Source organism: Lentzea sp. NPDC036955 (genome assembly GCF_055608005.1).
Map to the genome: position 1 here is coordinate 1 of NZ_JBVJRC010000013.1, position 111154 is coordinate 111154.

At 70.5% G+C, this 111154-nt stretch carries 112 protein-coding genes (1 of these 112 cut by a window edge); 56 read left to right on the forward strand and 56 right to left on the reverse strand.

The window, feature by feature from the left end; genetic code table 11:
• Window positions 1-416 (reverse strand): MIP/aquaporin family protein (locus ACZ7CF_RS36330; protein WP_470371899.1); only part of this gene is annotated, 416 nt, incomplete at its 3' end.
• 32 nt (window positions 417-448) lie between these two features.
• Between ACZ7CF_RS36330 and ACZ7CF_RS36335 the strand changes: the two genes are divergently transcribed.
• Window positions 449-2074 (forward strand): hypothetical protein, encoded by a 1626-nt coding sequence (locus ACZ7CF_RS36335; protein ID WP_470371900.1) that lies wholly within the window; start codon window positions 449-451, stop codon window positions 2072-2074.
• 10 nt (window positions 2075-2084) lie between these two features.
• Here the strand turns inward: ACZ7CF_RS36335 and ACZ7CF_RS36340 are convergent, their stop codons facing one another.
• Window positions 2085-2951 carry a helix-turn-helix domain-containing protein gene (locus ACZ7CF_RS36340; protein ID WP_470371901.1) on the reverse strand — a complete coding sequence of 289 codons (867 nt, stop codon included), beginning with the start codon at window positions 2949-2951 and terminating at the stop codon, window positions 2085-2087.
• 105 nt (window positions 2952-3056) lie between these two features.
• Here ACZ7CF_RS36340 and ACZ7CF_RS36345 point away from each other — a divergent pair, with 105 nt between their 5' ends.
• On the forward strand, window positions 3057-3758 hold the full coding sequence (locus tag ACZ7CF_RS36345) for an SDR family NAD(P)-dependent oxidoreductase (protein ID WP_470371902.1): 702 nt from the start codon (window positions 3057-3059) through the stop codon (window positions 3756-3758).
• On the opposite strand, the gene ACZ7CF_RS36350 is transcribed toward ACZ7CF_RS36345, so the two are convergent.
• Together ACZ7CF_RS36350 and ACZ7CF_RS36355 are read right to left on the reverse strand one after the other, a co-directional pair.
• A complete protein-coding gene (locus tag ACZ7CF_RS36350) occupies window positions 3759-4166 on the reverse strand; it encodes a PPOX class F420-dependent oxidoreductase (RefSeq protein WP_360396553.1) in 408 nt (135 codons plus the stop codon).
• Window positions 4163-4792 (reverse strand): TetR/AcrR family transcriptional regulator, encoded by a 630-nt coding sequence (locus tag ACZ7CF_RS36355; RefSeq protein WP_470371903.1) that lies wholly within the window; start codon window positions 4790-4792, stop codon window positions 4163-4165. Before ACZ7CF_RS36355 ends, ACZ7CF_RS36350 begins: the two co-directional genes overlap by 4 nt.
• Window positions 4793-4866: 74 nt before the next feature.
• Here ACZ7CF_RS36355 and ACZ7CF_RS36360 point away from each other — a divergent pair, with 74 nt between their 5' ends.
• The 4 genes from ACZ7CF_RS36360 (at window position 4867) to ACZ7CF_RS36375 (ending at window position 10150) form a co-directional block, all read left to right on the forward strand.
• On the forward strand, window positions 4867-6000 hold the full coding sequence (locus tag ACZ7CF_RS36360; protein ID WP_360396549.1) for an epoxide hydrolase family protein: 1134 nt from the start codon (window positions 4867-4869) through the stop codon (window positions 5998-6000).
• A 241-nt stretch (window positions 6001-6241) separates the two neighbouring features.
• Window positions 6242-6820, forward strand: coding sequence for a TetR/AcrR family transcriptional regulator (locus ACZ7CF_RS36365; protein WP_360396883.1), 579 nt, complete (start codon window positions 6242-6244; stop codon window positions 6818-6820).
• Window positions 6820-8790: an ABC transporter ATP-binding protein gene (locus ACZ7CF_RS36370; RefSeq protein WP_470372017.1), complete on the forward strand. Its 1971-nt coding sequence runs from the start codon at window positions 6820-6822 to the stop codon at window positions 8788-8790. Before ACZ7CF_RS36365 ends, ACZ7CF_RS36370 begins: the two co-directional genes overlap by 1 nt.
• Before the next feature lie 253 nt (window positions 8791-9043).
• Window positions 9044-10150, forward strand: coding sequence for a pectate lyase family protein (locus ACZ7CF_RS36375; protein WP_360396547.1), 1107 nt, complete (start codon window positions 9044-9046; stop codon window positions 10148-10150).
• A gap of 103 nt (window positions 10151-10253) precedes the next feature.
• Here ACZ7CF_RS36375 and ACZ7CF_RS36380 read toward each other — a convergent pair whose 3' ends face one another.
• Window positions 10254-11711 (reverse strand): trypsin-like serine protease, encoded by a 1458-nt coding sequence (locus tag ACZ7CF_RS36380; protein WP_458432177.1) that lies wholly within the window; start codon window positions 11709-11711, stop codon window positions 10254-10256.
• Window positions 11712-11769: 58 nt separating this feature from the next.
• Window positions 11770-13320, reverse strand: coding sequence for a S8 family peptidase (locus ACZ7CF_RS36385; protein WP_360396543.1), 1551 nt, complete (start codon window positions 13318-13320; stop codon window positions 11770-11772).
• 239 nt (window positions 13321-13559) lie between these two features.
• On the opposite strand from ACZ7CF_RS36385, the gene ACZ7CF_RS36390 reads away from it, so the two are divergent.
• From ACZ7CF_RS36390 to ACZ7CF_RS36400, 3 genes are all read left to right on the forward strand, one after another.
• Entirely contained in the window at window positions 13560-16382 is a 2823-nt protein-coding gene (locus tag ACZ7CF_RS36390; RefSeq protein WP_470371904.1) for an ATP-binding protein, read from the forward strand.
• A gap of 171 nt (window positions 16383-16553) precedes the next feature.
• Entirely contained in the window at window positions 16554-17789 is a 1236-nt protein-coding gene (locus ACZ7CF_RS36395) for an MFS transporter (protein WP_470371905.1), read from the forward strand.
• A 112-nt stretch (window positions 17790-17901) separates the two neighbouring features.
• Complete coding sequence (locus ACZ7CF_RS36400; RefSeq protein WP_470371906.1) at window positions 17902-18309, forward strand: hypothetical protein; 408 nt, start codon at window positions 17902-17904, stop codon at window positions 18307-18309.
• Between the two features lie 75 nt (window positions 18310-18384).
• On the opposite strand, the gene ACZ7CF_RS36405 is transcribed toward ACZ7CF_RS36400, so the two are convergent.
• The 3 genes from ACZ7CF_RS36405 to ACZ7CF_RS36415 form a co-directional block, all read right to left on the reverse strand.
• Entirely contained in the window at window positions 18385-19272 is an 888-nt protein-coding gene (locus tag ACZ7CF_RS36405; RefSeq protein ID WP_470371907.1) for an oxidoreductase, read from the reverse strand.
• A 98-nt stretch (window positions 19273-19370) separates the two neighbouring features.
• Window positions 19371-20459, reverse strand: coding sequence for a TolB family protein (locus tag ACZ7CF_RS36410; protein ID WP_470371908.1), 1089 nt, complete (start codon window positions 20457-20459; stop codon window positions 19371-19373).
• Between the two features lie 207 nt (window positions 20460-20666).
• The gene (locus tag ACZ7CF_RS36415) at window positions 20667-21587 is read right to left on the reverse strand and encodes a LysR family transcriptional regulator (protein ID WP_470372018.1); all 921 of its coding nucleotides are present in this window, start codon (window positions 21585-21587) and stop codon (window positions 20667-20669) included.
• A gap of 117 nt (window positions 21588-21704) precedes the next feature.
• Between ACZ7CF_RS36415 and ACZ7CF_RS36420 the strand changes: the two genes are divergently transcribed.
• Entirely contained in the window at window positions 21705-22862 is a 1158-nt protein-coding gene (locus ACZ7CF_RS36420) for an FAD-dependent monooxygenase (RefSeq protein WP_470371909.1), read from the forward strand.
• Window positions 22863-22920: 58 nt separating this feature from the next.
• On the opposite strand, the gene ACZ7CF_RS36425 is transcribed toward ACZ7CF_RS36420, so the two are convergent.
• Window positions 22921-23730 carry a MerR family transcriptional regulator gene (locus ACZ7CF_RS36425; protein ID WP_470371910.1) on the reverse strand — a complete coding sequence of 270 codons (810 nt, stop codon included), beginning with the start codon at window positions 23728-23730 and terminating at the stop codon, window positions 22921-22923.
• Between the two features lie 283 nt (window positions 23731-24013).
• On the opposite strand from ACZ7CF_RS36425, the gene ACZ7CF_RS36430 reads away from it, so the two are divergent.
• Complete coding sequence (locus ACZ7CF_RS36430; RefSeq protein ID WP_470371911.1) at window positions 24014-25051, forward strand: fatty acid desaturase family protein; 1038 nt, start codon at window positions 24014-24016, stop codon at window positions 25049-25051.
• A gap of 112 nt (window positions 25052-25163) precedes the next feature.
• Window positions 25164-25313 carry a hypothetical protein gene (locus ACZ7CF_RS36435; protein ID WP_360396527.1) on the forward strand — a complete coding sequence of 50 codons (150 nt, stop codon included), beginning with the start codon at window positions 25164-25166 and terminating at the stop codon, window positions 25311-25313.
• A gap of 6 nt (window positions 25314-25319) precedes the next feature.
• Here ACZ7CF_RS36435 and ACZ7CF_RS36440 read toward each other — a convergent pair whose 3' ends face one another.
• Both ACZ7CF_RS36440 and ACZ7CF_RS36445 read right to left on the reverse strand, forming a co-directional pair.
• Window positions 25320-25661, reverse strand: a complete 342-nt coding sequence (locus tag ACZ7CF_RS36440) for an STAS domain-containing protein (protein ID WP_360396525.1) — start codon at window positions 25659-25661, stop codon at window positions 25320-25322.
• A complete protein-coding gene (locus ACZ7CF_RS36445; RefSeq protein ID WP_360396524.1) occupies window positions 25658-26833 on the reverse strand; it encodes a SpoIIE family protein phosphatase in 1176 nt (391 codons plus the stop codon). The genes ACZ7CF_RS36440 and ACZ7CF_RS36445 overlap by 4 nt, the downstream gene beginning before the upstream one ends.
• 237 nt (window positions 26834-27070) lie before the next feature.
• Between ACZ7CF_RS36445 and ACZ7CF_RS36450 the strand changes: the two genes are divergently transcribed.
• A complete protein-coding gene (locus tag ACZ7CF_RS36450; protein ID WP_360396522.1) occupies window positions 27071-27334 on the forward strand; it encodes a GlsB/YeaQ/YmgE family stress response membrane protein in 264 nt (87 codons plus the stop codon).
• A gap of 81 nt (window positions 27335-27415) precedes the next feature.
• On the opposite strand, the gene ACZ7CF_RS36455 is transcribed toward ACZ7CF_RS36450, so the two are convergent.
• Window positions 27416-27709: a hypothetical protein gene (locus tag ACZ7CF_RS36455; protein WP_360396520.1), complete on the reverse strand. Its 294-nt coding sequence runs from the start codon at window positions 27707-27709 to the stop codon at window positions 27416-27418.
• Between the two features lie 100 nt (window positions 27710-27809).
• Between ACZ7CF_RS36455 and ACZ7CF_RS36460 the strand changes: the two genes are divergently transcribed.
• Window positions 27810-28337 carry a hypothetical protein gene (locus ACZ7CF_RS36460; protein ID WP_470371912.1) on the forward strand — a complete coding sequence of 176 codons (528 nt, stop codon included), beginning with the start codon at window positions 27810-27812 and terminating at the stop codon, window positions 28335-28337.
• Between the two features lie 69 nt (window positions 28338-28406).
• On the opposite strand, the gene ACZ7CF_RS36465 is transcribed toward ACZ7CF_RS36460, so the two are convergent.
• Window positions 28407-29186: a DNA-formamidopyrimidine glycosylase family protein gene (locus ACZ7CF_RS36465; RefSeq protein ID WP_470371913.1), complete on the reverse strand. Its 780-nt coding sequence runs from the start codon at window positions 29184-29186 to the stop codon at window positions 28407-28409.
• Between the two features lie 64 nt (window positions 29187-29250).
• Here ACZ7CF_RS36465 and ACZ7CF_RS36470 point away from each other — a divergent pair, with 64 nt between their 5' ends.
• From ACZ7CF_RS36470 to ACZ7CF_RS36480, 3 genes are all read left to right on the forward strand, one after another.
• Window positions 29251-29562: a hypothetical protein gene (locus tag ACZ7CF_RS36470; RefSeq protein WP_360396516.1), complete on the forward strand. Its 312-nt coding sequence runs from the start codon at window positions 29251-29253 to the stop codon at window positions 29560-29562.
• 70 nt (window positions 29563-29632) lie between these two features.
• A complete protein-coding gene (locus ACZ7CF_RS36475; protein WP_470371914.1) occupies window positions 29633-30319 on the forward strand; it encodes a DUF5984 family protein in 687 nt (228 codons plus the stop codon).
• A 156-nt stretch (window positions 30320-30475) separates the two neighbouring features.
• Window positions 30476-30754 carry a hypothetical protein gene (locus ACZ7CF_RS36480; RefSeq protein ID WP_458432170.1) on the forward strand — a complete coding sequence of 93 codons (279 nt, stop codon included), beginning with the start codon at window positions 30476-30478 and terminating at the stop codon, window positions 30752-30754.
• A 125-nt stretch (window positions 30755-30879) separates the two neighbouring features.
• Here the strand turns inward: ACZ7CF_RS36480 and ACZ7CF_RS36485 are convergent, their stop codons facing one another.
• The 3 genes from ACZ7CF_RS36485 to ACZ7CF_RS36495 all read right to left on the reverse strand — a co-directional run bounded on the left by ACZ7CF_RS36485 (window position 30880) and on the right by ACZ7CF_RS36495 (window position 32967).
• The gene (locus ACZ7CF_RS36485; RefSeq protein WP_470371915.1) at window positions 30880-31404 is read right to left on the reverse strand and encodes a hypothetical protein; all 525 of its coding nucleotides are present in this window, start codon (window positions 31402-31404) and stop codon (window positions 30880-30882) included.
• Window positions 31405-31412: 8 nt separating this feature from the next.
• Window positions 31413-32051, reverse strand: coding sequence for an AAA family ATPase (locus ACZ7CF_RS36490; protein ID WP_360396509.1), 639 nt, complete (start codon window positions 32049-32051; stop codon window positions 31413-31415).
• Between the two features lie 340 nt (window positions 32052-32391).
• On the reverse strand, window positions 32392-32967 hold the full coding sequence (locus ACZ7CF_RS36495; RefSeq protein ID WP_360396507.1) for a TetR/AcrR family transcriptional regulator: 576 nt from the start codon (window positions 32965-32967) through the stop codon (window positions 32392-32394).
• Window positions 32968-33019: 52 nt separating this feature from the next.
• Between ACZ7CF_RS36495 and ACZ7CF_RS36500 the strand changes: the two genes are divergently transcribed.
• Entirely contained in the window at window positions 33020-34246 is a 1227-nt protein-coding gene (locus tag ACZ7CF_RS36500; RefSeq protein ID WP_470371916.1) for a metal-dependent hydrolase family protein, read from the forward strand.
• Window positions 34243-35109, forward strand: coding sequence for an alpha/beta hydrolase (locus tag ACZ7CF_RS36505; protein ID WP_470371917.1), 867 nt, complete (start codon window positions 34243-34245; stop codon window positions 35107-35109). Before ACZ7CF_RS36500 ends, ACZ7CF_RS36505 begins: the two co-directional genes overlap by 4 nt.
• On the opposite strand, the gene ACZ7CF_RS36510 is transcribed toward ACZ7CF_RS36505, so the two are convergent.
• Window positions 35099-35431, reverse strand: a complete 333-nt coding sequence (locus tag ACZ7CF_RS36510) for a VldE C-terminal domain-containing protein (protein ID WP_360396502.1) — start codon at window positions 35429-35431, stop codon at window positions 35099-35101. The two genes, ACZ7CF_RS36505 and ACZ7CF_RS36510, sit on opposite strands and share 11 nt — an antisense overlap.
• A gap of 58 nt (window positions 35432-35489) precedes the next feature.
• On the opposite strand from ACZ7CF_RS36510, the gene ACZ7CF_RS36515 reads away from it, so the two are divergent.
• On the forward strand, window positions 35490-35750 hold the full coding sequence (locus tag ACZ7CF_RS36515) for a hypothetical protein (protein ID WP_458432165.1): 261 nt from the start codon (window positions 35490-35492) through the stop codon (window positions 35748-35750).
• 313 nt (window positions 35751-36063) lie between these two features.
• Here ACZ7CF_RS36515 and ACZ7CF_RS36520 read toward each other — a convergent pair whose 3' ends face one another.
• Window positions 36064-36879, reverse strand: coding sequence for a TY-Chap domain-containing protein (locus ACZ7CF_RS36520; RefSeq protein ID WP_470371918.1), 816 nt, complete (start codon window positions 36877-36879; stop codon window positions 36064-36066).
• Entirely contained in the window at window positions 36876-37349 is a 474-nt protein-coding gene (locus ACZ7CF_RS36525) for a DUF6301 family protein (RefSeq protein WP_470371919.1), read from the reverse strand. The genes ACZ7CF_RS36520 and ACZ7CF_RS36525 overlap by 4 nt, the downstream gene beginning before the upstream one ends.
• Before the next feature lie 60 nt (window positions 37350-37409).
• Here ACZ7CF_RS36525 and ACZ7CF_RS36530 point away from each other — a divergent pair, with 60 nt between their 5' ends.
• Window positions 37410-38306 carry a hypothetical protein gene (locus ACZ7CF_RS36530; protein WP_470371920.1) on the forward strand — a complete coding sequence of 299 codons (897 nt, stop codon included), beginning with the start codon at window positions 37410-37412 and terminating at the stop codon, window positions 38304-38306.
• Window positions 38307-38330: 24 nt separating this feature from the next.
• Window positions 38331-38678, forward strand: coding sequence for a hypothetical protein (locus ACZ7CF_RS36535; protein ID WP_360396494.1), 348 nt, complete (start codon window positions 38331-38333; stop codon window positions 38676-38678).
• Window positions 38679-38778: 100 nt separating this feature from the next.
• Here the strand turns inward: ACZ7CF_RS36535 and ACZ7CF_RS36540 are convergent, their stop codons facing one another.
• From ACZ7CF_RS36540 to ACZ7CF_RS36550, 3 genes are all read right to left on the reverse strand, one after another.
• On the reverse strand, window positions 38779-39672 hold the full coding sequence (locus ACZ7CF_RS36540; RefSeq protein WP_470371921.1) for a fibronectin type III domain-containing protein: 894 nt from the start codon (window positions 39670-39672) through the stop codon (window positions 38779-38781).
• Between the two features lie 299 nt (window positions 39673-39971).
• Entirely contained in the window at window positions 39972-40610 is a 639-nt protein-coding gene (locus tag ACZ7CF_RS36545) for a hypothetical protein (RefSeq protein ID WP_470371922.1), read from the reverse strand.
• Window positions 40607-40903 carry a hypothetical protein gene (locus tag ACZ7CF_RS36550; protein WP_458432158.1) on the reverse strand — a complete coding sequence of 99 codons (297 nt, stop codon included), beginning with the start codon at window positions 40901-40903 and terminating at the stop codon, window positions 40607-40609. Before ACZ7CF_RS36550 ends, ACZ7CF_RS36545 begins: the two co-directional genes overlap by 4 nt.
• A 261-nt stretch (window positions 40904-41164) precedes the next feature.
• Between ACZ7CF_RS36550 and ACZ7CF_RS36555 the strand changes: the two genes are divergently transcribed.
• The 3 genes from ACZ7CF_RS36555 to ACZ7CF_RS36565 all read left to right on the forward strand — a co-directional run bounded on the left by ACZ7CF_RS36555 (window position 41165) and on the right by ACZ7CF_RS36565 (window position 44928).
• Window positions 41165-42568: an FAD-binding oxidoreductase gene (locus ACZ7CF_RS36555; protein ID WP_470371923.1), complete on the forward strand. Its 1404-nt coding sequence runs from the start codon at window positions 41165-41167 to the stop codon at window positions 42566-42568.
• Window positions 42569-42725: 157 nt separating this feature from the next.
• Window positions 42726-43868 (forward strand): oxygenase MpaB family protein, encoded by a 1143-nt coding sequence (locus tag ACZ7CF_RS36560; protein ID WP_360401984.1) that lies wholly within the window; start codon window positions 42726-42728, stop codon window positions 43866-43868.
• 118 nt (window positions 43869-43986) lie between these two features.
• Window positions 43987-44928 (forward strand): Leg1-related protein, encoded by a 942-nt coding sequence (locus ACZ7CF_RS36565; RefSeq protein ID WP_470371924.1) that lies wholly within the window; start codon window positions 43987-43989, stop codon window positions 44926-44928.
• Between the two features lie 275 nt (window positions 44929-45203).
• Here ACZ7CF_RS36565 and ACZ7CF_RS36570 read toward each other — a convergent pair whose 3' ends face one another.
• The 10 genes from ACZ7CF_RS36570 to ACZ7CF_RS36615 all read right to left on the reverse strand — a co-directional run bounded on the left by ACZ7CF_RS36570 (window position 45204) and on the right by ACZ7CF_RS36615 (window position 55966).
• The gene (locus ACZ7CF_RS36570; protein ID WP_360401976.1) at window positions 45204-45869 is read right to left on the reverse strand and encodes a lytic polysaccharide monooxygenase; all 666 of its coding nucleotides are present in this window, start codon (window positions 45867-45869) and stop codon (window positions 45204-45206) included.
• A 59-nt stretch (window positions 45870-45928) separates the two neighbouring features.
• Entirely contained in the window at window positions 45929-46351 is a 423-nt protein-coding gene (locus ACZ7CF_RS36575) for a DoxX family protein (protein ID WP_360401973.1), read from the reverse strand.
• Between the two features lie 302 nt (window positions 46352-46653).
• The gene (locus ACZ7CF_RS36580; protein ID WP_360401970.1) at window positions 46654-47073 is read right to left on the reverse strand and encodes a DoxX family membrane protein; all 420 of its coding nucleotides are present in this window, start codon (window positions 47071-47073) and stop codon (window positions 46654-46656) included.
• Window positions 47070-47486, reverse strand: a complete 417-nt coding sequence (locus tag ACZ7CF_RS36585) for a hypothetical protein (RefSeq protein WP_360401967.1) — start codon at window positions 47484-47486, stop codon at window positions 47070-47072. The genes ACZ7CF_RS36580 and ACZ7CF_RS36585 overlap by 4 nt, the downstream gene beginning before the upstream one ends.
• 66 nt (window positions 47487-47552) lie before the next feature.
• Window positions 47553-48260, reverse strand: coding sequence for a hypothetical protein (locus tag ACZ7CF_RS36590; RefSeq protein ID WP_470371925.1), 708 nt, complete (start codon window positions 48258-48260; stop codon window positions 47553-47555).
• Between the two features lie 297 nt (window positions 48261-48557).
• Complete coding sequence (locus ACZ7CF_RS36595) at window positions 48558-50864, reverse strand: family 49 glycosyl hydrolase (protein WP_470371926.1); 2307 nt, start codon at window positions 50862-50864, stop codon at window positions 48558-48560.
• Between the two features lie 129 nt (window positions 50865-50993).
• Window positions 50994-52796 (reverse strand): glycoside hydrolase family 13 protein, encoded by a 1803-nt coding sequence (locus tag ACZ7CF_RS36600; protein WP_360401958.1) that lies wholly within the window; start codon window positions 52794-52796, stop codon window positions 50994-50996.
• A gap of 20 nt (window positions 52797-52816) precedes the next feature.
• Window positions 52817-53725, reverse strand: a complete 909-nt coding sequence (locus ACZ7CF_RS36605) for a carbohydrate ABC transporter permease (protein WP_360401955.1) — start codon at window positions 53723-53725, stop codon at window positions 52817-52819.
• Window positions 53712-54659, reverse strand: coding sequence for a carbohydrate ABC transporter permease (locus tag ACZ7CF_RS36610; protein WP_360401952.1), 948 nt, complete (start codon window positions 54657-54659; stop codon window positions 53712-53714). The genes ACZ7CF_RS36605 and ACZ7CF_RS36610 overlap by 14 nt, the downstream gene beginning before the upstream one ends.
• A gap of 26 nt (window positions 54660-54685) precedes the next feature.
• A complete protein-coding gene (locus ACZ7CF_RS36615) occupies window positions 54686-55966 on the reverse strand; it encodes an ABC transporter substrate-binding protein (RefSeq protein ID WP_360401949.1) in 1281 nt (426 codons plus the stop codon).
• Between the two features lie 192 nt (window positions 55967-56158).
• Between ACZ7CF_RS36615 and ACZ7CF_RS36620 the strand changes: the two genes are divergently transcribed.
• The 10 genes from ACZ7CF_RS36620 to ACZ7CF_RS36665 all read left to right on the forward strand — a co-directional run bounded on the left by ACZ7CF_RS36620 (window position 56159) and on the right by ACZ7CF_RS36665 (window position 66018).
• A complete protein-coding gene (locus ACZ7CF_RS36620; protein ID WP_360401946.1) occupies window positions 56159-57319 on the forward strand; it encodes an ROK family transcriptional regulator in 1161 nt (386 codons plus the stop codon).
• Window positions 57320-57628: 309 nt separating this feature from the next.
• A complete protein-coding gene (locus tag ACZ7CF_RS36625) occupies window positions 57629-59068 on the forward strand; it encodes a (5-formylfuran-3-yl)methyl phosphate synthase (protein ID WP_470371927.1) in 1440 nt (479 codons plus the stop codon).
• Window positions 59065-60189, forward strand: a complete 1125-nt coding sequence (locus ACZ7CF_RS36630) for a hypothetical protein (protein WP_470371928.1) — start codon at window positions 59065-59067, stop codon at window positions 60187-60189. Before ACZ7CF_RS36625 ends, ACZ7CF_RS36630 begins: the two co-directional genes overlap by 4 nt.
• On the forward strand, window positions 60186-62021 hold the full coding sequence (locus tag ACZ7CF_RS36635) for an endonuclease/exonuclease/phosphatase family protein (protein ID WP_470371929.1): 1836 nt from the start codon (window positions 60186-60188) through the stop codon (window positions 62019-62021). The genes ACZ7CF_RS36630 and ACZ7CF_RS36635 overlap by 4 nt, the downstream gene beginning before the upstream one ends.
• Window positions 62022-62086: 65 nt before the next feature.
• Window positions 62087-63034: a hypothetical protein gene (locus ACZ7CF_RS36640; RefSeq protein ID WP_470371930.1), complete on the forward strand. Its 948-nt coding sequence runs from the start codon at window positions 62087-62089 to the stop codon at window positions 63032-63034.
• Window positions 63031-63267, forward strand: coding sequence for a hypothetical protein (locus ACZ7CF_RS36645; protein WP_470371931.1), 237 nt, complete (start codon window positions 63031-63033; stop codon window positions 63265-63267). Before ACZ7CF_RS36640 ends, ACZ7CF_RS36645 begins: the two co-directional genes overlap by 4 nt.
• A gap of 212 nt (window positions 63268-63479) precedes the next feature.
• Window positions 63480-64268, forward strand: a complete 789-nt coding sequence (locus ACZ7CF_RS36650; protein ID WP_470371932.1) for an ANTAR domain-containing protein — start codon at window positions 63480-63482, stop codon at window positions 64266-64268.
• 415 nt (window positions 64269-64683) lie between these two features.
• Window positions 64684-65082 carry a hypothetical protein gene (locus tag ACZ7CF_RS36655; protein ID WP_470371933.1) on the forward strand — a complete coding sequence of 133 codons (399 nt, stop codon included), beginning with the start codon at window positions 64684-64686 and terminating at the stop codon, window positions 65080-65082.
• Between the two features lie 19 nt (window positions 65083-65101).
• Window positions 65102-65398, forward strand: a complete 297-nt coding sequence (locus ACZ7CF_RS36660; RefSeq protein ID WP_470371934.1) for a DddA-like double-stranded DNA deaminase toxin — start codon at window positions 65102-65104, stop codon at window positions 65396-65398.
• Window positions 65395-66018 carry an Imm1 family immunity protein gene (locus tag ACZ7CF_RS36665; RefSeq protein WP_470371935.1) on the forward strand — a complete coding sequence of 208 codons (624 nt, stop codon included), beginning with the start codon at window positions 65395-65397 and terminating at the stop codon, window positions 66016-66018. Before ACZ7CF_RS36660 ends, ACZ7CF_RS36665 begins: the two co-directional genes overlap by 4 nt.
• Window positions 66019-66704: 686 nt before the next feature.
• Here ACZ7CF_RS36665 and ACZ7CF_RS36670 read toward each other — a convergent pair.
• From ACZ7CF_RS36670 to ACZ7CF_RS36680, 3 genes are all read right to left on the reverse strand, one after another.
• Complete coding sequence (locus ACZ7CF_RS36670; RefSeq protein WP_470371936.1) at window positions 66705-67571, reverse strand: LPXTG cell wall anchor domain-containing protein; 867 nt, start codon at window positions 67569-67571, stop codon at window positions 66705-66707.
• Window positions 67572-67581: 10 nt separating this feature from the next.
• On the reverse strand, window positions 67582-68145 hold the full coding sequence (locus ACZ7CF_RS36675) for a papain-like cysteine protease family protein (RefSeq protein WP_470371937.1): 564 nt from the start codon (window positions 68143-68145) through the stop codon (window positions 67582-67584).
• Window positions 68146-68471: 326 nt separating this feature from the next.
• Window positions 68472-69023 carry a TetR/AcrR family transcriptional regulator gene (locus tag ACZ7CF_RS36680; protein WP_458432137.1) on the reverse strand — a complete coding sequence of 184 codons (552 nt, stop codon included), beginning with the start codon at window positions 69021-69023 and terminating at the stop codon, window positions 68472-68474.
• A gap of 241 nt (window positions 69024-69264) precedes the next feature.
• Between ACZ7CF_RS36680 and ACZ7CF_RS36685 the strand changes: the two genes are divergently transcribed.
• Window positions 69265-70233 carry an alpha/beta hydrolase family protein gene (locus ACZ7CF_RS36685; RefSeq protein WP_470371938.1) on the forward strand — a complete coding sequence of 323 codons (969 nt, stop codon included), beginning with the start codon at window positions 69265-69267 and terminating at the stop codon, window positions 70231-70233.
• Between the two features lie 72 nt (window positions 70234-70305).
• Window positions 70306-70905 (forward strand): NADPH-dependent F420 reductase, encoded by a 600-nt coding sequence (locus tag ACZ7CF_RS36690; protein WP_458432136.1) that lies wholly within the window; start codon window positions 70306-70308, stop codon window positions 70903-70905.
• Window positions 70906-70985: 80 nt separating this feature from the next.
• Here the strand turns inward: ACZ7CF_RS36690 and ACZ7CF_RS36695 are convergent, their stop codons facing one another.
• Both ACZ7CF_RS36695 and ACZ7CF_RS36700 read right to left on the reverse strand, forming a co-directional pair.
• On the reverse strand, window positions 70986-71546 hold the full coding sequence (locus ACZ7CF_RS36695) for a snapalysin family zinc-dependent metalloprotease (protein ID WP_360401177.1): 561 nt from the start codon (window positions 71544-71546) through the stop codon (window positions 70986-70988).
• Between the two features lie 182 nt (window positions 71547-71728).
• Complete coding sequence (locus ACZ7CF_RS36700) at window positions 71729-72664, reverse strand: NAD-dependent epimerase/dehydratase family protein (RefSeq protein WP_470371939.1); 936 nt, start codon at window positions 72662-72664, stop codon at window positions 71729-71731.
• Between the two features lie 79 nt (window positions 72665-72743).
• Between ACZ7CF_RS36700 and ACZ7CF_RS36705 the strand changes: the two genes are divergently transcribed.
• The 5 genes from ACZ7CF_RS36705 to ACZ7CF_RS36725 all read left to right on the forward strand — a co-directional run bounded on the left by ACZ7CF_RS36705 (window position 72744) and on the right by ACZ7CF_RS36725 (window position 76456).
• Entirely contained in the window at window positions 72744-73664 is a 921-nt protein-coding gene (locus ACZ7CF_RS36705; RefSeq protein WP_470371940.1) for a LysR family transcriptional regulator, read from the forward strand.
• A gap of 86 nt (window positions 73665-73750) precedes the next feature.
• Window positions 73751-74068: a hypothetical protein gene (locus ACZ7CF_RS36710; RefSeq protein ID WP_470371941.1), complete on the forward strand. Its 318-nt coding sequence runs from the start codon at window positions 73751-73753 to the stop codon at window positions 74066-74068.
• 209 nt (window positions 74069-74277) lie between these two features.
• Window positions 74278-74616 carry a hypothetical protein gene (locus tag ACZ7CF_RS36715; protein WP_458432132.1) on the forward strand — a complete coding sequence of 113 codons (339 nt, stop codon included), beginning with the start codon at window positions 74278-74280 and terminating at the stop codon, window positions 74614-74616.
• A gap of 125 nt (window positions 74617-74741) precedes the next feature.
• On the forward strand, window positions 74742-75284 hold the full coding sequence (locus ACZ7CF_RS36720) for an SRPBCC family protein (protein WP_360401162.1): 543 nt from the start codon (window positions 74742-74744) through the stop codon (window positions 75282-75284).
• Window positions 75281-76456 carry a zinc-dependent alcohol dehydrogenase gene (locus tag ACZ7CF_RS36725; RefSeq protein ID WP_360401159.1) on the forward strand — a complete coding sequence of 392 codons (1176 nt, stop codon included), beginning with the start codon at window positions 75281-75283 and terminating at the stop codon, window positions 76454-76456. Before ACZ7CF_RS36720 ends, ACZ7CF_RS36725 begins: the two co-directional genes overlap by 4 nt.
• Window positions 76457-76505: 49 nt before the next feature.
• Here ACZ7CF_RS36725 and ACZ7CF_RS36730 read toward each other — a convergent pair whose 3' ends face one another.
• The 4 genes from ACZ7CF_RS36730 to ACZ7CF_RS36745 all read right to left on the reverse strand — a co-directional run bounded on the left by ACZ7CF_RS36730 (window position 76506) and on the right by ACZ7CF_RS36745 (window position 80210).
• A complete protein-coding gene (locus tag ACZ7CF_RS36730) occupies window positions 76506-77561 on the reverse strand; it encodes a hypothetical protein (RefSeq protein WP_458432131.1) in 1056 nt (351 codons plus the stop codon).
• Window positions 77561-78061 (reverse strand): SigE family RNA polymerase sigma factor, encoded by a 501-nt coding sequence (locus tag ACZ7CF_RS36735; protein WP_360401153.1) that lies wholly within the window; start codon window positions 78059-78061, stop codon window positions 77561-77563. The genes ACZ7CF_RS36730 and ACZ7CF_RS36735 overlap by 1 nt, the downstream gene beginning before the upstream one ends.
• A gap of 68 nt (window positions 78062-78129) precedes the next feature.
• Window positions 78130-79017 (reverse strand): SDR family NAD(P)-dependent oxidoreductase, encoded by an 888-nt coding sequence (locus ACZ7CF_RS36740; protein ID WP_458432130.1) that lies wholly within the window; start codon window positions 79015-79017, stop codon window positions 78130-78132.
• Entirely contained in the window at window positions 79014-80210 is a 1197-nt protein-coding gene (locus tag ACZ7CF_RS36745) for a zinc-dependent alcohol dehydrogenase (protein WP_470371942.1), read from the reverse strand. The genes ACZ7CF_RS36740 and ACZ7CF_RS36745 overlap by 4 nt, the downstream gene beginning before the upstream one ends.
• A gap of 323 nt (window positions 80211-80533) precedes the next feature.
• Here ACZ7CF_RS36745 and ACZ7CF_RS36750 point away from each other — a divergent pair, with 323 nt between their 5' ends.
• From ACZ7CF_RS36750 to ACZ7CF_RS36760, 3 genes are all read left to right on the forward strand, one after another.
• Window positions 80534-81085, forward strand: coding sequence for an EF-hand domain-containing protein (locus ACZ7CF_RS36750; RefSeq protein WP_360401144.1), 552 nt, complete (start codon window positions 80534-80536; stop codon window positions 81083-81085).
• A 139-nt stretch (window positions 81086-81224) separates the two neighbouring features.
• Window positions 81225-83567: a molybdopterin-dependent oxidoreductase gene (locus tag ACZ7CF_RS36755; protein WP_470371943.1), complete on the forward strand. Its 2343-nt coding sequence runs from the start codon at window positions 81225-81227 to the stop codon at window positions 83565-83567.
• A 60-nt stretch (window positions 83568-83627) separates the two neighbouring features.
• Window positions 83628-84299 carry a hypothetical protein gene (locus tag ACZ7CF_RS36760; RefSeq protein WP_470371944.1) on the forward strand — a complete coding sequence of 224 codons (672 nt, stop codon included), beginning with the start codon at window positions 83628-83630 and terminating at the stop codon, window positions 84297-84299.
• Between the two features lie 64 nt (window positions 84300-84363).
• Here ACZ7CF_RS36760 and ACZ7CF_RS36765 read toward each other — a convergent pair whose 3' ends face one another.
• Window positions 84364-85962, reverse strand: a complete 1599-nt coding sequence (locus ACZ7CF_RS36765) for an aldehyde dehydrogenase family protein (RefSeq protein ID WP_470371945.1) — start codon at window positions 85960-85962, stop codon at window positions 84364-84366.
• Entirely contained in the window at window positions 85959-93224 is a 7266-nt protein-coding gene (locus ACZ7CF_RS36770) for an SDR family NAD(P)-dependent oxidoreductase (protein WP_470371946.1), read from the reverse strand. Before ACZ7CF_RS36770 ends, ACZ7CF_RS36765 begins: the two co-directional genes overlap by 4 nt.
• Window positions 93225-93366: 142 nt before the next feature.
• Here ACZ7CF_RS36770 and ACZ7CF_RS36775 point away from each other — a divergent pair, with 142 nt between their 5' ends.
• Window positions 93367-93531: a hypothetical protein gene (locus tag ACZ7CF_RS36775; RefSeq protein ID WP_360401129.1), complete on the forward strand. Its 165-nt coding sequence runs from the start codon at window positions 93367-93369 to the stop codon at window positions 93529-93531.
• A gap of 137 nt (window positions 93532-93668) precedes the next feature.
• Window positions 93669-94877, forward strand: coding sequence for an NAD(P)/FAD-dependent oxidoreductase (locus ACZ7CF_RS36780; protein WP_360401126.1), 1209 nt, complete (start codon window positions 93669-93671; stop codon window positions 94875-94877).
• Window positions 94878-94880: 3 nt separating this feature from the next.
• Here ACZ7CF_RS36780 and ACZ7CF_RS36785 read toward each other — a convergent pair whose 3' ends face one another.
• From ACZ7CF_RS36785 to ACZ7CF_RS36795, 3 genes are read right to left on the reverse strand one after another with little or no spacing between them, the layout of a single operon-like run.
• Window positions 94881-95852 carry an ArsO family NAD(P)H-dependent flavin-containing monooxygenase gene (locus ACZ7CF_RS36785; protein WP_458432123.1) on the reverse strand — a complete coding sequence of 324 codons (972 nt, stop codon included), beginning with the start codon at window positions 95850-95852 and terminating at the stop codon, window positions 94881-94883.
• A complete protein-coding gene (gene arsB, locus ACZ7CF_RS36790) occupies window positions 95839-96912 on the reverse strand; it encodes an ACR3 family arsenite efflux transporter (protein ID WP_470371947.1) in 1074 nt (357 codons plus the stop codon). Before arsB ends, ACZ7CF_RS36785 begins: the two co-directional genes overlap by 14 nt.
• Before the next feature lie 24 nt (window positions 96913-96936).
• Window positions 96937-97266 (reverse strand): ArsR/SmtB family transcription factor, encoded by a 330-nt coding sequence (locus tag ACZ7CF_RS36795; protein ID WP_470371948.1) that lies wholly within the window; start codon window positions 97264-97266, stop codon window positions 96937-96939.
• Between the two features lie 86 nt (window positions 97267-97352).
• Here ACZ7CF_RS36795 and ACZ7CF_RS36800 point away from each other — a divergent pair, with 86 nt between their 5' ends.
• The gene (locus ACZ7CF_RS36800) at window positions 97353-97754 is read left to right on the forward strand and encodes an arsenate-mycothiol transferase ArsC (RefSeq protein ID WP_360401113.1); all 402 of its coding nucleotides are present in this window, start codon (window positions 97353-97355) and stop codon (window positions 97752-97754) included.
• Here the strand turns inward: ACZ7CF_RS36800 and ACZ7CF_RS36805 are convergent.
• Together ACZ7CF_RS36805 and ACZ7CF_RS36810 are read right to left on the reverse strand one after the other, a co-directional pair.
• A complete protein-coding gene (locus ACZ7CF_RS36805) occupies window positions 97751-98941 on the reverse strand; it encodes an MFS transporter (protein ID WP_470371949.1) in 1191 nt (396 codons plus the stop codon). The two genes, ACZ7CF_RS36800 and ACZ7CF_RS36805, sit on opposite strands and share 4 nt — an antisense overlap.
• Window positions 98931-100193: an FAD-dependent oxidoreductase gene (locus ACZ7CF_RS36810; protein WP_470371950.1), complete on the reverse strand. Its 1263-nt coding sequence runs from the start codon at window positions 100191-100193 to the stop codon at window positions 98931-98933. The genes ACZ7CF_RS36805 and ACZ7CF_RS36810 overlap by 11 nt, the downstream gene beginning before the upstream one ends.
• A 128-nt stretch (window positions 100194-100321) precedes the next feature.
• Here ACZ7CF_RS36810 and ACZ7CF_RS36815 point away from each other — a divergent pair, with 128 nt between their 5' ends.
• Window positions 100322-101077, forward strand: a complete 756-nt coding sequence (locus ACZ7CF_RS36815; RefSeq protein ID WP_470371951.1) for a hypothetical protein — start codon at window positions 100322-100324, stop codon at window positions 101075-101077.
• Window positions 101078-101087: 10 nt separating this feature from the next.
• Here the strand turns inward: ACZ7CF_RS36815 and ACZ7CF_RS36820 are convergent, their stop codons facing one another.
• Together ACZ7CF_RS36820 and ACZ7CF_RS36825 are read right to left on the reverse strand one after the other, a co-directional pair.
• A complete protein-coding gene (locus ACZ7CF_RS36820) occupies window positions 101088-101645 on the reverse strand; it encodes an SMI1/KNR4 family protein (RefSeq protein ID WP_470371952.1) in 558 nt (185 codons plus the stop codon).
• A gap of 55 nt (window positions 101646-101700) precedes the next feature.
• On the reverse strand, window positions 101701-102645 hold the full coding sequence (locus ACZ7CF_RS36825) for a helix-turn-helix transcriptional regulator (protein WP_470371953.1): 945 nt from the start codon (window positions 102643-102645) through the stop codon (window positions 101701-101703).
• A gap of 63 nt (window positions 102646-102708) precedes the next feature.
• On the opposite strand from ACZ7CF_RS36825, the gene ACZ7CF_RS36830 reads away from it, so the two are divergent.
• The 3 genes from ACZ7CF_RS36830 to ACZ7CF_RS36840 all read left to right on the forward strand — a co-directional run bounded on the left by ACZ7CF_RS36830 (window position 102709) and on the right by ACZ7CF_RS36840 (window position 104775).
• Window positions 102709-103650: an alpha/beta fold hydrolase gene (locus ACZ7CF_RS36830; protein WP_470371954.1), complete on the forward strand. Its 942-nt coding sequence runs from the start codon at window positions 102709-102711 to the stop codon at window positions 103648-103650.
• 79 nt (window positions 103651-103729) lie between these two features.
• Entirely contained in the window at window positions 103730-104296 is a 567-nt protein-coding gene (locus ACZ7CF_RS36835; RefSeq protein ID WP_470371955.1) for a dihydrofolate reductase family protein, read from the forward strand.
• Between the two features lie 116 nt (window positions 104297-104412).
• Window positions 104413-104775, forward strand: a complete 363-nt coding sequence (locus tag ACZ7CF_RS36840; RefSeq protein ID WP_360401092.1) for a hypothetical protein — start codon at window positions 104413-104415, stop codon at window positions 104773-104775.
• Here ACZ7CF_RS36840 and ACZ7CF_RS36845 read toward each other — a convergent pair.
• Window positions 104765-105604, reverse strand: a complete 840-nt coding sequence (locus ACZ7CF_RS36845) for an RICIN domain-containing protein (protein ID WP_458432113.1) — start codon at window positions 105602-105604, stop codon at window positions 104765-104767. The genes ACZ7CF_RS36840 and ACZ7CF_RS36845 overlap by 11 nt on opposite strands.
• A 177-nt stretch (window positions 105605-105781) precedes the next feature.
• Between ACZ7CF_RS36845 and ACZ7CF_RS36850 the strand changes: the two genes are divergently transcribed.
• A complete protein-coding gene (locus ACZ7CF_RS36850) occupies window positions 105782-106576 on the forward strand; it encodes an SDR family oxidoreductase (protein WP_458432112.1) in 795 nt (264 codons plus the stop codon).
• Here the strand turns inward: ACZ7CF_RS36850 and ACZ7CF_RS36855 are convergent.
• From ACZ7CF_RS36855 to ACZ7CF_RS36870, 4 genes are read right to left on the reverse strand one after another with little or no spacing between them, the layout of a single operon-like run.
• The gene (locus tag ACZ7CF_RS36855; RefSeq protein WP_470371956.1) at window positions 106565-108166 is read right to left on the reverse strand and encodes a SulP family inorganic anion transporter; all 1602 of its coding nucleotides are present in this window, start codon (window positions 108164-108166) and stop codon (window positions 106565-106567) included. The genes ACZ7CF_RS36850 and ACZ7CF_RS36855 overlap by 12 nt on opposite strands.
• Window positions 108163-108495: an ArsR/SmtB family transcription factor gene (locus ACZ7CF_RS36860; protein WP_360401080.1), complete on the reverse strand. Its 333-nt coding sequence runs from the start codon at window positions 108493-108495 to the stop codon at window positions 108163-108165. Before ACZ7CF_RS36860 ends, ACZ7CF_RS36855 begins: the two co-directional genes overlap by 4 nt.
• A gap of 3 nt (window positions 108496-108498) precedes the next feature.
• A complete protein-coding gene (locus ACZ7CF_RS36865) occupies window positions 108499-108675 on the reverse strand; it encodes a hypothetical protein (protein WP_360401077.1) in 177 nt (58 codons plus the stop codon).
• Window positions 108676-108719: 44 nt separating this feature from the next.
• A complete protein-coding gene (locus tag ACZ7CF_RS36870; protein WP_470371957.1) occupies window positions 108720-109499 on the reverse strand; it encodes an SGNH/GDSL hydrolase family protein in 780 nt (259 codons plus the stop codon).
• 42 nt (window positions 109500-109541) lie between these two features.
• Here ACZ7CF_RS36870 and ACZ7CF_RS36875 point away from each other — a divergent pair, with 42 nt between their 5' ends.
• The 3 genes from ACZ7CF_RS36875 to ACZ7CF_RS36885 all read left to right on the forward strand — a co-directional run.
• Complete coding sequence (locus ACZ7CF_RS36875; protein ID WP_458432109.1) at window positions 109542-110087, forward strand: winged helix-turn-helix transcriptional regulator; 546 nt, start codon at window positions 109542-109544, stop codon at window positions 110085-110087.
• 432 nt (window positions 110088-110519) lie between these two features.
• Entirely contained in the window at window positions 110520-110810 is a 291-nt protein-coding gene (locus tag ACZ7CF_RS36880) for a hypothetical protein (RefSeq protein ID WP_458432107.1), read from the forward strand.
• A 139-nt stretch (window positions 110811-110949) separates the two neighbouring features.
• Window positions 110950-111154, forward strand: partial view of an antibiotic biosynthesis monooxygenase family protein gene (locus ACZ7CF_RS36885; RefSeq protein WP_360401062.1) — the 5' portion only. Its footprint extends 170 nt past the window's final position; only the first 205 of its 375 coding nucleotides appear in the window; its start codon is at window positions 110950-110952; its stop codon lies beyond the right edge, outside the window.

The window sequence follows — 111154 nt, forward strand, 5'->3', positions numbered from 1 at the left end:
CTGCGGATCGCCGGGCCCGTGGAGAAGACGGCCAGCTTGAGGCCCTCGTCGGGCGTCTCGTCGAAGTGCGGCTTGTAGGCCAGCCACGCGAGGACAGCACCGAGGAACGCGCCGAGCATCTCGCCGGCGAAGTAGACGAGCGTCGAGCCGACGCCGACCGGCACACCGGGCGCGAACTCGGCCGCACCGCTGGTGAGGATGCCGACCGTCACGGCGGGGTTGAGGTGCGCCCCCGACTTGTACGCGATGTACACACCGGCGAAGACCGCGAGACCCCACCCGAAGTTGATCAACAGCCAGCCGCCGTCGAACCCCTTCGACTTGGCGAGCAGCACGTTGGCCACCACGCCCGCACCCAGCAACAGCAGGATGCCCGTACCGAGCACCTCGCTGAGGAACACTGTCCCGAGACCCACGCTGGCCTCCCTCTGACCTGGCAGGACGGACCATGTTCGACGCTGCTGCGCTGCCCGCCTTCGCACCGCCGGACCTCGGCGAGCACGAGGACGGGGACGACGCGGAACGGCCGCCGTTGCGCGGCCGCACGACGCCTCCCCCTGGGTTGGCCGACGTGGACTGGGCGGCCCTGGAGGACGCCTACGGCACGGCCGCCGACACGCCGTTGTTCATCGAGGCGATCACGAGCGACGACGACGGCGACCGGAACTTCGGCGTGTACGGCCTCTACTCGGCCACCACGCACCAGGGGTCGGTCTACACGGCGTCCGAGGCCGCGATCCCGTTCCTGGCCGAGCTGCTGCACCAGGACAACGAGCTGGCACCGCTGTTCCTGGCCAGGATCGCGGTCGGCGAGACGCACTTCGTGGCCCGGCCGGACGACGTCGCCAAGGCCACGAGCGAGTACGCGGGGCTGGTCGCGGAGTTCGCCGCCGACGTCGAGGCGATGTGGACCCGCACCGGTGACGACGAGGCGCTGCGGCTGCTGGTGCTGCTGGGCCGGGAGCCGGAGAGGCTGCCCGCCCTGACACCCGACGCGTCCGCGGGACTCTGCCTGGCCCACGGTTTCCTGGCCGCGCGCGACAACGGAGTCACGCCCGGCAGCGCGCGACGCACCGACGCGAGGGTGGACCACGTCGCCGCGGCACGGGATCTGATGACGACCAGCCCGTCGTTGCACGTGCGCGGTGCCGCAGCAGCGTGCCTGGTCTACTCGGGTTTCGCCGACGACGGCACGCGGGCGTTGCTGCACCACCTCGCACAGGGCGAGTACCCGGTGCACGACACGTGGACGGGTGACCTCGGCGAGCTGGCCGCGGCGGCGTGGACCTTCGGCACGGACGACGACGGGCTGCTGACCGCGCCCGAGGGCAGCCGTCCGACGTTGCACGCCCGGCTGCTCGAACGGATGGCGCGCCAGTTCCGCGGCAGCGGGGACGGCTACCGCGCGCTGGCGCCGGAGGAGCTGACCGCGGCCCAGCGCACGACCCTGGAGACCGCGCTCCGCTCCTCACCGCAGACGATCACCGGTGCCGACGTCGACTACCTGTGGGTCGACGTCCCGGGAACGGTCGCCGCGGCGCAGCGGCTGCTCGGCACCGCGACCGGCGAGCTGACCCGGCGCACCTCCCTGGGTCCGCTGTGGTTCGTGCTGGAGGACACCCTGCTCGCCCGCGGCGACCGGGAGTCCGCCCTCACCGCCCTGGCCGAGGTCGATGCGTGGGCCGCGCTCGGCGAGGTGTTCGCCCAGCGCGGGCCGGACAGCACGAACGAGTCGATCAGTCTGACCGTGCGCCACTTCCGCGGCGACCGCCACGACTCCGCCGTCACGCTCGCGCTGTCCTCGGTCTTCGCCGACGCACTCGCCGGCCACCGCCCACGGATGGAGGCGTTCCTGGACGGGTGGCTGCCTCGGGTGTCCGAACTGGACGGTCACGACCTGGCGTTCAACGTCCCCGGTGAACGCATCGGCACTGCACTGGCCGCCCTGGCCCGGTCGGGCGGGTTGCCGGAGCGCTTCCGCCCGATGGTCAAGCCATACCACCGGTTCCCGGAGTACTCCACGGTGCCCCTGCCGTTGCTGGAGGAGCTCGGCTGGGCGGCGTCGGACGACTGACGCACGCCCGTCAGACGGCGGTGGGTGCGCCGGTGACGGTGGCGAGCTGGAACTTGGTCTCGTCCGCGCTGCCGGGCACCGCCGTCATGACGACGATCTTGAGCTCGGTGTCGCCGTCGCCCAGGACGTCGCAGTCGACCTCGACCGGGCCCACCGACGGGTGGTGGATCGTCTTGTGGTCCTCGCGGTGCGCGGCGACCGCCCCGGTGGCCCACAGCCGCGCGAACGTCTCGTTGCCCGCGGTCAGCTCCCGGACGAGCGCGGCCAGGCGGCGGTCCCGCGGGAACCGGCCGGTCGCGCGGCGCAGGTCGGAGACGACGGCGGCGTCGGTGGCGGCGCGGTCCGCCTCGGTCACCGGCCACCGCGCGAGGTGGGCGGGGCCGCCGTCGGCGGCGAACCGGTCGCGGGCGAAGTTGCGCGACCGGGGCGGGGAGAGGGCCGGGTCGCCCAGCAGCGCCGCCCACCCGCGGTTCCACCACACCAGCTGCCAGTCCGCCGCGAAGACGGCGGCGGCCACGTCGCCGAGGCGGGCCAGCACCCGCTGCATCCCCGGCGGGACGTGGTCGGAGATGGTCCCCTCGGCCGGCGGCACGAGCAGGGCCAGCCGGTACAGGTGGTCCCGCTCGGCGGTGGAGAGTTGCAGAGCACGCGCCAGCGATGCCACCACCGACGCGGAGGGGGCCGTGGCCCGCCCCTGTTCCAACCGCACGACGTAGTCGACCGAGACGCCAGCCAGGTCGGCCAGCTCCTCGCGCCGCAGCCCCGCCGCACGCCGCCCGCGCGCCGTGCCGATCCCGGCGGCCGCCGGGGACAGCCGGTCCCGCCAGGTCCGGATCATCGCACCGAGTCCGGTGCCGGAGGTCGTCACGACGTCCATCCTGCTGCCCGCGGCGTCCGTTGTCCGGGTGGGAGGGTGGTACTGCTGTTCCTACCGCCGGGCCGGTCCTGGTCCACGGCCGCGCCGGCGCTCACGATCGTTCTCATGACGATCACCTTCATCACCGGGGCCAACAAGGGTCTCGGCCGCGAGACCGCCCGCCGCCTCGCCGGGCTCGGCCACACCGTCCTGGTCGGTGCCCGCGACCGGGAGCGGGGCGAGGAGGCCGCCGCGGCGCTCGGCGCGCGGTTCGTCCCGATCGACGTGACCGACGACGCGTCAGTGGCCGCTGCGGCCGCCGACGTCTGCGACCACGAGGGCCGCATCGACGTCCTGATCAACAACGCCGGCGTGCACGGCCCCCTCGGAGGGGAGCTGGGCGACCTGACCGCCGCCGACGCCCTCGCCGTCTTCGAGGTCAACGTGCTCGGCGTCGTGCGCACGACGCACGCGTTCCTGCCGCTGCTGCGCCGCTCCGACGACCCGGTCGTCGTCAACGTCAGTAGCGGCATGGGTTCCCTCGCCCTCACCCACGACCCCGGCCGCCCCGAGTCGGGCGTGGTCGCACCGTTCTACGCCGCCTCGAAGGCGGCGCTGACGATGTTGACCACGCAGTACGCCAAGGGCTTGCCGGGCATCCGCGTCAACGCGGCCGACCCCGGCTACACCGCGACGGACCTCAACGGGCACAGCGGCTTCCAGACGGTCACCGAGGGCACGGATGCGATCGTCGCGCTCGCCACCGAGGGCCGCGGGGCGGACACAGGCCGGTTCGTGTCCCGCGAGGGCGAGCTCGCCTGGTCCTGATCAGGGCGTGTGCATGCGGTCGACCTTCACCGTGAGGACGACGCGCTGCTGCTCGCCGCCGCCGAAGCCCGGGTAGGGCCGCCCGAGGTACTTCTGCGACAGCTCGTCGATGTGTTCGCGCGCGCCGTCGGCGGTGATGTCCACGACGCTGCCGCGCAGCGCCCAGTACCGGGAGGGCGCGGCCGGGTCGGCGATGCCGATCGCGATGCGCGGGTCGCGGCGGAGGTTGCGGGTCTTCTGGTGGGTGTCGACCGTGTTGATCAGCACGTGGTCGCCGTCGGTGCCCACCCAGGTCTGGGAGATCTGCGGTGAGCCGTCGGGCATGAGCGTGGTGACGAAGCAGATCGCCTTGGCGTCGAGCACGGCGATCAGGTCGGCGGGCAGTGCCGTCATGGTGAGGGCCTTCATCTCTTCTGGTCGTTGTAGAGGTGGCCGATGAGCGCCTCGTCCGGGGCGTCGCCGGAGAGGTCGGCGTGGCGCAGGCCGGCCAGGGCGATCCGCAGGGAACGGCGCCACAGGCCGGGTGCGCGGGTGCGGGTGGCGTCCATGACGCTGCCGACCATCACGTGCACCGCGGCGAAGTCGGCGGGCGTCGCACCGGCGGGGAGCTGACCCGCGCGGACGGCCCGGTCGACCAGGCCGGCCACCAGCGGGGTCATCCGGTCGTGCGCCCGCTGCACCAGCGCCGTGGCCTGGTCGCGGCCGCGCAGCAGCTCCCCCAGGCCGCGGCTCTGCGCCTCGACCTCCAGCTGCCGTTCGAGGAACCAGGCGAGCCCCGCCAGTGCGTCCTCGTGCTCGGCGGCCTCCTCCGCGAAGCCGACCACCGTGTCGACGTGGTCGCTGAAGAGGGCGTCCAGCAGGTCCTGGCGCTCGGGGAAGCGGCGGTACACCGTGCCCATCCCGGTGCCTGCGGCCCGCGCGATGTCCTCATAGGACACGTCAAGTCCTTGGGTGGCCATCAGCTCGTACGCCGTGCGCAGCAGCAGCTGGCGGTTGCGCTCGGCATCGCGCCGCAAGGGAGGAGGTCCGGTCACGCACCGAACCCTAGACAAGTGGAAGAGAAATTCCAAGTTGAAGATTTCTTCCACTTCTAGGTTACGCTCGTGCCATGGAGCCGTTCCCGATCGCCGTCCCCGAAGCCGACCTGCTGGACCTGCGCGCCCGCCTGACCGCCACCCGGTGGCCCGACCGCGAGACCGTCACCGACGGCAGCCAGGGTCCGCAGCTCGACCGCATCCGCGCCCTGTGCGAGCACTGGGCCACCGGCTACGACTGGCGGCGGGCCGAGCAGGTCCTCAACGACCTCGGCTCGTCCCGCACCACCATCGACGGCGTCGACGTCCACTTCCTGCACGTCCGCTCGGCCGAGCCGGACGCGGTGCCGTTGCTGCTGTGCCACGGCTGGCCCGGTTCGGTCCTGGAGTTCCGGCACCTGGTCGGCCCGCTGACGGACCCGGTCGCCCACGGCGGCGACGCCCGCGACGCGTTCCACGTCGTGATCCCGTCGATGCCGGGCTTCGGGTTCTCCGGCAAACCGACCACGACCGGCTGGACCGCCGCCCGCGTCGCCGACGCGTGGACCACCCTCATGCTGCGGCTGGGTCACGACACCTGGTTCGCGCAGGGCGGCGACTGGGGTGCGGCCGTGGTCGAGCAACTGACCCGCAGGGCACCCGAACGGTGCCGGGGCGTGCACTTCAACCTACCCCTGGTGTTCCCCACCGCCGCCGAACTGGCCGAGGCGACCGAGGAGGAGCAGCGGATGGTGGCCCGCGCCCAGCGCTACCAGGACGAGCTCAGCGCGTACGCCCGCGAACAGGCCACCCGCCCGCAGACGATCGGCTACTCGCTCGCGGACTCACCGGCCGGCCTCGCGGCCTGGATCTACACGCTCTTCCAGGACGTCACCGACAGCGACGGCAACCCCGAGGACGTCATCGACCGCGACGAGATCCTCGACGACATCATGCTCTACTGGCTGCCCAACGCCGCCGCGTCGTCCGCGCGCCTCTACTGGGAGGAGGCCAGGACCGGCGGCGGCGCCCAGGAACCCAACCCCGTGCCCGCCGGGTTCAGCATCTTCCCCGGTGAGGCGGTGCAGGCGTCGCGGCGGTGGGTGGAGCGGCGGTACACGACGGTGCTGCACCACGCCCAGCTGGAGCGCGGCGGCCACTTCGCGGCCCTCGAACAGCCGCGCGTCCTCACCGAGGAGATCCGGACGACGTTCCGGTCGCTGCGCTGACCACGCAGCTCGGCTCGGCAGCTCACCGGGGTTCCCGGTCGTCCACGGAGACCGAGGAGCTCTCGATGGCGTTGCCCGCTCCCCCGCGCCACAGGTTGAACCCGGCTTCGACCGCGACCAGGTACCACTCGTGCGAGATCGGCCGGTCCGCTCCTGGCGAACCCGCTTGACGGAGTGAGCACTCACTCCGCATGCTGGGCGCATGACACCGACATCCGAGGCCCGGCGGCGAGCGCCGGGCATGAGCGCGGAGGACCGCCGCGCCATGATCGTGCACGCCGTGCTGCCGCTGCTGGTCGAGCACGGCACGAACGTCACGAGCAGCCAGATCGCCCGCGCCGCCGGCATCGGCGAGGGCACCGTCTTCCGCGCGTTCAAGGACAAGGACGAGCTGTTCGACGCCTGCACGGCCGAGGCGCTCAAGCCCGACCACGTGCTCGACGCCATCGCCGAGATCCCCCTCGACCAGCCGCTGGAAGACCGCCTCGTCGAGGCGGCAGAAGCGCTCGGCGCGCACCTCGAGCGGATGGGCGCGCTCATGGGGGCGCTGCGCGCGTCCGGCCGCCCCAAGCACCGCGACCACCGCCGCGGGGAGCACGGCGGCAGGAGCCGGCGGCACGAGTCGATGATCGCGATCCGGGAGGCCGTGGTCGAGCTGTTCGTGCCCGACACCGACCGGTTGCGCCTGCCACCCGACCAGCTCGCCGCCCTGTTCCTGACCCTGCTGTTCGGCGGCCGCAGGCTGGCCTCCGACGTCGACGCGCCCACCACGCGCCAGGTGGTCGACTTCTTCCTGCACGGCGCCGTGGAGGCCGCATGATGCCGGGCGGCGTGGAGTTCCTGCTGGGCCGGCGTGGCCGCAGGCGCGCTCCCACGACCGTTCCGGACAGCGGGCTCACCGGACCGGTCGACATCCCCGAACCGACACCGGAGCCACAACCGAAGGACCTGCGCTCCCGCCTCAGGCGGGTCAGGACGTCCGTGGCGGGCACCGTCCGCGGCCTGCCGAAGGTCGCGAAGCTGACGTGGCAGGCCAGCCCGGTCCTGACGGTCGTGCTGACGCTGATCACGCTGCTGTCCGGGCTGCTGCCGACCGCGACCGCCTACATCGCGAAGCTGCTGCTGGACTCCGTCGTCGCGGCGATCCAGCACACCGGCACCACCGGGGACATCGCGAAGGTCGCGGCACTCCAGTTCGGCGTGCTCGCCGCGACCGCGGTCAGCAGCGCGCTGACGTCGATCGCGCAGTCGCTGCTGCAGGAACGCATGACGCTGACCATCCGCCACCGGGTCATGACCCACGCCAGCGACCTGCACCTCGCCTACTTCGAGGGCTCCGCGTCGTACGACATGCTGCGCCAGGCCGCGCAGGAGGCGCCCACCCGGCCGTTGTCGATGATGAACTCCGCGCTGGGGCTGCTGCGGACGCTGATCACGTTCGGCAGCATGATCGCGTTGCTCGTGTCGATCAGCCCCCTGCTGGCGCTGGTCGCGCTGCTGGCGCCGATCCCGGCGTTCATCTCGCAGTCGAGGTACGGATCGCGCGCGTTCTGGCTGACCTTCATGATGTCGCCGATCAAGCGCCGGATGGACTACCTGTCCTCGCTGGTCACGACCGACACCTACGCCAAGGAGACGAAGCTGTTCGGGCTCGGCCCGTACTTCGTCGACCGGTTCCGCCGGCTCGGCACCGTCTCCTACGAGCGGCAGCGCAAGCTCACGGTCAACCGCAACGTCAGCTCGACGTCCTGGGGCCTGCTGAGCACCCTCGCGGGCTCGGCGATCACGCTGTACATCGCGCTGGAAGCGGTCGGCGGCCGGCTCACCCTGGGCGACCTGGCGCTGTACACGGCCGCGGCGGCGTCGGTGCAGGCGTCGGTCTCGGGGCTGTTCACGGCGTTCTCGGGGATGTACGAGAACAACCTCTACCTCGACACGCTGTACCGGTTCCTAGACACCAAGCCGGAGATCACCGCCCCACCGGCTCCGCGGCCGATGCCGTCCACCGTGGAGGGGCACATCGAGTTCGACTCGGTGACCTTCAGCTACCCCGGCGCGGGGGAACCCGCGCTCGACGACGTGAGCTTCGAGATCCGCCCCGGCGAGACGGTGGCGGTGGTCGGCCGCAACGGCGCGGGCAAGTCGACGTTGTTCAAGCTGCTGTGCCGCCTTTACGACCCGACCGGCGGCCGCATCCTGCTCGACGGCGTCGACATCCGCGAGTACGACCCGGTCGAGCTGCGCACCCGCGTCAGCGCGATGTTCCAGGACTACGTGACCTACCAGGGCACCGCCGCGGAGAACATCGGCCTCGGCGACCTCGTCCGGCTCGAAGACCGGCCCCACATCGAGAACTCGGCCCGCCGCGCCGGTGCCGACGAGCGCATCGAACGGCTGCCGCAGGGCTACGACAGCCCCCTCGGCCGCTGGTTCGACCAGGGCGTCAGCCTGTCCGGCGGCGAGTGGCAGAAGATCGCGCTGGCCAGGGCGTTCCAGCGGGAGGCACCGATCCTGGTGCTGGACGAGCCGACTTCCGCACTGGACGCGCAGGCCGAGCACGACCTGTTCGCCCGCCTGCGGGAGCTCTCGCAAGGTCGCACGACCCTCTACATCTCGCACCGGTTCTCCACCGTGCGGCAGGCGGAGCGGATCCTGCTGCTGGAGCACGGGAAGGTCGCCGAGTACGGGACGCACGAGGAGCTGATGGCGGCCGGGGCCGGGTACGCCGAGCTGTTCACGTTGCAGGCCAAGGCGTACCTGGACGAGGTGCCGGGCGCACGCGTCGAATAGCGCGTCCTGTTCGATTCGAACAGGCGAAATCACGTCCTCCAGGCTGCGGAAAATCGAATCGTTCATATTCATGAATCATCCGGACGACCCGCACGACTAGGGCTTCGAGTTCATGACCGTGAATTTTATTGCTCAGCACGCGTTGTTGCGCAATACTCGACAAAAGCGCCGCCAGCTACGCTGACTCCCACCGCCATAGCGATCAGCGTCATTTCGATGAATTCGTCCGATCTTCGAAGACGCAGGAGGACAAATGAAACGACCAGTCGCACGGCGGATCTCCGCTGTCGTGGCCGCGGTGGCCGTCGCGACCTCGACCGGCGCGGTGCTGGTGACGTCACCGGCGTCGGCGGCCGCCGGCACCGCGACCGGCTACGCCTCCCAGAACGGCGGGACCACCGGCGGACAGGGAGGGGCGACGGTCCGGGCCACCACGGGAACCCAGATCCACCAGGCCCTGTGCGGCCGCGCGAGCAGCAGCACGCCGATCGTCATCGAGGTGTCGGGCACGATCAACCACGGCAACACCGCCAAGGTCTCCGGCAGCAGCTGCGAGACCGCCGCCGGCGTGATCGAGCTCAAGCGGATCAGCAACGTCACCATCATCGGCGTCGGCAGCGGAGCCGTCTTCGACCAGCTGGGCATCCACATCCGCGAGTCCCGCAACATCATCATCCGGAACGTGACGGTCAGGAACGTCAAGAAGTCGGGCTCCCCCACCTCGAACGGCGGCGACGCCATCGGGATGGAGAGCAACGTCCGCAACGTCTGGGTCGACCACGTCGACCTCCTGGCCTCGGGTGGCGAGTCGGAGGGCTACGACGGCCTGTTCGACATGAAGAACAACACCCAGTACGTGACCCTGTCCTACAGCACCCTGCGCAACTCCGGTCGCGGCGGTCTGGTCGGGTCCAGCGAGAGCGACCGCTCGAACGGGTTCATCACCTACCACCACAACCTGTACCAGAACATCGACTCCCGGGCGCCTTTGCTGCGCGGCGGCATCGCCCACATGTACAACAACCACTACGTGAGCTTGAACGAGTCCGGCATCAACTCCCGGGCCGGCGCCAAGGCCAAGGTGGACAACAACTACTTCAAGAACTCCCGCGACGTCCTCGGCACCTTCTACACCACGGAGGCCGGTTACTGGCAGGTCAGCGGCAACGTCTTCGACACCGTGACGTGGTCCGCCCCGAGCAGCGACCACAGGCCCGCCGGGCCCGACGTCAAGTCCACGACGACCGTCTCCGTGCCCTACGCCTTCACCCTCGACCAGGCCACCTGCGTTCCGGGTGTCGTGAGCCGCACGGCGGGCTCGGGAACGGGTCTGGCGGAGTCGAACGGCAGCTGCCAGTAGAACTCCGCACGGACTGAGCGAGATCCTGTTCGACGAGGGGAGCCCGTGGCGGCACAGGCCGTCACGGGCTCCCGTGTTCGCAAGACCTTTCCCCGTGGGGAGATCAGCGAACGGTGAGGGTGTACTCCGCGGTTCCGGTCTTGCCCGCGCTGTCCGTCGCCGTGACGGTCACCCTGTAGGTGCCGCGCTGGTACGGGCCCATCAGCGTCATCCGGGTGGTGCCGCCCGGGTTGACGGTCTGCGGGGTGAACATCGGCGCGTTGGGCAGGCCGGCGCCGGTGAGCCGGATGGTGCCCGTGCCACCGGTGACGGTGACCGTCGCGGTGGCGTAGCCGCCTGGCGGGACGCTGCCGGAGTTCGGCGACACCGAGGGCGTGGGGCCGTTCACGGTGCCGCTGCCGACGGTGAGCGTGTACTCGGCGGTCCTGGACTCCGCGGTGCCCTTGGCCGTGACGGTGACCTTGTACGTGCCCGCCGGGGTGGTGGCCGAGGTCGCGAGGGTCAGCTTGGCCACCTCACCGGAGTTGACGGCCGCGGGCTGGAACGTGGCCGTCGTTCCCGCAGGCAGGGCGGACGCGCTCAGCTCCAGCTTCTCCGGGCCCTGGTCGCCTGCCGTGGTGGTGACGCTGGTGGAGACGTGCTTGCCGGGCTCGGCCTTGCCGGAGGACGGCGACAACGCCACCGCGAACCTGCCGGGCTGGGTACCACCGCCGATCTCGCCCTTGGCCCAGTCGCCCATGGAGTTGGTCAGCCGCGCCATGATGCTGTAGCGGTTGCAGCCGCTGGCACCCCACGACGAGACGCCGACGATCACGCCGTCCACGATGAACGGACCGCCGCTGTCACCCGAGCAGTTGGCGGTGCGCCCGTCGTCGTAGCCGGTGCACACCATCAGGTCGCCGTTGACCCTGATGTCGAAGACCTGGCAGCCCGCGGGGTCGTTGACCGGCAGGGTGGTCTTGCGCAGCTCGCCGGACCCGCCGGCCGAGGAGGTCTTGCCGTAGCCCAGGGAGAAGCCGGACCCGCCGGGCCGGGTGAGGGCGCTGTCCCCCGAGCCGGCCACCGCGGCCCACTGGCTCTGCGGGACCGGCAGGTCGTCGGCCGTGGTGACGACGGCGACGTCGTAACCGGTGCGCCAGCCGCCGGAGCCGGTGTAGCCGGGGTGGGTCTTGAACGACTCGACGGCGGTGCGGAACGTCTCGTCGCCAGGGGTGTTCAGGTCGTCGTCGCCGTAGACGTAGCTCTTGGCGCCGGTGGCGTCGACCATGCAGTGCGCCGCGGTGAGGATCTTGCGCTTGCCGACCACCGAGGCGGTGCAGGACTGCCCCTGCGGGCCGTTGCCACCGACGCGCATGCCGGCGATGACGAACGGGTGTTCCTTCACGGTGGTGCGTTCCCCGTTGACGATCAGGGCTCCGGCGCCACCGGGGCGCAGCTGGTCGGTCGGGGTCGCCGCGGTGCTGGTCCCGCCGGCGGGCGTGGCGCCCGCCGCGGTGACGACGGGCATGGTCACCGCGGCCAGTGCCAGGGTGAGTACCGCTGCGAAGCGTGGTGTTCTCATCGTGTTCCTTCGGTGCAGGGGTGTGGTGGAGCCGGAGGGCGTTGTCCGTCCACTTCGGTCAGAACGTGATGGACCAGCCGGTGAGCGTGCCGGTGTCGAACCGGTAGGTGTCGGTCACCAGGAGCCGCCAGGTGCCGTTGGCCTCCTCGCGCGAGGCGTCGACGGTGAAGCTGCGGTGCACGCCGCCGGACTCGCCGACACCACCGGCGCGCTGGAGCGGGTAGGCCGTCCCGCTCGGTCCGACGAGACCGATGGCGAGGTCCCCGGTGTAGCCGTGGTCGATGTCGACCCGGACCGACAGCGCGGCAGAAGCCTTGCCGTCACAGGAGTCCTGGGTCACCGAGGTGCCGACCGCGGTACCCGCGTCGGGGATCGCCACGTCCTCGTCGTTGCTCCTGGCTCCGCACCGGGGCGGGGTGCCGCCGCCGACGTCACCGACGAAGAGCAGCCTGTTGGGCGAGCCGGTCCCGGGATTGCTGACCAGGTCGGGGGTGGCGCTGCGCACCAGCGCATCGCCGACCTGCTGCGGGGTCGCGCCGGGGTGGGCCGACAGGTACAGCGCGGCGGCGCCCGCCACGTGCGGTGAGGCCATCGAGGTGCCGCTGGCGGTGCGGAAGGACCCGGCGTTGTCGCTGGAGTGGATGTTGCCACCCGGAGCGAACAGGTCGACGCAGCGACCGTAGTTCCCGCCGCGCGTGCGGTCCTTGTTGAACCAGCCGACCGTGAGCGCCTCGGGGACGCGGGCCGGGCTGACCCCGCACGCGTCCTCGCCGTTGTTGCCGGCGGAGACCACCACCACGAGCCCCTTGGCCACCATCGCCTTGACCTGCTCGTCACCGACGCCGAGGACGTCCATGCCCAGGCTCAGGTTCACCACGGCGGGCTTCACCGCGTTCTTGGCCACCCACTCCATGGCGCTGACGGTGACCGAGTCCGGGCCGGAGCCCCGGCAGTCAAGCGAGCGCACGGCCACGACCTTGGCCTTCTTCGCCACGCCCACGGTCTTGCCCGCGATCGTCCCGGCCACGTGCGAGCCGTGCCAGTAGCAGTCACTCGCGTCGGCGTCGTTGTCGAGCAGGTCGTAGCCGTGACTCGCCCTGCCCTCGAACTCGGGGTGCTGGACGCTGATCCCGGAGTCGATGACGTAGGCGGTCACGCCCTCGCCCTCGTTGGGGTAGGCGTACTTCTTGTCCAGGGCGGTGGTGCGCTGGTCGACCTGGTCCAGCCCCCACGACGGCGGGTTCGGCTGCTCGCCGGTGGCCCTGCTGGTGCCGTCCTGGTGCACGGACCTGACCGACGGGTCGGCCGCCAGCCGCCGTGCCTGCTGCTCGGACAGGTCGCGGACCGCGAAACCGTTCAGGGTGACCGAGTACGTGTCGGTCACGCGGCCACCGTAGCGCCGGGTGAGCGCCTCGGCCTGGCCCCCGGCAGCCGCGCGGGCCTCGGCCTTGAGCACCACCACGTACTGCCCGGGGTGGTGCCGTTCGGCTTGGGCGACAGCGGCTTCCGGCTGCTGCGCCACGGCTTGGCCCGCCGTGGCCGCCACGGTGGCGGTGGCGACCACGACCGTGACCAGGCTTGCCGCCCACCGCTTTCTGCGCTCTTGCATCTGTTCCTCCATCGCGCGTTTCGAGCGGCCGCTGGCAGGGGCTCGAGACGTCGGGCCGCTCGGCAACCACCATTCGGCCTGGGCGACGGGGTGAACAAGTGTGGCTGGGACCCGTAGGGGTACGGGAAAAGACACGTGGTCGACGGCGTTCTATTTCGCGGGGTTTACCGTGCCCGCTCGACCGACCTAGCCTGGCGGGAGTTCCGCTGCGGGTGGGCCGTCGACAGGAGCGAGCAGGCATGGGACGTGGTGGGGTGCGCCCGCTCTCCGTCCGGTCCGGGTCGGTACCGCTGGTCGGCCGGGACGCGGAGCTGGCCGCCCTGCTCGACGCCGTGCGGCACGCGCCGGCCGTTGTCTTCGTGGAGGGCCAGGCCGGGGTGGGCAAGACGCGGCTGGTGGCCGAGTTCGCCGCGGTCTGGGACGGGGACGCGCGGGTGGTCGTGGGTGCGTGCCAGCCGCTGCCGGAGCCGTTCCCGTACGGGGTGCTCCTGGACTGCCTCAGCCGGTGCGGTGACCGGCTGGCCGATCCCGGTCCCGTCACCGGCGCGCTGCGCGACCACCTGCCCGAGCTCGCCGACCTGCTGCCGCCCGCGCCGCGTCCCCTGCCCGATCCCGCGGCTGAGCGGCACCGGGTCTTCCGCGCGGTGCGGGAGCTGCTCCGCTGCCTGGGGCCGACCGTCCTCGTGCTGGAGGACCTGCACTGGGCGGACGAGGAGACCCGCCGGGTGCTGCGGTTCGTGCTGGGCACCCCGCCGCCGGACCTGTCGGTGGTGGTCACCTACCGCCGCGAGGACCTGCCCACCGCGGCTCCGCTCGGCCAGGTCGTGCACGTCCCGCACGGGCTCGACCTGGTCCTGCGCCCCTTCGACGCGGTGGACGTGCGGACCATGGCCGATGCGCTCGTGGGGGCCGAGATCACCTCGGCGGCGTTCGCCGACGCCGTCCTGCGCGAGACGGCCGGAATTCCGTTCGTGGTGGAGGAAACGGTTCGCGCCCTGCGCGACCCGGTGCGCGATGTGCGCGCGGAAGGCGATCTCGCGCAGGAGGTCGTGGCCGGACTCGACGTGCCGGTCCTCGTGGCGGATGCGGTTCGGGAGCGGCTGGGCGCCCTGTCCGGCGCCGCCCGATCGCTGGCCGAGGCCGCCGCGGTGCTGGGCGTGCCGGAGACCGCGGACGTCCTCTGCGCGGTGGCGGGCGAGACGGCGACGGAGCACCTCGTCGCGCTGGTGGAGTCCGGGGTGTTGGTGGAGGGAACCGCGAACAGGTTCGGCTTCCGGTGCAACACCGCCCGGCGCGCGGTGTGCGCTTCGCTGCCCGGTCCCCGCAGGCGGGAGCTGCACGAACGCGCGGTGGCGGTGCTCTCCGCACTGGACAACGCGCCGGCTGTCCGCCTGGCCGTGCACGCCAAGGCGGCGGGCATGAGGGACGAGTGGCTGCGCTTCGGCGACCTCGCCGCCGAGGAGGTCGAGGACGTGCCCACCGCGGTCGGCCTGCTCTCGGAGGTGCTGGCCGACCCGGGGACCAGCGCGCGGGACGCCAACCGGCTGGCCACCAGGATGTGCGGCTACGCCCTGACCGGACTGCCCGGCGGAGTGGTGACCGCGCGGGTCGAGGCCCTGCTGTCGGACCACCGGCTGGACCCGGACGTCCGGGGCGAGGTGCACCTGTGGTTCGGACTGCTGCTGCAGCGCGAGACCGGGAAGGTGGACCGGGGTGCCGAGGAGATCGCCCGCGCCCTCGACCTGCTCGGCGGGCAACCGGAACGCACCGTGCGCGGCATGGCGGCCGCGGCGGGCCCGTACCTGGGGACGGGGTCCATCACCGAGCACCGCGCCTCGCTCAGCCGGGTGGAGGGGGTCGTCGACCACCTGCCCACCCCGGCCCTGCGCATCGCCGTCCTGGCCACCACGCTCGGCGGGCGGCTCATCGCCGGTGACCCGAGCACCTGGGAGCGCATCGCCCAGCTGCCCTCCCCGGCGGAGGTGCACGATCCCGAAGAGGTTCACCAGTTGGCCAGGGCGCACTGCAACGTGGCGGACGCGTGCTCGTGGATCGGGTACTACTCGCGGGCACGGGAGTTCCTGCGCCACGGGTTCGACCTGGCCGAGCGGGCCGGTGCCTCCTACGTCGTCGGCACCGCCGAGGCCACCGAGTCCCGGCTCGACTGGCTCAGCGGGCGGTGGTCGGGGCTGGGACAGCGGATCGACCACCTGCTCGGCACCTATGCGAACCTGCTGCTCGCCACCGACCTGAACCTCACGCGCGGCTGGCTGGCGACGGCCAGGGGTGAGTGGGTGCGGGCCGAGGAGGCCTTCCTGGCGGCGGGTTCGCACTCAGGCGCCCCGGTCTTCCCGGTGGGCATCTCGGCGGCGGGCGGCATGGCGGGGATGCTGCTCAGCCGGGGCCAGGCCGCCGCGGCGGAGGCGCACGTCGAGCGCGGGGTGGAGATGCTGCGGAGCAAGGACGCGTGGGTGTGGTCGGGCGACGTCCTGCCCCAGGCCGTGGACTGCCTGCTGGCCCTCGGCCGCGTCGACACCGCGCGGCTGCTCGTCGCGGAGACCACCGCCGGCCTGCGAGGTGCCGACGCTCCACTGGCCCAGGCGGCGCTGACCGCGTGCCGGGCGCGACTCGCCTCCGCGGCCGGGGACCGCGCCGAGGCAGATCACCTTTACCGCGAGGCGATCGACCTGCACCGGGAGCTGGGTCTGCCCTACCGGGTCACCCAGCTCGCCGAGCAGGCCGAGGGCGACACTCCCCCGGCCGGCGTGCTCGACGCCCTCGCCCGGTCCTACGAGTCGCTGGGGGCGACGGTCGACGCCGCGCGCTGCCGCCACCGCATCCGCAGCACCGGCGCGACCACCCCGTCCCACCGGGGGCGACGCGGCTACGGCGACGACCTCTCCCCGCGCGAGCAGGACGTAGCCCGCCTCCTGGCGGGCGGCCACACCAACCGGGAGATCGCCCAGGCCCTGTTCCTCTCCCGCCGCACGGTCGAGGAGTACGTCGTCAAGGTCCGCCGCAAGCTCAACGCCCGTTCCCGGCACGACGTCCGGCTCGGCTGAGCACGACGTCACCCGAGCCGGCCGTCGACCAGCCACCGCACGTGGTCGCGGTTGCGCAGGGCACGGCTCCCCGAACGACATCCGCACGTGCATCAATTTCATCGGACGTCAGGAACTCTCGATCGGTTCGGTGCCGGAGGACGATCATTCGGCGGTGGCATGATCCCGCGCATGCGGTTGCCGAAGGCTTTCCACCCGCTCCGGCATCGGCGATTTCGGCGGTTGTGGACCGGGCAGGTGTTCAGCGCACTGGGAAACGGGCTCACACCGGTCGCTTTGACGTTGCTGGTCCTGGGCGGTGACCGGCCGGCCAGCGCGCTGGGCTGGGTGCTCGGTGCGCAGAGCGCAGGGCTGATCCTGTTCGTGGTGGTCGGCGGGATGCTGGGCGACCGGGGCGACCGGGTGCTGCTGATGACGCTCGCCGACGTCGTCCGGCTCGTGGCCGTGTTGGTGCTGGCCACCGTCGGCTCCGGTGCGGCGGTCCCGACGCTGATGGTGATCACGTTCGTGCTCGGGGTCGGCGGCGCCATGTTCGAACCGGCGGCGCGAGCCCTGCTCCCCTCGCTGGTGCCCGACGACGACCTGCAGGCGGCGAACGGGCTCAACGGCGTGACCAACCGGGTGGCGCTGATCATCGGGCCCCCGGTGGGCGCGGCGCTGTTCACCGCCCTCGGCCCGTCGGTCGTGTTCGCGGTGGACGCCGCCACCTTCCTCATCTCGGTGGTCGCTCTGATCGGCCTGCGGACGACCGGCTCCGCGCCGCGCCGGGCCGAGTCCGGCCGGTCGCCCGTCTCGGAGGCGCTGGAGGGGGTTCGGGCGGTCGGGCGGCAGCCGTGGGTGGGTGCGGTCATCCTCCAGGGCGCGGTGCAGGTCCTGCTCGTGCACGCGCCGCTGGCGGTGCTCGCCCCGATCGTGCTGCGTTCCCGCGGGGAGCTGGGGTCCTACGGCTGGCTGCTGTCCCTGCAGGCGGCCGGAGCCGTGGGCGGCGCGCTGATGGCCGGGCGGTGGAAGCCGAAGGAACCCGGAACCGTTGCCCTGCTGGCGATGCTGGGTGCCGGTCCGGTGCTCGTCGGGTTGGCTGCTGGGTTCCCGGTACCGGTGCTCGCGCTGCTGATGGCGGTCTACGGGGCCGGCGGATCGCTGTTCGCGGTGCTGTGGGTCAGCGCCCTGCAACGGCGGGTGCCGGACACCGTGCTGGCGCGGGTGGTGTCGTTGGACTACCTGGGTCAGCTGGGGCTCGAACCGGTCGGGCTGGCACTCACCGCGCCGTTCGCGGCGGTCGCGGGCATCGCGGCGGCGATCTGGGTGAGCATCAGCGCGCTCGTCGCGACCACAGCGCTGCCGTTCGCCGTGCGCGGTGTGCGCACTTTCGGCGCCGACCGTGACGAGAAAGAACTCAGCCGTTGACGGCGAGGGCCGCGTCCCGGTGTCACGTGTAGGTGCCGTGTAGAACGCCTCATTACGTTCGTTCAACGTGCGGAAATCCGCGCTCCAGCTGAACGGACGAAGGATCACGACAATGCGCAAGACAATCATCGCGACGTTGAGCGCGGTCACCCTGATGGCCGCCGCGGCTCCCGGGATCGGCGTCGCCGGCACGAGCGACTACCCGGTCACGCCCTTCCGGATCGAGTACGGCGCGAGCGTCCTCTCCGGTTCCATCACGTGGTACAACCGCAGCGTCTCCATCCCGGGTGAGCTGAGGGCTCGCTCCTCCGAGAAGCAGGGCCGGTTCCGCGGTACGTCCGCGAACTGCGTGACACCTCTCGAGACGCGAACGGCACAACCCGGCGAGAACAGGGGGTTCAACGTCGGGCTCAACTGCGACTACCCGGGTGGACTCACCAACGTCTACGTGGCCCTGTGGGAAGGCGGCACCTACCGCGGTGGCGTGGTCTGCACCAGGCAGGGCTGCGTGGAGGACTGAGCCCGTCGGGCACAGGGCGACGCTCGGAGGAGGTCCGGTCCGCACCTCCGAGGTGCGGACCGGACCTTCCCCATGTCAGCACCGCGGGAACGTCACGCCGGTGAGCCGCTCCGACACCTCCCACAACCGCCGCGCCAGCACCGGGTCGCTGGCCGCCGCCGACCGCCCGACCAGCGCGGGGTGGCCGTGCAGCTCGAACCTCCCGTCCGGACCCACGTAGCTGGCGCCCGGCAGGTCCTGGGTCGCCGCGTACAACGACGGCAGCGCCCCCTGCTCCTCGCTCTGCGCGAGGTACCGCCCGGCCAGGTGCACGACCTTGACGAGGTGCCGGTTGCGGCCCTTCGTCCCCAGGTTGCTCGCCGTGTAACCGGGGTGAGCGGCCAACGCCCTGACGGCCGACCCCGCGTCCCGGCACCGCCGGTCCAGCTCCAGCGTGAACAGCAGGTTCGCGAGCTTCGACCGGCCGTAGGCCTTCACCGGGTTGTAGCCGGACCGGGCGAGGTCGAGGTCGTCCAGGTCGAGCACCCCCGCCCTGTGCGCGCCGGACGCCACCGTGACGACGCGGTCGGTGATCGAGGGCAGCAGCAGGTTCGTCAACGCGAAGTGCCCGAGGTGGTTGGTGCCGAACTGCAGCTCGAACCCGTCCGCCGTGCGGCCTTGCGGGGTCATCGCCACCCCGGCGTTGTTGACGAGGACGTCGATCCCGCCCTGCCACCCCTGCGCGAACGCCCGCACCGACGCCAGGTCGGCCAGGTCCAGCTGACGCACCTCGGTCGTGCCGCGCATGGCCGCCGCCGCCCGCTCCCCCGCGGCGACGTCCCGCACGGCGAGCACCGTGCGCGCCCCCGCCGCCGCGAACGCGGTCGCCGTGCCGCGCCCCACCCCGCTGGCCGCGCCGGTCACCACGACGGTGCGCCCGGTCTGGTCGGGGAGGTCTGCGACGGCCCACCGCTGCTTCGTCATGATCGCCAGTCTAGGCACCGGCTGGGTCGAGCACCGGTGCGAGCGCGGGGGTGCGGCGCCGGGAACCCGGCGCCGCACCCCCTCCACGGCCGAGCGTCCTACTTCTCCCTCAGCAGGTACACGTTGCCGTTGCCGTCCGCGTCACTGTTGAAGATCAGGTCCGTGTCGTTGATGAACGCGGCGTGCGGGTGCACCGACTCCTCGTTCGAAGAGCTCCCGTGCTTGAACATCTTCACGGTGTCGACCTTGTTCGTGCCGGCTTTGATGTAATAGAAGTAGATGTAGGCCGTCGAGTCCTTGTGGCCGTCGCCCTGGATGATCGTCCGCGCGGGGTTCATGGCGTAGTGGTTGCTGCTCTCCCGGGTGTCGTAGCTGAAGAACTCCTGCTTGCGGATGTTGTAGGTCACCACCTGGTCCGGCGTTTCGCCCTGCTTCCGCTGTGCGAAGGCGGCGTCCCGGCCGTTGGACGCCCAGAACGGGTGCGCACCGTGGTCATTCGAATCGGTCAGCATCGTCTTCTTCTTCGTGCCGATGTCCACCAGACCGATCTGGGAGTCGTAGCGCAGGTGGAACAGCAGCGTGTCCCCGTGCACCGGGTTGATCAACACGTGGTCGACCTCCCCGTCGATCTTCTTGACCGTTTGCAGCTCCCCCGATCTCACGTCGACCAGGACGAGCGAGGAGGTTTTCTCCTCCTCGTCGTACAGCGACGCGGCGACCGTCTTGCCGTCCGACGTGAGCGAGGGGATTCCCTTGAAGTCGTACCTGCTCGAGAAGGTGCGGATCTTCTTCTCGCGGTACGGGGCGCGCAGGCTGACGCTGGTCAGCGTCCGGTCGTCGAGGTAGAAGGCCTCCTCGGTCTGCGGCGAGACGTTGGCGTGGTCGCCGTCGATGTCGTCGGAGTCCGTGACCTGCACGAACCTCCCGTTGTCGAGCGACATGAGGTAGAGGTTCTCGTCGCCGTCGCGTTCCGACATGAACAGGACGGAGTTGAGCGACGGGACGTAGGGGTCCACGTCGAGGTACATCTTGTTGTCGAGCTCTTTGTCCCTGGTGAGCTGAACCACCTCGTAGTCGGGGTCCAGGGCCGGGCGGATCTTCCACTCCGACTCGAATCGCGCGCCCTTTCCGAAATCGACCGCGGAACCTTCGGCGAGAGCGGCACAGGAGAAACCCAGCATGCTCACGGAAACGAGAAAAGCCACAGTTGCTTTCACGAGAGGAGACCTTCCAGGCTAGAACGCGAAAGACCGGCCGTTCTCGACTATAGGAATGTGAATCACACTCCACAACGGATTCAATCTCACTCTTTCGAGTGGAGAGAGTGGGATTTTCCCACAGTCGATTTCCCCAATGATCACCGCAACTGCCGCTATTCCTGGTGACCGGAAAAACTACGAGGAACGTCCGGGAGGACCACCCGGTCCCGCAGCGGCCATGATGTGCCGGGTGCGGTCGCGCAGCAGCTGGTGGGTGCGGTCGTGGTGGTTGCGCGGGTGCCAGGCCATGCCGACCGTCACGGGCGGCAGGTCCACCGGGATCGCGAACGTGCGGAGCCCGAGCTTGTCGAGCATCCGGCGGGCCAGCCGGGCGGGCGCGATGCAGACGACGTCGGTCTCCGAGGCGAGGAACAACGCGCTCGCGAACGTCGGCACCACGGCCACCACGCGGCGGCTCAGCCCCAGCTCGGTCAGCTCCTCGTCGACCGGGCCGCGTGCCCGGCCGCGCCGCGACACGACGACGTGGTCGGCGGCGGCGAACCGTTGCGGTGTCACCACTTCCACCTCGGCGAGGGGGTGACCCGGTCGCACGACGCCGATCAGCGGCTCGGCGACGAGCGCTTCGGAGTGGACCTCCGCGTCGCCGGGCCGGATGCTGCCGATCTCCAGGTCGACCAGGCCTTCCCGCAGCGCCGGGGTGTCCTCCAGGTTCTCCGGCCGCAGCCGCAGCGAGATGCCGGGGGCCTGGTCCCGCAGGTCGTCGATGAGCGACGGGATGAACGTCGTGGACAGCATGTCGGTGACCTGCAGGTCGAACGTGCGCACCGCGCTCCGCGGGTCGGCCGTGGCGGACGGGGCGAACAGCGCCCGTGCCCTGGAGGCGATCGCGTGCACCTCACCGCGCAGCTCCACTGCCCGTGGTGTCGGCACGAGGTCACGTCCGGCCCGGACGAGCAGCGGGTCGTCGAAGACGCGGCGCAGGCGGGCCAGGGTGCGGCTCATCGCCGGCGCCGAGGTGTGCAGCCGGGCGGCGGCCTTGGTCACGCTGTTCTCGGCGAGCAGCGCGTCCAGCGCCTCGATCAGTTTCAGGTCGATGTCGCGCACAGCCGATTATCACATTCGAAATGGTTGCTTGCCAGAGTTGCACTGGTGTTAACCCCCGGTCGCTCCTACGGTCGAAGAACGGGAGAGAAACCGTTGGAGGGCAACAACATGACCGGGAAAGCGCCCGTGCTGCGGGCTGTGGTGATCGGCGCCGGGATCGTCGGGTTGACGACGGGCGTCGCCCTGCGCCGGGCCGGGGTCGACGTGGTGGTCTGCGAGCGGGCACCGGAGATCCGCACCGCCGGTGCCGGACTGGGGCTCTGGGCCAACGCACTGGCGGTGTTCGACGGGCTCGGCATCGGCGAGCACGTGCGGGCCATCGGCAAGCCCAGCGAGATGCGCTTCCACGACCCCTCGGGGAGGCTGCTCGACACCCCGGGGTTCGATGCCGAAGACCACCGGTACCTGCTCGTGCACCGCGCGAAGCTGACCGGCCTGCTCGCCGACGCAGTGGGACGCGAGAACATCCGCCTCGGCGCCGGGTTCAGCGCGTTCGAGGAACACAGCGGAGGCGTCACCGTCCGGTTGACCGACGGCAGCACGGAGGAAGCCGAGGTGCTCGTCGGAGCGGACGGGGCGTACTCGGCGGTCCGCGCGCAGCTGGTGCCGGGCACCCCCGCGCAGGAACACCGCGGCCACCACGCCTGGCGCGCGATCGTCCCGGCCGGCGGCGTCGCGGTCGCGGAGAACCGGCTCGTCCTGGGCACCAACGGGTGCAGGGGCGGATACGTCCGCACCCACGACGGCAGCGTGTACTGGCTGGTGAACCAGTTCCAGTCGCCACCGCTCACCGGCACCCCGAGGCACCAGGCGCTGGAACGGGCCCGTCACCTGGAGGACAGCCGCGACGGGGTGCTGACGCGGCTGATCCGCGCGACACCCGAGGAGCTGGTCCTGCACAACCAGGTCGTGCTCGTACCGCCGTTGCCGCACTGGGTCTCGGCACGGGTCGCCCTGGCCGGTGACGCGGCCCACGCGATGTCACCGCACATCACGGCCGGTGCGACGCTGGGCGTCGAGGACGCCGCGCTGCTCGGCGAACTGGTCGGCGCGGCCGACGACGTGCCCTCCGCCTTGGCGGCCTACCAGGCCGACCGCATCCCGCGGTACGCCCGCGTCGCGGAACTGTCCGCCGCCGTCGAGCACTCCGCCACACCACAGGAGTTCGCGCGGCACCACACCGCGTTCAGCCACTGGATGATCACGCCCCAGGCCACCGGGAGCAGCCGGGTGCGGCCGCCTGCCTCGCAGGTGCGCACGTGGTGAAGCAGTCGTTGCGCCACCTCTGATCCGTGCGCAAGGGCCGTCAGCCCTTCCGCAGGAGTCAGCTGTCCGCGAGGAGCTGTGCCGTGCGCTCGATGCAGCGCATCCGGGCGGCTGAGAAGTCGTACGGCATCTTGGTGAGCGCTTCGCCGGCGCTCATCCGCGTTTCCTGCTCGCCCAGGTCGAGGGCGAAGAGCTCCTCCTCGGCGACGTCCAGCCCGGCCGCTTCGACGGCCCGTTCCACGGCCTCGTAATAGGCGAACCGCTGCCGGGCGAGCTCCTCGACCCGCGGGTCTCCGGGATCGACGCCGTCGTCGAGTGCGGCCTCGGCCGCCTCCAGGCGGTCGTCCTCCTCCCGCAGGTCGGGGTGGGTGGCCAGCACGATGACCGTGCTGGCCTGCACCGCGGCGGCCAGCGGGCCGAAGATCCGTTCGGTGACCAGCAGGGCCTCCAGGTCGGAGGGGCGCACCGCACCGGCGGGCAGGTGGCGGAGCCGGTCCGTCACCAGGTCCGACAACAACCCCAGCGGGCTGCCCACGACCCGCAGCCGCTGAACCGCCTCGCGCTGGCGGCGGATCTCCGCCTCCTGCGCGGCCAGGGTCTCCTCCAGGCGCCCCAGGTTCTCCGCGACGTCCCAGGTCCCGTCGAACGCGGCCCGCACGTCGTCGAGCGCGATGCCGGCCTCGGCCATCCTGCGGATCCACAGCAGCCGGATCATGTCGTCGTAGCCGTAGCGGCGGCGGTCGTCCGCACCCCGCTCGGGCTCGGGGAGCAGACCGATCTGGTGGTAGTGGCGGATCGCGCGCGGGGTCGTCCCGGCGAACGCGGCGGCGTCACCGATCTTCACCTGGCGGGGAGGCGTGAAGTGCATCGCAGGCGGAACCTTTCCAGCTGTGGTGACCCGAAGGACATCACATGCCGCTGCGGCAGGTGCAACACGCCGGTCTCGTCGTTCACCCCTGGGAACTCGACTTCCTCCGATTCGGGTTGAACCAACGCGAAAGGGGTATCTGGCGATGACCGTGCGGACGAGGTGACGCACGGGGGCGTTCTTCTCCTGATCTGCGCCAGTCGAGCTTCCAGCGGCCCACCCGCGCGCCCTCCCAGGCGAACGCCGCGGGAGCACCTGAACCCGCACCGTCCGGAGTAGACGAATGTCATCAGCGCCCGACGTACTGACCGAACCGGCCGACCGCCCGCGCGGCAGCGACTTCGCCCGCCTCACCAAGGAGCTCAGGGCAGCCGGGTTGCTGGACCGGCGGCGCGGCTACTACCTGGTGCGGATGGCGGTGAACGCGGTCCTGCTCGGCGGGATCGCCGTGGCCTTCGTGCTGCTGGGCGACTCGTGGTGGCAGGTGCTCACGGCTGTCGCCCTGGCCGCGGCGTCCACGCAGCTCGCGTTCATCGGGCACGACGCGGGTCACCGGCAGATCTTCCGCAGCCACCGGCACAACGACGTCGTGGGGCACCTGCACGGCAGCCTCACCGGGATCAGCTACCAGTGGTGGGTCGCGAAGCACAACCGCCACCACGCCAACCCCAACCACGAGGACCACGACCCCGACATCGAGATCCACGCCCTCGCCTTCAGCCGCGCCCAGGCCAAGGACAAACGCGGCCTGAACGCCTGGATCACCAAACGGCAGGCCTTCCTGTTCTTCCCGCTGCTGCTCGCCGAAGCGGTCGTGCTGCGGATCTCCGGCATCGTCGCCCTGTGCCGCAAGGAGCTGCGCAACCCGTGGCGCGAGACCGCGTTGCAGGTCGTCCCGCTGGCCGCGTACCTCACCGCGGTGTTCCTCGTGCTGCCTCCGCTAAAAGCCGTCGTCTTCATCGCCGTGCACCAAGGACTCATGGGCGTCTACCTCGGGTGCTCGTTCGCGCCCAACCACAAGGGAATGCCGATCATCACCGGTGAACAACGCCTCGACCACCTGCACAAGCAGGTCCTCACCTCCCGCAACGTCACCGGCGGCCGGTGGGTCGACGCCCTGCTCGGCGGGCTGAACCACCAGGTCGAGCACCACCTCTACCCGCACATGCCCCGCCCCAACCTGCGCCACGCGCAACCCGTCGTCGAGGACTTCTGCGCACGCCACGGAATCCCGTACAGCAAGACCACCCTGCGCCGCTCCTACGCCGAGGTGCTCCGGCACCTGCACGGCGCGGGCGCACCTCTGCGCAACACGGCCTGACGAACGAAGACCGGATCGGCGGCGGAGGGTGTACGGTTGGCAGAGAGGTGGCCGCGTTCCGCGCCCAGGACTTCTCCTGTCAAGACCTCTGTCATCAAACGGAAAGAACCACGTGACCCTGCCTTCGGCGAACGACCTGTTCAGCCATCCCGAAAACCACGAGACCCACACCCAGCCCGGCCCGGCCGAGTCCGACCGGCCGTCCTGGACGAACCTGTTCCAGGAACCGGTGCCCGCACAGCGCGTCCCGTCGGAGCACTGAAGCAGCTCAACGGCCCGAGAGCGCGTCCTCCACGCTGGAGCGCACCGTGAACAGCGCGCCCAGACCGACGACGTCGAGCACCCGGAGGACCTGTCGCGGCACAGCGACCAGGACGACGTCGGCCTGAGCGCCGACGGCGAGGTTCCTGGCGGCGATGAACGCCGAGATGCCGCTGGAGTCGCAGAAGCGCAGCCCGGACAGGTCCACGACGAGCAGCTGCCCGCGGGACAGGGAGAGCTCACCCGTGCGGGCGAGAACACCGGGCGAGGTGTGCGCGTCGAGGTCGCCCCGGATGGTGAGGACCACACCGGCCGCCACCGTGCGGACGGTCACCGAGAAGTCGTTCACGCGCGACCACCCTCCCGTGCGGGAACGCTCAACGCCAACAGGGCCGTGTCGTCCTCGACACCGTCGCCCAGGGCGTCCAGCAGCCGGTTCACCGCGGCGATCACGTCCGGCGCGGTCGCCGGTGCCAGGCCGGCGAGGTCGTCCAGCAGGTCCTCCTCGCTGTACCAGCTGTCGGCGCCGGTCCGCGCCTCGGTGAGGCCGTCGGTGTAGAGCAGGATGGCGTCACCCGGCTCCAGGCGGAGCTCCGCGACCACGAAACGGGCCTCGGGCAGCGCGCCGACCAGCTGTCCGCCGCGCAGGTGCAGCAACGACGACGTCCCGTCCGCCCGGAACACCACGGCCGGCGTGTGCCCGCCACCGGCCACCGTCATCACCGCAGCGTCGCCGTCGCGGCGGATGCTGCCGCACACGACCGTGCAGAACCGCGGGTACATGCCCTGGGAAGCCTGGTAGAGCACGGTGTTGAGGTGGTCGAGCACGCTCACGGGGTCCGGGTCGTAGACCGCCGCCCCGCGCAGCGTGTACCGGATCAGCGACGTCACCACGGCCGCGTCCTCGCCCTTGCCGGACACGTCGCCGAGGAAGAACCCCCACGTGTCGCCGGGCAACGGGAACAGGTCGTAGAAGTCGCCGCCGACCTGGTCCAGCGACGCGGGGTGGTAGTAGGCGGCGGCCTGCACACCGGGCACCACCGGCAGGGCCGGGGGCAGCAGGGTCTGCTGCAGGGTCCGCGCGAGCCGCTGCACCCGGTCGCGTTCACGTTCGGCGAGGTCGCGGCCCCTGAGCAGCTCCTCCTCGTACGCGCGCCGGTCCCGCGCGTCGAACACCGTGGTCCGGATGAACCGCGCCCTGCCGCCGGCGTCGGACTTGACGGTCGAGGTCAGCAGCACGGGCAGCCGCGTGCCCCCGGCCGCCCTCAGCTCCAGCGCGACACCACCGAGCTCGCCCCGCAGCTGCAACAACGGCGCGAAGTGCGTCTCGTAGTAGATCCGCCCACCGACGGTGAGCAGGTCGCTGAAGCTGACGCGCCCCACCACCGCGTCCCGCTCACGGCCGAGCCACCGCAGCAGCGTCGCGTTGATCTTCACGATGGTGCCGTCGGGCAACGTGGACACGTACCCGCACGGTGCGTTGTCGTAGAGGTCTTCGAGGCTGTCCTCGTACTCGGTCATCACCGGCCTCCGACGTGAGCCGCGATCGCCGCGGCGGGCACCACCAGCCCGCTGCCGGTCACGACCACGTTGCACCCGCTGACGACGTTCACCCGACGATCCTGCCACTTGCACCGGCGGCGCGCGGGCCTGCTCGCGGGCGTGCCGTGCGACAGTGACGTGATCGTCGTTTGTGATTGGGCGGCGCGGCGCCGGGGTAGCCGAGGTGGGCAACAGAATCGACTTCAGGAGGCTGACGTGATCGGGTTCATCGTCGCCGGACTGATCATCGGCGCGCTCGCCCGACTGATCAAGCCCGGCAAGCAGAACCTCGGAATCGTGGCGACGCTGCTGCTGGGCCTGGTCGGCTCCGTCATCGGCGGCACCATCGCGAACCTGCTCGGCACCGGCGACATCTTCGAGCTCAACGTGCTGGGCTTCATCGTCGCGGTGATCGCCTCGGTGCTGCTCATCGGTGTCGCGGAGGCCATCTCGGGCCGCAGCCGCAGCAGCGTGCGCTGATAGCCGCAACCTCGAACGGCCCCGGCCACCCACGCGGTGACCGGGGCCGTTCGCCGTGCCCACCAAGTGCTGCCGCTTGAGTCAGGGACGGGCCCTCGTGCGGTCGGCGCGCCTGGTCCGCTTCGGTCGTGTCGCCGCCGTGCAGCGCGGGCACATCGCCATCGCGGGAGTGCCTTCCCCGCCGGTGTCGTTGATCCACACCGCGTCGGCCCACAGCACGTGCGAGAACCGGTCGAGCCGCGCGCGGTGCAACGGCACACCGCACAGCGTCTGGTTCTGCCCCGGCCACCAGGCGTGCACGTCACCCGACGGCAACCGGGTGCCGTCCTCGTCGCGCCAGTTGCTCGACGCGGCCACCGCGGGCATGGCGGTCATCAGCAGCCTCCCTCGACGTCGTCCTGCGAACCGCATACCCGGCGCCGCCGCCTTCAACCTGCTGCGGATAGGTCGCCCCTCGCCGGGTACTCGACGCGGCATGATGAAACGCGCGTTGTGGGAGGGCCTGGTCGCGGGGACCGCCGGAGTGCTGGTGATGACGGTGGGCGAGAAGGTGGAACAGCGCCTGACCGGCCGCCCGGACTCCCACGTGCCGGCGCGGGTCCTGCAACGCCTCACGGGCATGCGGGAACGACCCGGCGGCAGGCAGCCGGTGCCGGTCAACCTGGCGATGCACTTCGGCCAGGGCGTGCTGCTGGGCGTCCTGCGCTCGGTCATGGCACACGCCGGCCTGCGCGGACCGTGGTCCTCGGCGAAGTTCACGGTCGTCCGGCTGACCAACGACCAGATCCTCGAGAACGCAACGGGTGTCGGCGCTCCCCCGCCCACCTGGCCTCGCGGCGAACTGGCGGTCGACCTGCTGCACAAGGCCGTCTACGCCTTCGTCACCGGTGTCGTCGCCGACGCGCTGGCCGCCCGTTCCGGCCCAGGCCCCGGACAGCGCCACGCCTCGTTGCGCCCAGGCCGCCACGCCGACGTCGGCCCATTCCCCCGCGGCACCCGGTGACGTTCGTGAGCCGGTCCACCAGGTGTGCCAAGGCTTCCGGGTCACCGACCAGCCGGCGGGACGTGCCCGTCACACCTGGCAGACGGGACACCACCACGCTTCCCGCCCGTGGTCGGTGAGCTCGGCCGGGCGGAACGCGACTGGTGTGCCGCAACGCAGGCACGGACGGCGAGCCCTGCCGTAGACCCAATGCCGGGGCCGCGGCCTACCGGTCGTGTTCTGCGTGGGGTTCTCGCGCACCGCGTGCCGCAACCGCCGCCGGGCATCGGTGAGCAACACCTCCAGGCCGTCCACCGAATCGGCCGCCCGCCACGGATCGACGCCGTGCAGGAACAGCAGCTCCTGCGCCCACATGTTGCCCAGCCCCGCCACCCGGCGCTGGTCGAGCAGCGCCGCGACGATCGCCGCTCCCCCGGCCGCCGCGACCCGCTCCGCACCGGCGGAGAGGCTGTCGGTGCCCAGCAAATCCGGACCCAGGTGCCCCACCACCGCGTGCTCGTCGGACGTCCTCAGCACGGTCAGAACCGGCAGCGCGACTCCCACGAGCGTGCGGCCGTCGTCGAGGCGCAACGCGATCCGCAGATCGGGCATCACCCGCGCGGGCAGCCGTTTGCCCGGCCGCAGCACCGACCAGGAGCCGGTCATCCGCAGGTGCGAGTGGACGGTCAGCCCACCGTCGGTGCGGCACAACAGGTGCTTGCCCCGCGCACGCCAGTCGAGAATGCGTTGCCCGGCCAGGTCGACGGTGGCGAAACGGGGATGCCGGACATCACTGTGGACGATCAACATCCCGGCCGTGGCGGTGTCGAGCCGTGCCGCGATCCGCGCCACGCTGTCGCCCTCCGCCACCACTCCATCATCACCCACCCCCGCTGAACACGCCCGGCAGGCCGAACGGTGCGATCCTGGTGCGATGGCCGAGCCGGAGCACACGCCAGACGGGCACTTCGTCATCATCAACGGGCGGCGCTGGCGGGCCACCGACCCCGACATCCCACCCGAGCCCGCGGCCCGCCTGCGCAGCCTGCTCATGAAGGCCCGCCGTGACATCAGCGCCGCCCACCGCACCGACGACCCCGAGGCGGAGCACGACGCCCGCGCACGGGTCCAGCTCGCCAAGGTCGCCCTCGGCGAGCGCGGCACCCCGTGGTGGGAGCAGACCGCCCTCCAACGCGAGCAGCGCTGGCAGGACGGCCTGGAGGAACTGGAGCGCCGCGACGCCTGAGCACAGCCGGCCCTCCGGTCCGCGGTGAAGTCGTTCGACACCGGGCCCACGCGGTGGGCACACTGCCGAGGTGATCCGCTTCCACTTCCAGCTCACGCCACTGTCCGATGTGGAGCCGTGGGGTGAGCGCCGCCTGCACTGGTTCGCGTTGACCGACGGCCGTTACTGGATCGAGGTGGACGGGCACAAGCTGTTCCACCACCGGTCCTCGCCGGTCGACTACTACGTCGTCCGGCTGTGGGAGGACATCCAGGAAGTACTGCCCTCCGCACTGGAACCGGTGCCCGCGGACCTCGTCGGGCACCTGACCGGAGACGTCTGGCCCGGGGCGGACGAGGAAGCGGCTGTCGACTGGTACAGCGGCCACTTCATGAACACCAGCTACCTGCGTGCCGGGCCCAGCATCCTCTGGTGGCGATCGGTGGCCGACCAGGACACGATCACCGTCGACTGGAGACATCCCGTCGACAGCGGGGTCGACTGCACCGTGCCGAGGCGGGGACGGGTGAGCGTGCCCACCGAGTCGTTCCTGCAGGCGGTGGAGACGTTCGATCGGGAGCTGATGGTCGCGATGGAGCGGCGCATCGCGGAGGTCGAGGCCGGTGGGGTGGCCGCGGACGTCCAGCTCGACCTGGAGCAGCTCCGCCGGGAACACCAGCAGCGTTCGGGAGCGATGGCCGCTGCCCTGCGGCGGACACCCGGCACGGACTGGGCGGCGGTTCGCGAAGGTGTCGCGCGTATCTTTTCGACGGAGTAGCCAATGTTCGGGAAGGGCGCGGTGAACGTGATGTCCCGCTTCGAAGGAAGCGTGTGGGTGGCCCACGGATGCTTCCTCTTCGAGGCCGAAGAGCTGCCCTGAACCGGTCGAGCCGAGGAGATCGAGAACTTCATCGACGATCGCGGCGATGGGCAGGTGCACCTGCTCGCCGGGCGTGAACACGGTGAGGTCCAGGTCGTCGTGGAGGTGCTCGACAGCCGCCCGCCGGGCGACGTGGATGGCTGGACCGCAACGGCCGAGCTGCAGTTCGACTGGAACACACCGCACGTGTACGTGACCGAAGTGGAGCTCGGCCGAACGGAACGCTGGGAGATCCCGCTGCCCTGGAGACGGTTCCACCTCGGGATCAAGTTCCGGGAAGGGGCCGACGAGCAGTGGCACCTCCAGCTGTTCCCAGTCGACCGCCCTGGGTGATCAGGACCATCTCGTCGCGGACGCCAAGAACGCTGATCGCCGCGCCTGGAGCAGCGTCGCCGCGTCGACCCCCGCGGGTCCTCTCCCCCACATCTCCCGGTCCAGCAGCCCGAACTCGGGCTGCATCAGGTTGCTCCAGTGCAAGTCGCCATGCACCGTCTCCCACGCCGAATCCTCGTGGTGACGAGGTCTTGGCCGACGCCGACCCGGTCCGTCGGCGTTGCCGCGACCACGTCGATCGTTCGCCGGAGCTCTGCCCACCACGCGTCGGGCAGGTCGACGCAGTCGCGCAACGCGTCAGTACGAGAGCACGGAGAACCAGGAAGAAGCGTCAACACCTCAGCGCGCTGACGCCGCACCTCTTCCCACTCGTACACGTCGAGGACACGTGGCTTCGCCAGACCGGTCAACACGTTCGAGTCGACGTTCCCCGTCCAGAACGCACCACCGGCCCACCGCACGTCCTCGGACACCACACGCAGCCAGTACGTCTGCTCATCTCGGCGGGCGGGTGCTCCGACTGAGCGGTCGACCCACCCGCGCCGGGGCTCGCCGACGACGATGAGCCCGAAGTGGTCCGCGGCACGCTGGAGGTTGTCGAGCATCCACTCCCGGTATCGGGCGTCCGCCTCGCTCAGGCCGGTGTCCATCGACCGCGTCAGCTCTCGGTGACGTGCCGCAGATATGCCTCCGGCGTGGTCATGTACCGGCGCCAGTGATCGACCAGAGCGAGGTCTTCCCACTTGGTGCGGTGGAACCCGTGGTCGCCGACTTCGATGATGTCAGCGTCCGGCGTGGATGCCAGGATCGGTGAGTGGGTGGCGCAGATGATCTGCGCGCCGGACTTGCCGAGCTGGTGCATCAGCGACACCAGCCGCAGACAGGACTGGAACGACAGGGCGGCTTCGGGCTCGTCCATCAGGTAGAAGCCCGGCTCGCGGAACATCGCGGAGAACACGGTGAGGAACCCTTCGCCGTGGCTCATCTCGCTGGTGTCCTCGTCCCAGTAGCCACGCATGCCGGAGACCGCCTCCATGAACCCGAAGGCGGTCTCCGCGCGCAGGAAGTAGCCCTTGCGCTTCGTGCGGGTCCCGGAACGGTGCCGGACGCCGGCCGCGGTGGTCTCGAAGCGCACCATCTCGCCGAGCTCGGTCTTCGGGCGGTCGTTGCCGTACTTGCGCCCGGCTCGCCCGCCGCGCGCGTCCAAGCCCCAGGCTTCGGCGAACGCCTCGACGAGGGTGGACTTGCCGGAGCCGTTCTCGCCGACGAGGAAGGTCACCGGCTTCTCGAAGGACATGCCCTCCTCAGCCAACTGGGCGACGCATGGTACGTCGAGCGGCCATGCCCGCCGAGAGCCCGTGGGCAGGAGTTCCTCGGGGATGTAGGCGCGACGGGCGAGCATGAAATCGGGTTCCTCCGATCAGTGGTAGTCCGGTGCGCAGGCTCCCGTAGGCGTGCAGTTGCCCGCAGGCCGACACGCCGGGCTGCAGCTCGGCCCGCATTCGATGAATTGCACCATCTGCACGCCGCCGCCGGTACATGCGTATTGCCTGTAGGTCCTCCAATGCGGACATCGCGCAGATTTACTTCGATCGAGCTACAAGCAGCGCTTGACGCGAGCCGACGCTGACCCGAGTTCAGGCCTCCGAACCGGATCGCTCCCCACCCATCCCCAGGATCAACGCCACCGCCTCCTCCGAACACACCCCCGGCGTCAAAACCTCCTGCAGCAACAACCCCCGAATCGCAGCGACGACAACGGTGGCCCTGGTCAACGCCTCCGCAGCACCGGCCCCCTCCCGCTCCGCCAACGACGCCAACGCCCCGGTGAGGTCCCCCAGCGACGAGATGAACTCGCCGTACTCATCCGGCCGGTACGCCGCCAGCCCCACGACGTGGAAGAACCCGCGCGCACGCGACAGCTGCTCCGGACGCATGTACGTCCGCCAGATGGCCCGCACGAGGTCGTCGAACGTCCCCTGCGCCGCGTCCCGGAACAACGCCTCGTTGTCACGGGCCCGCTGCGCCCCGAGCACCGCCGCCAGCACACCCGTGAGCGACCCGAAGTGGTACCGCAGCAACGCATGACTGGTCTCGGTCCGGGCCGCGATCTCGCGCAGCGACGTCTCCGGTGGCGGAAGACCGTCGTCGAACACGTCGAGGAGGCGCGCCAGGAGGCGCTCGCGGGCATCGCCGGTGCTTGACAGGACCACGCCGCTAGTTTATCCATTGGAAAAGAGATTTATCCAGTGGAAAAGAGGGCGGATGGGACGTTTCCAGCTGATGGGCGCCACGGTCGTGGACGGATCAGGCCGCGATCCGACCCAGGGCGCCGTCACCGTCGAGAACGGCCGGATCATCGGCGCCGCCGACGGAGACCGGATCGACGGCGACCGGATCGACGGCGACGGGCTCACGATGACGCCCGGCCTCATCGACGCGCACGTCCACCTGGGGCTGTCGAGCCCGATCCAGCCGCAGTTCTCGTTCCAGATCAGCGCCGCCGAGATCGCCGCGGACATCTTCGCCGCGGCCGGCAAGGCGCTCGACGCCGGCTTCACGACCGTCCGCGACACCGGCGGGATCGACGGCGGGGTTGTCGCCGCGATCGCGAAGGGCAAGGTCAGGGGGCCGCGTGTGCTGTCGTGCGGGCCGGTGCAGTGCCAGACCGGCGGCCACGGCTACTACGGCGCCGAGTGGGAGCCCACCGAGCTGTGGAGCAGCCATCACGTGCCCGGCCTGTGCGCGCTGTCCATGATGGCCGGCAACGCCGACGAGCTGCGGCGCAACGTGCGTGAGGCGTTCCGGCACGGGGCGTCGTTCCTCAAGCTCTGCGTGACCGGCGGGGTGGTGGGCGGCAACGACCGGCTCACCGACACCCAGTTCACCGTCGAGGAGATCGCCGTCGCGGTGCAGGAAGCCGCGGCACGCGGCACCTACGTGACCGTGCACGCCCACAACAACGACGGCATCCGCAACGCGGTCGAGGCAGGAGCGCGCTGTGTCGAGCACGGCACGGATCTCGACGAACAGACGGCGGAGCTGATGGCCGCCCACGGGGTTGCGCTCGTGCCCACGTTCACCGTCGTCGAACGGCTGCTGCACGACCCCACCGCCGCCGGCCTGGGCGAAGCGGTCCGCGAGCGCGTGGCGGGAGCGCGGGAACGGATGGCCAGGGCGCTCGCCGTCGCCAAGGAGGCCGGGGTGCGGGTCGGGCTGGGGTCCGACCTCATCGGCCCGGACCAGGACCGCCGCGGCGAGGAGCTCAGCCTGCGCGCACAGTTCGAGACACCGATGGACGCCCTCGTGGCGGCCACGAAGACCAACGCCGAGATCATCGGCCTGCCCGACGTCGGCGTCATCGCCCCCGGCAAGCAGGCGGACCTCGTGCTGTGGAACGGAAACCCGCTCGAAGACCCGGCCGTCTTCGCCGACCCCGCCAACGCCGTACTCGTCGTCCACAATGGACGTGTTGTGAAGGATCTCCGATGAGCACCATGTGGAACGGCTGCCTCGCCGACACCGACTACTTCGAGCTGCGTTCCAGCAGTGGCCACGACTACGGCGTGTGGGTCACCACGCCGCCGAACCACGACCCCGCCACGGCGCAGCTGCCCGTCGTGTACGTGCTCGACGGCAACTGGGCGGTGGGCCTGACGGCACCGCTCATCGTCACGCAGCAGGACCCCATGCAGCCGATCAAGCCGTACATCCAGGTCAGCATCGGCTACGCGGGCGAGGACGCGCAGCACTGGGCGCGGCTGCGCAACAGGGACCTCGTGCCGCCCGGCGAGCCCGTCGCCCGGGAGTTCCTCGACGCCGTGGAGATGGGGGTCCAGGCGGGTGCGATGACCCGCGAGCAGGCCGACGCCTACGTCGACGAGCTGCGCGACACGAGAGGTGATGCGTTCCTCGGCTTCATCACCGACGAACTGCACCCGCGCGTCGAACGCGACTACGGCACGGCCACGAGCGGTCACGGCCTCTTCGGCTACTCCTACGGCGGACTCTTCAGCCTCTACGCCTGGCTGACCGGCACCACGCTCTTCGAGAGCATCGGGGCCGGCAGCCCCGGCGTCGCCGGTGAGGACAGCCGGATCTTCGCCCGCATCAGGGAACTGGGCGACGACCTGCCCACGGCCGAGCTCCACCTGACGTTCAACGACCGCGAGATCCTCGGCACCGTGCCGATCTACCAGAACCTCACGAAGAACGCGGCCACCGTCCTGCACCACCTCACCGCCCGCGGCGCGGCCGTGACCAGCGAGGTGCTGCGCGAAACGCACGTGACCGGCCTGCAGTCGTCGTTCCTCAGCTACCTCAGGACCTGCCGAGCCGGCGAGGTCAGCAGGTGACCTTGACGACCGCGTTCGGCTGGAACGACACGTGCACGTGGTCCATGTGGTTGGCCGTGGGGCTGCCCCGGTCCTCCATCATCGACCAGCCGCTGCCGTCGTTGTAGCGCTGCCGCCAGATCACGTAGGTGACGCCGAACGCCTTCCGGTTGGCCAGCACGTACTCGGCCAGGGCGTTGCCGGTCGCGTTGTCGACCATGAAGTCCAGCGCCAGGCCGGTGGGGTGGTCGCCGGAGCCGCCGCGGCCGACGGCGCCACCGATGTTGTCGACGCCGAACTTGCCCCCGACGTGGTGGCCCACCTGCGCCACGTGCGGCTTCACGCCGTTCAACGTGGTCGGGCAGGGCGGCGGGGGTGGTGGAGGCGGCGGAGGTGGCGGTGTGGTGGTCAACGGGACCGTCGTGGTCACCGGGGGCACCGTGGTGGTGGTCGGAGCTTCCGAGGACGTCGGCGCGGTGGTCGACGTCGTCGGGGACGTCGAGCTCTGGCCGGCGGAGGTCGCCGGGGCGCCCAGCTGGGCGGCCGCTCCGGTCGGGTCGACCGGCTGGTCGGAACCGCGGACCGTCCAGAAGGTCACGACCAGGCCCGCGGTGAGGGTGGCGGCGACCGCGATGGGCAGCTTCTTGCTGGGTGTCGGCTGAGTTCTATGTCGGCCCGGCATTCGGGAACACCTTGCGTCGGGGACAGGGCATGCTCACACGGGCGGCCACATTACGAAATGAACACGGGAACGTCACAGACGAGTGTTGATCCTCACACTCCCCCTGGTGAACGCCTTGCTACCGAAAGTGAGCCGTGCAGTTGGCAGCCTCGCTCTTCCGTGATGGATTGCTGCCCGATTGGAACGTTCCAGCCTCGCCTGCCCCCGGTAGCGCCAAAACGGATGATCACTTCCTGCAGTCCTCACCGGATGTCGCGGGCAGGCGGGTCACACCGGGGAATGCCGCTCGGTGATCAGTCGAGCCCGAGCCCGGGCAGCTTCACCGCGGCGGTCTGCGCACCCACCGGCTCGTGCCACGCGCGGTACCGGAGGTCGTCCGGACTCGTGATCCCGTAAGACTTGTTCAGCGCCACCACGCACCGCCGCGCCAGCTGCGCGAACTCGGCCGTGAGCGCGGGCCGCCGCAGCGACGACGTCCAGTTGGGCTGTGCGACCCCGGGTTCGACCCACCCGAACCTGCGCAGCAGGAACTCAAGGGCGTCCGCGACGACGTCCGCGCCCGGCGCCTCCGCGTCGAGGCGGTCGGGCTCGGCCGCGAACTGCACGTACCGCTTCGGGTCGTCCGCCGCGTGGATGACGAGGAACACGCGGTCCGTCACGTCGCGCAGCGCGTCGGTGAGCCGTTCGGCGAACAGCTCCCAGGCGTGCGCGATCTGCCACGGCGCCCGAACCGGCGTGAGCTCGGTGATGAACCGCAGCTCCGGGTCGTCGAACGCGACGAGCTTCTCCAGCGGCCCGCGGTGGTCGGCCCTCGCGAAGCCCTCTGCGCCCGCCCGCTGGTCGAGCGTGGTCACCACGTACGCCTGAGGTGTGGTCGTGAGGACCTCGACGGCCAGGCTGCGGTAGGTGCCGGGACGGGCGAGGTCGTAGCAGTCCAGCACGTCATCCGGCCCGAGGTGCTTCACGAAGTAGCGGCGGCCCGTCCTGGTGAACGACTCGTCGACGGCGTGGTCCGACGCGATCCACCACTTGTCGGGCGAGTGCAGCAGCCGGTAGGCGACGTCGCGGTACCGGACGAACCGTCCGGGTGCGGGAAGGCGGTCGTTCACCGGTGTCCGGCCCTCCGGTCGAGCGCGACGCCCTGCGGCGTCTCGAACATCGCGCGCAGCCCCCTCAGGTCGAGCCTGAACGACGTGCTCCCGCCGGACGGGGTGGTCCAGGTGGCGGACGACGTGCCTTTGAAGTCGCACATCGCCGGTGCGCCCCAGCGGGTTTCCCCCTCGCGCACCATCAGGGCGTAGGCGTCACCGAGGAACCGCCTCGACGCGGGGGTGACCTCGCGGATCGTGTCCGCGACGTCGAGCTGGAGGTAGGACAGGTCGCCCCTGGAGCCGATGGTCGACACGTCCGGGGTGGTGAACCCGGAGACCGTGTTCATGAGGTAGGGGACGCCGCCGTCGACCTCGATCGTCCACCCGAACCACTCCTGCACCTGGTCACGCGTGAGCGGCCAGGGTGCGGCCTCCCAGAAGTCCATGAGGTCGCACGCCTCGACGGGCGTCATCGCCTTCCAGCTCACCTTCCGATCTTCGCACGGTCCTCATCGGACGCGACGACCTCACGGTGGATGATGCCCGCCATGACAGCTGTCGACCCCTTCAGCGCGAGCCGCGAGCGGTACCTCGGCCCGCTCCGCGGCGACGGAGGCCTCTGCGTCGGCAACGCCGACGAGTGCGATCACTACACCGAGGACGGCGCCGTCCGGATTCCGTGGCGGGGCCGGCCACGGCCCGAGGACATGGCACGGGTGCACAGCCTGGCCCTGTGCCCGACGGAGGCCCAGCTGCGCAAGGCGGTGCTGCCCGCCTACCTGCCGGACCTGGTGAACCTGGAGTCGCTGACGCTGCCCGCGCCGCTCGTGACGCACCTGACGTCCCCCACGCTGACGTCACTGGTGATCGGCAACGCCGACGGCCAAGCCCCTCCGGTCCCCCTCGCCGCCGACACCGCCCTGCCGGCGCTGCGCGCGCTGATGTGGGTCAGCTCCTACACCACGCCGCGGCTGCCCCAGGTGGTCGACCCGTTGCCGCCACTCAAGTTCCTCCGCACCAACGTGTCCGGTGACCCCGCTGTGCTGCGTCAGCTCGCGGCGCTGCCGTCGCTGCGGCACCTGGAGCTGGTGCACCTGAAGAACACCGACGTCGTCGACCACCTCGTGGCACCGCTGCGCGTGCTGGAGATCGGCGGCACGGGACGCGACTTCCCGGTGGCCCGGCTCGCCGAGATCACCACGCTGGAGTCGTTGCGCCTCAACGGTGTCCGTGCCGAGATCGACTGCACGGTCTTCCCGACGCTGCCGAACCTGGTCCAGCTGACCGTCCTGAACTCGAAGCGGATCGTGAACGTCGAGGCGCTGCTGGACTGCCCGACCCTGGCGAGCGTCACGTTCGTCGACTGCGGCAACCCGTTCAAGAAGGACGGCAAGGCGCTGTTCAGGTCCCATGGCTTCGCCGAGCTGGACATCGACTACTCGTGATCGAAGCCAGCTAAGGTGGCCCGCATGGGCGTTTCCCTCTACTACACGGCTCGCCGCGCGACCCCGCTGACCGACGCCGAAGTCACGGCGGTCGGCCAGGCCGTCGACACCCACAACGCGAACGCGCCGTTCTCCGCGGAAGAAGAGGGGCTGTTCCTCTACGACCAGCTGGAGTCCGGAACGGTCCTCAACGGGTCGACCAAGATGCCCGGCGCGGACGACCGGGCGGTCCCCTCGCTCGTGCACTGGCTGGCCGCGGTCACCGCGCTGCGCCACGCCGTGCCGGACGCGGACTGGACGTTCACCCTCGACGACTACGAGATCGAGTGGGACGACCACACCGGCTACCACCTGCCCGGTCTCACCGACTGATCCTGGAGCTGAACGGCCCAGAACAGGCGCGTGCGGCGAAGGTGAGCACCGCGGCATCAGGGCCCGCCGGTCGCGGGCCCGTGATCGACGGGTCGGGGTGTCAGGCCGGCGGGATGGTGAAGATCAGGCCCTGGCTCATGGTCGAGCGGATGCCCTGGACGTCCGTGGTGACGACCTTCGCCCGGTGCTGCCTGTCGGGGGTCAGCCCGGTCAGCGTGACCTGCTTCTCGGTGACCAAGCCGGTGTGCCCTCCGTCCAGGTACACCTCGTAGCCCAGGGTCGGGTTCCACCAGGAGGAGGCTTCCCAGGCCAGCGTCACGGACGTCGGGGTCGTCGAGACCACCCGCAACCCGCTCGGGCGCGGCGGCCGCTCGAAGACGGCGGGCTGCGACCACACGGTGCCCAGCAGGTCGTTCTGCGCCGGGTCGTGCGAGCAGGACGCGGTGACCGTGCCGACCGGAGTGCCGTCGGCACGCTCGGGGCGCAGTGTCAGTGCCAGGTCGTCCACGTGCAGGTCGTAGTAGCCCGGTGTGGTCAGGAACTGCACCGGGAAGGAGCCCGCGGCCCGCACCGCGGCCCCCTGGGTGGTCGTCAGCCACGTGGGCGCGACGGTGAACGAGGCCCGGGTGGTCCGCGTCCCGTCCGGGCCGGTGATATGCGTGTCCAGCGTCGCTGTGCTGTCGGCGTCCAGGCGCACCCCGCCGGCCATCGTCAGGACCGGGCGCAGCTCGCGCAGGTCCAGGTCCACGTCGATGTAGGCGGGTTCGTGCCTGGCGATGGTGTTCGGGCCCGCGCCGTCGTCGGGCAGACCGCCGACGACCCACGCGGTCATCCGGGCACTCGCCCCGGAGGAGGTCGTGCAGGTGTAGTCCATCCGCACCGCGGTCGTCTGGGCCGACGCCGGGGTTGCGGCTCCCGTCAGCACCCCGACGGCCGCCAGGGCAGATGCCAGCGACAAAGCGGTGATGCGGAGTGGCTTCCCTCTTTTGCGCACCTCTACATCCTCTCCGTGTTCACTCGACCGCGGACAGTGTCCCGCACATCAACGTCGGAACGTGTCGACCATTCAGCCGCAGCAAGGCGGAGGTGATGTTCGAGCAATGCCGAAATGCAGCACGGAGTGGAAGCAGATCGGAAGCAACTCTTGCATTGGACGTGCTTCAACTGTCCTCAATGGACTTGATCCCGCAGTCGTGCCGTCGGCGACGAGGACGTCCTCGTCGCCGACGACCGCGTTTCGGCGGCCTGCGGAGCCGTCCTACCCGTTCGGCACGGAAGGCCGGCTCGGGCTGGTCACAGCGTCAGCGCCTCGTCGAGGTCCTCCTGCGTGCACCAGCCGATGGCGTCGTCCGGGTCGAGCTGCGCGACCTCGCAGAGGACGGCGGGAGGGTCCATCCGCCGCCACGTGCGGCCCCCGCTGTAGCGGGGGTAGATGACGAGGTACCTGCCGTAGTCCTGGAAGCCCCTCACACCGATGACTGCCCACACGCCGTCGGGCGCCGTCGGGTTCTTCTTGAGGTGCTGCTCGGTGACGCCGTACACCGGCTCACGGCACGTGCCCGCCGCCTCGTTGTCGGTGCGGTGGCACACGTAGTCCGCGTTGTTGCCCAGCAACCGCTTGACCTCGTGCGGCAGCAGGTGCTTGGCGTTGACGCGGCGCCGTCCGCCGCCAGGACCCGCCGGGGTGGTCGGGGCCGGCGTGGCCGGGGTCGCGAGCCAGCTCGACAACCAGGCGCTGACGCCTTCGGCGAACACCATCGGCCTGCTGGCGTCGACCCATGACCGGAACTCGTCGAACGCGTACGGGGGCAACACCGGGAACTGCTGGCGGATCAGCACGATCGGCTGGTACCGGCGCGCCGTGAGCCACACGCTGTCGAACACGGTCCGGCGCACCGCGAGGCGGCTCGCGGCCGGGATGAGGGCGGTCATGCCTCGCTCCAACCGGGCTTGGCCATCGCGGCGAAGGCCTCGTCGACGTCGGCGGCGACCCACGCCGCCAGGTCTTCCTTGCTGACGCCCTTCAGGTCGGGGTCAGCGGCGAGCGCGGCCTTGAGGTCCTTCTCCAGGTTGGCGAGCACCGCCTTGGTGAACTCCGCCTTCGACGGCAGCACGGCCCGGAACGCCTCGCGCTCCTTGGTCTCCGCGGCAGTCGGCTGTTTGACTGCACTTGCCTTGGTGGCCTCGACCTTCGCGGTCGTGGCCACCGGTTCCTTCAGCTCCATCGGGCATCCCTCGATCGGCGGACGGAGTGTCAACCGGCAGTCGTCCCGGTAGTCGACGTCGTTACCCGACTGAGGGAATCCCACCCGTTCAGCTCAGGTGGTGCGCGAATGGCGCAGCGGTTCAACGGGCTGAAACCCGCCGGGGATCGCGGAGACGCTGCTGGAGGTGGCCGGCGTGCTCGATCCCAACGGCCGCCGAACAGCGGATTTGCCTTGGCTGCATCCCGTGTTGGATTCACCCAGAACCGGGGAGGTGACGGCGTGGCGGTTTCGCGGCGGGAAGTGTTGCGCTGGACGGGAGCGGCGGCTGCGGCGGTCCTCGGCGATGGGGCAGTCGCGAACGCACGCCCCCCGCGCTGGGCTCGGCTGCGCGCTCACCTGGACGGTGAGCTGCTGCTGCCCGGTGACGACGGTTACAACACCGCGCGGCTGCCGTTCAACTCGCTGTTCGACCACCACCGGCCGGCCGCGATCGCCCGGTGCGTGCGTCCGCAGGACGTGCAGCACTGCCTGGAGGAAGCACGCCGATCCGGTGTCCGGGTGGCCGCCCGCGGCGGTGGGCACAGCTATGCCGCCTATTCCACCCCGCACAACGGCCTGGTGGTCGACCTCGCGCCGATGGCCGGGGTCGAGGTGCGGCCCGACGGCACCGCGGTGGTGGGCGCGGGAGCTCGCCTCGGCCAGGTCTACTCGGCGCTCACGGCCGCCGGCCGGTGCCTGCCACTGGGCAACTGCCAGTCCGTCGGCATCGCGGGGTTCACCCTCGGCGGTGGCCTCGGCTGGACGCAGCGCACCTACGGCCTCGTGTGCGACAGACTGCGTGCCGCCACGACGGTCACGGTGGACAGCCGGGTGGTCACCGCGTCGGAGGACCGCGAATCCGACCTGTTCTGGGCGTTGCGCGGCGGTGGCGGCGGCAACTTCGGGGTCGTCACCTCGTTCGAGTTCGCCACCGCGCCGATGCCGGAGGTGCTGACCGTGTTCCGCGTCCGGTTCCCTGCCGGGTCGGCGGCGGACGTGCTCGGCGGCTGGCAGCCTTGGAGCGTGGTGCTGCCCGAGGAGGTCTCCACCTCTTGCGTGGTCATGCCGAATGGCGCGGTGGACGTGTCCGGCTGCGGGATCGGGCGCGAGGGTGTGGTGCTCGCGGAGCTCGCCCGTCTGCTCGACGCGGTCGGCGTCAACGCGCCGGTCGAGCACGGCGAGGTCGACTACCCGACCGCGACGGCGATCATGACCGGTGGTCAGCCGACCCGCAACGCGTTCCGTGCGTCGTCGCGGATCGTGGACAGGTGGCACGCCCCTTCGGCGGTGGCGGACGCGGTGCGCGGCATGGACAGCGCGCTGCTCGTCCTGGGTGCGCTCGGCGGGGCGATCGACCGGCGGACGCCGACGGACACGGCTTATCCGCACCGCGGCGCACCGACGTCCGTCGAAGCCTTCGGCTCCGTCGGCAGCCTGCCGCCCGACCAGGTCACGCGTGAGGTGGACCAGGCGCAGAAGGCGTTGGCTGACCTGATCGGCACCGGCACGTACATCAACTACCTCGACCCGTTGCAGGAGGACTGGGCGCAGACGTCGTACCGGCACAACCTGCGCCGGCTGCGTGCCGTGGCCCGCCGCTACGACCCGGACCACGTGCTGCGATTCCCCCAGTCGGTGCGCTGAGCCCAGGTCAGCTTCGACACCGGCGAACTGCTCCCGGTCATGTGGTGTGCCTACAGCGAGTAGCTGTTCTCGATGCTGCGTTCACCGGATCGTGTTCTGGTGTGCGGCGCGTACTAGGAGTGAGGTAGTGATCACTCAGCAGTGAAGGAGTCCTGTGATGGACACAGCCGCGTTCGAGGCCCTGAAGTTCCAGGGTGACCCCTTGGCCGATGCGGTGATCGCCGACCTGGTCGCCACGAACCGCGTCGGCGTGGTCAACGAGGTGCTGGAGCACTTCCGTGCCAATGACCAGCCCATCCCCGAGCAGCTGCCCGAGCAGGTGCGGGAGTTCCTCATCGCGACGGACAACCCGCCGGAGTGGGTGGAGGCCGACCGGGTGGCGCGGGCCTATGACTTCTTCGTCGACGACGGCGTGCACGTCGCCTCCGTGCTGACGTTCGGCGCGATGGTCAACTGCTACGCCCACGCCCGCGCGTCCCGGGCGCTCACCCTGACCCACGGCCTGAACCAGCCCCACCGGCGGCTGTCGGAGACCTCCCAGTTCGTCATGGACATGATGGGCCGTGACGCGTTCGGCTCTGGCGGGTCGTTCGTGCCCACCATCCAGAAGACGCGTCTCATCCACGCCGCCGTGCGCCACTTCCTCACCGCTTCCGGCCGCTGGGACGTCGCCGCCGACGGCGTTCCGGTGTGCCAGCAGGACATGGTCGGCGCCTTGCTCATCTTCTCCGTCCAGGTGATCGAGGGCATGCGCCGCATGGGCATTTCCGTCACCGAGCAGGAGGCGCAGGACTACTACTACGTGTGGCGTGCCGCGGGCGCCATGCTCGGGATTCCCGCCGAGGCCGTGCCGGAGTCCATCGAGGACGCCCGCGAGCTGAGCGCCGCACTGGTCGAGTCCGTCTACGGGCCGTCGCCGGAGGGCGTGGTGCTCACCCGGCACCTGCTCGACCTCTACGAGAAGCTGTTCCCCGGAAAGATCTTCGACGGCATCGTCGCCGCCATGATCCGCCAGGTCGTCAACCCCGAGGTCGCCGACTGGATGGAGGTGCCGAAGTCCCGCGGCTGGGCCGGTGTCGTGCGCGCGGGTACCCGCCTGGTGCGGGCGCTGGAGCGCGCCGAGGACAACAGCGCCCTGGCCACCACCATCCTCGACCGCGCCGGCGCCATCCTCCTCGGGGGTAGCGTCCGCAACCTCACCAACGGCCAGTCCACCACCCTCACCATCCCCGCGGACCTGCGTGAGCGGTGGGAAGCCGATGGCCGGTCGCCTGTGCCCACCGCGGCGGACCGGGCATGACAAGGCGCTGACCGGTAGACCCGCCACGTCGTGCGCGGGTTCGGTCGGCACAGGCTCCTGGCACTCCGGCAGGTCGGGCCGCACTCTCGCCGCCGGCTCATCGTGGAGGATTGCGGTCATGGCTCATCCGGACGAGTTGGCGGCGCTGGACCTGTACTCGGTCTGGTCAACGGCGCGGGACTTGGAGGGGGTGTTCGACCCGTTCTCCTTCGAGCAGCGGATGGCCGCCTACCGGATGATGATCGACAACACCAACGCGGGCGGCCGGTTCGGCGCCGACAACCGGCACAACCCGTTGTGGGGGTTGATGTTCCAGCACCAATGGCAGTTCCGCACCGACCGGCTCGGCGCCGGCACCCGGCAGAACGGGCGGATCGACCCGGACTCGCCGTGGGGTTATGGCAACTACACGCTGAGCGTCATCCCGTGGCTGGGCGCCGCAGCCGCCGGAGTGGTGCCGGACCTGCCGGTCGCCGACCCGCCGGCCCGCTCCCGGTTCCGGTACGTGACAGGCCGAACCGTCCCGGAAGAGCTCGCCCCGGCGGTGCAGGACTGGCACGCCTACTTCTCCCTCGTGAGCCGGGGTGACCTGACCGACCCCGAACCGGCACGCCTGGCCCTGTGGAAGGCGCACAAGACATCCCTGGACGTGGTGGTCGACGTGCTCGCCGACGTCGACACCGCTCCATGGCCCGACCTGGAGATCAGCTTCCTGCGCGGCTGGTGCCGGATGGTCGACTACCTGTGGGCAGCAGCCTGGCCCACCGACTTCACCTTCATGACCGCCCACGGCCTCGACGTGCTGCCCGAATCCCTGCTCGCCACCCCCGAGGACGTGGATGCGTTGCCGCCCAAAACGCGCGGCAACGTCGTGAACATCCTCAGTCTCGCGACCACCTCGAAGTGGCGCTACAACCTCAACCTGCTGTTGTGGAAGCGAGTCATGCGCACCCGCGAAGCCCGTGACCGGGTGCTGCCCCTGCTCGACGCGGTGTTCAACCCCAAGCCGGACAACGTCGCCGAGCGCCGCGCGATGCTCGGTTACCTGCTGCGCCCCTGACCGCAGCACCAGCACGCCGGAGTCGGCGGGTGTCGGCCGTCGAAGCGCGGGTGCGGGCGGGACTGAACCCGCGCCGGATCGGATGTCGACCTGTGCCGCTCGACAAGTCGTCACGGCAGCACGCCAGCGCATCTCCCCCTCAGGTTGCCGCCAAGCTTGACGATCAAGCCAATGGCATAGGTGGTCAACCGGTGCGTGACCGCAGTGGTGGGCAGGTCGGCCGCGGCCCTCGAGAACGGGTGTCCTCAAGGGCCGCGGTTCCTGGAGGGAAGAGATCAGCCGAAGTCGACGTCACTGCACAGGAAGTACTTCTGGTCCATGTGCGAGGCCTTCCAGATCGTGACGACGACGTGGCGCCCGGTGTAGCCGGAGGTGTTCACCTCGGTCCTGTAGTCGAGCTGGCCCGGATACCTGCCGGTCTGCTTGACGAAGTCGAGGTTGTTCCAGCTGATCGTCGACGTGGCCGGGTCGAAGCCCTGCTTGGTGACGTAGATCTTCAGGTAGTCGGCGCCGTGCCGGGCGACGTCCTGGACGTGGACGGTGAACGTGCTGTCGACCTTGGTCATCCGCCACGGTCCCGGGTTGTCCATCGGGCCGTACCGGCCCATCTCCGCGCGACCGGCGCTGCAGATCTGGCCGTTGGGAACGACGCGCTCGAGGTCCTCGCCCAGGTTGTTGGCGTACAGGGCGTTCCAGTTGTACATCGCGTCCGGGCTCTGGTGCCACGCGATGTGGCACATGGGGTCTTGCTCCTGCATGCCCGGAGCGTCGGGGCCGGACCAGCGGGTGGCGCAGCCGTAGTTGCGGGTCGGCGGGTCGATGACCGTGCCGTGTGCCGAGGCGCGGGTCGGCTGGAAGGTCATGAGCGAGGCGACGACGGACAGCAGCACGGCGATGTGCAGGGCTGTCCGGCGTCGGGGCGCCGAAAGGGTGACGTGCATGGGTCAGTCCTCCGTGTAGTCGATGTGTGTTGCTCCCACCGGGGCGTGTGCTGTGGCGATCACCTCCCTTGGCGTGCGCCGGTCTGCGGGCGCGCGAGCAGCTCGGACAGCGCCCACCGGCCGGGGCCCAGAACCGCGAGGAGCAGGAACGCCCAGCTGAACAGCGCGGCCGGCTCGCCGCCGTTCTCGATCGGGAACAGGCCGTGGGGCTGGTGCGCGGTGAAGTAGGCGTAGGCCATGGAGCCGGAGCACACGACCGCGGCAGCGCGGGTGACCAGCCCGAGCAGCACCAGTGCGCCGCCCACGAGCTGGATGACCGCGGCCCACCAGCTCGGCCAGTGCGCGAAGCCGGGTGTCCGGCCTCCGTGCGGTCCACCCAGCACGCCGAAGAGAGTGGCCGCGCCGTGACAGGCGAAGAGCAGCCCCACGACGAACCTGAACAGACTCAGTGCCAGCTGCCGGTGGTCGGCCGTCAGTTCCACGGTGGTTCCCTTCTGCGGTGAGCGCCGTCGCGGGAAGGTGCGAACGGCTGGTGAGCAGGCGGCAGGGCCGCCCACGGTGGCGTCGTGCACGGTTGTCCGTGACGACGCCACCGCTCTTGCGGAGCGGGGTCGCAGGCCGCCACCGACGACCCCGCTCACCCCTGCGCGGTTCGGGCCCGGCAGGGTGTCCTCGTTGCTTCAGGCAGGTGTGCCGGACTGCAACCACGAGCTGGCTCGCGTGCGATCACCACGAACCGGTAGGCCCTCACGCCAGCGGGTCGCACGTGCCACCTCGTCGTGGTCTATTTCCGTGCGCCGATCAAAGGTTCGGACGGTTGTGGTTGAGCCGCGGACATGAGCACCAGGCACGCGGTGATCAAGACGAGGTTCTTGACCACGAACTCGCCTTCGGTGGTGAGCAGCAACGGGTTGCCCGCCTGGAACGCCGCCTGCGGCTGGACGACCAGCACCAGGAACGTGCCGAGCAGGTGGGCCAGCGCCACTCCCGCGACCCACCGCAGCCGGCGGCCGAGCCACAGGGCCGCGCCGAGCACGATCTCCGCCGATCCCAGTGAGAACAGCAGCAGGTCGCGGTCCAGCCAGGGCACGGTGCGGGCGACCAGGTCGGCGACCGGTGTCACGTCGGCGACCTTGAGCGCGCCGAACCACACGAACACCAGGCCGAGCGAGCCGCGCAGCAGCGTCACCGCGCGGGTGATCACGGCGCACCGCAGGTGCTGGTGTCGGCGGGGTCGACGCGCCATTGCCCCTCGCGGGAGCGCAGCCAGTGCTCGCCGGTGCGCTGGCCGCGCCGCCAGGAGACCCGGACGACGTCGGGCCCGTCGGCCACGACACCGAGCACCTCGTGGGGAACTCCGAGCTCGCAGTGCGCGAGCCGGTCGACGAACACGTCACGGGGATCGCGCTGCTGTGCTTCGGCGGTCCACATGTCCCAGGCCTTGGCCGGGTCGCCGCCCGAGAGCAAGCCGAGGTAGGTGGTGGCGACCCCGCGCAGCAGCGCGACGTCCTGCGCCGTCATCGCGTGGTGCTGGTGGTGGTGTGAGTGGTCGGGTCCGCCGGGCGCGCATCCGGCAGCGGCCGCGACGGTCAGGGCAAGGCAGACAAGGGTTCTCATGTGGATCCTCCCGGGGTGGCCGGGCAGCGGCCCCGCACCGTTGCGGGACCGCTCCCCCGCCTGGCGTCAGTTGCCCAGGCGCTTGGTGCCGTACTGGGAGATCCAGTCGTTGCCGCCGACGTTCATGTCCGCCAGCACCTCGACGGAGTCACGCGTCGCCTCCAGGCTCATGGAGCCCTGGTCGGAGCCGGCCAGCTCGTAGGTCCACGTCTGCCCGACCGGGATGGTGCGGTCGGCCAGCGGCACGTCGTGGAAGCCGAACCGGATGATGTAGTGCGACTCGCCGTTGCCGCGGGGAACCTCGACGTAGTCCTGCTGCGGGTGTCCGTACTGGATGGACGCCCGGTAGTGGTGGTCGACGGAGCCCGAGGGAGCGCGGAACTTCAGCACCAGGCAGTCGGTGTGCACGGGCGCGTTGCCGGTGTTGGTGAAGATCAGCTTGCGGCTGCCGTAGGAGGTGCCGCCTTCGAGCTGCACCTTGACCGACAGGCCGACGTTGCTCGTGAAGGCGGTGTTGAGCGGCTCGTCCAGGACCGGGTTGCGGCTCGGTACGGCGTAGTCCGTGCCGCGGCGGCACCGCTCCAGGGGTGAGCCGTCCACGGAGGAGGGACCATCCGGGTACTGCTGACCGTGGGCCGCCGGTCCCGCGCTCACAGGCGAGGTGACGGCGACGACGTTCGCGCTCGCGGACAGCGAGGACACGACGAACGCCGCGGACAACGCGAGGCCGGCGGCCCCGGTTGCGGACAACGCCGTCTTGGCCGACTTCTTCATGGGTGTGCCTCCGTCAGAATCGGAAGGAAACACCCGGGGGAAATGTGTCCCGCCGGGGCCGAAACACCGTGGCGGCGGCTTCTTCAGGTTAGTTAAACGATCTTTTTGCTGTCAACATCGAATATGAAACTGCCCGATCAGTCCACTATCGATGTTCTTTTCTGAGCTTTACGAGGGAAGCGTTGTTCCAGGCACGCTCACTCGGCGATCCTCCAATCAGGGACGGATCGCTTGTCGAGTGTGCGGAACAGGGCGGTGGCCACCGGACTGGTGTGCCGGCGACCACCGTGCGGATCGTCAGGTGGTGAGAGTCCATTTCTGGCTGTTCCAGGTGCCGCAGTCCCAGAGGTGCAGGCGGGCGCCGTTGGCCGTGCTCTGGCCCTCGACGTCGAGGCAGCGACCGGACTTGAGGTTCTTCAGCGTGCCGCCTGACTGGAAGGCCCACTTCTGGCTGTCCCAGGTGCCGCAGTCCCACAGGTGGGCCTTGGTGCCGTTGGCGGTGGCGCCGCCTTCGACGTCCAGGCACTTGCCGCCGGACTTCAGCTGCTGCCCCTCGATCACCCAGGCCATGGTTAGCGTGTCAACGCAGGTCCACTGCTGGATGGCGGTGCCGTTCGCGGTACCTCCGCCCGCGCGGTCGATGCACTGGGCGGTCGCTCCGTTGACGATCCTGCCGCCGGTGGCCGGATCCGGGCCCGGGTTGTTGCCGCCGGGGCCCCAGGCGTTCCAGTTGTCCCAGGTCTCGGCGTCGAAGCCGATCCGGCCGAGCTTGTCCGCGGCCCAGTTGGAGCCGGCCTTGTCGATGACGGTGCCGCCGACGGTGTAGTTCTCCAGCTTCAGGCCGCGGCTGTCACGCGCCTCGTTGCCCAGGGTGACCTTCTGCCCGCTGCTGTTGCTGTACCGCTTGAGCAGGCTGACCTGGGAGGAGGGGTCCAGCTGGCTCCAGGCGCCGATCTTGAGGTTCTTGATGTGGATGTTCTCGGTGCTCGACAGGGCGAAGACGCGGATCGCGCAGTTGGTCATGCCTTCGACGGTGATGTTCTCGAAGGTCATGTTCTTCACCGACGTGCCGGGGTCAGCCGTGGTGGTCGAGCCCATGTTCTCCCAGTGCGAGGACGAGTTGAGGATGCAGGTGTTGTACTTGACGTCCTTCCAGTACATCCGGTTGTGGATGACGTGGGTGTTGCTGACCCGGACGTTGTCGATGTTGCGCGGAGTCCATCCCCACTGGATGACGGGGCCGTTCTCGTTCTTCCAGATGACGGTGTTATCGATGGTGACGTCGCTGTGGTACATCTTCAGCACGTCGTCGTTGGCGTTGAAGAACGTGTTCTTCATGGTGCTGCCGCGGTAGAGCTCGATGCCGTCGGTCTGCCAGTACCAGGAGCCGACCTGCTTGTAGTTCTCGACCCGCATGCTGAAGGTCTGCTCGTCCCCGTACACGACGAACGAGTGGTAGGGCGGCTCGTTGATGGTCACGCCCTGCAGGTCCAGGTGTTGCTGCCGCCCCTGCGCCGAGGCGAACTGCAGCATCTTCACGCAGGTGGAGTGGCAGTTGGACGCACCCGAGAGGTGGTCGTAGTTGTTGGCGGTGTCGGCCTCGTAGACGTACTGCTCACCGGAGAGCACGCCGTAGCCGGTCACCTTGTACAGGCCCTGGCTGTCGTCGGGGAAGCGGATGGCGCCCTTCACGTAGGCCCCCGGCGCCAGGTAGACCCACTTGACCTGCTTGGGCAGCAGCGCGTGGTACTTCGAGGTCATGTAGTAGGTACCGGGCCGGAAGTACACGATCTCCTCGCTGATCGTGTTCAGGTTCGTGACCTGCCCCTGCGGCGGGTAGTAGGTGCTCCCCGAGGCCGCGGTGGGGATCAGCCGGTCCCGCTCCGCCCCGGCGGGTGCCGGCTCGGCGAAGATCATCATGGAGTTGCGGGGCTCGGTGTGGATGGCGCGGTTGCCGCCACCGGACTCGGTGGTGAGCTTGCCGGCGTCGGTGGCCGGCCCCGACATGTCGTTGTACGCGGTGTACAGCTGCGGATCGAACTCGACGGAGAAGCGGTGACCCGCCGTGCTGTAGGGGACCTTGATGCGCACGGTGTCGCTGTCGACGAGCTGCTTGGCGAAGTCCAGGCTGCTCGGCTTGATCTTGACCTGGTCGGCTGAGGAGATGGTCTGGCCCGTACGCAGGGAGACGTCGACCCACACGTCGGTGGCGTACTGGAAGGACGACCAGCTCATCGTCAGGTTCGCCGCCGAGGAGAACTCGGCGCCGTCTTCCTTGGTGTAGCCGATCTTGCCCTTCCCGCTGCGCGCGATGCTCATGTACGGGAACGAGTCGTACTTGGTCGCGGGCGCCACGGCGGTGGCGACCTGGACGTCGTAGAACGACGAGCGCCTGACCTTGTCACCGGCCACCGGGCTGCTGGTGTTGAACTCGTGGTTGTCGTGCCACCACGTCTTGAGCTGCTCGCTGTCGGCGGTGGAGACGGCGGCGGCCTGGGCCGGGGGCGTCCCCGCGCTCGCCCCGGTCGGCGCGACGACGCCGATCAGGGCGAGCACCAGACCGGCGGCAAATGCCACCGGTCGGCTCATTCTTGCTGCGGGCATGGCGAATTCCTCTTCTCATCGTTGGGAAGGGGCACGTCATTCCGGATTCACCGGTGACGCAGAAGCGCAGACGTCACAGAACAAGAAGTCCGGAGGTTTCAGGCGCAGTGCGCGCGAAGCGCTTCCTTTTCAGGCTAGTGGTCCCGCGTTTTCCTTGTCAATAAAAGAATTCACGCCGGACATGACTCGTCGTCCTTCAGGGAATGAGCGCAGGAAAACGTGCGCGGACCACGGCTCCATGGCGACCCGGCCATTGATGACGGATGGTTCTGCGACGTTGGACAGCACCAGGTCGGCGGCGGACCATTCGTCGTTCAGGGTGGCGGTTTGCGGTGTGCCGCTGAGGTTGGCCACGACGAGCAGGCGGTCGTCGTGGAGGGAACGTTCATAGGCGTAGAGGTGGGGCTCGTCGGCCAGGAGCATCCGGAAGTCGCCCAGGGCCACGACCGGGAGCGAGTGGCGCAGCTCGATGAGCCGGCGGTAGTGGTGGAAGACGGAGTCCGGGTCGTCGTACTGGGCTCGGGCGTTGAGCCAGGTGTGGTTGGGGTTGACCGTGATCCACGGTTCACCGGTGGTGAACCCGGCCTGGGCAGTCGGGTCCCACTGCATGGGGGTGCGGGCGTTGTCGCGGCCCATCGCGCGCAGGCCGCGCAACACCGATTCCGGTTCGCCGCCCGCGGCGACGGTCTCGGCGTAGTGGTTGAGCGACTCGACATCGCGCATCTCGTGCACGCCGGCGAACGGCGCGTTGGTCATGCCCAGCTCTTCGCCCTGGTAGATGAACGGCGTGCCGCGGTGCAGGTGCAGCACGGTCGCGAGCGCGGTGGCCGATTCGCGCCAGTACCTGTCGTCGTCGCCGAAGCGGGACACCACGCGGGGCTGGTCGTGGTTGTTCCAGTACAGGCTGTTCCAGCCGACCTCGCCCAGCGCGGTCTGCCAGCGGCCCAGCGAGGCTTTGAGGTCGCGCAGGTCCAGCGGCTTGGGGTCGAACTTCCCACCGGGGCCGTGGTCGAGGGAGACGTGCTCGAACTGGAACACCATGTCGAGCTCGCGCCGTCGCTGGTCGGTGAACAGCCGGGCGTCCTTCCAGGTGACGCCGGGCATCTCCCCCACGGTCAGCAGCTGGTTCGTCCGGCCCTCGAAGACCTCGCGGTGCATCTCCTGGAGGAACTCGTGGATGCGCGGTCCCGTGCCGTAATGGGGAAATCCGTCCCCGCGTCCGCTGGTGCCGGTGGTGGCACCGTCGGGCAGGGCGGGGTCCTTGGAGATCAGGTTGATGACGTCCATGCGGAAGCCGTCCACGCCCCGGTCCAGCCACCAGCGCATCATCTCGTACACGGCCTGGCGGACCTCGGGGTTCTCCCAGTTGAGGTCGGGCTGCTTGGGGGCGAACAGGTGCAGGTAGTACTCGCCGGTGCCCTCGTCGAGTGTCCAGGTCGGTCCGGAGAAGAACGACTCCCAGTTGGTGGGTTCGGCTCCCGGCTGCCCGGCGTCGAAACCCTCACGCGGCGGACGCCACCAGTACCAGTCACGTTTCGGGTTGTCCTGGGAAGAGCGGGACTCCACGAACCAGGGATGCTCGTCGGAGGTGTGGTTGACCACCAGGTCCATCACCAGCTTCATGTCCCGCGCGTGCACTTCGGCGAGCAGGCGGTCGAAGTCCTCCAGCGTGCCGAACGCCGGGTCGATCGCCTGGTAGTCGGAGATGTCGTAGCCGTTGTCGGCGTGCGGCGAGGCGTACACCGGGGACAGCCAGACCACGTCGACGCCGAGCCGGTGCAGGTGGTCGAGCCGGGTGATCAGGCCGGGCAGATCGCCGATGCCGTCGCCGTTGGAGTCGGCGAAGCTGCGCGGGTAGACCTGGTAGACCACGGCCGAGGTCCACCACGGTGCGGTGGCCAGGGTGGGGGTGACCGTCTGGTCGAGAGTCATGGACGTCCTTCGTGGGGTGTTCATTTGACCGCGCCGAGGTTCACTCCGCGCATGAGCGTGCGTTGGAAGAGCAGGAAGAACACCAGCGCGGGCAGGATGCCCGCCAGTGACGCGGCGGCCAGGGCGGTGGGGTCGCTGGTGTACTGGCCGCTGAGCGCGCCGAGCGCGACCGACACGGTCTGGTTGTCCGCGGAGGGCAGCAGCACCAGGGGCAGGAAGAAGTCGTTCCAGGTCCAGATGAAGAAGAACGTCATCAGCACCGCCATCGTCGGCCTGGTCAGCGGCAGCACCACGAGCCGGAGCACCTGCAGGCGGGTGGCGCCGTCGAGCCGGGCTGCTTCGAGCACCTCGGGCGGGAAGGTGCCCAGCACCGAGGACAGCATGTAGGTGCCGAACGCGCTCTGCAGCACGGCCAGGATGATGACGACGCCGGCCATCGTGTCGTAGAGCCCGAGGTCGCGGGTGAGCACGAACAGCGGGTAGACCAGGGCTTCCTGCGGGATGGTGAACGCGAGCATGAACAGCGCGAGGATCCACACCCGGCCGCGGATGCGGCCGATGCCGATGGCGAACGCGGACAGCAGGCTCAGCGTCACCGCGATCAGGGCCACGCTGCCGCTGATCACGACGCTGTTGAGCAGCTTGCGGTTGAAGTCCACACCGCCCCAGAAGTCGACCAGGGCGGAGAAGTCCAGTTCGGTGGGCAGCGAGACCGGCCCGTTGGCGATGTAGTCGGGTGCGGGTTTGAACGCGTTGATGATCGCGATCCAGAACGGGAACAGCATCAGCAGGCCGATCCCGGCGACCAGGGCGAGCACCACCCAGCCGCTGACGCCGCGCTTGCGGCGCTTGACCCGGCGGCGCACCGGTGGCGCGGGCGGGATCGTCATGGTCACGGCGGCCGGCTTTTCCAGGCTATCGACGGCCATCTTCGAACCCTTCGGAGTTGCGGGTCTGGTAGCGCAACAGCGCGACCGCGACGACCGAGATCATCAGCGCCAGCACGGATGCCACCGCGGCGCCGTAGCCGACCTTGGTGGTGGTGAAGAAGTTGGAGAACGAGAAGTAGGCGGGCACGATCGTGCTGGTGCCGGGTCCACCGCGGGTGAGCACGTAGATCGGCGCGAACACCTTGAGCGCCGCCACCGAGGTGGTGATCAGCACGACCGCGATCTCCGGGCGCAGCTGGTTGAGCGTGATGGTGCGGAACTGCTGCAGCCAGGTCGCTCCGTCGAGCTCGGCGGCCTCGTACAGCGCGGGGTCGACGCGGGAGAGCCCGGCCATGAACACCACGACCGTGTAGCCGACCTGCAACCAGACCAGCACGTTCATCACGGCGTAGAGGGCGAGGCCGGAGTCGCCGAGCCAGTTGTGCGCCAGGCCGCCGAGGCCGAGGTCGCGCAGGGTGGTGTTGATGATCCCGTACTGCGGTTGGTACATCCACTTCCACAGCACGCCCGCGACCGCGATCGGCAGGATCTGCGGCAGGTAGTAGGTGGCGCGCAGGAAGCTCGCCACCTTCGTCCCGAACTTCGGTGAGATGTAGTTGAACAGCACCGCCGCGACCAGCACGCCGATGGCGGTCGGGAGGATCGCCATGGCCACGATGAACGCCACGCTGTGCCGGAAAGACGCCCAGAACAGCGGGTCGCCCAGCAGCCGCTGGTAGTTCTCGAACCCGATGAACACCGGGTCGCCGACGCCTCGGAAGGAGGTGAGGCTGTACCAGAGGTTCATCCCGAACGGCACGGCGACGACGGCCAGGAACCCGGCCGCACCCGGCAGGACGTACCACCAGTAGCCGCCCCGGCGTTCGGACGTTGCCTTGCGTGCCCGGCGGGGCGCGCTGATGTGCGTGGACATGGCGATCCTTTCGGCCCGGCCGGTTTCTAGGCGGCCGGCTTGCCGGCGTCGTAGGCGGCCTTGATCGCCTGGACCACCTGCTGCGGACTGGCGTCACCGCCGACGAGGTTGGTGGTGTTGGCGACCAGGACGTCGTTGAGCCCGGCCACGGGGAAGTCCGGGTACAGGGCCAGCCCGCCGTCGTCGCCGGAGAGCAGCTCGGTGAACCGGTCGCCGACGAGCAGACCCATCGCCGAGCTCGCCGCCCCCGGCTCGGCGGCGACCGGCACGCCGCCCTTGTCGGCCAGCAGGTTCTGCACCTCGGGCCGCTGCGTGATCTGCAGGAAGTCGTAGGCGAGGTCCTTGTTCTTCGCCTTCGCGGGCACGACCCACAGGTTGCCCCCGGAGCCGGGGTGCAGCTTGTTGCCCGGGAACAGGAACTGGCCGGTCTTGAACTTGGGCTGCTCGGCGATCTGCCCTGCCCACCAGGTGCCGGAGACGAACATGGGGTACTGGCCTGCGATGAACGCGTTGCCCGCGTCCTGCGCGGGGATGCCGGTGGAGTCGGTGCTGATGTACTTCTTGTCCACCCACTGGCGCATGGTGGTGGCGGCCTTCTCCCAGGCCGACCAGTCGACCTCACCCTTGAACCGCTGGTAGGCAGCCAGGGACTGCTCGTTCATGTGCGAGAGCGCGAGCGAGTACAGCAGGTGCGGGCCGGGGTAGTCGGCCGAGCCGAGCGCGAGCGGCGTGACGCCCTTGTCGGCGAAGGTCTTCAGCGCCTTCTCGAACTCGGCCATGTTCGTCGGCACCTGCACGTCGTGCTGGGCGAACAGGTCCTGGTTGTACCAGACGCCGACGTACTCGCCGTAGTTCGTGATGCCGTAGCGCTTGCCCGAGCCCATCAACCCGTTGTCGTCGTAGAGGCCGACGTCCTGGGCGGAGTTGTCCAGCTTCCAGCCCCGGGTCTGGGAGACCTCGGTCAGGTCGGTGAGCAGGCCCGCCTTGGCCACGACGCCGGCAGTGGCGTTGCCCTTGAGGTACTCCAGCACGTCGGGGGTGTCGTTCGAGTCGAGGATGAGCTGCCCGGACTGCTGCATCTGCTCGTAGGTCTTGAGCTCCTGCTTGACGGTGACGCCGGGGTGCTCCCTCTCGAAGATCGAGACGGCCTGCTTCCAGGCCATCGACAGCGCGCTGTCGTCGGTCTCCCACCACCACACCTTGAGCGTGCTCGGGTCACCGGAGTCACCCCCGCTCGAACACCCGGTCATCACCAGCGCCAAGGCGGTGGCCACTGCGGTGACCAGCCTCAAGGGGTGCTTGCGCATCTCGATCCTCCAGAGTCGCGACGGCGGCGTCGCCTACCGGGGTTTTCTTTGTCGCAACATTAAGGGCGACCTGACTGTAACCCGTCAACCCGCAGCTAGTCACGTTTTTGTCACGCAGGAGGTCTTGTCAGGGAGTTTTGCGGCGATACTATTGCGGCTCGGTTACCCCCGACCCCCGACGAGGAGCGCACGGTGCTCGACGCCGCATCGCCCTGGGCACCCCTGTTGCCCTCCGCCCGCCGCGTGACGCTGGAGGTGCTGCTCCACGGCCCACTGGCCCGCTCGGAGCTGGCGGACCGGCTGGGCCTGTCGACGGCGAGCCTGACGCGGCTGACCAAGCCGTTGATGGACGTCGGCCTGCTGCGCGAGGTGGAGACACCGAACCTGCGCGGCGGCGGACGACCGCTGCAACCCCTCGACGTCGACCCGGACGTGCAGCGGTTCATCGGCATCAAGCTCGCGGGCTTCCGCGCCTACGGCGTGCTGACGAACCTGCGCGCGGACATCCTCGACAGCGCCGCCGTCGAGATCACCGACCACAGCCCGGAAGCGGTCGTGGCCAAGATCGCCGAGCTGGTCGCCGCACTGGACGACCCGGCACGCCCGGTCACCGCGATCGGCATCGGCATCGGTGCCGTCGTCCGCGACTTCACCCACGTGCAGCGGGCGGTGTTCCTGCACTGGGGTGAGGTCGACCTCGGCGCGGCGGTCGCCGCGGCCACCGGCAGGCCGACCGTGGTGTCCAACGACCTGGACGCCCTGCTGGAGGCCGAACACTGGTTCGGCGACGGCAAGGACGTGCGGAGCTTCGCCGTGCTCACCATCGGCGCCGGTGTCGGTGGCGGGCTCGTGATCCACGACCACCTCGTCAGCGGCCCGGACTCCGGGCTGGGCCTGCTCGGGCACTTCCCCGTCGACCCGCTCGGCCCGTCCTGCCCGGAAGGGCACCGCGGCTGCGTGAAGGCCCTGCTCACCACGGACGCCATCCGGTCGCAGGCCGCCCTGACCCTGGGCCGGCCCGTCACCTACGACGAGGTCCTCGACCTCGCCGAAGCCGGCAACCCGGTCGCCGACCAGATCGTCGGCCGGGCCGCGCACGCGTTCGGCACGCTGATCGCGGCCGTCGCCAACATCGCCCAGCCCGAGCGGGTCATCCTCACCGGCGAGGGCATCCGCCTCGCCCAGGTCGCCGAGTCGCGCGTGCGCGCGGGCATCGCCCAAGCCCGCCACGCCGAAGCCTCACCGATCGACCTGCGGTTCATCAACGACGACCCGACGCTCTGGGCCCGCGGCGCCGCCGCCGTGGCCATCCAGCGCACCGTGCTCGCCACCCCGTCCCAGCGAACCCCCTGACCGCGGCATCGGCAGCCGCGGCGGTCGTTTCCAAGGCTTGGTGGCCCCTCACATCATCCCACCGGCGTGCTATGCGCTCTGGCAGGTGAACCGGTCCGAAGCCGGCTTACCGCCCGTGGCGGCGCCGGTGTCTCCAGAAGGATTCCGGGACACGAAGGCATGGCCGGTCCGATGCCGTATTGGATTCGACGGTGGCGGTTGCTTGCATCAGATCGAGGTCCGATTCGGATGGAGGCGTGTTCGACGATGGTGAACGCGAAGCAGGACAACGCACATGATCGGCAGCACAACAGGAAGTTGTTGGTCAGCGTGTTCGATCCGCAGGAAGCGCGGGAGGCGGTGCTGGGCGGTGCGCGGATCGTGGACAGCGAGGATCCGCGCAGCGCGCTGGGCAACATCAAGCCGCAGGCCATCATGGACATCTCCGACGCGGTGCTGAACTACACGCGTGATCAGGAGGTGCAGCTGAGCACCAACATCGGCGAGGACCAGCTGCTGTTCCGGCGCACCGACAGCGGGCACGCGGTGGAGAAGTCGCCGTACGAGATCGCGGGCAAGGCGTCCCAGGCGGCGCTGGGGGTGGCGGTGTCGATGGGCACCAGGGTGCACCCGTGCAACATCATCAAGGTGGGCCTGGACGGGATGCACCTGCCGGTCCTCAAGGACGTGCTGACCGAGGTGGTGCGCACGCTCAACCGCACCGAGCAGTTCAGCCACAGCCAGGTGATGTCGGTGCTGTTCGCACAGGACCTGGTGCTGTGGCGGGAACGCCGGGACAACCCGCTGGTGGTGCGCGAACTGGTGGCACTGCGGGAGTTCTCCCCCGTCACGGCGGACTCACCGGTCGAGGGCACGATCGACCTGCTGGACTACCACCAGTACCTGACCGGTCCCGACGGCGGGCCGCTGTTCCCGCAACGGCCCGACCTGGAGCAGCTGATCGAGGCCGGTGTGCTGCCGGAGTGGTCGGACACCACCAGGGTGAAGATCAACGAGCCGTTCCCGCACTCGGAGTTCGGCATCACCCCGGCCGAGCGGACCGACCGGGAAGCGATCAAGAACATGGTCGACGCGACCGCGGACGCCGGGGCCGACGGCATCATGCTCGACACCAGCATCCTGTTCAAGGTGGCCAGGGTCGGCCTGGTCGACACCACCGAGCCCACCGGGGCAGACGTTTCCTCCATTGTGGACTTCAACCGGTACGACGTCACCGGCACCGGGCCGGAGGCCTTGGTGCGCAAGGGCATCCTGCCGTTGGAGGACATCAGGTTCTTCGTCGACTACTGCCACTACCGCGGGGTCGAGGCCAACCTGGCCGGGTCGTTGCAGAGCCACCAGGCTCAGCAGCTGTGGCGACTGGTGCCCGAGATCGACCAGGTGTCCACGCGCGGCGGCGGGTCGGCGATCCTGCTCGACCCCTCCCAGCCGCCCGCCGAGGACGATCCGGTGGCCTCGCGACGCGACCAGGTGATGATGCGCCAACTCGTGCGCGGTCTGGTTCCCCCCGAGCAGGGCGGCTACGTGTGCCTGCCGGAGAAGATGCGGTCGGTCGACGGTGTGGACGAGGCCGTGGCCCGGCTGCGGCAGAACTTCCCCGACATCACGTCGGTGTTCTGGGCCGACCCCTACGGCCGGTTGACGCCGGTGCAGCCGCGAATCCCCGGAAGCGGCACCCTGACCGCGGTGCTGCGCCAGGCCGACCTCAGTGACGGCGAGCGTCCTGTCGAGGAGGTGGCGGCGCCGTGACCGGAACCACGACCCCCGCGTCGCTGCTGCGTGCCCAGGACGGCACCGCGGAGCCCGAGACCGAGACCGGGTATCCGGTGCCGGAGCGGCCGATCATGAAGTTCACCTGGCACACCGGCGCGTGGTTCGACGTGTTCGAGCTGCACACCGCGTTGATCAAGTCCGACCTGGCGCGCGCCCAGGCCGAGGGCCGCGTGGTGGTCTACCTCAGCTGCCCGATCAGCTCCCGCGGCGGCGGGTACTTCGCCACCAACGTCGACATCGCCAACCACACCGCCCGCAGGCTCACCGAGCAGTGGGGCGAACGGTTCTTCTTCCTCAACCCGGCCGCCTACCAGCTGGAGTCCCGCCAGGGCACAGGTCTGATCACCCGCCACATCGCGGCCTTGCAGGACAAGTACCCCGGCCTGACCCTGGAACAACTGCTGGCCCAGACCCATCCGACGGGCGGGGACTACATGCGCATGTGGTCCCGTGTGCTGATCGAGGACGACTACCTGGCCGACTCGGCCCGCAGGGACCTCAAGCTCGGCGGCGCGTTCGACGCCTACTACTTCCTCGGCCCCACCGACGCGCGGGAGTTCTTCTCGTTGCGCAGCGGCGGTGAATCGCTCACCGACCGGATGGAGGGCTACTTCGCCCGCCGCTACGCCACCGACCCGCAGTTCTACCTCGACTTCGCCACCGTCGACGACGGCACAGGCGGGCGCCGCCCGCTGGATCCGAGCCAGCCCCAGGACGCGGTGGTCTACGAGGCGCGGCGCCGGAGGTTCCTGGTCTACTACGGCACTCGGGTGAGCACCGCGTTCAGCCTGGGCGCCCACGACGAGTGGAACATCCACCACCGCCTCAACCAGGCCCGCCGCGGTGACCCCGCCTACGGTGTCGGTGAGGAGATGGCCGGGTTCTTCGACGGCCGCCCGTTCAGCCTCGCCGAGACCGAACAGCAGACCCTGCCCGGTTACGAGGTCCTCGACACCACCGCACGGGCGCGGTCGGTGCTGGACGGCGCGACTGCGCCCGTGCGGGCGCGCGCAGAGGTGGCGTGGCCGTACGGCACGCTGCCGGAGTTGGTGCTGCCGCGCGAGCCGCTCGAGTCCACCGCTCAGGCGACACGGTGAGAACGCCGGCGCTCGTTCTCGGCGCGGTTGTGGTGCTGCTGTGCCCGGCCCCGGCCTCGGCCTTCGTCGGGGCTTCGGCAGCTCCGCTGCGGGCACCGGTGGTGGACGTGCACGACGTGCAGGGCGGCGGGCACCGGTCGCCGCTGACAGGACAGCGGGTGACCGTCAGGCGGGGCGTGGTCGTGGCCGGCGACGCCCGACGCGGGCTGTTCTGGCTGCACTCGCTCACCCCCGACGCCGATCCGGCCACCTCCGAGGCGATCCAGGTCGCCGTCGACACACCCGTCCCGCGTGCCGGTGACCTGGTGCGGGTCTCCGGCGTCGTGCAGGAGCACCGCGACGGCGGCGACATCCCCGCCAACGCGAACCTGTCGGTGACCCGCATCGGCGGTCCGGCAGCGGTGGTCGTGGTGGGCCGTCACCCGGTGCCCGCACCCGTCCTGCTGGGCGGGTCCGGCCGGATTCCCCCGCGGGAGGTGGTCAAGGACGACGTGGTCGGCGACGTCGAACACAGCGCCGCGTTCGACCCCGACACCCAGGGCTTGGACTTCTACGAGTCGCTGGAGGGCATGCCCGTGCGGGTGGACGAGCCGGTCGCGGTGTCCCCGGCACTGGAGTTCTCCGGCGGCAGGCGGGTCACCGTCGTGGCCGACGACGGCGTGGACGCCTCGGTCCTGGCCGATCGAGGCGCGCTGCCCGTGCGGGAGCACGACCCCAACCCGGAACGGCTCGGCCTGGTCTCCGGGCCCGTGTCCGACGCCATCCCCGCGGGCATCGACGTCGGCGACCGGCTCTCCCGGGCCTGCGGTGTCCTGGACTACCGTTACGGCGCCTACGAGATCGTGGCCACGTGCTCTTCGACCCGCCACCCAGCGGGCCTGGCCCGGGAGACCGCGCGGCCCGCGGCGGCCGACGAGCTGACGATCGCGACGTTCAACGTCGAGAACCTTTCGGTGGTGTCGCCGCCCGAGAAGTTCGCCGAGCTCGCGCGCACCATCACGACCCACCTCGCCTCGCCCGCGGTGGTCGTCGTCGAGGAGGTCCAGGACGACGACGGGCCGGCCGACACCGGCGTCACCACCGCCGGGCGCACCTGGCAAAACCTCGTGGACGCGATCACCGCCGCCGGCGGCCCGCGCTACGCCTTCCGGCAGATCGACCCGCTCGACCACGCCGACGGCGGCGTGCCGGGTGGCAACATCCGGGTCGGGTTCCTCTTCCGCACCGACCTCGGGCTGTCCTTCGTCGACCGCCCCGGCGGCACCGCGACCACACCGGTCCAGGTCGCGCCGGACGGCACGCTCACCGTCAGCCCCGGCCGCATCCAGCCCGAGCACCCCGCCTTCACCGACACCCGCAAGTCGCTGGCCGGGGAGTTCACCTTCCGCGGCACCCGCCTGATCATCGTGGCCAACCACCTGAGCTCCCAGCGCGGCGACGACCCCACCTTCGGCCGCTTCCAGCCGCCCCGCACACCCAGCCGCGTCCCACGCGGCGAGCAGACCGCACTGCTGGGCGAGTTCGCCCGCCGGCTGCTGGACGGCAACCCGAACGCACGACTGGTGCTCGCGGGCGACTTCAACGACACCGAGTTCTCGCCACCGCTACGGGCGCTGCAGGACCTCGGTCTGACCGACCTGCCCGCCACCCTGCCCGAAGCGGAGCGCTACACCTACATCCACCAGGGCAACGCCCAAGTCCTCGACCACGTCCTGCTCAGCCCGAGCCTGGTCGCGGGCGGCTACGACTACGACATCGTCCACGTCAACGCCGAGTTCGCCGACCAGGTCAGCGACCACGACCCCCAGTTGGTCCGGCTCACGTTCCCGTGACCACGAGTCCCCACCGGTTGCGCCCGAGAGACGCCTGCGTCCCAAGACTTCGGAGGACTGAACCGATGGCCGACGAACTCGTCCTGCCCACCACCGGCACCCGCGTGCCGCCACTGCCCCGCGCCGGCATGAACGCCGAGGTGGAAGCGGCCTACGAGCTGAGCATCGCCACCTGGGGCATCCCCAGCAACCTGTTCCGCACCATGGCCCACCACCCCGCGCTGGCCATCACCGAGGTCCCGTACGCCAACTCGGTCATCTTCGACGCCGGCGTGCTCACCGAGATCCCCAACCCCGACACCGCACAGGGCGGCACCGTCCGCTACCCGACCTCGGGCTTCCTCGACCGGGTCACCAAGGAACTGGTCATCAACGTCGTCAGCCTGCTCAACCGCAGCCGCTACTCCATGACCCACCACACCGTCATCGGCTACAACACCCTGTCCGAACTTCTCCCCCACCCCGACCCCGACACCCGCGCCGAGCAGGCCGAGGCAATGCTGCTGCACCTGGTCGACGACCACGGCAACCCCGCCTTCGACCGCCCCGGAGCTCCGCCCTACACCGACCTGCACCTGACGTGCCTGCGACTGGCCGCCGCCGCCCAGGCCGACCCCCACGCCATCACCGACGACCAGGTGCGCGACACCCACCGCGTCCTGCGCGACCACGCCCCCGCCGCCATCACCGCCCACGGCCTCGACCAGTACCCCGGCACCGACACCCCCGCCTACCACAACGCCTACGCCACCGGCATGCTCGTCGAACTGACCTGGCTCACCGTTCACTTCAGCGGCCTGCTCAACGTCTGGTTCACCGTCCTGCACACCTTCGACGAAGCCAGCGCCTCCGACGACGAAATCGACTTCATCACCGTCTACAACACCACCGTCCCCGCCGCCATCCGGCGCCGCAACAACGCCCTCCTCGGCATCACGGGCTGGGGCGACCGGCCACTCAACGGAACCGGACCGGAGCCGGCGGTGTCGTCCGTCGAAGCGCTGACGCCGTGACCTCCCTCGGCCGCGACCGATTCAGCCCGCCCGACTCGCTGCAGGCGCGGGACGCGGCCGTGGTGAAGCGGTTCACGATCGACGTGGCCAACGGCGAGCTGTTGACGGCCATGACTCGCCTCTGCCGCGACGAGGAAGCCGCTGTGCGGTCCGGCGGAAGCTGCGATTTCTGCGCCAATCTGATCAACGCAGGATTGGATCAGCGCCGCAGGGGTATGGAAGGGGCGCCGTAGCACGTGCGCGTGAACACGGTGGGCCGCTTTCGGGCGGGCCGGCCGGCTCCGGCGCGGGGACAGTTGAAACTGTGCAGCTTCCCCGCGCCGGTTCCGGTTCGCTCGCGCGGCCCGTTGGCCGTGGTTGTGTCGTGATCATTGCGTACCATGCCCTGACGACGTCAAGCAGCGGCGCCGTAGATCAGTTCCTCTGAGCTACGAGGTGCGGCGGCATGGCCGATGAGACGAACGCGTCCGAGACGTCCGCGGCCGGGCTGGGCGACAGTGGTCGTCCTGATGCCCTGAGCAGACTCGACGAGACCGCCGAGGCGCTGATGGTGCTGCGGGACTACTTCACCGACGAGGAGCCTCTCGACAGCGCGTTGCAGAGGCTGGCCGACACCGCGAGCAGGGCGATCCCGGATGCCGACTCGGTGACGGTGTCGCTGATGGATCCGGCGCGGCCGCGCACTGCCGCCTCCACGAGCCCCGAGTTGATCGAAGTCGACGAGAAGCAGTACAGCGCTGACCGGGGCCCGTGCCTGGAGTCCGCGCGCACCCTGCGGCCTGTGCGGGCTGTCGTCGGCGAGCACCTCGACGAGTGGCCGGAGTTCGAGGCAGCCGCCGCGGCGCACGCGATCCGCGCCTACCTGTCCGTGCCGGTGCTGTTGCCCTCTTCAGAGTCCTCCGACGAGAAGCATCTCGGTTCGCTCAACATCTACAGCCACACGGCCGCGGCCTTCGACCCCTTCGACGAAGGGCTCATGCGGCTGTTCACGACAGCGGCGTCGGTCACGATCACCAGCGCCCAGCGCTGGCAGCGCTCACGAGACCACATCGGCAGCCTGGAGAAGGCTCTCGCCTCCCGGGCCGTCATCGACCAGGCCAAAGGTGTGCTGATGGCCGTGCACTCCTGCAGCGCCGACGAAGCCTTCACGATGCTCGTGCAGCGCTCGCAGCACGAAAACGTCAAACTCCGCGACGTAGCCAAGAACCTCCTCGACTCGGTCGCCGGTTCCTGAGCAGCCGGTGCCGTTCGTGGCAGACGGGCAACACCTCACCTCAGCGGTCATTCGTCTTGAGCCCTCAGGCGTTTGAGGCGTCGCTGGAGGGGTTCGTCGCGGCGACCAAAGATCGAGCACCCGGATCAAAGCACCGTGATCACGCAGGTCGCGGACCCGGCAAGCCACCATCCAACAGGGGACCTCGCGGCAACCCATCCTGCGGATGATCGCGGCTCCGCTGGCGGGACCGAGAAGGCGAGCCCGAACCGGCATCATGACGCAGCCGGGATGCCCCGAGTGGGTCTCGTGCATGGTGATCAGACGCAGGCCAGGCGGACGCGGTACGAGCCCATCACCCATGCGGCTGAACTGCGGTTCGGCCGTACGCGTGCCTCGTGCGAGGATCGGCACGGGTCCGCGGGAAGGTACCGGTGTGCCGCCGACGACGTTCAGCGATGTTGAGGCCACGCTCAACGCCGCCGCGGACAAGGCCCAGCAGGTGCAGCAGATGCTCCAGCAGGTCGTGGAGATGGCCGAGGAGTGCGCGACGGCGCTCACCGACGTCATGGCCGGAACCGGCGAGCAGGCCGATGCTGAGATGGTCACCAGTCAGTTCGCCGCTGTGCGAGTCGGCGCAAAGGACCTGCTGGACGTCCTGGTATCGGGCCTGCAGGGCATCGAGAAGGTTCGTCAGCAGTTCGCGACCAAGCCGCCGACAGCCTCAACCCCGACGTCCGGCGGGACAGGCGGTGGCGGCCGGCAGTCGGATACCTGGGCGCGGCGCACGATCGAGCCTTCCCGCGTTCAAGACCAGCGGGATCTGCCGCGATGATGACGGCAATGAAGACCTCGTGCAGAGCGGCCGGGAGCCCGACGGCGAGCACACCCGCATCAATGATCACCTGACGAAGGTGGGTGTGCTGTGGCCGGGTCAGAACGCCGAGGTCACCAAGCACGTCGAAACCAAGGTCGCCTGGCGCATGCGGCAGTCCGGCGTCAACCGTGCCGAAGTGGTCGTGAACAAGGAAGTGTGCGAGGGCATGTTGGGTTGCCGGGAGGTGCTACCGCTCGTACCGGGCGCCGGTCAGACACTGACGGTGCACGATCCGATGGGTTCGCACACGTTCCGGGGAAGGGATGCACGGTGACGTACACGCTGGACTGGTACTTCTACAGCGGCGCCAACCGCGCTCGTGAGCCGTTCGAGGTCCGATCCGAGTCCGACCTCAACCGTGCGCTGGCAGCGATCCTGGCCGAACCACAGCCACATCCGACCCAGATCGCCGCGCGCGAGCTCCCCCGGTTCGGTCCGGCGAAGATTCCCGACCGCATGTTCAAGATGGACGTATCGCCGACCGGAGAGCACGTGGCACTGCACTACTTCGGGCCGACGGACCCGCGGCGGGCGGTGCGAATGGTGACGATGTGGGCCAAGCAGAGCGCACCGGAGCAGACTCGGTCACGGTCGACCCAGGTCGAAACGCTGGTCCTGCGGCACGCGGGTGACCTACCGCCGTCCACTGTGGATGCGATGCCCCCGCCGGAGCACGACCTGGACCTCACCCTGGAACGACACCCCTGGGTGACGTCATCTCCTACTGCCGTCCCGGACGACGTGCCGACCCTGTACGTCGATTCGGCGAACGAGACGGAGTTCCCGCGCGACGCGATCATTCCACGCGACCTCGCGGTCGCGGCGCTGCTCGAGTTCGCGGTGACCGGCGTGCGTCCGGAATCTGTTCAATGGCAGCCGTTCGAGACTTACTGACCAACGGCTCACAGTGCCGATCGGTGCCTCGCGGAACACCAGACGAGGGCACCACGTCAGCGCCGGCATGCTTGAAGACAGCAGCTTGTCGTGGAGGACGACGCCGAACGACAGCGTCGAATCTGCACTCGCGCCTTTCCGCAACCTGCCAGGGATTGGCAGCCACCATACTGCCCGCTGATCCCTGGGAACAGCGGTTACGCCATAACGGTTCACCGCCGCGATGACAGTCAGAGCCTGGGTCGACAGGTTCTGAGCTGCAAGCGCGCAGCGTATTCTGCGACGTGTCCCTCAGGGGCTCGGCCAATGAGGTGGGCCAACGTCCGCACCGATAATCATGCGCACACACTCGCCCCATAGAGCGCACATGAAAAAGTTCGCACATTCGTGCGATTGAGAGACCCTGGTGGATCGCTCATGTGATGGCGACCATTGGGAGCGACTCCGTGCGTTGAACGTGCCAGAACAGCCCTCAATGGACCTGAACGGAACCGCGCCGACCTGCAGGAGTCCCGTTTACGCAGGTCAGCGCGTTCCTGGCGTTGCAGGTCACACAGATGGAGCCCTCGGATCGGCCTGAACTGCGCCCAACTGCACCAAAGCGCAGGTCAACAGCCCTGAACGCACGCTCATAACGGCCCAGAACGGCTGTCGTTCGCCGTGTCCACCGGGACCGAGCCGAAGAATCACCCAGCGTTGTTGCGCCGGCGACGGAAGAAGAAGGCGCCGCCCGCGAGCACGAGCGCCGCGCTCGAACCGCCGACGAGCAACGGCGCGATGGACGACGTGCTGTCCGTTCCGCTTGCAATGCCGTAGCCGCTCGACATCCCCTTGGTGTCGTAATCCGATGCGGGCAGCTTGTCGGCGTAGCGGGCCTTGACCAGCTTCTGGTACTCGCTCAGCGACATGGACGCCTTGCCGCCCAGTCCTTGCCGTGCCTGGTCGTTGAGCGGCTCCACCGTGGTGAGCTTCAGCTGGTACCAGCCGCGGATCTGCGGCTCTGAGAACACCAGGACCCCCGCACCGGCCTTGCCGGCGTACTCGGCCTCGTCGTCGCCCTCGCGCACCGCCGCCAGGTGCCAGCCGCCGCCCTGCGTGGGGGCGAGCATGACGGTGGCCTGGCGGTCGTTGACGGTGTTGCTCAGCGAGGACACCAGGCGGGCCAGCTTGACCGCCTCCGTGGCGATCGGCGGGGAGGTGCCCGCGACGAAGCCCGGCGTGATCTCGCTGACCGCCAGCGGGTCCTTGATCGTGAAGGCGGGCATGCCCTCGCACGGATTGGCCTTGTCCGGAACCATCTGCGCGGGTTGGGACCCGCCCTGGGGCACCGGCACGGCGAGGAAGCGGCACACGGCGTTGCGGACGTCGGCCGACTTCACGGCGTTGAGAGCGGCCTGGTAGTCGGGGATGTCCACCGGGAGCGGGTCCTCGGCCGGGGCCGCGTGGGCGGGGCCCGCGACGGACAGGAGCGCGGATGCGCCCAGTGCCAGGACCGCGGTCAGGCGGGAAAGGCGCGAAGCAGCCCGCCGCCAGACCGTTCTTGGTTCGCACATGATGCCTGCCTTAACGGGAGATGCCGATCCGGGAGTGGGTCCACTTGAACGAGCTGTTGTTGACGTAGTCGTTGTAGTTCCACCACGTGTAGGTGGCGGTGTCCGGCCACGGGTCGGCGACCGCGATGGTGTTGTTCGACGTGTCGAAGCCGTAGACGACGTTCATGTGGCCCCCGCCTGAGGTCCACCCGATGCGCGCACCGATGGGGCGGGAGGCCTTGACGTCGGTGTAGATCTGGTTGAACGAGGCCGCGCTGCCCAGGCCCGAGCCGGGGTGGGCCATGCCGAGGCTCTGCCAGCCCCTGGCCATGTCGTCGAGCGTGGCAGGCTGGTTGTTGCAGCCGTAGTAGGGCTGGGCCCGAGTGCAGAAGTCCGCCTGCGTGCTGCCGACGCCCTGGTACTTGGCGATCGCCAGGCCCGAGGCGGCCCAGCACCACTGGGTCTTCTCCTGCTTGTACATGGCGATGCCGTCGTACGCTGCCTCCGCTTGCGCCGCGCCTGCCGCGGTCACGAGCAACCACGAGGTCGTCAGCGCGATGGCCGATGCCGTGATCGCGAATGTGGATCTACCCATTTCCTTGTCCTCCTGGATGTGACGAGTACCGGGAGACCTGAGGACATGAAAGCGCGAAAATTCGCTGCCACGCAGAAACAACACACAAATACGCCCACAAGAGTGAACTCCATGAATTCCAGCTCCCAGGCCGGAGTCACGAATTACCGAACATCAACAACGAGCTGCCGAAACCGCCACTGGTTTCCGGTCTTTGCCCGTGAAGGTTGCGGTATTGCACTCTTTACGGTGTCGAAGACGGTCCGAAAAGGCCACCATCCGCATCCGCCCACGGAATGCGAGGGTGACTCGAACACTTTGAGGTGAATGCCAGGAGGTCCCGATACCTAAGGGTCCAGCTTGAGCGAACCGTGACCGACGTCGGTGCTGTCGGCGATGGCACGGATCAGGTTCAGCAGGTCGTCGTGGAGCTCGTCGGTCATGCGGTCCTCGGCGACACCGCGGAGGAACACCTGGTTGACACCCCTGATCGCGGCTCGGCCCGCGGCTCCCGACAGGTCGTCACGACCGGTTCCGTCGAAGGGGAAGCCGGTTCCGGGAGTTCGCTGGGAGACCTCGGCCTCCGCCATGGCGACCACGCCGGGGTTGGCCAGGGCCATGGCGCGGGTGAGCGCGGCTTCCTCCTGGTCGACGTTGTCGCGCAGGTCGTGCCACCACCTGTCCACCAGGTCGATGAACTCCAGCGCGGGGTCCTCCCGGTGCAGCGCGATGATCCGCTGCTCGATGGACGCGGGCCATTCGGTGATGAAGTCGAGCTTCGAGGGGAAGTAGCCCGTCACGGTCCGCGGCGCGACCTCGGCCGCCTCGGCGATGTCGGCGATCGTGGTCCGTTCGTACCCGTGTTCGGCGAACAGGCGCAGAGCCGTGTGCAGGATCAACCGCCGGCGTCGTGCTTTGGACCGCTCCCGAAGCCCCGGACCGTCACTGGCCACCCGCACCCCTCCCGCACTCCGTTGACCACCGCCTGCGTGCACCTCAGCATACATGCTTCCCATGGCTAAAATGCCGTCTTGTGCAAACTTGCCGTCCATGGCAATCTTTTGCCGGGCGGTCGGAGTCGATCACCCTCCGAGTCCGTCGAGCAACGCGTTCACGGACGAACCGCCTGAGAGGAACACCATGAACACGTCCTACGCGGACGCCGCCGGCTTCCCGGTCAGCGACCCCACCCCCGTCCTCAGCTGCAGTCCCGTCTCGCTGGAGGTGCCGGGCAGGCCCGTGCCGCTGGAGATCAAGATCTCGGCGCCCGTGACCGGGACCGACCTGCCGGTGCTGCTGCTCTCGCACGGCCACGGCATGACCAACTTCCTCTCCTCGCTACGCGGCTACGGGCCCCTCGCGGACTTCTGGGCCGCTCACGGGTTCGTCGTCGTCCAGCCGACGCACCTGGACTCCACGGTGCTCGGGCTGCGCGACCAGGACCTGCCCGACGCGCCGCTGTTCTGGCGCGACCGCGCCGTCGACATGCGGATCGTCCTCGATCACCTGGAGGAGGTCATCGCCGCGATTCCGGGGCTCCCGGGCCGCGTCGACACCGAGAAGGTGGCCGCGGTCGGGCACTCGGCCGGTGGCCACACGGTCTCACTGCTGCTGGGCTCGCGGGTGTCCGACCCGGACGACCCCCGGGAGAAGGACCTCTCCGACCCCAGGGTCAAGGCCGGCGTCGTGATCGGAGGACCTGGCATCGCCGACGAGCACTTCTCGCCGTGGGCCGCGGAGCACTACCCGATGATGAAGCACATCGACTTCGGGCAGATGACCGGTGCCGCGCTCGTCATCGCCGGCGACGAGGACCTGAACCCCCACTTCTCCTCCCGGCTCAGCTACCGCTGGGACGCCTACACCCACAGCCCCGGCGGGAACAAGACGCTGCTGACCCTCCTGGGCGCACAGCACCTGTTCGGCGGGATCTCGGGCTACGACGCCGTGGAAACCTCCGACGAGAACCCCGAACGGGTTGCCGCGCTGCGGGCGCTGGTGTGGTCCTACCTGCGGTCCCAACTGTTCCCCGGCGACATGTCCTGGGACATCGCCGTGAAGGCACTGGAGAGCCGGAAGACGCCTCTTGCGCAGGTCGAGACCAAGTAGCCCGCGACGTGCGGACCGCGGTCGACACCGCAGCCCCGCATGTCGCTCGTCAGACCACCTCAGGAGGAACCCATGAACATCGCGATCCTCGGCACGGGCAAGGTCGGTTCCGCATTGGGGACACGACTGGCATCCACCGGTCACCACGTGGTCTACGGATCACGGACGCGCGCAGGCGAAGAGGGAACGGTCAGCCCGCGCGAAGCCGTCGCGTCCAGCGACGTGGTCGTCACCGCCATCCCCGGCACGGCCGTGGTCGCCGCCTTGGAAGACATCGGGGAGGACGTGCTGGCCGAGAAGATCGTGCTCGACCCCTCGGCCGCTTTCACCCCGCAGATGACGATGGCCTACCCCGGTGACAGCGTGGCCCAGCAGGTGCAGGCGCGTTTCCCACGGGCCCGTGTCGTGAAGACGCTCAACACGATGAACTTCACCATCATGGTCGACCCGCTGGCGTCGGTGTCCCAGGCGACCGTTTTCCTCAGCGGCGACGACAGCGCGGCCAAGACCGTGGTCACGGGCTTGCTCGGCGACCTGGGGTGGCCCGGGAGCAGCGTCCTGGACCTGGGCGGCGTCCACACCGCCTTGGCCACCGAGCACGTCGCTCCGTTGTTCTTCTCGACCGTCAGGGCCCTGGGAACCGCGAAGTTCAACATCTCCGTCTCGCGGTGACACACAGGTCGTCGCGATGGACGCACAACGCCCGCGGGGCCCGGGTCCACAGGAGACCCAGGCCCCGCGGTCGTGCGTGATCAGGAGTGGACGGGGATCTGCTCGTAGATCACCTTCCACTCGTAGGTGCCGGCGAACCCGTTGGCCCACAGGGAGTTCACCCGAGCCGCCTCGGTGGCGTTGGGCGAGGCGACGGTGCAGGACGTGCCGGGGCCACCGCCCGACATCAGCTCCGAGCACGGGCCGCTGTAGTGGTCGGGCAGGCCGAGGGCGTGCCCGGTCTCGTGCGCGGTGATGCGGGTGACGTAGTACTGCCTCGCCTGCGTGTAGTCGATGAAGATCGTGCCGCTGCCGTGGCCGTTGGTCGAGGCGTACGAACCGCGCGGGTCGTTGCCCTCGCGGTAGCGCAGGGTGGCCGCGCTGCGGTTCTCCACCAGCTTCACGTTGGACACCCGCGCGTTCCAGTTCGCCGCGCCTTGCCGGATGGCGCTCGCGAACGTGGGGGCGCTGCTGGTGTCGTAGTACACGGTGACCGCCGCCGCGGTGGGCGGGGCCTCGGCGGCCGACGCCTGGCCCGTCAGGGGTGCGACGACGGTTGTGGCCGCGGCGAGCGCGACGGACAGGACGACTTTCTTGAACATGGGTTCTCCTCGCTTGCAGGGTGCGAAGAATGGAACCTCGGGGTTCCGCCACCCAACGTAAGGAGAGTCGTCGTGCCCGTTCGCCCGCCATTGGCGTGAAGCGGTTCAGCGCTCTTCACGGTTGACGTAGCCCGCTATTCGGACGAAAGCAGCACAACCAGCGAAAGCGGGGCGAATGGTCGTCACTGTGCGTCAGATGCCGAGCTGACCGCCCCGGTAGTGGCGAGCGCCTGGGCGCGGGTGATCACGGGCCGGTAGCCCAGCTCCGCCACCGCCTTCGCCGTGTCCACAGTGCACGGCTGCGAGAAGAACCAGAGCAACGGCACCGGCACGTTCTCCACGGCCGTGGGGAGGTCGAGATCCGGTACCGACGGCTCCACCGCGTGGAGCCGGAACTGCGTCTCGAGGAACGACCTCAGCTCCACCGGCTCGCGGTCGGTGATGAAGTACGCCTCTCCTGGCCGGCCGTGCAACCAGCCGAGGACCAGTCCTTCCACGGCGTTGTCGACGTAGGTCACGTCGGTGCGCACCCTGCTGCCCTCGACCCAGGCGAACCGGCCTTCGCGCGCCGCCGCCACGATCGCGCCGATCAGGCTGCTGTGCGGTCCCCACACGAACCGCGGGCGGATGATGACGGTGCCGAGCCGGTCGTCCGAGGCCTCCGCGACGAGCTGTTCCGCCTGCGCCTTGGTGGCGGAGTAGGCCGCGGGCGAGTCCGGGCGCAGCGGAGCGGTCTCGTCCGCGTCGACCAGGGGGTCACCGGCCAGCAGCGCGGCTTCCGATCCACAGTGGACGAACCTGCGGGCGTGCACGCGGCGTGCGCCTTCCAGGGCGGCTGCGGTCCCGTCCACCGTCACGAGCCGGTGCCGTTCCGGGCTCGCCGCGAGGTCGGTCTCCGCGGCGAGGTGGAAGACCACGTCGTAGGTGTCGCCGGGACGGGCCCAGGTGGTGGGGTCGAGGAGGTCACCCCGGACGGCGGTGGCGCCCGCGTGCTCGACTGCGGCGGCCGCTGCGTCGCTACGCGCCAGGGCGGACACCGCGTGGCCGTCGGCGACCAGGCGGCGGATCAGGGCACTTCCGATGAAACCGGACCCGCCGGTGACGAATGCTGATGACATGTCAGGTCCAACGGCGGTGCAGGAAGAACACTTCCCGTCGCAGGATCGATATAAATTGCCCTAATGATAACTTTTGTTTATGCCAACTCTGCGCGCGCTGGAATGCCTGCTCGCCGCGGCCGACCTGGGTTCGGTGACGCGTGCCGCGCAGCACCTGCACCTGTCCCAGCCGGCGATCTCGCACCAACTGGTCGCCCTCGAACGTGAGGCCGGCACCGCCCTGCTGATCCGCGACCGCCGCGGAGTGCGTCTCACGGCCGCCGGACGCGCCGCGCTGCCCGAGGCTCGCCGGGCCGTGGCCGCCGCCGACGACGCGGTCCGCCTCGCCCGTGCGGTGGGTCAGGCCGCCGGAGGCACGGTCCGCGTGGTGTGCGCGCAGAGCCTCACGGTGGCGTTGCTGGCACCGGTGCTGGCCCGGTGGAACGCCGACCGGCCCGGCGTGACGATCGCCTTCCGCGAGAGCACGGACCCGGAGCCGGCCCTCGCCGCGCTGGAGTCCGGGGAGGCTGACGTCCTGCTCGTGCCCGACCTCGGCGCCACCGGCTTCCACGAGACCACGGTCGCCGAGGAGGAGATCGTGGTGGCACTGCCGGTCCGGCATCCGCTGGCCGCGCGGCCCGCCATCCGGCAGGACGACCTGCACGGCCGGTCTTTCGTGCACTTCACGCCGGAGAACAACCTCGGCGCGTGGATCGAGAGCAACCTCGACGCCGACCTGAGGGGGTCGGTGGTGGCCCGCACCGCCGTGACGACGCACGCGCCCCAGCTGGCAGCGGCGGGCCTGGGGCTCTCCGTGGTGCCGGTCAGCGCCATCACCGCGGGTTTCACCGGCGTGGTCCGCTCCTTCGAACCGCGGTGGACACGCCGCCTGGTCGCCCTGACCGCGGGCCCCCACGACCCGCTCACCGCTCAACTCATCACGGACCTGCGCGACGGAGGGCTGCACGTGCCCGGCGACGTCGCGGACCAGCTCGCCTCCGCGACCTCGGAACAACGCTGATCGAGATGTCGGTCGTTCAACCGACTGTGCGCCGCCACACCGGTGGATACCTTGCGAGGAACGCCCGCAACAGCTGGAGGAGCACCATGACGACCGCCCGGCGGATTCTCACCGGTCTGGCCACCGCAGGACTGTTCATCTCCGTGCTCGGCGCGGGATCCGCCACCGCCGCCACCAAGGGCAAGATCTACATCTCCAACAACTGCGGCACGGCGGTCTCCACGACGATCCACCGCACCAGCGGTGCGATGATCGCGGGCACCTCGGCCGCACCGGCCGGCAGCTACTTCGGCTACCCGGTCGACCCCGGCACCTACGTGGTCCGCGTGCCCGCCGGGAGCCGCACGGTGACGATCCTCGACCTCGGCGGCAAGGCGCACACCGCCGTCGTCAGGGCGTGCTGAACCGTCCTGCCAGGACAGAAGGGCCGTCACCCGAGTGGTGACGGCCCTTCTGCCGTAGGCCTTCTGCTCGCCACCGCCCACCGGCTCGCGTGCGAAGTGGTGCACCGCGAGCGGTCGAGCAGTGGTACTGGGGCGTGCCGCTCCCCTGCGCGACGATCGGTTCGGTCGCGGGAAACCCCCGCCACCGCTGATCGGAGAAGGAGCAAGCCATGCGGCACCTCACCCGCCGTCTCGCCACCGCCGCGGCCGTCGCCGCGACGCTGACCGGGGTCTCCCTCGTCACGTCGCCCGCGGCCTCGGCCCTCGCGCCGGGGACCCTGTTCCAGTACGGGGCGCTGAGCTGCAAGGCACTGGCCGCCGCCGACGGCGACGGCCTGGTGGAATGCACGGGCCAGCAAGGCACCAACTGGCGGTCCGTCGTCAAGTGCACCTGGGGCCTCACGTACTACGGCAACTGGCAGAACAACTACCTCGGTGGCACGACGCAGTCCCGGGCCGACTCGAACTGCTTCTGGGGCGTCGCGGACGTCACGGTCACCGGGAGCTGATCCCCGCGCGGAGCGACGGCGGCACCGGTCACCTCTCCCGCAACGGGGTTAGGCGCAGTGCCGAGGGGTAGTCAGGTCCCGGTGAGGCCCGGTGCCGGTGGTGCGGGGCACGCGAAGGAGGATCCGTGGAACTGACTGCTACGACCACTGTCCGCAAACCCGTGGCGGAGGTGTTCGCGTTCTGGCGCGATCTGCAGAACCTCCCGACGTTCATGGGGCATCTCGAGGAGGTCCGCACCACCGGTGCCCGGACGAGCCACTGGGTCGCCGACGCGCCGTTCGGGACGAACGTCGAGTGGGACGCCGAGATCACCGACGAGGTGCCCGCCGAGAAGATCGCCTGGCGTTCGACCGGTGACGCCGACGTGCCCAACGCCGGCACGGTCCGGTTCGTGGCCGCCCCCGACGGGGAGAGCACCGAGGTCCACGTCGGACTGGTGTACGAGATCCCGGGCGGTGCGATCGGCAAGGCGGTCGCCCGGTACTTCGGCGAGGAGCCGCACCAGCAGCTCGACGACGACCTGCGCCGGTTCAAGCAGGTGCTGGAGACCGGTGAGGTCGTCCGGTCCGACGGTGCCCCGTGGGGCAAGCGGGCGCGCGAGGAGTTCCCGCAACGCCCGGCGCAGCCGCTGTCGGACGCCGAGCTGGAGAAGGGAGCGGGCGCATGAGGGCGACCACCTGGGCCGGCCGCAACAAGGTCGAGGTCCGCGACGTGCCGGACCCGAAGATCCTCAACAGCCGCGACGCGATCGTCCGGATCACCTCCACCGCGATCTGCGGTTCCGACCTGCACCTGGTCGACGGCTACGTGCCGACCATGCAGGACGGTGACGTCCTGGGCCACGAGTTCATGGGCGAGGTCGTCGAGGTCGGCTCGGGCGTCGCCGCGGACCGGCTGCGCGTCGGGGACCGGGTCGTCGTGCCGTTCCCGATCGCCTGCGGTGCGTGTGCCGCCTGCGCGGCCGGGCTGTTCTCGTGCTGCGAGAACAGCAACCCGAACGCCGGGATCGCGGAGAAGATGTTCGGGCACCCGGTCGCCGGCATCTTCGGCTACTCGCACCTGACCGGCGGTTACGCGGGCGGGCAGGCCCAGTACGCGCGCGTGCCGTTCGCCGACGTCGGCCCGTTGAAGATCGAGTCGGACCTGACCGACGAGCAGGTGCTGTTCCTCTCCGACATCCTGCCCACCGGCTACATGGGCGCCGAGATGTGCGACATCCAGCCCGGTGACGTGGTCGCGGTGTGGGGTGCCGGGCCGGTCGGCCAGTTCGCCATGGACAGCGCCAGGGTTCTGGGCGCCGCGAAGGTCATCGCCATCGACAAGGAGCCCTACCGGCTGCAGATGGCCGAGCAGGCGGGTTACACGCCGGTGAACTTCGACGAGGTCGACGTGCGGTCCCGGCTGCTGGAGCTGACCGGTGGGCGCGGGCCCGACAAGTGCATCGACGCGGTCGGCCTGGAGGCCACGCACGGCAGCGCGCACGTCTCCGCCTACGACCGGGTCAAGCAGGCCGTCAAGTCCGAGACCGACCGCCCGCACGCACTGCGCCAGGCCATCATGTCGTGCCGCAGCGGCGGCGTGGTCTCGGTGATCGGCGTCTACGGTGGACTGATCGACAAGTTCCCCGCGGGCGCGTGGATGAACCGCTCACTGACCCTGCGCACCGGCCAGTGCCACGTCCACCGCTACATGAAGCCGCTGCTGGAGCTCATCGAAAGCGGGAAGCTGGATCCGACCCGGATCATCACCCACACGCTCCCGCTCGACGAGGCGGCACATGGCTTCGACATCTTCAAGAACAAGCAGGACAACTGCGAGAAGGTCGTCCTCAAACCCTGACGGGCCACGGCGTTCGGTCACCGCGGCGAACGCGGTGACCGAACCGCGGTCAGCTCGGCAGCACGAGCCGGTTGGCGATGTCGTACAGGTCGGCCTGGGGCACCCCGCCGGCGACGACGACCGGGGCCCCCCCGATCGCGTCGAGGACCCACAGGCGGCGGTAGCCGTCTTCGTCGGTGTAGCGCGTCGCGTGGCCCTGCACGAACTGCCCCGGCGTACCGGCCGGTTCGCCGACGACGGCGCTGCTGACGTGGACCGTCGGCTGAACGGTGCACGTGCCCAGCGAGTAGCCCGTGGTGGTCTCCGGCATGGCCGGGGACCGGTCCAGGCCCTGCTGGACGTTGAACGCGCAGATCCGCATCCCGTCGGGCAGGTCGCGCAGGCCGTAGGCCGGGGTGACCGTCGTCGCGCCGGGGAACTGGATGTTCTCCGCGATCCGGCGGCCGGTGTCGGCGAGCTGCTGCGCGGGTGCGGTGCTGCCGTGCGCGGCGGCCACGTGCACGTACATCGAGCCGCCGTCGGGGTGCGCCACGTACAGCTCGTACCCGCCCGGCCCGGTGGACACCGAGCTCTCCACCCCGCGCTGCCCCTTGACCGTCACGGCCTGGCCGGGACCCGACTTGAACATCGCCTCGTCCAGCGACACCATCCGGAACTGCTGGACGCCGATCTCCAGCACCTGGTCGCCGGCCGTGACGGTCAGCATGTACTCACCGCCGTACAGGGGCGTGGCCGGGTCCTCCGCGCTGAACCCGACGTTGATCCGGTGCACCCGGTGGGCGACCGTGCCCGGTGGGAGCCAGCCCAGCGAGTAGGGCATCCGCAGACCCGCCGCCGCGGCCTGGCTCGTGGGGGCCGGGGTCTCGGCTCCACCGGCGGTGGCCATCGGCTGGGACTGCACCGCGGGGTCCGGCCGGTTCAGCACCACGGCCGTGACCGCGCCGAGGGTCAGCACGGTCGCTCCGGCGGCGACCACCAGCGGCCGGCCCAGCGCGGAGCGCCTGCTGTCGATGCGCCGGCGCGCTGCGGCGAGCACCGCGTCGCTGTCGGGTGCGTCGGCCTCGCGCGCCGTGAAGGTGTCCTTGATCAGGTTCTCGATGTTCATCACGTCTCCCTGGCCTCCGCCATCTGCTCGATGACCAAGCCGTTTCGCAGTGCGGCCAACGCCTTGTGGGCGTGTGCGCGGACGGTCGCCTGGGCGCAGCCGAGCAGCCCGGCGATCTCGGAGTCGGGCAGCTGCTCGTAGTACCGCAGCACCACCACGGCGCGCTGGCGCTTGGGCAGCCGCGCCAAGCGCTGCCACATGTCCTCCCGCGCGGCGTGGTCCGACGCGAAGTCGTCCGCCCGTGCCTCGTCGGGGAGGTCCCCCGACGCGGTCACACGTGCGGACCGGCTATGTCGCCAGGACAGGTAGCCGTTGGTCACCATCCGCAGCACGTACCGCTCGGGGTGGTCCGCGCGGCTGATCCGTGACCAGTGCCGGTACATCTTGACCAGCACGTCCTGCACCAGATCAGCAGCCTGTTCCCGTTCGCCGGTGAGCATCGTCGCGTACCGCAGCAACCGCGGCAGCTGTGCTCGGGCGAAGTCGTCGTAGTCAGCCATCACCCTTGAAGACTCACGCCGACGGCGATCCGTTTACCGGCTTCTCGGACAACGCGCCGGCCACACCTTCACCGTTCGGCGGGCCAGCGCCCGTGCGTCCCCTCACCGGCGGGGTGCGGCCGGAGAACGGTGCCCGGTGTGGGCGGCACCGCCTTCCTCGTCAGCGCCGCGAGGCGGAACAGGGGCCCGACGAGCAGGTCGTAAAGGCCGGGCAGGAACCGGAAACCGGCGACGATGAGCGGGTTCGCGGGTCCTACCGGCACGCTGACGTGCCGCTGCGGGTGGTCGGCCAGGCGGACGATCGCGGCGGCGACCCGCTCGGGGCTCAGGACCGGAACAGGTGGCCGCGCCGCACGACCGGTGTAGTTGGCGGCCTGGTCGTAGATCGGCGTGTTGATGCTGCCGGGGCTCACGATGCACACGTGCACGCCTGGCTCGTCGCGCGTTTCCTGTTGCAGGGTGCGGAGTACGGCGCGTTGCCCCCACTTGGCCGTGGAGTAGGCGCCCATCTGCGGCACGGTGATGGAGCCGAGCAGCGAGTTCACGCCGATGAACACGCCGGTGCGCTGGCGGCGCAGAACGGGGAGGACCGCCTGCGCCAGGTGCAGCGTGCCGTGCACCGCGGTGTCCACGACCGTGGTGAACACCTCGGCAGGCATCTCCTCCACGGTCCCGTACCCCATCACCGTCGCACTGTGCACGACGACGTCGATGCGCCCGTGCAGGTCCATGGCCTTCCCGACGATCCGGCCGGCGCCACCGGGATCGCCGATGTCGTCGGCGACGACGTCGACCGCGGCGGTTCCCACCGCCCGGCAGGCCTTCTCCGCGGCGTCGAGCGCCGCACCGCTGCGGGAGGCCAGGACCACGGCATCGCCGCGGGAGGAGAACGCCACCGCCGCGGCCAGCCCGATCCCGCTGCTCGCGCCCACCACGAGCACCACTCGGCCGGTCATGGGTTCAGCACGACCTTGATGCAGCCGTCGCTCTTGGCGCGGAACATCTCGTAGCCGCGCGCGGCCTCGGCGAGCGGGAGGTGGTGCGTGGTCAGGTCCAGGGTGCCGAGCGGATCGGCCGGGTCGAGGACCAGCGGCAGGATCTCGTCGGTCCACCGGCGCACGTGGGCCTGTCCCATGCGCAGCTGGATCCCGCGGTCGAACATCTCCATCATCGGCATCGGGTCCTGCTCGCCGCCGTACACGCCGGACACCGACACCGTGCCACCGCGGCGCACTCCCTTCACCGCGGTGTGCAGGGCGTCGAGGCGGTCCAGTGCGACCTTGTCGATCACCTTCTGGGCGATGCCGTCGGGGAGCAGTCCAGCGGCCTTCTGCGCCGCGGCGACCAGTCCCCCGCCGTGGGCCTCCATGCCGACGGCGTCGATGGTGGCGTCCGGCCCGCGGCCGTCCACCATCTCGATCAGCTTGGCCGCCACCTCGCCGGAGCCGTCGAACTCGTCGAGGTTCACGGGTTCGGCCCCGTGGCGTTCGGCCAGCGCGAGCCGTTCGGGAACCCGGTCGACGCCGATGACGCGGCCGGCGCCGAGGTGCCTGGCGATCCGGGCGGCGAACTGCCCGACCGGGCCCAGCCCGAGCACGGCGACGGTGCCACCGGGAGGCACGTCGGCGTAGCGGACGGCCTGCCACGCCGTCGGCAGGATGTCGGACAGGAACAGGAACTGCTCGTCGGGCGTGCCGTCCGGAACGACGATCGGCCCGAACTGGGCCTGCGGCACCCGCAGGTACTCGGCCTGGCCGCCGGGCACCGAACCGTAGAGCGAGGTGTAGCCGAACAGGCTCGCGCCCTTGCCCTCGCCGCGCACCTGCGTCGTCTCGCACTGCGCGAACAGGTCGCGCCGGCACATCCAGCAGTGCCCGCACGAGATGTTGAACGGCACCACGACCCGGTCGCCCACCTTGAGGTGACCGCTCGCCTCGGAACCGACCTCCTCGACAACGCCCATCGCCTCATGGCCGAGCACGTCGCCCGGCTTCAGATAGGGCCCCAGCACCCCGTACAGGTGGAGGTCGGATCCGCAGATCGCGGTCGAGGTCACCCTGATGATCGCATCGGTGGGCTCCTCGATCCGCGGGTCCGGAACGTCGACCACCTGCACCTTCTCGTTGCCCTGCCACGTCAGCGCCTTCACGGGTGCCTCACCTCTGACGCTGGCGTGGTGGTACTTGCTGACCTGGCCGGGGTGCGCGGCGACGCGTTCAGCGCCGTGCGCACGACCGCCGTCGAGCGGGTGATTCGAGACATCCGACTTCCCCTCGTGACACTGGTGGACAGGTCAGCAGTACCCCGCAAAATCGACTCAAAACCGTTTCAACCTGTTCGTGGTAACGGACGGACCCCGCCGCTCGAACGGCCCCTCGGCGTAGGGGCAGCGTCACCTGGTCGGCTGGTTCACCCTTTCCGGTAGCCGTGTCGCCGGGCATTCGCGAAACGGGTTGCCTAGGTTGCGTCGTCATGACCGAAGTTCGTGATCTCAAGTACCGGCAGTGGTTCAAAGGCGCCGATGTCGACGGCGACGGAGTCATCACCTGCGAGGACGTCCGGCTGATGGGCGAGCGGTACGTCGCGGCCCGCGGTGCCGCGCTGCAGCCCGCGACCGCCCGCCACCTCGTCGAGGGGCTGGAGGCGTTCTGGACCGGTGTGATCGCGCCGATGGACCAGGACGGTGACGGGAAGGTCGACCTGCGGGAGATGACCGAGGGGTTCCGGCGGGCGCTGGGCGATCGCGGCCTGTACCCGCAGCAGGTCGGACCCGTGGCCGACTGCTACTTCGACCTGATCGACCTCGACGGGGACGACCGGGTCGACCGCACGGAGTTCGAGGAGATCTTCCGCCTCGCGGGCAACGTCTCCCCCGAGGACTGCGCCGCCGTCTTCGACGCGCTGGACGTCGACGGCTCCGGCGGGCTCGACCGCGCCGAGTTCCACCAGGCGCTCGCGGAGTTCTTCTACGGCGACGACCCGCACGCGCCCGCCGCCCACCTGTTCGGCAAGATCACCGCATAACCGCCACGCCGTGTCGTCCGGCCCGCTGCACCCGAAGCCGAGGCAGCGGCCGGACAGGACCCATTTGCACTACATCACTCCGCCAGCCGCATGAGCAACCATGGTCCCGGGCCGGGAACTTCGGTGGCAGAGGTGATGCATGGTCGAGCAACGCATGTCGGTCGCGACCCATTGGGGCAGTTTCGTCGCCGTGGTCGAGTCCGGCCGGTTGGTGCGGATCGAGCCGAAGCCCGGTGACCCCGCTCCCTCCCCCATCGGCCCCGGGATGGTGCGGGCCGCAGACGACAGCGCGCGCGTGCTGCGCCCCGCCGTGCGCAAGGGCTGGTTGGACGGCGAGCCGCGCGCCCACGGCACCGCCAGGGGCTCCGACGCCTTCGTCGAGGTGAGCTGGGACCGTGCGATCACGCTGGTGAGCGACGAGCTCCGCCGGGTCCGCGCGGAGCACGGGGACAGCGCGGTGTTCGGCGGGTCCTACGGGTGGGCGAGCGCGGGCAGGTTCCACCACGCGCAGGGACAGCTGCACCGGTTCCTGGCGCTGGGCGGGGGCTTCACCGACTCGCGCAACACCTACAGCACCGCGGCTCTGGAGGTCATCCTCCCCCACGTGATCGGCGGGCACCCGTGGAGCTACCAGAGCCGGATGCCGATGTGGGACGAGATAGCCGAGCACTGCGAACTCGTGGTGGCGTTCGGCGGGCTCGCCCTCAAGAACAGCCAGATCAACCCCGGCGGGCTGGCCCGGCACCAGACGCGGGACCTGCAGCGCCGGTGCCGCGAGGCCGGCGTCCGGTTCGTGAACGTCAGCCCGATCCGCAGCGACACCGCCGGGTTCCTCGACGCCGAGTGGCTGCCCGTCGTCCCCAACACCGACACCGCCGCGATGCTCGGCATCGCACACACGATGCTGGTCAACGGCTGGCACGACGAGGACTTCCTGAGCCGGTGCTGCGTCGGGTTCGACCGCTTCGCCGCCTACCTGACCGGCGAGCTCGACGGCGTCCGCAAGGACGCGGCCTGGGCCGCGGGGATCACCGGCCTCGACCAGGACGTGCTCACCGGTCTCGCCCGCCGCCTCACCGCCCAGCGGTCACTCATCATGGTCAACTACGCGGTGCAACGCGCGGACCACGGTGAACAACCGATCTGGATGTCCGTCGTGCTGGCCGCCATGGCGGGCTCCCTGGGCCGGCCCGGCTGCGGCTGGGGTGCGGGCTACGCGACGATGGACGCGACCGGCGTCGCTCCGGACCGCCCGTTCGTCGGGACCATCCCCGCGGTCCCCAACCCGGTTCCCGACTTCATCCCCGTCGCCAGGATCGCCGACGCCCTGCTGCACCCCGGTGAGGTCATCGACTACGACGGCAGCAGGCTCATGCTGCCCGAGCTCCGCCTCGTCTACTGGTGCGGGGGCAACCCGTTCCACCACCACCAGGACCTGCACCGGTTGACCCGCGCGTGGCAGGTTCCCGACACGGTCGTGGTGCACGAAGCCTGGTGGAACACGACGGCCAAGTTCGCGGACATCGTCCTGCCCGTCGCCACCAGCCTCGAACGCGACGACTTCGCCGCCGGTTTCTCCGACCCCCACCTCGTCGCGATGCCGAAGGTCCGCGAGCCCGCCGGCGAGTCGCGCACCGACCACCACATCTTCGCCGACCTGGCCGCCCGGCTCGGGTACCACGAGGAGTTCACCGAGTCGCGCTCCGAGCTCGACTGGGTCCGCCACCTCTACGAGGAGACGAAGGCCCAGCTCGGTGACACCGCCGCGCTGCCGGACTTCGACGACTTCTGGCGCAGCTCCACCGCCGCGCTGCCGGCCTCGACCGGACCGTTCCCCGGTAGCTTCGCAGCCCTCCGCTCGGATCCGCGGCAGTTCCCCCTGACCACGCCGTCGGGCCGGATCGAGATCTTCTCCGAGGAGATCGACTCGTTCGGCTACGACGACTGCGCAGGGCACCCCACGTGGTTCGAGCCGGTGGAGTGGCTCCGCGCCGGGCTGGCGGACCGGTTCCCGCTGCACCTGATCTCGAACCAGCCCGCCTCACGCCTGCACAGCCAGTACGACAACGGCGGCCACAGCCTCGCCTCGAAGATCCGCGGGCGCGAACCCGTGACGATCAACCCCTCGGACGCCGCGGCGCGCGGCATCGAGGACGGCATGGTCGTGCGCGTCCACAACGACCGGGGGAGCTGCCTCGCGGGCGCGGTCCTGTCGGACGACGTCATGCCCGGTGTCGTGCAGCTGTCCACCGGAGCGTGGTGGGACCCGGTCGAGCCGGGCGTGAGCGGGACGCTGGACCGCCACGGCAACCCGAACGCCCTCACCGCGGACCGGCCGTGCTCGCGCCTGTCCCAGGGACCCAGCGCCCACAGCGTTCTCGTCGACGTCGAACCCCATGACGGCCCGCTCCCCGACGTGCTGGCCTTCACCCCGCCGCGGATTCTGGGTGATCAGCACCAAAACCCGTTGCGGCACACGTGAACCTCCTCTTTCGAGTTACGTGCGGCGAAGTTCTCCCCGGAATGCGTGACACTGGGGATCATGGCGATCACTCGACGCATGTTTGTCAGCGGCGCAATGGCGGCGCCTGTTCTCGCGCAGCTGCACGGAGGGACGTCCGCGAGCGCGAGCCCGACCGCTGACGCGGCGTTCACCCTGCTGGACGGACTGGGTGAGATGCGGCTGACCGACGTCGCGCGCGAGCGGCTCGCGACGGAGAAGATCGAGGTGCAGGCCCTGGCGCCGGCCACCGCGATCATGGGGGCGGACGGCACGACCGTCGTGGGCGTCAAGCTCCCCCCGGAGTACAGCACCGGCACCATCAGCCCGGTGGGGCAACCCGGGAAGGGGTCCGGACGTGCGCTGGGCGGGGTGGTGCTGCGCAACGCGAAAGCCCGGATGGAGATCGCCGGAATCCGGGGGTCGGTTCCGGACGGGCGGGTCTTCGCCTTCCTGAAGATCAACGACCAGTGGGTCGGCGAGCTGCCGCTGTACGCCGGCGATGTCAGCGCGGTGAGGCTGTCCGTGCAACCGGGGGCGCCGGGTCAGCCGACCGTGATCAAGGGCAGCAACATCCCGATCACCCCCACCAAGGAGGGCGTGGACGCCTTCACGAAGGCTTTCGGCGTTGCGTTGTTCTCCGTCACGGACACGGTGTTCACCGCGACGGGCGGGGGCCGTGCGTGGCCCGTGCCGGACTCACTGCCCGTCTGACCACTTCGGAACGACGACCACCGGCGCACCGGGAGAACCCCGTGCGCCGGTGGTCGTCTTCGTGTCAGTTCACCCCCATGACGGCTTCCCAGGGGTGGGTCCTGGTCGTGGCGATGGCGACGGCCTGGAGGCGGCTGGCGCGCAGGAAGGGGTAGGCGGCCTCACCGTGCGGGCCTCCGCTGTCCCCGGTGCCGCCGAGCCCCGGCGTGTACGGGGCGTGGGCCATGTGGGAGTCGTTGACCTTGAGCACTCCCCCGTTGGTCACCGCCGTGGTGAACCGCTCGACCACCTCCCGGCTCTCCGCCCACAGGGAGTTGCGCAGACCGAACCTGTTGCCGTTGAGGAACGCGATGCAGCGGTCGAGCAGGTCAGGACCGTCCTCCGGCACCACCACCGACAGCAGCGGGAAGAAGCACTCCTCGCGCACGGCGGACATGGTCTCGGCGAGCTCGAAGCCGTCGATGCGCACCACGGTCGGTTCGATGAACAGCCCCTGGGGATCGGGTTCGCCGCGCAGGTCGATCTGCGCGCCACCGCAGACCTTCGTGGCGCCCGCGCGCAACGCCTCGTCGAGGCAGCGCCGGAAGGCCGTGGCGCGCAGGACGGGGCTGAGCACCGTGTCGGAGTCCTCCGGGTCACCGGGGCGCAGCGCGGACGCGGCCTCCCGCAGCCGGGCGAGCAGCTGGTCGGCGACGGCGGGGTGGACGACGGCGTACTTCGGGCCGATGCAGGCCTGGCCGGAGGCGTAGAACGACTCGACCAGCGCCGCGGTGGCGTGTTCGAGGTCGGCGTCGTGCCACACCAGCAGACCGTCGTTGCCGGACAGCTCCAGGATCGCCCGCTTGCCCCGCTCCACGCACTCGCGTTCCAGTGCCAGCCCGCGGGCGCTGGAGCCGAAGTAGTAGATGGTGTTCACCAGCGGGCTGTCCAGCCACTGCCGCATGGTGACCTCGAAGTCGGCGCACAACACGTTGATCGTTCCCGGCGGCGCCCCGTTCGCCTCCAACGCCGGGATGATGACGTTGTGCAGCGCGTGGGCCAGCGAGCTGGCACAGCTGCGCGGCACCCGGATCACCACGCTGTTGCCCGCCAGCAGCACCAGGGAGGCGATCAGCCCGTACAGCGGGACGTTGGCCGGCGGGTCGACGCAGACCACGCCGTCGGGCTGGCGTTGCAGCACGATCGTGTGGTGCGGCGTGCTGATCTCCTGCCGCAGCAGGGAACGCGCCAGCTCCAGGCTCTCCGGGCGGACGAGGTGCAGCACCGCGTTGAGCTGCGCCTCCGCCAGTAGACGCGGGCACCCCTCCATGCGCATCAGCCGCGCGAGCTCCTCGCGGTGCTCCAGGAACCTCTCGTACAGGTCGCTGACGCACGCCAGGCGGTCGGTGAACGGCACCAGGCGCAGCCGTGCCGCCGCCTCCGCTGCCGCCCGCAGCGCTGCCTGCCCCTGTTCCGGCGTGGACAACGCGACCGAGCAGAGGATGTGCGGGTGGGCGTGCACCTCCTCCTCGGTGCCCTCGCGGAGCAGGCGGAACAGCGACGCCGCGGTGGCCCCGCCGGGGTCCAGGACGGCGCGCACGCTCATGCCGTACGCGCGTTCGTCGGTGTCGACGAACGCGCCGCCGATGTAGAGCGGGAAGTGCCGCACGGTCGTCTGGGTCACTGGTCGTCCTCGGTCTTGAAGTAGGTGGCCAGGGAACGGGCCAGGTCGTCGATGCCGGTGCTCGCGACCACCCGCATGACCGGGATCTCCCGGCCGAACCGGCGCCGCATCTTGGTGACCAGCTCCGCACCCATCAGGGAGTCCACGCCCAGCTGGTCCAGCGGCCGGTTGCGGTCGATGCGGTCCGGTGCGACGCCCAGCACCTCGGCGAGCGTCTTCACGACGTGGTCGGCGACGAGCTCGACCGCCTCGTCCACCGAGGCCTCGCGCAGCCGGGCGACCAGGTCCTCGTCCTCGCCGTCAGCGGTCTGGTCGCCCCCTGTGAGCTCGCCGAGCCTCGGGGTGGTGAGGTGGGAGTAGAGGCGGCGCAGGAACTGGCCGTCGTGGCTCCACACCAATGCCACCTCGGGACCGCCGACCAGGTCGTCCAGCGCACGGCGCACGGCGCGCAGCGGCAGCAGGTTCAACCCCGCCCTGGTCACCGTCTTGGCCGTGGCCTCGTTGCGCGCGACGTAGCCGACCTCGGCGAGGGCACCCCAGGCGATCGCCTGCCCGGCCAGTCCCCTGGCGCGGCGAGCACGGGCCAGCGCTTCCAGGAAGAGGTTCCCCGCGCAGTAGGCGGCCTGACCGGCGTTGCCCACCACGGCCGCCCCCGAGGAGAACAGGAGGAAGAGGTCGAGGTCGTGGTCACCGGTGAGGCGGTCGAGGACCATCGCGCCGGCCATCTTCGGTGCGAGCACGGCGCGGAACCGCTCCGGCGTCAGGTCCGCGATCATCGCGTCGTCGAGCACCATCGCCGCGTGCACCACGCCCCGCAGCGGGGCGCCACCGCCGTCGATGGAGTCGATGACAGCGCGCATGGCGGACTCGTCGGTCACGTCGGCGGCGTGCACGGACACCGCCACCTCCCGCGCGGTCAGCTCGGCGACGAGGTCCCCGGCCCCCGGCACGGCCGTTCCCCGCCGGTTCACCAGTGCGAGGTGCCTGGCCCCGCGGTCCACGAGCCAGCGCGCCGTCTCGGCGCCGAACCCACTCGCGCCGCCGGTGACCAGGTAGGTGCCGCACGGGTCGGCCGCGAAGGCGCTCGACCGGGCAGCCCGCTCGACCGGTGGCCGCCGGTCGAAGGTGACGACCAGTTTGCCGATGTGCCGGGAGTGCTGGAGGGACCGGAACGCCTCTGCGGCCTGGGCGGCCGGGAACGCCCGGTGCGGGATGGGGTGGACGGCGCCCGACCGGACGTGGTCGATGATCCGGTCGTGCTCGGCGGCGATCTCCTGCAGCCGGTGGCTGCCCAGCTGGTCGACGTCCACGGCGAAGTAGCTGATGTTGTTGCGCAACGGGAACAGCGAGACGTTGCGGTCGCTGTAGAGGTCGCGCTTGCCGAGCTCGACGAACCGGCCGCCGAACCGCAGCAGCTCCAGGCTGCGCCCGATGAACTCACCGCCCAGCGAGTTCAGCACCACGTCGACGCCCTGCCCGCCGGTGACGGCGAGCACGTCGGCGGCGAAGCTGAGGCTGCGCGAGTCGAAGACGTGCTCCACGCCGAGCAGCCTGAGGAAGTCTCGCTTCTCCTCGGTGCCCGCGGTGGCGATCACCGCGGCACCCAAGTGGCGGGCGCACTGGAGGGCTGCCAGCCCGACGCCACCGGCGGCGCCGTGCACCAGGACCGTCTCGCCCTTGGCGAGCCCGGCCTGGTTCACCAGCCCGTAGCTCGCGCTGATCAACGCGACGGGCATGGTCGCCGCGGCGACCAGGTCGATCCCGTCGGGCACCGGTCCCACCAGGTTCTCGTCCGCCAGCACGTGCGAGGCGAAGGAACCGGCGACGGACCCGAAGACCCGGTCACCCGGCCGGTACCGGGTCACGCCGGGGCCGACCGCCGTGACCACTCCCGCGCACTCGCCGCCGAGGTGCGTGCCGGTCATGCCGGCCTCCACCACCCAGCCCGGCAGCAGCCCGACCGCGAGCAGCGCGTCGCGGTAGTTGATGCCCGTCGCGCGGACCTCGACGGCGACCTGTCCGGGGCCGGGTTCCGGCATCTCCGCGGCCACCCACGCCAGCTCGTAGGACGGTCCCGCGTCACGGGCGATGAGCCGGTACGGGGTGGCGGGGTCGTCGGCAGCCGGTGCGGGCAGGTCGCGCAGCCGCGGCACGAACCGGCCCGACGCGGTGAGCACCACCTCGTCCTCGTCCGCCGGATCGAGGACCTCACGTGCGATCCGGTCGACCGGGACGTCGTGCCCGGCCGACACGCGCCGGATGCCGAGCAGGCTGTGTTCGGCGGCCACGGTGCGCGTGGCGCCCCAGAACGCGGCGCCGGCCGGGTCCGCGGCCCCCTCGGGCGCCGGGTTGACGCCGGTGGGGCGGCTGACCAGCCAGAGCCGCGTCACCGCTCCTGCGGGGAGCTCGGCCGACCTGACCGCGAGCGCGCGCACGAGCTCGAACCGCCGGGTGGTCGCCTCGACGGCGGCCGCCGGGTCCGGACCGGTCTCGGCGAGCACGAGCACCACATCGGTCTCGGAAGCGGTGAACCAGTCGGCTGTGCCGGTGCCGGCGGTGGTCCGCACCGCGTCGGCGCCCAGCTCCGCCAGCCTCGTCGTGAGCGTCGCGGCCAGTCCGTCGTCGGTGTCGTCCTCGGCGACGACCACGACACGGCCGGTGGTCGCGACGCTCGTCGCCTCCTGCACCGGAGCGGTGCGCGGGACCCTGCTCGCTGTCGTCAGCGAGCACAGCTCGCCTTCGAGGACCGTGCGCGCGGCGTGGAAACCGTTGCCCGGCAACAGGTCACGCCACTGCTGAGCGGACAGCACCGGCGAGGCGGGCCGCAGGTCGAGGTCGGTCATCGACCAGAACTCCGGTACCAGGCCGAACGGCAGGGCGAGCAGCAGCGGGTCGTGGGCCTCGACGAACAGCAGACGTCCGTTGTCGGTCAGCACCTCCGACACCGCGCGCAGCGCCGCACGCACGTCCTTGGCCGCGTGGAGGGCGTTCCCGGCGACCACCACGTCGAAGCCACCTGCCTCGACGTCGGGCTGGTCGAGGTCCAGGGTCCGGTACTCGACGAAGTCGTACCGCGCGAACCGTGCCTCCGCCGGAGCGAGGCAGACCTGCGAGACGTCCGTGAACACGTACCGCGTGCGGTCCGCCGGCAGCACGGGCAGCAACGCCGCGGTCAGCGCACCGGTGCCGCCGCCCACCTCGAGAATCCTGAGTGGACGATCCGCCGGCCACGCCTCGACCAAGGCGCGCATGACCTCCGCGGCGGCCTGGTTGCAAGACCGCAGTGACGGAGACAGGTCGTAGTAGTGCGCCAGGGTGTCGCTGCCGTGCGCGGGAGAAAGGATGTCCAGCGCGTCGCGTTCACCGCGCAGCAGTGCGGCCAGGTGCAGGCCGCACCGGCCGAACAGGGTCAGGTCCGCGACGTGCTCGGGGAAGTCGGTGACCAGGCCCGCGAACGCGGGTTCGGCGACGTCGGGGCGGATCCGCCAGCGGGTCCGCCCCTGGAACTCTCCGAGCCACTCCAGGTGGTCGTGGTCGGCGGCCAGCCCGGTCAGCAGGTCGAGCAGGCGGCCGAACTCCGGGCGCACTCCGGCAGCCAGCAGGTCGTCGGTGAAGAACACCTCCGCGTCGTCGAGGATGGTGGTGAACGCGCGCACCGTGAAGGCGGCGGTCGCCGCGAGCCGCCGTCGCCGCAGCTCCGCGTACCCGGTGACCGGCCGCCCCTCGACCAGGGGCGACGGGCAGGGCACCGCCGCGGTGGGCGGCAGGCCGCGCGGTGCGGCGCGGAGCTCGGTGTGCTGGCGCAGGACCACGCGCCGGCTGGGCACCTTGACCCGCAGGAACCGGCAGTCGAGCAGTTCCAGCTGAACGGTGCCCGCGTCGTCGGTGAGCGTGATGTCGGCCGAGGCCCAGGACTCCGCGAGCGTGCGGCAGCGGAAGTGCACGGCGCCGGTCTTGGTGGGCGGGCTCCACAAGCGGGCGGAGCCGACCGCCACGGGCAGGTAGGAGTCCTCGTCGGCGACGTGGCCGCGGCGGATGCGGCCGAGCTGGATCGCGGCCTGCGGGGCGACGTCGGTCCACGCCGGGTGCGCGTGGAACCCGGTGAGGTCCAGGTGGCCGCAGTCGTAGTCGGCCAGCACCTCCGTGCCGTCGACCCACAGGTCGGAGATGACGAGGAACTCGGGGCCGTAGCCCAGGCCGATCCGCTCACCGTCGGTGTACAGCGTCTCCCGGTCCACGTGCTCGCCCCTCCCGGCGAACCGCGCGCGCAGCTCGGCCAGGTCGAGCGGTGGCGGGGCCGGGGCCACCCGGCGGCGCACCCGCCCCCGTGCGTGGGTCAGCCACACCTTCCCCTCGGCCGAGCACGTGGCGACCCGGAAGACACCGTCCTCTTCGGACAGCGACACCTGCATGCGGGGCAACACGGACTCGTCGTCGGGAGCCACCAGCGGCTTGGTGATGTGCAGCTCCCTCACCTCCGCCGGTCCGTCGAACACGAGCTGCCCGGCCGCCCAGCCCATCTCCAGGTAGCCGGCCGCCGGCATGATCGGCGTCCCCGCCGCCCGGTGACCGGCCAGCCACGGCCACCGCGCCGGGTCCACGGTGGTCTGCCACGTCGGGTCGGAGACGGCGACCCGGTCCCCGAGCAGCACGTGGTCGGGCGGCGCGCTGGCACCGCCCCAGGTGTGCTGGTCGCCCAGCCAGAACCGCTCGCGCCGCCACGGGTAGGCGGGCGACGGCACGACCCGGCCCCGGCGGGGGAAGAACCGTTCCCCCGCGATCGGCACGCCCGCGGCCAGCGCGGACTCCACCGAGCTCAGCAGAGCGGCTGGTCCGGGCTCGTCGCGGGTGAGCGTCGGCAGCACGGCGAGCACGCTGTCCTTCGCCGCTCGCTTCAGGTACGTCCGCAGCACCGGTTTCGGCCCGATCTCGATGATCGTGTCGAACCCGGCCGCGACCAGGTGGTCGGTGGCCGCGGCGAACCGGACGGGCTCGCGGACGTTGCGCCACCAGTACCCGGCGTCCAGCCGCTCCCCCGCCAGGGGCGCGCCGGTGACCGTGGAGACGAAGTTGACGGTGGCGGCTTTCGGCGCCAGACCGGCCAGATCCGCCAGCAACGGGGCGCGCACCGGTTCCATCGCCGTGCTGTGGAACGGGTAGTCCAGTTCGAGCAGGCGGCAGAAGACCTCGCGCTCGGCCAGCCGGTCGGCGAGGTCGTGCAGGTCGGCCCTCGGCCCGGCGACCGTGACGTCGTTCGCGCTGTTGATCCCCGCGATCTCCATACGCCCGTCGTACCGCGCGAGCAGGGCCTCGGTCTCGTCCTGCCCGAGGCTGACCGCGGCCATGGTGCCGGTGCCCGCGGTGGTCGCCTGGGCCCGGCTGCGCGCCACCACCAGCCGCACGGCCTGCTCCACGTCGTAGATCCCGGCGGCGAATGCGGCGGCGACCTCACCCACGCTGTGGCCGTACACCGCTTCCGGCCGCAGGCCGCGTTCCGCGAGCACCGCCACGATGCCGGCCTGCACCGCGAAGAGAACGGGCTGGACCACGCTCGTGTCGTGGAACCGCGGCTCGGCCGACCGCAGCTCGTCGGCGACCGTCCAGCCGGCGAGCGGCGCCAGCACGGCGTCGATCCCGGCGACCGCGGCGGCGAACACCGGGTCGGTGTCGACGAGGTCGGCCGCCATGCCGGCCCACTGCGCGCCGTGACCGGAGAAGGCGAAGGCGACGCGGCCCCGCTCGGTCGCCCGCTGCGGCGGAACCTGCTTCGCCAGCCGTTGCCGCGCCTCGTCCGCGTCGGCGGCGAGCACCACCCGGCGGTGGGCGTGCTTCCCCCGTCGCTGGGAGGAGGTGTAGGCGAGGTCGGCGAAGTCCGTGCAGTCGGCCAGCCGCCGGTCCATCCGGGCCACCGCGTCGGCCAGGGCGGCCTCGGTGTGCGCCGAGACGACGATCGGCACCGCGGTCGCCACGCGCAGCGCGGGCGGAGCCGCGGGTGATTCCTCCAGGACGACGTGGACGTTCGCACCGCCGAACCCGAACGAGTTCACCCCGATCAACCGGCCCTCCGCCGGCCGCGACCGCTCCACCGGCGTCAGCGCCAGGCCGTCGAAGTCGATCTCCGTGCTGCGCGGGCTCGCGTGCGGGGTCGCGGGGATTTCTCCGTGGCGCAGCACGAGCACCGCCTTGCACAGCCCGGCCATGCCCGACGCCGGTTCCAGGTGCCCCAGGTTCGCCTTGACCGAGCCGATCGGGAGCGCCGCGCCGGTCCGGCGAAGTCCGAGGGCGCCGCCGATCGCCCGGCACTCGACCGGGTCGCCGATCGGTGTGCCGGTGCCGTGCGCCTCCAGGTAGGCCAGGTCGTCCGGGTCGAGCTCGAACCGGTCGTAGACCTGGCGCAGCAACGCTTCCTGGGCCGCACAGCTGGGCAGCACCAGCCCGCTGGTGTGCCCGTCGCTGTTCGTCCCGGACCCCGCGATCACGGCGTGGACGCGGTCGCCGTCGGCAACCGCGTCGGCCAGGCGCTTGAGGACCAGCACGCCACCGCCCTCGGCACGGACGTACCCGTCGGACTGGGCCGAGAACGGGCGGCACCGCCCGGTCGGCGACAGGAACCCCGCCTTGGCGAACCCGACGTAGGTGATGGGGTTGAGCAGCAGGTTGACCCCGGCGGCGAAGGCGACGCGTCCGCCGCCGTGCCGCAGGTGCTCGCAGGCCAGGTGGACCGCGTTCAGCGACGAGGCGCACGCCGTGTCCACCTTCAGACTGGGCCCGTGCACGTCGAGCTGGTGGGACAGCCGGTTCGCCGTGTTGGACAGGGCCGCCCCGGAGTTCGTGTAGGGACCGACCGCGGACGGGATGAGCATCTGCTGCCCGCCGTAGTCCAGCGCGGACACGCCGACGAACACGGCGGCATCCGTACCGGCCAGCGCCGCCGGGTCGATCCCGGCGTCGTCGAGCGCCTCGACACCCAGCTCCAGCAGCAGCCGCTGCTGGGGATCGATGCACACCGCCTCACGCGGGCTGATCCCGAAGAAGTCCGCGTCGAACCCGGTGATGTCGTCGAGGTACCCGCCCGCGAACGTGTAGGACTTGCCCGGCCGCATCTGGTTGGAGTCCCAGTACCGCTCGACGTCGAACCGGCCGGGCGGCGGCGCCCCGACCGCCTCACGCCCCGCGGCCAGCAGCGACCACAGCCCCTCCAGATCGCCGACCCCGCCGGGAAAACGACACGCCACGCCCACGATTGCGATCTTGTCCAGCACGCCCGGATCATTTCGGACCGCGGGTGCCGGATCCACGCTGGCGCAGGCACTCACCCGGATGACCAACCCATCAGGTGACACCGCCACCGCGTTTCGGTGGTGAAGCCGTCGGGAAGCCCGATGATCGACCGTGAGGAGGGCGATGGATCCCCGGAGTCGCAACGGCCTTGTGGGCATGGTCCTGGCGGCGGCTGCGTCGCTGACGACCCTGCTGCTCGGGTGGCCCCTGGTCGTGCCGATCCTGCTGTTCGCCGCCGGATGGCTGCTGGGGGGCTACGTGGTGTGGAACTCCCTGCGCCGCCGCTGACGCGAGACCACGTGCTGCTCTCCGGTGTGCAGCGGCAGCCGACCGTCAGCACGTGAAGTGACCTGGGACACGTCGTGTCACGAAGTCCGGCGACGCGCCGTCTCCATGCCGATTCCCGAAAGACGGAGGAGGCAGTCATGGCCGGCAGCACGCACGTGGTCGTTATCGGTGGCGGGTACGCGGGTGTCATGGCCGCGAACCGGCTGACGCAGCGCGAGGACGTCGCGGTCACGTTGGTCAACCCGCGGTCCGAGTTCGTGCACCGGGTGCGCCTGCACCAGCTGGTGGGCGGGTCGGACGCGGCGGTCGTCGCCTATGAGGACGTTCTGGCGCAGGGTGTCCGGCTCGTGGTGGACGCGGTGGACGTCATCGACGCGGCCGGGCGCCGGGTGCGGCTGTCCGACGGCTCGGCGCTCGGCTACGACTACCTCGTCTACGCCGTGGGCAGCGGCAACGCCGAGCCGGACGTGCCGGGGGCGGCCGAGTTCGCGTTCCCGATCGCCACGCTGGAGACGGCGCAGCGGCTGCGTTCGGTTCTCGCCGACACGGCCCTCGCCGCGCCGGTGACGGTGGTCGGCGCCGGTCCCACCGGCATCGAGACCGCGGCCGAGCTGGCGGAGCTGGGCCGCCGGGTCACGCTGGTGTGCGGCGGTGTTCTCGGCCCGTACCTGCACGCCCGCGGCCGGCGCGCGGTCGCACGGCGGCTGGCGGCGCTCGGCGTGACCGTGGTCGAGGGCGGCGACGCGAAGGTGACGGCGGTGACCAGGGACGCCGTGCGGCTGGCCGACGGCAGGGAGCTGGCGAGCGCGGTCACCGTGTGGACGGTGGGTTTCGCCGTTCCGGACCTGGCGCTGCGCAGCGGTCTCACCACCGACACCGCGGGCCGGCTGCTCACCGACGAGACGCTGACGAGCGTGGACGACGAGCGCGTCGTCGCGGCCGGGGACGCCATGGCGCCGTCCGGTCTGGCACTGCGGATGAGCTGCCTGAACGCGATCCCGACGGGTGCGCGCGCCGCCGACACCGTGCTCAGCCGGCTCGCGGGCGAGCAGCCGGAGCTCCTGCACCAGGGCTTCTACGCGCAGTGCATCAGCCTGGGCCGTGCGGCGGGCATCTTCCAGCTCGCCACCAGGTCCGACGTCGCGGTCGGCGTGCACGTCGGCGGCAGCCTCGGCGCCAAGGTCAAGGAGAGCATCTGCAAGGGCATCCCCGACCACCTGGCCGACGAGGGGCGCAAGCCCGGTTCGTACCGCCTGCACCGGCTGCGGGGCGGTGCCGAGAAGCGCCGGCGGCTGCTGGACGCGCACCGCGCTGAGCTCCAGGAGCCGGCCGAACAGCGGGTCTGACCGTCACGCGAGGGAGGCGGCGATCTTCGCGACGGTCGCTTTGGCGGTCGGCCCGACGCCGATGAGCGTGGCGGACGCCGGACCGGTCCAGCTGCCGTACCCGACCAGGTGCAGGCGTGGTTCCTCGACCGCGGTGGTGCCGTCGACGGCGATGCGGCCGTTGGCGGCGCGCAGCCGCAACGGTGCGAGGTGGCCGAGCGCGGCCCGGAAGCCGGTGCACCAGATGACGGCGTCAGCGTCGGCGAGGACGCCGTCATCCATCGGTGTGGCGACGAGGAGGCCGCTGTCGCGTGCCTCCCGCACGGCCGGCACCGCGACGATGTCACCGAGCTCGCCGACGCCGCCGTGGCGGGTGGCGATGTCGAACAGGGCCTTGCCGTCGATCTCGTCGGGCATGTACCGCGGTGGCCGGCGGGTCATCCACGTCAGCTCGGCGTGAGGCAGCAGGTCGGCCGCGATCTGCGCACCGGAGTTGCCGCCGCCGACCACGACGACCTTCCGGCCCGCGAACTCCTGTGGGCCGGCGTAGTCCACGGTGTGCAGCTGACGCCCAGGCAGCCGCACCGACGGCCGGAACGGCCGCCACCACGTGCCGGTCGCGCTGACGACGTGCCGTGCCGACCACGTTCCGTTGTCGGTGTGGACGAGCAGGCCGTGCTCGTCCCGGCCGACCTCGCGCACCTGGACCGGCCGCTGCACGGGGATGTCGTAGCGCTTCTCGTAGGCGGTGAGGTAGTCGACGACGTGCTGCGCGGTCGGGTAGCCGTCCGGGAACGGCGACATCGGCCAGCCGGGCAACGAGCTGTGGCGCGCGACGGAGAACAGCCGCAGCGAGTTCCACGTGAGCGGCCAGGCGCCGCCCGGCACGGGTCGTGCGTCGAGCACCACGTGGTCGATGCCCGCGCGGCGCAGGTAGAAGGCAGCAGCGAGCCCCGCCTGCCCGCCGCCGATCACCACGACGTCAGAGCTGGGCACGAGCTGCCCAGCGACGCCGGAGCCACAGGCTCACGTAGACGAGTGCGACGAGCACCGGAACCTCGATCAACGGACCGACCACGCCCGCGAGCGCCTGCCCGGAGGTCACGCCGAACACTCCGATCGCCACAGCGATGGCGAGTTCGAAGTTGTTGCCCGCCGCGGTGAACGCGAGCGTCGTGGTCCGCTCGTAGGAGAGCCCAGCGGCCTTGCCCAGCGCGTAGGAGCCGGCCCACATGATGGCGAAGTAGACCAGCAGCGGCAGAGCAATGCGGGCGACGTCGAGCGGGCGGCTGGTGATGTTCTCGCCTTGCAGCGCGAACAGGATGACGATCGTGAACAGCAGCCCGCAGAGGGCGATCGGGCCGACGCGCGGCAGGTACTTCGACTCGTACCACTCCCGGCCCTTCGACCGCTCCCCCAGCTTGCGGCTGAGGTAGCCGGCCAGCAGCGGGATGCCGAGGAAGATGAGAACGGACTTGGCGATCTCCCACGCGGAGAAGCCGACGGATGCGGTGTCCAAGCCGAGCCGGCCGGGTAGCAGGTCGAGGTAGAACCAGCCGAGCACACCGAACATGACCACCTGGAACACCGAGTTCAGCGCGACGAGCACTGCGGCTGCCTCACGGTCGCCGCACGCCAGGTCGTTCCAGATGATGACCATCGCGATGCAGCGGGCGAGGCCGACGACGACCAGTCCGGTGCGGTACTCGGGCAGGTCGGCCAGGAAGGTCCAGGCCAGCGCGAACATCAGCGCGGGCCCGAGGACCCAGTTCAGCACCAGCGACAGCAGCATCGTCCGCCGGTCGCGGGTGACGGTGCCGAGCTCGTCGTAGCGGACCTTCGCGAGCACCGGGTACATCATCAGCAGCAGGCCCAGGGCGATCGGCAGCGACACCTCGCCGATCCGCACCGCGTCCAGCACGCTCTGCAGGCCCGGCACCAACCGGCCGAGCAGCAGGCCTGCGACCACGGCGAGGCCGATCCACACCGGCAGCAGCCTGTCCAGGAAGGACAGTCGGTGCAGCACGTCCGGTGCTGCGGTCTGAGTGGTGCTCAACGGGTTCTCCGGGATGTGGTCGGGTCAGTCGCAGCAGGTGCTGGCGTCGCGCAGCGGCCCGCCCGGCGCCAGCACGGCCGCCAGCGCGTCGATCGCGGCGTTGTCGACGCGGTACCAGCTCCACGTCCCGCGGCGTTCCCTGCTCAGCACACCGGCCTGCACGAGGATCTTGAGGTGGTGGCTGAGCGAGGACTGCGGCATGTCGAACTGGTCGGCGAGGTCGCAGAAGCACGCCTCCTGCCCCTGCGTCCGGCGCACCAGCCCGACCAGCTCGACCCGGATCGGGTCGCCGAGCGCCTTGAACAGGCGGGCGGCGGTCGCCGAGTCGAGCAGCACCTGGTCCTGGCTCGTCATGGCGTGAACCATAGCGACTTGGATTGACAAAAGTCGATACAGCGGGTGTGATCCGCATCGACAAACTCCGGTCCGAGGAGAGCGCCGTGTCCCACACCCCCGAGGTGCTGTTCGTCTGCGTGCACAACGCCGGCCGCTCACAGATGGCCGCCGCGCTGTTGCAACACCACGGCATGGGCCGCATCGCGGTGCGCTCCGCCGGGTCGGCGCCGGCGGAGGAGGTCAACCCGGCCGCCGCCGCGGCGCTGGCCGAGTGGGGGCTGGACATCACCGCCGAGGTGCCCTCGAAGCTCACGACCGAGGACGTCGAGGCGTCCGACGTGGTGATCACGATGGGGTGCGGTGACACCTGCCCGGTGTTCCCCGGCAAGCGCTACCTGGACTGGCAGCTCGACGACCCCGCGGGCCGGGGCGTCGACGCGGTGCGGCCGATCCGCGACGACATCGACCGGCGGGTGCGCGCCCTGCTCGCCGAACTGCTCGGCTAACGCGGCACGCTGGCGGTCGACAACGCGGCCGCCAGCACCCCGACCACCCCCAGCACGACGAACACGGCCGCGTAACCACCCAGCCACGCCGCCAGCGCACTGCCCGCCCACGGTGCGACCGCCGACGTGAGCATCACCGGCGCGGTCAGCAGGCCGTTCAACCGTCCGTAGTGGACAGCACCCCACCGGTCCGTGATCGCGGTCGCCTGCACCAGCGTGAAGATCCCGCGCGTGACGCCGGCGAGCACCGACCCGGCGACCAGCAGCAGAGCCGGTCCGGGCACCACGCCCAGCGCGACCGTCACCGCCGCGCTGACCAGCAGCACCAGCAAGGTCCGCACGCGCACCGACGTCCGCGCGGACAACCTGCCGTACCCGAGCCTGCCGAGCACCTGGCCGATCCCGCCCAGCCCGAGCGCGACGGCGGCCGCGGTCGTCGTCATGCCGCGTTCGGTGAGCAGCGGCACGAGGTTGATCACGACGGCGTACACGCTGAACGCGGCCAGGCTCATCGCGACCACGAGCACCAGGAACGGCCTGCTGCGCGCCACCACCGACGGGGTGTGGACGGTCTCGTGCTCGACCGCGGGCCACGGCAGCCGCAAACCCAGGAAGTGCAGCGGAACCGTTGTGACGGCGAGGATTCCGGCCAGCACGAGGTAGGTGCCACGCCAGTCCAGGCGGTCGTTCAGCACGGCCGTCAGCGGCGCGAACACCGTGCTGGCCAGCCCGCCGACCAACGTCACCGCGGTCAGCGCCGTGACCCGGCGCGTTCCGTACCAGCGGGTCAGCGCGGCGAACGCGGGCGCGTAGAACACCCCGGCCATGGCGACGCCGGTCAGCAGCCACGCGGCGGAGAACCACACCGGAGAACGCGCACTGGCCAGCGCGACGAGCGCGACCACGGCGAGGGCGGAACCGGTGGTCATGATGGCGCGCGGCCCGTGCCGGTCGAGCAGCCTGCCGACCGGGATGCCGACCAGACCCGCCACGACCTGGCTGGCGGAGAACCCGGCCGTGATCGCCGCGAGCGACCACCCGGTGCGCGCGCTGATCGTGGGCAGCAGGACCGGGAACGCGTAGTAGAGCACGCCCCAGCTGATGATCTCGGTCGTGCACAGCACGACCAGCACGCGCCGCACCCCGCGGTCGACACCCGGCCGCGCCGTCGTGGTGTCAGCCGACAAGGCCGCTGCACTCTCCGGCGGGAGCGTCGAACACACCCGCACCACCGCACACCCCGGTCTCCGGCAACACGAGCTCGACCCGCCCCGCGGCCTCGTGGTCCCCCGCGATCCGCGCGACCACCGAACGCACCTGCTCGTAGCCGGTCAGCGCGAGGAAGGTCGGCGCACGGCCGTAGCTCTTCATGCCCACCAGGTAAACGCCCGGCTCGGGGTGCCGCAACTCGCTTTCACCATGTGGGTAGACCGTGCCGCACGAGTGCACGTTCGGGTCGATCAGCGGCGCCAGCCCCGTCGGCGCCTGCAGCACCGGGTCGAGGTCGAGCCGGACCTCCGACAGCCACGACAGGTCCGGCCGGAACCCGGTCAGCGCCACGACCTCGTCGAGGCCGCCGACCTTTCGTCCGTCGAACGACTCCAGCGTCAGCCTGCCGTCGTCTTCGCGCTCGACCGCGGCGGTGCGGAACCCGGTGACGATCTCGACGCGACCGGCGTCCACCGCCTTCTGCGCCTTCAGTCCCAGGGCACCACGAGCCGGCAGTTGGTCGGCTTCTCCGCCACCGAACGTCGTGCCGACCGAGCCCCGGCGCAACAGCCACACGATCGTCGCACCCAACTCCGGTTCCGCGAGTGCGACGAGAGCGGTGAGCGCCGAGTGGCCGCTTCCGACGACCGCGATCCGCTTTCCCGCGTACCGATCGCGCTGCGCCGCGAGGTCCGGTGTCCGGTAGCTGATCCGCGCTGCCTTCTCCCCTTTGGCCGGCAGGCCGTCGCCGCCCAGGGGGTTGGGCGAGTTCCACGTGCCGGATGCGTCGATCACCGCTCGTGCCGCGATGCGCTCCTCACCGGACTCGCTGTGGACGTGCACCGTCAAGGGCTCGGTTTGCCGGCCCGCGTCCACCACCCGGTCCCGGCCACGCCGTGCGACACCGACCACGCGCGCACCGAACCGGACGCGGTCGCCGAGCGCCTCGGCGAGCGGTGCGAGGTACAGGTCGACCCAGTCCGCGCCGGTCGGGCAGGTGCCGGCCTGCGGGCGCACCCATCCTGTTGCGGTGAGCAGCTTTTCGGCAGCGGGGTCGATCAGCTCGTCCCAGCGTGAGAACAGGCGGACGTGGTTCCACTGCGACACCGCCGCTCCTGCCCGGTCGCCCGCTTCCAGCACGAGGACGTGCTCGCCCCGCTGGACCAGATGTGCTGCCGCGGCCAGGCCTGTGGGGCCGGCGCCTACGACGACGACCGGGTGATCGCTCACTGCACGACTCCTTGCATCGAAGAGTTTCGAACCAGTACTTTATCGACCGGCGTCGATGTTCGCCACCGGATGTTGCCCGCGTGGGAGAGTGCAGTGGTGGGCACAGCGATCAGTGCGAGGAGACGTCCTTGGAGGCAGTAGCCGGTGACAACGTTTCCGTTCTCGGCAGGCTGGTCGAGGAGATCTCCTGGGAGGGTTCCTCGGTGCGCCGCTACCGCAACGGCGGCCGTGGCGTCGAGAACATCCTGACCGCGGAGGTGTTGTCCGCGCTCGACTTCCTCCCGCGGCAGGCGTTTCTCGGAGCGGTGCTGGACAACGCCCACGGCGCGGACGCCACGCGCCGGCTGCTGTCCGCCCAGGTCGAGGACGCGACCCTGTCGTTCCTGCCGGACGAGATCGTCCTCAACCCGTCGCAACGGTCACGTGGCGCGCAGTTGATCGTGCAGCCCGACGCGTCCCTCGAGACCGGGTCTTGCTACGCGTTGGTGGAGGCCAAGAGGATCCGGCACAGCTCCTTCCAACCACAGCAACTGGCCCGCGAGTACTTGGCGGTGACGCGACGAGCGGAGACCCGCGCACCTCTGCTGCTGGTGGTGCTCGGCGCCGCACCGCCGGTGCTGGTCAAGGGCGAAGGCCGGGTGTCGATCCACGACTCCATCGCACGGCACCTCCCCACGGTGCACGGCTTGGCGAGCGCGCACCCCGCGCCGTTGGCCGAGTTGACCGACCGCATCAGCGAAGCCTGCGCCTGGACCACCTGGAACGAGCTCGCCGACGTCGTGGCGCAGCAGCAGAACCGCCTCACCGTGGCCGACCCGTCGATCGCCGCGTCGATCAACCGCCTCGTGACGTCGATCGTCCGGTCAGTCGCCTGGCACGCCTGACCGACCAGCGTCAGTACAGGTCGGCAAGAACGAGCGTGCTCTCCTCCACCTGGGCCCGACCACTCTCGATCAGATCAGCGGCACGCGCGAGGAACGCCGTCAGCGACGGCGCGACCGGCTCCCCCAGGTCGGGAACGTTCGGCCGGAACACGACCTGCCCCACCGTCCCCAGCTCACCGGGCTCCAGGTCCAGCAGGTAGCAGTCGCCCTGGAACGCGAGGAACGGCAGCCAAGACCGCGACCACACGGTCCACCGGTAGTGGGCGGGCTGCTCAAGAGGCGTGGCCATGTCCTCTACGACCTCGGTCAGCATCCGGTGCATCTCGATGATCTCGTCCACGGGCAGGAAGTGGAGGTAGTTGATCGAGCCGTACAGCTGGTCGGGGTCGTCCTGACCGTCCGAGGCCCGCAGCAGCGCGCACAGCTCCTCCGGCAGCACGAGGCCGGTCGCGGCGGCGAGCCGGTCCAGGTCGTCCTGGGTTGCGCCGGGCCGGAACGGCGCGGTGTCGGGCAGGTGCCCCTCGATGGCGGCTCGCAGCCGCGTGAACTCCTGGACGGTCTCGTTCATACCGGCAAGTCTGACCTGTGGTCGTCCGGCGCGTGCACCGACCGGATCTCACCGCTCACCCGTACCGCGAGACCAGCGCCCTGCCGATCCCCGCCAGGTGCTCCCGCACCCCCGCGGGACCGGTCACCTCCACCCACTCGACCAGCCCCGCGAGCTCACCGGCCACCACGTGCTCGTCCCGCCCGCGGATCACGACCTCCACCCGGCCGTCCGCGGCAGCCCCTCCCACCTCCAGCCGGCCACCGAAGGCGATCCGGAGCACGCCCACCGCACCAGGCACGCACACCGCCCGCACTTCCAGGGGTGCCCGCTTGCGATCGACCTCGTCGGCGATCTCGCGCCAGCTCTCGGCGAGGTCGAAGTCCGCCGGTCGGTGCGCGGGTTCGCCGGTCACGTCGACCGACGTCACCCGATCGACCCGGAAGGTCCGCCGACCGGCCTCGGTGTGGGCGACCAGGTACCACGACTGTCCTTTGGCGACGATGCCCAGCGGGTGGACGGTCCGTTCGGTCGGCGCCCGCTCGCGGTCGATGTAACCGAGGCGCACCTGGAGGCCGCGGATCACCGCGTCCTGGAGCGCGTCGAGGGAACGAGGTGGTGGCGGGAACGAGCCCGACCCCCAGTGCCGCGGGTCCACGACCATCGACGACGCCGCCGCCTCGGCCTGCACGCGGAACGGTTCCGGCAGGGCGTGCACGAGCTTGCGCAGGGCTGTCTTCACGGCCGGGGTCGCAACCGAGGCCGGCCCGGCGACCAGGAACAGGGCGCGGGCCTCCCCTGCGGTCAGGCCGGACAGGTCGGTGCGGGCGCCGCCCACCAGGCGCCAGCCGCCGCCACGGCCCTGCGTGGAGTACAGGGGTATGCCGGCCACGGCCAGGGCGTCGAGGTCGCGGCGGGCGGTGCGTTCGGAGACCTCCAGCTCGCGCGCTACCTCCGCTGCGGTCACCTGCCCACGGCGTTGCAGCAGCAGGAGGACGGCCACCAGCCGGTCGGTTCGCACGCCGGACAGATTTCCACGGAAAGCGGTCACGGGATGACCGGTTTCGGTCAGCAGGATCGCCGCATGACCTCACCGACCGCGTTCCCCGAATCCACCCTGATCCCGGTCAACGGCGTGGAGCTCGAAGTCTTCGAAGCAGGCCGGCACAACGCGGGCAAGCCGATCGTGCTCTGCCACGGCTGGCCGGAGCACGCCTTCTCGTGGCGCCACCAGATGCCCGCCCTCGCCGAAGCCGGGTACCACGTCATCGTCCCGAACCAGCGAGGGTACGGCCGTTCGTCGCGGCCTGCGGGGGTGGCGGACTACGACATCGCGCACCTGACGGGTGACCTCGTCGCGCTCCTCGACCACTTCGGCTACGAGGACGCCACGTTCGTCGGGCACGACTGGGGCTCGTTCGTCGTCTGGGGGCTGGCCCTGCTGCACCCGAAGCGGGTGAACGGGGTGGTCGGCCTCAGCCTGCCCTACCAGGTGCGCGGCGACCGGCCGTGGGTCGAGGTCGTGGAGGAGGTGCTCGGGCCCGACTTCTACTTCGTCCACTTCACCCGGCAGCCGGGCGTGGCGGACGCCGTGTTCGACGCGAACACGCACCGGTTCCTGCGCAACCTCTACCGCAAGAACGAGCCGCCCAGGGCGCCGAGGCCGGGCATGGCGCTGATCGACCTCGCCCGGCAGGAGACGCCGCTCGGCGAGCCGCTGCTGAGCGACGACGAGCTGGCCGTCTACGTGGCCGCGTTCGAGTCGACGGGCTTCACCGGCAGCGTCAACTGGTACCGCAACCTCGACCGCGACTGGCACCTGCTGGGAGAGGCCGACCCGGTCGTCCACCAGCCGGCGCTCATGATCTACGGCGATCGGGACGCGGTCGCGAGGTTGGAGAGCCTGACCGACTTCGTGCCCGGTGCGGAGGTGGTCAGCCTCGACTCCGGCCACTGGATCCAGCAGGAGAAGCCGGAGGAGACCACGGCGGCGATCCTGGACTGGCTGGAGCGGCGGGGTTCCTGAACGTCCTCGGGCTGTCGAAAAGACCTCCGCCCGTTCGACGTGTCCGCGAGAGCACGGTTGAGGCGGAAGGACACGAACCATGGGACTCGTCATCTGCGACATGTCGATCTCGCTCGACGGCTGCGTCACCGGTCCCGGTGCCAGTCGCGACAACCCGTTCGGCGACGGTGCCGGCAGCCTGCACGACTGGCTGTTCGAGGACCCGGCCGACGCGGACCGCCGGTACCTCGAGGAGGCGGTCGCCCTCTGCGGCGCCGTGGTGATGGGCCGCACGTCGTTCGACAAGACCGTGGACGCGTGGGGTCCCGGCGGCCCGGCCCCCGGCTGTCGGAGCTTCGTGGTGACCCACACCGCGCCGGCGGGGGAGCACCCCGGCTACACCTTCGTCACCGACGGCGTGGCGAGCGCGATCGAGCAGGCCCAGGAGGCGGCCGGCGACCGGTGGGTCGGTCTGCACGGCGCCACGGTGATGCAGCAGGCGCTGCCGCTCGGACTGGTCGACGAGATCTTCGTGCACGTGGTCCCGTTGCTCGTCGGCGGCGGCACACCGCTGTTCGGCGCGCTCGGCTCCGCGATCAGGCTCGAACGCGTCGAGACGCACCACTCCCCCGCCGTCGACCACCTGCGGTACCGGGTCGTCAAGTAGCGGCCCCGGCCGGGAACGCCTGTTCGGAACTGTTCCGAACAGGCGTTTCCGTTGTGCCGACCGATCTTCCGGTCCGAGGGTTGAGGCCGTTCGGTTCGACTCACGGAAGGTTGGTCATGGCTTCGTTCAAGGCTTTGTTCGCCATCGCGGCGCTCGCCGCCGGTGGTGTCGCGATCCCGGTTTCGGCTTCCGCGTCCGACGTCGGCGCGCTGGCGTGCAGCCAGCACTCGCACTCGGCGAAGGACACGTTCAACCGCGGCCGTGCGGCCAAGTCGAGCATCCCGATCCGGTCCGCCGGCCCCTACTCGGGCTGCAGCATCGACGGGTACGTCGACAACACGGTCAACCTGCACTACCACTGCTACGTCACGAACAGCGCGGGCAACACCTGGACCTGGGTGCGTGTGGTCGACCAGCCGGTGGCCGGCTGGGTGTGGGACGAGAACCTCGTGGGCGGCGGGTCCGCGGTCAGGTGCTGACCAGCGTGAACCGCTGGTCCTCCTCGCCGGAGCAGTGTTGCTGGGCGAGCTCGGAGCCGGCGACGAGGTCCGACGGGCCGCCCAGCACCCCGATGCACAGACCGCTGTGCACGGGCCGGAGGCGGTAACCGCCGTCGTCGTCGGCCTCGAACAGGAAGCGCTGGTGCGCCGCGCCCGTGCAGTTGTGCGGTGACACCAGCGCCTCCGCCTCCAGCTTCGCGTCGTCCACGCCCAGGCAGCCCACGCCGTGCCTGGGGTGGAACCACTCGATCTGGAACGTGTCCGGTGCGACCTCGGTCAGCGACGTCTCGGGCACGACGCCCTCGCACGGGCGCAGCACCGCCAGCTCGCGGTCCGTCCGGCCGTTGCGCTCGCGGCCCTCGCCCACGCACAGGTCGCCGACCTTCAACAGGGAGCGGCCGTTGCGCGGACCCGTCGGCCACAGCAGGAAGGTGGCCGTCGCGGCGATCACCACCACGAGCCCGATCGCCAGCGGCACCACGAACCTGCGCCGTTTGCGAGGAGTGGGAACAGGGGGAGGTGGCTCGATGCCCGTCGCGAGGCGCTGACGGGCATCGAGCCACTTCCGCACGGCGTCGTCGTCGAGACCGCAGGCGCGGACGAATGCGGACACCAGCTGTTCGCGGGGCAGGGAGGAGCGGTTGAGCGCCGTCGCGGTGGTGCTCGACGGCAGCACGTCGCCGACCGCCGCGGCCTTGCCTTCCAGCTGGCGGAACGTGTACCCCGACCACTGCCGCAGCCGGCGCAGGCCGGCCACGAAGTCCGCCGCGCTGGTGATGTCGTCCGGGTCAGGAGGAGTGATGGCCACGTCACCGCAGAGTGCCGCAAGCCCGTCGAATGCCGATCTTTAGCCCGAACGGTTCAGGGTCCCTGCTCCACCGCTCACCGCTTACGGTGGCGTGAACCGAACCGGGTGGGAGTGAGCGATGGCGTTGCTGGACCGGTACGACTCGATGATCAGGGAGAAGACCCCGGCGGGTCTGCGATGAGGGGCGCGGTCGTCACCGGTGCCGGGCGCGGCGTGGGCAAGCTCGTGGCGAAGATGCTGGTGCAACGCGGCTACACGGTGCTGGTGACCGATGTCGACGAGGCCACCGCGACCGCGACGGCCGCCGAGATCGGTGCCGCGGCACGGGTGATCGACGTGCGTGACCACGAGGCGGTGGAGGCGGCGCGCGACGACATCGTGGCCCGCGCGGGCCGGCTCGACGTGTGGGTCAACAACGCGGGAGTGCTGGTGACCGGGCCGGCGTGGGAGCAGGACGCCGCCACCCGCAGGCTGATGATCGAGGTCAACACCCTCGGGACCATCAACGGAACCGTGGCCGCCATCGAGGCCATGCGCGGTCACGGTGGCGGGCACGTCGTGAACATCGTGTCGCTGGCGGGCATCACGGCCGTCGCGGGCGAGGCGGTGTACGCGGCCTCCAAGCACGCGGCCATCGGCTTCAGCCTCAGCACCCTCGCCGACCTGCGGGTGGCGGGCGTGCGGGACGTCGACATCTCGTGCATCTGCCCGGACGGCATCTGGACGCCGATGCTCTACGACAAGCTGGACGACCCGTCGGCGGCGTTGTCGTTCTCCGGCACGCTGTTGCAGCCCGCCGACATCGCCGCCGCTGTGGCCCGTGTGCTCGACAGGCCGCGGCCGGTCGTCACCGTTCCGAAGTGGCGTGGGGCGCTGGCCCGGTTCGGTGACGTCTTCCCGCGGTTCGGGCTGCGCGCGATCCCGCTCATGGTGGCGCAGGGACGCCGGAACCAGCGGAGGTCAGCTCGGTAGCGTTCCGTTGCCGTGCAGCAGGCCACGCGCGTGCTCGATGGCCTCGGGAGTGGTCGCGAACATGCGCACCCCGTGGGTTTCGAGCTGCCGGCGGTGCTCCTCCCGCACTCCGGACAGCAACACCGTGATGCCCCGGCGTTCCAGCCGCTCCACGGCGTCGCGCAGCACCAGCGCACCCGTTCCGTCCATCGTGGACACGTGGGACAGGCGCAGCACCACCACCGAGACCTCGGCGATCTCGGTCAGCTCCAGCAGGAACCGGTGCGCGGCGGCGAAGAACAGCGGCCCGTCGAGCCGGTAGGCGACGATGTGCTCGGCGAGCAGGGCGTGCTCCTCCTCGGCGTGGTCGCCGGGTTCGAGCGGTTCCTCGTCGACCCGGACCGACCGGGCGACGGCGCGCAACGCGAGGGCACCGGCGACGACCAGGCCCAGGATCACGGCGGTGACGAGGTCGAGGACCAGCGTCGCGACCGCCGTGAGGGCGAGCACGACGGCGTCGGACCGGTTGGCGCGCATCAGCACCCGCACCGAGCCGACCTCGACCATGCGCACCGCGGTGGCGATCAGCACACCCGCCAGCACGGCCAGCGGGACGCGCCCGACGACGGGAGCGGCCGCCAGCATGATCACGGCGAGCGTCACGGCGTGCACGAGGGCCGCCAGTCGTGAGCCGGCACCGGAGCGGACGTTGACCGCCGTGCGCGCGATGGCCGCGGTGGCCGGCACGCCACCGAAGACGGGTGCGACGACGTTCGCGATGCCCTGGCCGAACAGCTCGCGGTCCGGGTCGTGCCGCTGGTTCACGCTCATGCCGTCGGCGACCGTCGCGGACAGCAGGCTCTCCAACGCGGCCAGCGCCGCCACGGCCACCGCCGACGGCAGCAGCGACCACAGCGCCGTCACATCCACAAAGGTCAGTGAAGGTGCTGGCAGGAACGCCGGTAGCGCACCGATCCGCGCCACGGGCAGGGACCACAGCTCCGCGACCACCGTGCCCAGCGCGACCGCCAGGAGCGAGAACGGGATCGCCGGCTTCCACCGTGCGCCGAGGAGCATGACCACGGCCACTCCCCCGGCCAACGCGGCGGCGGGCCAGGACGGCCCGGAGCCGAACGCGCGCACGGCGCCGACCACGACGTTGTGCCCGCCCCCGGCCTGAACACCCAGAGCGGCGGGCACCTGTTGCAGCGCGATCACCGCCGCGATGCCGATGGTGAAGCCCTCGACCACCGGAGCCGGCACGTACCGCATGTACCGCCCGGCCCTGGCCGCCGCCAGCACGAGCAGCAACACCCCCGCCACCAGCCCGACGGTCAGCACCCCGCCCGGACCGAACTGCGCCACGATCGGCACCAGCACCACCGTCATCGCACCGGTGGGGCCGGAGACCTGCAGGCTCGACCCGCCGAACACGGCCGCCAGCGCCCCCGCGACGACGGCCGTCGCCAGCCCCGCGGCCGCACCCAGCCCCGACGCCACGCCGAACCCCAGCGCCAGCGGCAACGCCACCACCGCGACCGTCAACCCCGCGACGAGATCCCGAGGTGCCGCGGCCGACCAGTCCGCCTTGGCGGGCAGGAAGGTTCTCACGCGGAGTTCTCGCGCAGCTGCTCCAGCAGCTCGTTCTGCCCCACCAGCAGCTCGGTCAGGATCCGCCGCGCGGCCTTCATCAGATCGGCCACGTCGGCACCGGCGAGCGCGTACACCACGGTCGAACCCTCACGCGTCGCCGTGACGATGCCGGACCTGCGCAGCACGGCCAGCTGGGCGGACAGGTTGGACGGCTCCACCTCGATCTCGGCCAGCAGGTCGCGCACGGCCTGGGGACCGTCCTGGAGGAGTTCCAACACCCGGATGCGCACCGGGTGGCCGAGCATGCGGAAGAACTCCGCCTTCGCCTGGTACAGCGGAACGGGCACCGCTCATCCCTCCCGCGGCGCGTCGACCGCCACACCGTGCTCGGCGGCCAGGCGCCGCAGGTTGGCCAGATCTGCCGCGTGCATCTCGGCGGCGTACTCGTCCTGCTGCTCCACCGCCCTGCGCACCGCGCTCTGCGCCTGCTCGACGCGCAGGAGCAGGTTGTCCTCGAACTCGTTCACCGGCCCACGACCTGTCGACTTGAAGAATTCTTCAATTCAACAGTCTACGGTCCCGTCAAGTGGCTCGGGCCGATCGCGTCCCACCGGCCGCGTGGGAGCTGGCTGGGCAGGCTGCGGCGGAAGTCGGACCGGACGATGGCGTACAGCGAACGGACCTCGGCCAGCCGCTGTGCCGCGCTGACCGGTGGTCCGGCGGGGAGCCAGGGCGTGCGGGCGCGGCCGACGAGGAGCTCGGCGAAGGTGTGGGCGATGCCCGCGTGGCCGTGGGTGCCGGGGTGGACGCGGTCGATGGACCACATGCGCGGCGCGTAGGTGCGCTCGTCGTGCCACAGGTCGTGCATCACCGCGTCGTGCTGGTCCGCGATCGTGCGCACGAGGTCGTTGACGTGCCGGAACCGCGAGCGCGTCGCCTGGTGCAGGTTCGCGGGTCCCGGCCAGCGGCGGGTGATGTCTGGCAGGGTCGCCATGATCACGCGGGCGCCACCGTCGCGCAGGGCGGCCACGGTGTCGGACAGCGCGCGGCCAACCGCCGTGCTGTCGAAGCCGGTCCGGTCGAACGCGTCGTTGGCGCCGACCATGACGCTGACCAGGTCGGGCTTCAGCCGCAGCGCCGGCTCCACCTGGTGTTCCAGCACGTGCCGCGCGCACCACCCGCGCACGGCGAGGTTGTCGTACCGCAGGCCGGGCCAGGCGTGGTCGAGCTCGCCGGCCAGGACGTCCGCCCAGCCCCGCAGGCTCCCGTCCGGGCGGGGGTCGCCCACTCCCTCGGTGAGGCTGTCGCCCAGCGCCACGAACCGCCGCACGGGCTGAGTACTGTTGACCATACTCAGCAAGGTAGCGCACGCCGCCTGTGACAGAGTGCGCGCATGCAGCCCGACCAGACCGGTGCCACCGCCGCACAGCAGGCGCAGTCCGCCGACGACGCGCGCGAGCTGCGGTGGGACCGCGAGGCGTGGCGGCTCGACCCGGACTCCGCGCAACGCGCCCTGGACGTGCTCGTGCCGCGCAGCGCAGGGCAGATCGTGCGGGAGGCGTTCTACGGCACCCGCCGCTTCGACGACTTCCTGCGCCACACCGGCATGACCCGCGGCGTGCTGTCGGCCCGGCTGCGGGAGCTGACCGCCCAGGACATCCTGACCAAAGTCGCCTACCACGACGCCGGCTCTCGCGGCCGGCACGAGTACCGGCTCACCGGCAAGGGGCGGGACCTGGCCGCGGCGATCATCAGCCTGCTCACCTGGGCCGACCGCTGGCTGCCCAGCCCGGACGGGCCCACGGTCGTGCTGACCCACCGCGACTGCGGCGCACCGGTCGGCACCGAGATCCGCTGCGGTGAGGGGCACCAGGTCGGCGACATCGGGGACATCCGGGCCCAGCCCGGCCCCGGCGCACAGCCCGCACCCTCGTCCTGAGCGACGGGGTCCCGGTGCTCGGGGCGTGCTCGTTCAGCCGCGCTGCGGCAACCCTTGCGGTGGCGGGAAAACGTTCCAGCACGGCCCCACCCCGGTGGTCCTTCGCAGCGACCGGACCTGGTGCACCTCGCGGTGCTGTCGCTCATCCTCTGGCACTCGATCCTCTTGGGACAGTGGTTCCCGCCGTCGTCGGCAACCCCCACCCGTGCAGTGGATTCCGTGCTCGATCGGGCTGCCGAACGCGGTGGTGATCAACCCGCCGCGCACGCCGCGAGGAGCGTCCTCCCTCGAACGGGCGGCGTTGCGCTCGATCGAGGGCTGAGCCGGCCGGATCGGCTTGTCGGACGCGTCCTGAGGTACTCGATGGCGACCGGCGCCCGGCCGGGTGTCGGCGCAGCGCCGTGTTCGGCGCGATCAGGAGAGGACGACCCGATGTCGCGTTTGTCCCGAGCGGCCGGTCTGACCGGCATGGTGTTCACCGCCACGGCTTTGTTCTCGTTCATCGGGCCGCCCGCCCAGGCCGACCCCGGCATCTGCATCGACCACGTGATGGAGAACGGGCACGAGGCGACCAGCAACGTGCTCAAGGCGTGCAAGATCGCGAAGACGGGCAAGAGGGAAGACGTCAGGACGTGCCTCCGGATGCTGCGCGCCGAGGGCGTGGAGCGCGAGGTGGCCTCGCACGCCTGCCGGATCGCCTCCGAGCCGGACCCGGCTTCCTGACCGAATCCCGAGGTTTGTCCTCTCGATCGGGTGGATCTCCCGCCTGACGCCCGACCCCGGCTTGCTGGCGGGCGCAGGCAGATCAACGCTCGGTGACTACGCGGTTGCCCGTTCATCCTGTGCACACTGAGGAGACGAGATGGTGTCGACGGCGGAGCACCAGACATCCGAACGCGACCGGCTGCGGGTGGTCTTCCGCCTGCGGGTCCCGGAAGCGGAGCAGGACCGCTTCCTCGACGCCTACCGGGGGATCAGGTTCCAGGTGTCGCAAGTGGAGGGCTACCTCGGCGACCAGCTGTGCCAGTCCGAGGACGACCCGGAGGACTGGATGATCACCAGCGAGT

Coding starts and splice junctions, on each gene's coding strand:
- ACZ7CF_RS36375 (WP_360396547.1), top strand. CDS start 9,044: ATGAAACGACCAGTCGCACGGCGGATCTCCGCTGTCGTGGCCGCGGTG.
- ACZ7CF_RS36650 (WP_470371932.1), top strand. CDS start 63,480: ATGGCCGATGAGACGAACGCGTCCGAGACGTCCGCGGCCGGGCTGGGC.
- ACZ7CF_RS36570 (WP_360401976.1), bottom strand. CDS start 45,869: ATGCACGTCACCCTTTCGGCGCCCCGACGCCGGACAGCCCTGCACATC.
- ACZ7CF_RS36830 (WP_470371954.1), top strand. CDS start 102,709: ATGACCTCACCGACCGCGTTCCCCGAATCCACCCTGATCCCGGTCAAC.
- ACZ7CF_RS36385 (WP_360396543.1), bottom strand. CDS start 13,320: ATGCAAGAGCGCAGAAAGCGGTGGGCGGCAAGCCTGGTCACGGTCGTG.
- ACZ7CF_RS36700 (WP_470371939.1), bottom strand. CDS start 72,664: ATGTCATCAGCATTCGTCACCGGCGGGTCCGGTTTCATCGGAAGTGCC.
- ACZ7CF_RS36380 (WP_458432177.1), bottom strand. CDS start 11,711: ATGAGAACACCACGCTTCGCAGCGGTACTCACCCTGGCACTGGCCGCG.
- ACZ7CF_RS36595 (WP_470371926.1), bottom strand. CDS start 50,864: ATGCCCGCAGCAAGAATGAGCCGACCGGTGGCATTTGCCGCCGGTCTG.
- ACZ7CF_RS36400 (WP_470371906.1), top strand. CDS start 17,902: ATGCGCAAGACAATCATCGCGACGTTGAGCGCGGTCACCCTGATGGCC.
- ACZ7CF_RS36445 (WP_360396524.1), bottom strand. CDS start 26,833: ATGACCGAGTACGAGGACAGCCTCGAAGACCTCTACGACAACGCACCG.
- ACZ7CF_RS36460 (WP_470371912.1), top strand. CDS start 27,810: ATGATGAAACGCGCGTTGTGGGAGGGCCTGGTCGCGGGGACCGCCGGA.
- ACZ7CF_RS36560 (WP_360401984.1), top strand. CDS start 42,726: ATGGACACAGCCGCGTTCGAGGCCCTGAAGTTCCAGGGTGACCCCTTG.
- ACZ7CF_RS36370 (WP_470372017.1), top strand. CDS start 6,820: ATGCCGGGCGGCGTGGAGTTCCTGCTGGGCCGGCGTGGCCGCAGGCGC.
- ACZ7CF_RS36365 (WP_360396883.1), top strand. CDS start 6,242: ATGAGCGCGGAGGACCGCCGCGCCATGATCGTGCACGCCGTGCTGCCG.
- ACZ7CF_RS36405 (WP_470371907.1), bottom strand. CDS start 19,272: ATGACGAAGCAGCGGTGGGCCGTCGCAGACCTCCCCGACCAGACCGGG.
- ACZ7CF_RS36615 (WP_360401949.1), bottom strand. CDS start 55,966: ATGCGCAAGCACCCCTTGAGGCTGGTCACCGCAGTGGCCACCGCCTTG.
- ACZ7CF_RS36670 (WP_470371936.1), bottom strand. CDS start 67,571: ATGTGCGAACCAAGAACGGTCTGGCGGCGGGCTGCTTCGCGCCTTTCC.
- ACZ7CF_RS36590 (WP_470371925.1), bottom strand. CDS start 48,260: ATGAAGAAGTCGGCCAAGACGGCGTTGTCCGCAACCGGGGCCGCCGGC.
- ACZ7CF_RS36780 (WP_360401126.1), top strand. CDS start 93,669: ATGGCCGGCAGCACGCACGTGGTCGTTATCGGTGGCGGGTACGCGGGT.
- ACZ7CF_RS36750 (WP_360401144.1), top strand. CDS start 80,534: ATGACCGAAGTTCGTGATCTCAAGTACCGGCAGTGGTTCAAAGGCGCC.
- ACZ7CF_RS36565 (WP_470371924.1), top strand. CDS start 43,987: ATGGCTCATCCGGACGAGTTGGCGGCGCTGGACCTGTACTCGGTCTGG.
- ACZ7CF_RS36455 (WP_360396520.1), bottom strand. CDS start 27,709: ATGACCGCCATGCCCGCGGTGGCCGCGTCGAGCAACTGGCGCGACGAG.
- ACZ7CF_RS36795 (WP_470371948.1), bottom strand. CDS start 97,266: ATGACGAGCCAGGACCAGGTGCTGCTCGACTCGGCGACCGCCGCCCGC.
- ACZ7CF_RS36420 (WP_470371909.1), top strand. CDS start 21,705: ATGACCGGGAAAGCGCCCGTGCTGCGGGCTGTGGTGATCGGCGCCGGG.
- ACZ7CF_RS36695 (WP_360401177.1), bottom strand. CDS start 71,546: ATGTTCAAGAAAGTCGTCCTGTCCGTCGCGCTCGCCGCGGCCACAACC.
- ACZ7CF_RS36500 (WP_470371916.1), top strand. CDS start 33,020: ATGGGACGTTTCCAGCTGATGGGCGCCACGGTCGTGGACGGATCAGGC.
- ACZ7CF_RS36360 (WP_360396549.1), top strand. CDS start 4,867: ATGGAGCCGTTCCCGATCGCCGTCCCCGAAGCCGACCTGCTGGACCTG.
- ACZ7CF_RS36835 (WP_470371955.1), top strand. CDS start 103,730: ATGGGACTCGTCATCTGCGACATGTCGATCTCGCTCGACGGCTGCGTC.
- ACZ7CF_RS36850 (WP_458432112.1), top strand. CDS start 105,782: ATGAGGGGCGCGGTCGTCACCGGTGCCGGGCGCGGCGTGGGCAAGCTC.
- ACZ7CF_RS36490 (WP_360396509.1), bottom strand. CDS start 32,051: ATGTCCTTCGAGAAGCCGGTGACCTTCCTCGTCGGCGAGAACGGCTCC.
- ACZ7CF_RS36485 (WP_470371915.1), bottom strand. CDS start 31,404: ATGGACACCGGCCTGAGCGAGGCGGACGCCCGATACCGGGAGTGGATG.
- ACZ7CF_RS36675 (WP_470371937.1), bottom strand. CDS start 68,145: ATGGGTAGATCCACATTCGCGATCACGGCATCGGCCATCGCGCTGACG.
- ACZ7CF_RS36735 (WP_360401153.1), bottom strand. CDS start 78,061: ATGGCTGACTACGACGACTTCGCCCGAGCACAGCTGCCGCGGTTGCTG.
- ACZ7CF_RS36710 (WP_470371941.1), top strand. CDS start 73,751: ATGACGACCGCCCGGCGGATTCTCACCGGTCTGGCCACCGCAGGACTG.
- ACZ7CF_RS36530 (WP_470371920.1), top strand. CDS start 37,410: ATGACAGCTGTCGACCCCTTCAGCGCGAGCCGCGAGCGGTACCTCGGC.
- ACZ7CF_RS36600 (WP_360401958.1), bottom strand. CDS start 52,796: ATGACTCTCGACCAGACGGTCACCCCCACCCTGGCCACCGCACCGTGG.
- ACZ7CF_RS36425 (WP_470371910.1), bottom strand. CDS start 23,730: ATGCACTTCACGCCTCCCCGCCAGGTGAAGATCGGTGACGCCGCCGCG.
- ACZ7CF_RS36395 (WP_470371905.1), top strand. CDS start 16,554: ATGCGGTTGCCGAAGGCTTTCCACCCGCTCCGGCATCGGCGATTTCGG.
- ACZ7CF_RS36685 (WP_470371938.1), top strand. CDS start 69,265: ATGAACACGTCCTACGCGGACGCCGCCGGCTTCCCGGTCAGCGACCCC.
- ACZ7CF_RS36470 (WP_360396516.1), top strand. CDS start 29,251: ATGGCCGAGCCGGAGCACACGCCAGACGGGCACTTCGTCATCATCAAC.
- ACZ7CF_RS36605 (WP_360401955.1), bottom strand. CDS start 53,725: ATGGCCGTCGATAGCCTGGAAAAGCCGGCCGCCGTGACCATGACGATC.
- ACZ7CF_RS36430 (WP_470371911.1), top strand. CDS start 24,014: ATGTCATCAGCGCCCGACGTACTGACCGAACCGGCCGACCGCCCGCGC.
- ACZ7CF_RS36755 (WP_470371943.1), top strand. CDS start 81,225: ATGGTCGAGCAACGCATGTCGGTCGCGACCCATTGGGGCAGTTTCGTC.
- ACZ7CF_RS36775 (WP_360401129.1), top strand. CDS start 93,367: ATGGATCCCCGGAGTCGCAACGGCCTTGTGGGCATGGTCCTGGCGGCG.
- ACZ7CF_RS36505 (WP_470371917.1), top strand. CDS start 34,243: ATGAGCACCATGTGGAACGGCTGCCTCGCCGACACCGACTACTTCGAG.
- ACZ7CF_RS36760 (WP_470371944.1), top strand. CDS start 83,628: ATGGCGATCACTCGACGCATGTTTGTCAGCGGCGCAATGGCGGCGCCT.
- ACZ7CF_RS36535 (WP_360396494.1), top strand. CDS start 38,331: ATGGGCGTTTCCCTCTACTACACGGCTCGCCGCGCGACCCCGCTGACC.
- ACZ7CF_RS36715 (WP_458432132.1), top strand. CDS start 74,278: ATGCGGCACCTCACCCGCCGTCTCGCCACCGCCGCGGCCGTCGCCGCG.
- ACZ7CF_RS36725 (WP_360401159.1), top strand. CDS start 75,281: ATGAGGGCGACCACCTGGGCCGGCCGCAACAAGGTCGAGGTCCGCGAC.
- ACZ7CF_RS36840 (WP_360401092.1), top strand. CDS start 104,413: ATGGCTTCGTTCAAGGCTTTGTTCGCCATCGCGGCGCTCGCCGCCGGT.
- ACZ7CF_RS36545 (WP_470371922.1), bottom strand. CDS start 40,610: ATGACCGCCCTCATCCCGGCCGCGAGCCGCCTCGCGGTGCGCCGGACC.
- ACZ7CF_RS36640 (WP_470371930.1), top strand. CDS start 62,087: ATGGCCGACGAACTCGTCCTGCCCACCACCGGCACCCGCGTGCCGCCA.
- ACZ7CF_RS36610 (WP_360401952.1), bottom strand. CDS start 54,659: ATGTCCACGCACATCAGCGCGCCCCGCCGGGCACGCAAGGCAACGTCC.
- ACZ7CF_RS36350 (WP_360396553.1), bottom strand. CDS start 4,166: ATGAAGGCCCTCACCATGACGGCACTGCCCGCCGACCTGATCGCCGTG.
- ACZ7CF_RS36585 (WP_360401967.1), bottom strand. CDS start 47,486: ATGAGAACCCTTGTCTGCCTTGCCCTGACCGTCGCGGCCGCTGCCGGA.
- ACZ7CF_RS36820 (WP_470371952.1), bottom strand. CDS start 101,645: ATGAACGAGACCGTCCAGGAGTTCACGCGGCTGCGAGCCGCCATCGAG.
- ACZ7CF_RS36390 (WP_470371904.1), top strand. CDS start 13,560: ATGGGACGTGGTGGGGTGCGCCCGCTCTCCGTCCGGTCCGGGTCGGTA.
- ACZ7CF_RS36690 (WP_458432136.1), top strand. CDS start 70,306: ATGAACATCGCGATCCTCGGCACGGGCAAGGTCGGTTCCGCATTGGGG.
- ACZ7CF_RS36340 (WP_470371901.1), bottom strand. CDS start 2,951: ATGGACGTCGTGACGACCTCCGGCACCGGACTCGGTGCGATGATCCGG.
- ACZ7CF_RS36870 (WP_470371957.1), bottom strand. CDS start 109,499: ATGGTCAACAGTACTCAGCCCGTGCGGCGGTTCGTGGCGCTGGGCGAC.
- ACZ7CF_RS36550 (WP_458432158.1), bottom strand. CDS start 40,903: ATGGAGCTGAAGGAACCGGTGGCCACGACCGCGAAGGTCGAGGCCACC.
- ACZ7CF_RS36875 (WP_458432109.1), top strand. CDS start 109,542: ATGCAGCCCGACCAGACCGGTGCCACCGCCGCACAGCAGGCGCAGTCC.
- ACZ7CF_RS36880 (WP_458432107.1), top strand. CDS start 110,520: ATGTCGCGTTTGTCCCGAGCGGCCGGTCTGACCGGCATGGTGTTCACC.
- ACZ7CF_RS36740 (WP_458432130.1), bottom strand. CDS start 79,017: ATGACCGGCCGAGTGGTGCTCGTGGTGGGCGCGAGCAGCGGGATCGGG.
- ACZ7CF_RS36730 (WP_458432131.1), bottom strand. CDS start 77,561: ATGAACATCGAGAACCTGATCAAGGACACCTTCACGGCGCGCGAGGCC.
- ACZ7CF_RS36345 (WP_470371902.1), top strand. CDS start 3,057: ATGACGATCACCTTCATCACCGGGGCCAACAAGGGTCTCGGCCGCGAG.
- ACZ7CF_RS36705 (WP_470371940.1), top strand. CDS start 72,744: ATGCCAACTCTGCGCGCGCTGGAATGCCTGCTCGCCGCGGCCGACCTG.
- ACZ7CF_RS36335 (WP_470371900.1), top strand. CDS start 449: ATGTTCGACGCTGCTGCGCTGCCCGCCTTCGCACCGCCGGACCTCGGC.